Origin of the sequence: Roseococcus sp. SDR (assembly GCF_019083995.1) — a bacterium.
Taxonomy (GTDB): domain Bacteria; phylum Pseudomonadota; class Alphaproteobacteria; order Acetobacterales; family Acetobacteraceae; genus Roseococcus.
The window spans coordinates 1-114654 of the sequence record NZ_JAHRCU010000005.1 but is presented as its reverse complement, the minus strand read 5'-3'; the positions used below and the strand labels follow the sequence as shown (position 1 = coordinate 114654).

The following is a 114654-nucleotide window of genomic DNA, read 5'->3' as shown; positions in this document are numbered from 1 at the left end:
GTGCATGCGCCGGACGCGGCGCGCTTCGGGCGCATCACGCTCGGCATGCCCTATGTGGAGTTCGACGTGGCCCCGGGCACCACACCGGGCATCGCGCGCTTCTATCGCGAAATCCTGCAGGCACCGGCGAGCGCCGCGGGCGGCGTCGCGCGTGCGCTGGTGGCCAATGGCCAATATCTGGTCTTCCGCGAGACGGATGCGCCGCAGCCCGCCTATGACGGACACCACATCCAGATCACGCTGGCGGATTTCGGCGGGCCGCATGCGCGGCTGAAGGCGGCGGGGCTGATCAGCGAAGAGAGCAACCCCTGGCAGTATCGCTTCCTCGACATCGTGGAACCCGAGACGGGGGCCGTGCTGTTCCGGGTGGAGCACGAGGTGCGGAGCATGACGCATCCGCTCTATGCGCGGCCGCTGGTGAACCGCAACGCTGCCATCAACAACCGCAACTACATGCCGGGCCACGAGGCCTTGGCCCACGCCATGCCGCCCGAGGCGGGCTGAGCCCGCCCCCTCCCCTCATCCCGCCTCGGAATTCGCGCTGCGGCGCGGCCCCTCGGGCAGTTCCATGTAGTTGGCGGCGGAGGCGGCGCGGGCGAGCAGCGCGCGCAGCGCCGGGTTCCGGGCGCCATCCTCGGCCGTCAGCACGTCCATGGGGCAGAAGAACTCATGGGCATGGGCGGTCTGGGTCGCCATGAAGCCGCGGAAATGTCTGGGCTTGAGCGCAAAGAGCACGCGCGCATCGCGCACCGGCAGCACGAGGTCGGCGCGGGGCTCGGTCCGCAGCATGCGGATCAGCCGCCAACGCGGGATGTTGTTGCCCGGCATGCCGGGCTGGAGCAGCCATTCCACGGGGCAGACGGCGAGGAGCGAACCGGTGCTGGGCGCGAAGCGAGAGCGCTTGTCGAGCAGGTTCTGATAGGTGCCGCAGGCTTCGATGCACAGGATGTCCACATAGGGCTCGGCCGCCTTGGTGCTGAAATGCAGGTAGAGACCATCGGGCAGGGTCTTCAGCCGGTCCGCACCTGGGAATTTCAGATAGGGCTGGGTGACCTTGCGCTCGAGATCAGGGCGAGCGCGGAGCCAGGTCCCCGGTTGCTTGAAGGAAGGCTCGAGTCCCGGCGGGCGCTGGGGCCAATGGCCCAGGCTTTGTCGCACCTGGTGGTCCAGCCTTTCTTCCTGCATGCGCCGCGCCCCCGCAACCATGAGAACCCCCCCTGGGAAAAAACACAACTTATGAGAGAAGATTGCTTTATCCACAGACATGCGCAAGGAGAATTAGGCTTTTTCTCCGCAATTTTTAAGTTTTTTGCATTCTTTTGCATGCGATTGAAGCATTGCTGAAGTGAAAAAATCGAGATTTCATAATCTTATTGCGGCCTCTTGACGTTAACTTTTGGCTACAGCACGGGCAAAGCCTTACGCAAATTCGATGCTGCTCCGTTAGGAATTCCCTCCCCTTGCCGTCGGGTATTCGGCATCGCCCGGCGCAGCCCGCTCGGCCTGACCCAGCCCCGCCACCAGCGCCCCAGAGGTCGAGACGGTGCCGAAGACGCCACCTTGCATCTTCACCATCTGGATCGCGGCCCGGTGGTTGCCGAGATCGGTCGCCCCGCAGCAATCCTCCAGCAGCAGGCATTCGAAGCCGCGGTCATTGGCCTCGCGCATGGTGGTATGGACGCAGACATCCGTGGTGATGCCGGTCAGCACCAGGTTGCGGATGCCGCGCGTGCGCAGGATGAGCTCGAGGTCGGTCGCGCAGAAGCTGCCCTTGCCGGGCTTGTCGATGATGGTCTCGCCGGGGAGCGGCGCCAGTTCCTCGATGATTTCCCAGCCCGGCTCGCCACGCACCAGGATCTTGCCGCAGGGCCCCGGGTCACCGATGCCCGCACCGATGCGCTGGCTGCGCCAGCGCTTGTTGGCGGGAAGGTCCGACAGATCCGGCCGGTGGCCCTCCCGCGTGTGGATGATCCAGTAGCCCCCTGCCCGCATGGCGGCGAGCACGCGCCGGATGGGCTCGATGGGGGCCCGCGTGAGCGAGAGGTCATAGCCCATCACATCGACATAGCCGCCCTTGCCGCAGAAATCGGTCTGCATGTCGATGACGATGAGCGCGGTGTTCTGCGGCGTGAGATCGCCGTCGAAGGGCCAGGCATAGGGGTCGGCTTCGATGCTGGGCATGGCGGGTCCTCCTCTGGATGCGCGCGCCGTGTATGCGCGCTGCCAAGCAAATGCCGTGCCCGCTGGCATCGCGCTTGCAACGCTCATCGCAGGCCGCCCGACACCCCGTGCGGCATGGATTTCGCTGCCGCTTGGCTGGGCAATGGGGGATGGGACTGCAAGTGAAGACGGCATGGCAGCGCGGCATCCTGATGGCGGTGGGGCCGCTCATGCTCTTCGCCATCTGGTATGTGGTGAACGCGCAGGGCTGGGTCACGCCGCGCCTGCTGCCCTCGCCGGTGCGCACGCTGCAATCCATCTGGACCAACATGGCGGGCGGCGGCATGGGCCACGACTTCTGGCGCACGCTGGTCCGCACGCTGCAGGCCTTCGGCATCGCCGCCGTGGCGGGCGTGCCCCTCGGCATCATGATCGGGGCGAATGCGAAGCTCTACCGCTCCATCGAGTTCCTGGTGGATTTCTTCCGCTCGACGCCGGCCACCGCCATGTTCCCGCTCTTCATGATCATCTTCGGGCTGGGCGATTTCGCGAAGATCGCGGTCGCCGCCTTCGCCGCCTGGCTCGTGATCCTGTTCAACGTCGCCTATGGCGTGATGAATGCGCGGCAGACGCGGCTTCTCGCCGCACGCGTCATGGGCGCCTCCCGCCTGCGCATCTTCCGCGACGTGCTGTTCTACGAATGCCTGCCGCAGACCTTCGTCGGCCTGCGCACCGCGGTCTCGCTGGCCCTCGTCGTCATCGTCGTGGCCGAGATGTTCATCGGCGCCGATGACGGCCTCGGCAAGCGGATCATCGACAGCCAGATCACCTTCGACATGCCGCAGCTCTACGGGACGATCCTGGTCTCGGGCGTGCTCGGCTACGGGCTCAACCTCTTCTTCCTCACCCTGGAGACCCGCCTGGTCCATTGGGCCGGGCGGTCCTGAACGGAGCGCCTCGATGACGACACGCCGCACGCTGCTCGCCGGGATCGGCGCCACGCCGCTCGCCGCCCCCGCCTATGCGCAGGGGCGTCGGGACCGTGTCACCATCGCCTGGCTGCCCATCATGCAGACGCTGGCCTTCTATGTGGCGCAGGAAGAGCGCCTCTTCGAGCGTGCGGGGATCGAGGTGGAGGCGGCGCGCTTCCAGGCGCCCAACCAGATCATCGACAGCCTGGTGGCCAACCGCGCCGAGGTGGGCGCGCCGGGGGCGGCGGCGGGCATCTCCGTGCTGGCCGAGGTGCAGTTCCCAGGCACCTTCAAGGCCTTCGGGCTCCAGGGCGGCGGCATCCGCGTGAACCGCATCAATGACGGGCTGATCGTCGCCAACAACTCGCCCATCACGAGCTTCGCCGATCTGCGCGGCAAGTCGCTGGGCCACCTGCCGGGCATCCAGTGGCGCACCATCTCGCGACACATGGTCCGCCGCGCGGGGCTGAACCCGGATGGCGATGTGCGGCTGGTCGAGATGGCCGTCGGGCTGCAGGTGCAGGCCGTCATCGCGGGTTCGGTGGATGCGACGCTCTCGCTGGAACCCGTGGGCTCCATTGCCGTGGCGCTGGGCGAGGCGAAGCGCGCCATGACCAATCCGGTGGCGGGCGTGATCGCGGACCCCTTCTATTCCGGCGTCTCCCTGCTCACCACCAAGTTCATGCGCGAACGCCCCGCCGTGGCGCGCCGCGTCGTCGAGGTCCTGGACGAAGCCACCCTGATCGCCGAGACGCAGTATGAGCGCATCCGCGCCATCCTGCCGCGCTACACGGCCGTGCAGGCGGCGCAGGTGCCCATCGTCGCGCAGCCCTACCTCCGCGCCTGGAAGGATCTGAACGAGACGGACCTCAACTCCTATCAGGCGCTGGTGGATGTCTTCGCCTCCGAAGGCGTGCTCCGCGCGCCCTTCCAGCTGCGCGACTTCATCCTCAAGCCGAGCGACCTCGGCGCCTGATGAACGCTCTCGCCTGGTTCACCCCTGGCACGCACATCACGGTGCGGGGCCTCAGGAAGGCCTTCGGCGGCAATCCGGTCTATGCCGGCTTCGACATCGACCTGCCGAAGGGGCGCATCGTCTCGGTCTTCGGGCCCAATGGCTGCGGCAAGTCCACCTTCATCAACATGGTGGCGGGCCTCCTGCCCATTGATGGCGGGGAAATCCTCTTCGAGGGCAAGACGATCCGCGAGACGCGCATCGGCTATGTCTTCCAGAACTACCGCGAGGCGCTGTTTCCCTGGCAGCGCGCCATCGACAACATCCATTACCCGCTCAAGCTCATGGGCATCGCCCGCCCCGAGCGCGAGCGCCGCATCGCCGAACTCGTCGCCGGCTTCGACCTGAAATTCGACCTGCACCGCTACCCCTATGAGCTCTCGGGCGGGCAGCAGCAGACCGTCTCCATCATGCGCTCCCTGGCGATCGAGCCGGAGGTGCTGTTCCTGGACGAGCCCTTCTCGGCCCTCGACTACGAGATGACGCTCATCATGCGCGACCAGCTGCAGAAGGTGCTGGTGGCGCGCGGCACCACGGCGGTGCTGGTGAGCCATGACCTGGAGGAGGCGATCTACCTGGCGGACAAGCTTCTGCTGCTGACACGCCGGCCATCCCGCATCGCCGAATTTCTCGACATCCCGCTGGCCCGCCCGCGCAGCCCGGCCACGTTGACCGACACAGAATTCGTGCGCATCAAGGCGCATGCGCTGGAGCTGTTCCAGACAGCGGTCAGGGGAAGCTGATGGGCGAGCCACCTTTTCGCGGATATCACGACATTGGCGGCCTGCCGGGCGGCCCGATCCAACAGGATGAGCACCCCTTCGCCGATTGGCAGAAGCTCTCCGAGGCCATTCGTGGCGCGCTGGAGCAGAAGGATCGCTGCGTCTCGCTCGACGAAATCCGCCGCGCCTTCGAGAGCTTCGGCGAACCCCTCTACGAGACGCTGGGCTTCTACGAGCGCCGCGCCGAGGCGCTGACCCTGCTGCTGGACGAAAAGGGCCTGGTGGACCGGGCCGAGGTGCTGGCGCGCATGGATGCGCTGGCCGCCGGCCGCGGGCAGCGCGTGGACCATGCCGCCAAGACCGTGATGGAGGCCAAGTGATGCCCCGCTTCCAGCCCGGCGATGCGGTGCGCGTGGTGGATCTCCACAAGCCCGGCCATGTCCGCATCCCCTTCTTCGTCCGCCACAAGACCGGCGTGGTGGAGCGCCATTGCGGCGCCTATCCGAATCCCGAGGAGCTCGGCCATGGCCGCCCCGGCCTGCCGCCCGTGGATCTCTACCGCGTGAATTTCCGCCAGGCGCATCTCTGGCCCGATTATGCGGGGCCCGCGCATGACACGCTGGAGATCGAGGTCTACGACCATTGGCTGGTGCCCGCCTGATGCCCATTCCCTCCACCGTCCCGCCCACCCGCTTCTCGGCCGATGCGATCGACCCGAACCGCCCCGTGATCGAGGGCCATCACGGCGCCGAGTACTACGCGCTGATGACCGAGGCGCTGCATAAGATCCTGCTCGAGAAGCAGCTGCTGACGCTGGCGGATACGGACCGCGTGATCGCCGCACTTGAGGCGCCCAACGTCACCTGGGGGGCGCGCATCGTGGCCGAGGCCTGGCGGGACGAGGCCTATGCGCAGCGGCTGGTGGAGGACGGCTCCAAGGCCGCGGCCGAGCTTGGTTTCAAGATCAAGGAGGCGAAGCTCGTCGTCGTGCGGAACACGCCTTCGCTGCACAACGTGATCGTCTGCACGCTGTGTTCCTGCTATCCGCGCTCGCTGCTCGGCCAGCCGCCCTGGTGGTACATCTCCAAGAACTACCGCGCGCGCACGGTGCGCGAGCCGCGCAAGGTCCTGGCCGAATTCGGGCTGGAATTGCCGGCTGAGGTGGAAGTCCGCGTGCATGATTCCAACGCGGATATGCGCTACCTCGTGCTGCCCATGCCGCCGCCGGGCGCGGCCGAGCGGCCGGTGGAGGAGCTGATCCCGCTGGTCACGCGGCACATGCTGGTGGGGACGGCGGTGGTGGCCGGATAGCGACCCCGCGCCCGCCCAGGATTATCCGGCCGCACAGCGGCCGGCGCCGCCCAACCGGACGCCTGGCCCATCGCAACCGTGGCGCGGCGAAGCCAAGCCGCCGGAGGCGGCGCATCTTGCGGAAAGCACGCCTCCGGCGTGACGCGCCTGAGGGCGACTAAGAACGCTTCACCACCTCCGGGTACATCACCTTGTCGCCATAGGTGAACATCTTCGCCAGTTCCGCATCGGTGACGGTCTCCGGCGTCCTTCCGTTCACCGCGCAGAGCTGTTCCACGATGATGTTGCGCTTCACCTCGCTCACCAGCACGCAGGTGCGGTGATAGGCCTCCGACAGCGTGCGGCCCAGCACGGTGAAGCCGTGGCGGCGCATGATGATGCAGTTGGTGTCCTGGATGAAGGTCTTGATCGGCGCCACATCCTCCTCGACGTTGATCGAAGCGGGCAGGTAAAACGCGGGCTTCTGCATGAGGAAGCCATAGGTCAGGCTGAAGGAGCGGATTTCCTCATAGCCCGCCGCCAGGAAGGCGATGGTCTCGTCATGGTGCAGATGGATCACGCAATTCACATCGGGGCGCAGCCGCAGGATCTCGCGGTTCATCTGGTGGCCGACGGTGGTGGCGCGGTCGCCGGCCAGGATGCGGCCATAGGGGATGTCGGTGATCACCAGATCCTCGACCTCGACTTCCTCCAGGCTGATGCCCTGGGGCTTGGCGTAGCAGACGCCCTGCTCGTAATCCGGGTGCGGCACACGGATCACCATGCCACCCACGCTGCTGTTGACCAGGCCACGCGCGGCGAGCCAATGCGCGTATTTCACATAGTCGCGGCTCACCTTGGGGTCGAAGCTCACGCGCGGATCGGGCGTGAGTTCGTTCACGCGATACGGGGGGTTCATGCCATCCATGGCGGGCTCTCCTCTATTCGGGGCGTATGTCGAGGCGCTGCGCGAGGGCGCGCCAGCGGGCTGAATCGGCGGCGATGCTGGCGGCGAAGGCCGCGGGCGTGGACATGACCGGCTCGATGTCGCTCGCGCGCATCTCGGCCCGGCCGGCATCGGTCAGGAAATGCGCGGCCAGCGCCTGCTGCATGCGCGTCGCCATGGCAGGCGGCAGCCCGGCTGGCGCCACCAGGCCATACCAGAAGACGGCGTCGAAGCCCGCAACCCCCAGGCTCTCGAAGGTCGGCACATCGGGCAGCAGGTTGGAGCGCTGCGTGACGGCGAAGGCCTTGAGCTGCCCATCCCGCACCATGGCCGCCGAGGCGGGGGGATTATCGAGCAGCGCGCCCACCGTGCCGTTCAGCAGGTCGGGATAGACCTGGGAGGAGCCGCGATAAGGCACGTGGTGCATCTGAAGCCCCGTCAGCAGCTCGAATTGCCGCGTGAGCAGGTAGCCCAGCGTGGTGACACCCACCGAGGCATAGCTCACCTGCCCCGGCCGCGCCCGCGCATAGGCCAGGAATTCGGCGAGGTTCGCCGCCGGGATCGCGCGGCCGGCCACCAGCACATAGGGCGTGGTGCCCAGCATGGTGATGGCCGTGAAGGAGGTGACGGGGTCATAGGGCACGTCGCGCTGCAGAACCGTGGCGACCGGATGCGTGCTGGTGGTCGCGACGCCGATCGTGTAGCCGTCCGGTGCCGCGCGAGCGACCGCGTTGCTGCCGATGGTGCCGCCGGCCCCCGGCCGGTTCTCAATCACGATGGGCTGGCCCAGCGCCTCGGAGAGGCGCCGCGTGGCGATGCGCGCGGCAAGGTCGGTGCCGCCGCCCGCCGGGAAGGGCACGATGCAGCGGATGGGCCGGCTGGGCCAGGGCTCCTCGGTCGGGCTGCCCGTCTGGGCCTGGACCAGCGCGGGCAGCGCCAGCGGCGAGGCGAGGAGGTGGCGGCGCTTCAGGCTCATCACATGGTCGCTCCAGAAAGGTCCGGACATGTTAGGCATGCGCCGAGCCTCACGCCAAGCGCGGAGCATTCCTCAATGGGCCGTGGCTCCCGCCGCGCGCACGATGGGGCCCCATTTCGCCTCCTCAGCACGCATGAAGGCGTTGTATTCGGCGGGTCCGAGCGGCCAGGGATCGGCGCCGAACTCACGCAGCTTCTGGATGGTGGCCGGGTCCGCCAGCGCGCGCAGGATGGCCGCGCTCAGCTTCTCGATCACCGGGCGCGCCGTGGCCGACGGCGCGACCAGCCCATACCAGGAGGAGACGTCGAAATCGGCGATGCCCGCCTCCTGCATGGTCGGCAGATCGGGCAGCTGGGACCAGCGCGTGGCGGAACTCACGGCCAGCGCCTTCAGCATCCCGGCGCGGACCTGCTGCGCGGAGGCCGGCGCATTGTCGATGGCGAAGAGGATCTCGCCCGAGAGCACCGCCTGCATGTTGGGCGCCGTGCCGCGATAGGGGATGTGGGTCAGCTCCACGCCGATCCTTTGCCCGAACATCACGCCGCTGAGATGGGAGGAGGTGCCGACCCCCGCCGAGCCGAAGCTGGCCGCGCGCGGATTGGCGCGGATGAAGGCCACAAGGTCCGAGACGCTGTTGAAGCCGCGCGAGGGCAGCGTGATCATGCAGTTCGGCATGGAGGCGATGCGCGCCACGCCGGTCAGGTCCCGGTTGGGCTCGAAGCCGGCGCGGCGATGCAGATGCGGCCCGATCCCGTTGCTCGCGATGTGGTTGACCAGGAAGTTGTAGCCATCGGCCGGCGCCTGGGCCGCGATCTCGGCCGCCAGCATGCCGCCCGCGCCCGGCCGGTTGTCCAGCCAGAAGCCATGGGCGAGGCTTTCGCGCAGGCTTGGCTCCAGGATGCGCATGAAGATGTCGCTGGCGCCGCCGGGCGCGCCGCCCACCAGCACGCGCCAGGGCTTTTCGGGCCAGTTGGCGGCCGGCTGGGCGGCGGCACGGCCCGCCAGCATGAGGGCCGGGCCACCGGCGAGCAGCGCCCGGCGTGGAGCATGGGTCATGGCTTGTCCTCCCTGTCTTGGGAGGCAGCCTGGGGCGCGGCCGCCCCTCGATGCAAGAAGGATCCGGCGGCCTTCGCTACTCGGGAACGGCCTTCGCGATGGCGAGGAAGTCCTCCGCGACCAGGCTCGCCCCGCCCACCAGCGCCCCATCCACATCCGCCAGCGCCATGATGGAAACGGCGTTGGAAGGCTTCACCGAGCCGCCATAGAGCAGGCGCGTGGTGCGCGCGGCGGGGCCGAAACGCTCCACCAGCGCGCTGCGCATGGTGCTGTGCATGGCGGCGATGTCGCGCTCCGTCGGCGTGCGGCCCGTGCCGATGGCCCAGACCGGCTCATAGGCCACGATCCCGCCCGCGGTGATGAAGCCATAGGGGATGGAGCCGGCGAGTTGCTTCTCGACGACCGAATCCGCGAGACCCGAAAGGCGCTCGGCCTCCGTCTCGCCCACGCAGATGATGGGGATGAGGCCGGCCGTCAGCGCCGCCTCTGTCTTGGCCAGGACGGCGGCGTCATTCTCGCCATGGTTGGTCCGGCGCTCGGAATGGCCGAGGATGACATGGGTGGCGCCCACATCGCGCAGCATGGCGGCACTCACATCGCCGGTATGGGCGCCGTGATGGGCGGCGTGGCAATCCTGCGCACCGACCGCGACGCGGCTGCCCAGCATCAGCGCCGCGACCTGGTGGATATGGACGAAGGGGGGGCAGATCAGCAGGTCGGCATTCTCGGCGCCATCTCGCAGGGCCTCGGCGAGCCGCGCAGCCTCGCGCTGATTGCCATTCATCTTCCAATTGCCGGCTATGAGCGGTCGAATCCCGGGGGTCATGGCTTTGCCCTTTCTGGTTGCAGGCATTGGACAGAAACCGCCCGTGTTTGGCAACCGCCCGGCAACCGGCTATTCGCCTGTGCATGATCACCGCAATGCGCCGGCTGGCCGGCACCTGGTTCGCCAAGCTCCTGTTCGTGCTCCTCATCCTCTCCTTCGCGGTCTGGGGGATCGAGGACATGCTGCGCAATATCGGGCGCGACACCGCCGTGGCCCGCGTGGGCGATGACGCGATCGAGGTGGAGGAGGCGCAGGAGGCCGCCCGGCGGGAGCTGCAGCGCATCCAGCGGCAGCTCCAGGGCCGGATGGAGATGGATGCGCGCATCCGGCGCGCCGTCGCCGAACAGGCGCTGGAAGGCCTGGTGCTGGACCGCGTGCTGCGCCAGGAGCAGGCCCGCATGCGCATCTCGGTGCCCGACGACGTGGTGCGGGACTACATCTTCCAGATCCCGGGCTTCGCCGGCATCGATGGCCGCTTCTCGCGCGAGATCTTCAACAACTTCCTGCGCAGCAACGAGATGACGGAGGCCCGCTTCCTCGATCTGCTGCGCACCGATCTCGGCCGGCAGCAGCTCGCCGGCGCGGTGCGGGCCGGCGCGGCCGCCCCCGAGGCATTGGGCCTGCGCATGCTGGCCTGGGCGCTGGAGCGCCGGACGGCCACGCTGGTGGAACTGCCCTTCGCCGAGGCGCCCGAGCCCGAAGCGCCGACCGAGGCGCAGCTCGTCCGCTACCATGAGAACAACGCCCGGCAATTCTCCACCCCCGAATACCGGGACGTGGCCATGGCGACGCTCAACGCCGCCCGCCTGATGGGCGAGGTGCAGGTGAGCGAGCGCGACATCGAGGACGGCTATGCGGCCAACCGCGCCCGCTACGAGACGCCGGAGAAGCGCGAGGTCTTCCAGGCCGTGATGCAGGATGAGGCGGCGGCCCAGGCCATCGCCACCGCCTGGCGCCAGGCGGCGGATTTCGCGGCCATCGAGCAGGCGGCCCAGGCGGCGGGCGGCATGGCGACCGCGCTCGGCCTCTCCAGCCGCGCCGACCTGCCGCTGCCGGCGCTCGCCGATGCCGCCTTCGCGCTGACGCCCGGTGATGTCTCCGCCCCGGTGCGCACGCCCTTCGGCTGGCATGTGCTGCGGGTCGGGACGGTGGAGGCTGGCCATCAGCGCAGCCTGGACGAGGTGCGCGACGAGCTCCGCGCCGAGATCCAGGCCGAGCGCGCGGCCGACCTCGCCTTCGAGCGCGTGAACCGGGTGGAGGATGCGCTGGCGGGCGGGGCCAGCCTGGCCGAAGCCGCGCGGCGCTATGGGCTGGGCTACATCGAGGCGCGCCTGGACGCGGCCGGCCGCGCGCCGGACGGGGCGGAGGTTGCGCTGCCCGTGGCCGCCACGGTGCGCCCGGCCGTGCTGCGGGCCATCTTCGCCGCCGAGCGCGGCGCGCCGCCGCGCCTGCAGGAGGGCGAGTGGGGCTTCCTGGCACTCGATGTGCGCGAGATCACGCCCCCCGCCTTGCGCCCGCTGGACACGGTGCGCGAGCAGGTGGTGGCCGGCTTCCTGGCCGCCGCCCGCCGCCGTTGGCAGGAGGAGCGCGCGGCTGCCCTGCTGGCCGCGACGCGCACCGGCCAGACGCTGGCCGCCGCGGCCGAGGCGGCCGACATCAAGGCCGAGGAGCTGGGGCCCTTCCCGCGCGAGGCGGGCGGCGGCAACCCCATGCCGCGCGACCTGCTGGCCCCGGTCTTCGAGCTTGCGCCCAACGCCACCACCATGGTGGAACGCGCGCAATCCTTCGCCGTGATGCAGCTGCTGAGCGTGACGCCGGCCGATCTCTCGGGCGAGGCGGCGCAGCTCACGGCCCTGCGGAGCGAGACGGCCCAGGCCATGGCCGAGGATTTCGAGACGCAATACCAGGCGGCCCTCCGCGCCCGCGCCAATGTGCGGATCAATCCGCGCCTGGTCGAACAGATGGCGGGGAATTGACGTGACGGGCTTCGCCGAATTCCGCGCAGGCTTCGAAGCGGGGCAATCCCAGCTTCTCTGGCGCGAGCGCGTGGCCGATCTGGAAACCCCGGTCGGCAGCTTCCTGAAGCTGGCCCATGGCCAGGCGCATTCCTTCCTGCTGGAATCCGTCGAGGGCGGCGCCGCGCGCGGCCGCTTCTCGGCCATCGGCATGGCGCCGGACCTGATCTGGCGCTGCCGGGACGGGAAAGCCGAGTGCAACACCCAGGCGCTCGCCGCACCGCACGCCTTCGAGCCGGAGGCGCTGCCCCCCTTGCAGGCGCTGGCCGAGCGCATCGCGGCCATCCGGACCACCCTGCCGCCCGGCCTGCCGCCGATCTGCGCGGGCCTGTTCGGCTATCTCGGCTATGACATGGTGCGGCAGATGGAGCGCCTGCCGGCCACCAACCCCGATGTGCTGGGCATCCCCGAGGCGGTGATGATCCGCCCCACGCTGGTCGCCGTCTTTGACCATGTGCGCGATGCGCTGACGCTCGTGACCCCCGTCTGGGCCGATTGCGGCCTGGGGGCCGAGGCCGCCTGGGCGCTGGCGCAATCCCGCCTCGACGAAGCCGAGGCCGCGCTGGACCGCCCCCTGCCCCGCCCGGCGCCGCCCGCCCGGCTGCCGAGCCCACCAGCGCCCAGCTCGAACTTCACGGCGGAGGGCTACATGGCGGCCGTCGAGCGCGCGCGCGAATACATCCGCGCGGGCGATGCCTTCCAGATCGTGCCCAGCCAGCGCTTCTCGGCGCCCTTCGCGCTGCCGCCCTTCGCGCTCTATCGCGCGCTGCGCCGGATCAACCCGGCCCCCTACCTGACCTTCTTCGATTTCGGCGGCTTCGCCACCGTCGGCGCCTCGCCCGAGATTTTGGTGAGCGTGAAGGAGGGCGAGGTGACGATCCGCCCGCTGGCCGGCACGCGCCGCCGCGGTGCGACGCCGGAGGAGGATCTGGCGCTGGAGGCCGAGCTGCTGGCCGACCCGAAGGAGCGCGCCGAGCACCTCATGCTGCTCGACCTCGGCCGCAATGATGTGGGCCGTGTGGCCGCCATCGGCACGGTGAAGGTCACGGCGCAGTTCCGCATCGAGCGCTATTCGCAGGTGATGCACATCGCCTCCGAGGTGCGCGGCCGGCTGCGGCAGGGGCTCTCCGCCCTGGATGCGCTGCAGGCGGGCTTCCCGGCCGGCACGCTCTCGGGCGCGCCCAAGGTGCGGGCCATGGAGATCATCGAGGAGCTGGAGCCATCGCGGCGCGGGCTCTATGCGGGTGGCCTCGGCTATTTCGGCGTGGACGGCAACATGGATGTCTGCATCGCGCTGCGCACCGCGCTGGTGAAGGAGGGCGTGCTGCACGTCCAGGCCGGCGCCGGCGTGGTGGCCGACAGCGATCCGCGCGCCGAGCATGAGGAATGCATCCAGAAGGCCAAGGCGCTGTTCCGCGCGGCCGAGGAAGCGGTGCGCTTCGCGGCCGGCGGGCGGTGATCGCCTCACGGCGCGGCCTGCTCGCCGCGCCGGCCCTGCTGCTGGCTGCGCCTGCCTGGGCGCAGGTGGCTCCCGGCGAACTGGCCCTGCGCGACACGCCCGCGCTGGACCGCCACAAGACCGGCGGCGCGCATGACAACCCGGACCTGATCCTCCGCTGGAACGCGCTGCCCGATGGCGCGCCGCTGGACATGGTGCTGCATTTCCATGGCTTCGCGGATGGGGACCCGGCCGCGATGGACCTGCGCGAGGCGCTGCCTGACGCCGGGCTGGAGCTGGATACGCGCCTCACCCGGCCCACGTTCGCCCTCTTGCCCCGTGGCCGTTCCCTGGCGCCGCGGCCCGGTCGCCCCGGACCCTTCGATTGGCCCGCCCTGGCCGCGCCTGGCGGGCTCTCCGCCGTCCTGGATGCCGGCGGCGCCGCGCTGGCCGAAGCGACGGGGCGCGGCCCCACGGCGCGCGCGCGCCTGATCCTGACCGCGCATTCGGGCGGCGGCGGCGGGCTGCTCGCAACACTGGACCAGGCGGCGCGGGATGGCCTGCGGGTGGACCGGGTGCATGCCTTCGACGCGCTCTACCGCGACCCGGCGCCGCTGATCCGCTGGGCACGGCGCACGCCCGGCTTCGCGCTGGTCGTGCTCTTTGTGCCCGGCGGGCGCAATGAGGTCACGGCGCGCGAGGTGGCCGCAGCCCTGCCCGGCGCGCGGGTGGAGGCAAGCCCCGCGACACATGCCGAAATGCCCGGCGCCCATGGGGCCAGGCTTCTGGCGGACCCGATGGCGCCGCTGCGTTGACGGGCGCGCTGCCCGCGCGCCAGCATGCCTCATGCAAGACGCCCTGACCGACCTTCTGAACGAACACGAGACCGGCTTCGCGGTCGGCGTGCTCGGCGCCATCGGCGAGTTCATCCGCGATGCGGATGAGCCGGTGGCGGAAACGCCGCTCGGCCGCCTGACCGCGCGCGGCGGGATCAGCATCCGGCTCAACCGTGCCGAGCCAAGGCTGATCGCCTGGGAGGAACCCTCGACCGATCCGCGCCTCTGGAAGCAGGCGGCCGCGCTGATCCTGCCGGAGGAGGAGGCCGCCATCGGCGGCAATTCGGTCGTGACGGAGCTCGGGCCCGACAACCAGGCGCTGCGCGAGGAGGACCGCTCGGCGGAGCTTTTCGACATGGGCGTGGGCTTTGCGCATCTGCGTGCCTGCGTCCGCACCTCGGATCCCGCGCTGATCCGCGTGCTGCGCGATGCCTGCGGGATGCCGCTGCTGGATCCGGAAAATCCGGCGGGGATGGCGATCATCCACCAGTCGCCGCACCGCGTCTTCGTCTCCAAGCTGGCGCGGATCGAGGTGTTCCAGCCCATCCCGCCGCCGGATGGCCGCTCGCCCGAGGGGCCGCACACGCATCTGCTGCCCAAGCTGCTCGGCACCGGCCGCGCGCATGCGGCGACGAGCCCCATCCCGGAGGGCTGGGTGTCCGTGCTCGACATCTTTCCCAGCCACCCGCTGCGCACGCCGATGCTGGAGCCCCGCCCCTTCGATGCGGCACGCCATGCGGCCTTCCAGGCGCTGCTGGCGCGTTTCGGCCTGCCGGAGCTGCTGGCCGCCAGGGCCGAGGCGCGGCAGACCGGCACCGAGGCGGGGGAGGATCGCCATGCCCGCGCGGCCGCCAAGGTGGCGCTCCGGCAGATGAAGGCCGAGGCGGGATTGCACCAGGACTGAGCCGGGCGGATGATCGGGGGCCGGAAATGAAAGAGGTTCATCCGCATGCGCCGACTCGCCCCTCTCGCCCTCATCCTCGGCCTCGCTGGCTGCCAATCCGTTGACCAGATGCTGGCGCAAGGTGGCCCGGCCGCCGTCCGCACGGCCGAGGCGCGGGCCCGCTTCGAGATGAACTGCCCGGCCGCGCAGGGCAGCGTGCTGTCCAGCCGTTCCGTCATCCCGATGGACATGCCGCGCGCCATCGAGCGGGCGGAATACACGGTGGGTGTCGCGGGCTGCGGCCAGCGCGCGGTCTATATCGTGGGATGCCCGCTGGGCGATCCGAACTGCGTCGCGATCCGGCAGGACCGGCCGGCCTGATGAAGGCTGGTTGACGCCGGCAGGGGCGGGCGGGCAGTTTGGCCTCATGCTCCTGCTCATCGACAATTACGACAGCTTCACCTTCAACCTCTACCACTTCCTGGGTGACCTGGGGGTGGAGCCGGTGGTGCGCCGGAATGATGCGCTGACGGTGCAGGACGTGTTTGCCCTGCGCCCCGATGCGGTGATGCTCTCGCCCGGCCCCTGCACGCCCAATGAGGCCGGGATCTGCCTGCCGCTCATCGCCGCCTGCGCCGAGGCGAAGCTGCCGCTCATGGGCGTCTGCCTCGGCCACCAGGCGATCGGCCAGGCCTTCGGCGGTCAGGTGATCCGCGCGCCTGATCCGGTGCATGGCAAGGTCTGGGACGTGCTGCATGAGGGGCGCGGCGTCTTCGCGGGGCTCCCTTCGCCCTTCCGGGCCACGCGATACCATTCGCTGATCGTGGAGAAGTCGAGCCTGCCGGCCGAGCTCGAGATCACGGCGGAGACCGAGGATGGGCTGATCATGGGCCTCTCCCACCGCGAATTGCCCATCCATGGCGTGCAGTTCCACCCGGAAAGCATCGCCTCCGAGCATGGGCATGCCATCCTGAAGAATTTTCTCGCCGCCGCGCGGGTCGCTGCCTGACCGGGGCTTAAGCCCCGCCCGGCTGGACAGACGCGGCCATCCGCGCCAAACCGCGTGCCGATCCATCATCCGCACGGAGTCCGCCGCCATGTCCCCGGCCGCGTCCAATACCTTCGAGACCATCGCCGACATCATCGCCGAGACGGCGAGCGTGGACCGGGCGAAGATCACGCCCCAGGCCCATGTCATCAACGATCTCGGCATCGACAGCCTCGACTTCCTCGACATCGTCTTCGAGATCGACAAGCGCTTCGGCGTGAAGGTGCCCGTCGAGGCCTGGACCGAGCAGGTGAACAGCGGCAAGGCCCCGGCCGAGCAGTTCTTCATCCTCGGCGCGCTCTGCGATCGCATTGACGAGCTGGTCGCGGCCAAGCAGGGCTGAGGGAATTGCGCCTCGAATATTTCGAGATGGTGGACCGGGTGCTGGCGCATGACGCGACGACACTCACCGCCGAAGCGCGCGTGCCGGATGCGAGCCCCGTCTTCGAGGGGCACTTCCCGGGCTTTCCCCTTCTGCCCGGCGTGCTGATGATCGAGGCCATGGCCCAGGCCAGCGGCTGGCTGATGGTGGCGCGCAGCGGCTTCACCCGCATGGCGCTGCTGGCGCAGACGCGCGAGGCCAAGATGCGCGGCATGGTGAAGCCCGGTGCGTTGCTGACCATCGCCGTCGAACTCCTCCAGGAAAGCTCCGGCTATGCGGAACTGCGCGGCGTGCTGAGCGAGGCCGGCCGCAAGGTGGCCGAAGCCACGCTGCGCCTGCAGACCCTGCCCTTCCCCGCCCCCGAGCTGGAATCCGCCGTGCGGGCCCGCGCGGCCGTGATCGGGCTCGCGGCGTGATGCGCCCCGTCGGCATCACCGGCATCGGCATCGCCTCCTCGCAGGGCGAGGGGCGGGAGGCCCATGCGGCGCTGCTGGGCGGCGCGGCGCCGGTGCTGGATGAGGCGCGCTTCGCGCCGCACCCCGTCCACCCCCTGCCCGCCCTGCCCTTCGAAGCCGCCATCCCGCGCCGCGAGCTGCGCCAGATGGAGAATTGGCAGCGCCTGGGCGTCTATGCCGCGGGCCTCGCCATCGACGATGCCGGGCTGCGCGAGCGCGTGGCCGAGATGGACCTGATCGTGGCCGCGGGCGGCGGCGAGCGCGACTGGAAGCTCGACGAGCAGATCATGGCGGCCAGCCCGGTCGAGGCGGAGCGCCACCGCATGCTCATGGACGGGCTGCGGCCGACGCTCTTCCTGGCGCAGCTCTCCAACCTGATGGCCGGCTCCATCTCCATCACGCACAATGTCGCGGGCTCCTCCCGCACGCTGATGGGCGAGGAGAGCTCGGGCGCCGAGGCGCTGCGCATCGCGGCCGCGCGCGTGGGCAGCGGCAGTTCGGAGCTGTGCCTCGCCGGCAGCGCCTTCATCGCCGAGCGGCCGGAAGTGCTGATGCTCTTCGCCATGGGCGGGCTGCTGCATCGCGGCCCCTGGGCGCCCGTCGCACAGCGCCGGGGCATCGCCTATGGCAGCATGGGCGTGTTCATGACCCTCGCGCCCGCCGAAGCCAGCGCGCCCATCGCCATCCTGCGCCATGTCGCGACCGACCAGGGCCGGCCTGAGGGCCGCACCGCGCGCCTCGCCGCGCTGCTCGACGGCCTGCCGACGATGGGCCCCGAATGCCTGCGCCTCTCGGCGGCGAGCGGCGCCGGGGAAGCGACCCAGGCGGAGCTCGCGGCGCTGGGCCGGGCGCCCGATCTCTTCGCGGCCGACCTGTTGGGCCATGGCTGCGAGGCCGCCTTCCCCGCCGCCGTGGCGCTGGCCGCGCTGGCCATCCAGTCCGGCCGCGCGCGCCAGGTGCTGGTGACCGGCGCCGGCGCCTGGCGCGGCGAGGCCGTCGCCCTGCTGGAGGCGCCCTGATGAACAAGCGCATCGCCATCACCGGCCTCGGCATGGTGACCGCCCTCGGCTTCGGCGCCGAGGCGAATTGGGCGGCGATGGTCGCCGGGCGTTCCGGCATCCGCCGCATCACGCGCTTCGACACGACGGGGATGCGCGCCACCATGGCCGGCTGCGTGGACCTCCCGGAGGACAAGCCGGGCGAGCCGCTCTCCGTCGCCGCCCGCGCCGAGCGCCTGGGCGAGGCCGCGATCGGCGAGGCGCTGGCCCAGGCCGGTCTCTCCGCACCCTTCGCGGGGCCGCTCTGCATCGGCATGCCGCCGGTGGAGGTCGAATGGCCGCAGCGCGGCCGTTTCGGCGCCGCCACCTATGCCGAGCTGATCGAGCGCATGTCGGGCGAGACGGCGCTTTATGAGGAGTTCCTCTTCGGCGGCTCGGCGACGCGCCTCGCCGAGCGCTTCGGCACCCAGGGCGTGCCGCAGGTGGTCAGCACCGCCTGCGCCTCCGGCGCTTCGGCCATCCAGATGGCGCTGGAGGCGATCCGCCGCGGCGAGGCCCGGATGGCGATCGCTGCCGGCGCGGAAGCGAGCCTGCAGCCGGAGACGCTGATCCGCTTCGGCCTGCTCCAGGCGCTCTCCACCCGCAATGACGACCCCGAGGGGGCGTCCCGCCCCTTCACCCTCTCGCGCGACGGCTTCGTCATGGCCGATGGCGCGGGCGCGCTCATCCTCGAGGATGAGGACCACGCGCGTGCGCGGGGTGCGACCATCCTGGGTTATGTGCTGGGTGCCGGCGAGGCGGCGGACACCTTCCACCGCACCCGCTCGGCGCCCGATGGCTCGGCCATCATCCGCTGCATGCGGCGCGCGCTGGATGATGCGGGGCTGAGCCCGGCCGACATCGGCTATGTCAACGCGCATGGCACCTCGACGCCCGAGAACGACAAGATGGAGGCCATGGCGGTGCGCGCGCTGTTTGGCGAATTGCCGCCGCCGCCCGTGGGCTCCACCAAATCCATGATCGGCCACACGCTCTCGGCGGCCGGCGCGATCGAGGCGGGGATCTGCCTGCTGGCGCTGCGCCACCAGATGCTGCCGCCGACCATCAACCAGACGGATGTGGACCCGGAGCTGGGGGTGGACACCATCCCCGTGGCGCGGCCGCACAGCTTCCGCGCCGCCTTGTCCAACTCCTTCGGGTTTGGCGGGCAGAATGTGGCCGTGGTGATCGGGGCGGCCGAGTAGCAAAGACCGGCCTCCGGCGGCTGGGGCCGAAAGGCCCCAGACCCCAAGACCGCACCGCATTCCGAGGTTGGCCCCAGCCGCCGGAGGCCATTTCCTTGACGTTCGGCCTTACTCCGCCAGCGCCGCGATCACCGCATCGCCCATGGCCGTGGTGCCGATCACCGTCTCGCCCGGGGCGGCGATATCCGCGGTGCGGGCGCCGCGCGCGAGGGCGGTGGCGACGGCGGCTTCCAGAAGCTCGGCCTCGGCCGGGCGATCGGCGCTCCAGCGCAGCAGCAGCGCGACGGAAAGGATGGCGCCCAAGGGGTTGGCAATCCCCTGCCCCGCGATGTCGGGCGCCGAGCCATGGATCGGCTCATACAAGGCACGCCGCCGGCCCGCGGCATCCGGCGCCGAGAGCGAAGCCGAGGGCAGCATGCCGAGCGAGCCGATGATGGCGCCCGCCGCGTCGCTCAGCAGATCGCCGAACAGATTATCCGTCACCAGCACATCGAATCGGCCGGGCGCGCGGGCCAACTGGATGGCGCAATTGTCGGCCAGCATGTTCTGGAACTCCACATCCGGGAATTCCTCGCGGTGGATCTTCCCCACCACCTCGCGCCACAGCGCACCCGCCTCCATCACATTGGCCTTGTCCACGCTGGTCACGTGGTTGCGGCGCGTGCGGGCGAGCTGGAAGGCGAAGCGCGCGGCGCGCGCGATCTCGGCCTCGGTGTAGCTATGCGTGTTGATGCCGCGCCGCGTGCCGTCCGGCAGCGTCTCCACGCCGCGCGGCGTGCCGAAATACATCCCCGCCGTGAGTTCGCGCACGAAGCAGAGATCCACGCCCTGGGTGATGCGCGGCTTGTAGGGGCTGGCCTCGGCGAGGGCCGCCGGCATCCGCACGGGGCGGAGATTGGCGAAGAGGTCCAGCGCCTTGCGCATGCGCAGCAGCGAGCCCTTCCTGCGCTCCTCCGGCGGGACCACGCCCTGCTGGTCGATGGAGCCGGTCGCGCCGAACAGGATGGCATCCGCGCCTTCGATCTGCGCCCAGGTCTCGTCGGGCATCAGCGTGCCGTGCTTGTGCCAGTTCACGATGCCGAAATCGCGCTCGATCAGCGTGAGGTCGAGGCCGCGATGCTCGGCGAACCAGCGCAGCACGCGGACGGCCTCGGCCGTGACCTCGGGGCCGACGCCATCGCCGGGGAGGACGAGAACCTTCACGCGACCGACTCCCAGGCCCAGCCGCGTGCGGCCCTGTCCTTGGCCTTCCAGGCCTCGATGGCCTCGGCGTGCTTCAGCGTGAGCGCGATGTCGTCCAGCCCGTGCAGCATGGCCTCGCGCTTGCGCTGGTCCACCGTGAAGGGAATGGCCTCGCCTGAGGGGGTGATGACGACCTGGCGCTCGAGATCCACGGTGGTGCGGGCGTTGCCGGGGCTCGCCTGGGTTTCCTCCGCGATGCGGCGGATGACCTCGATGGGCAGCTTCACCGGCAAGAGGCCGTTCTGGAAGCAATTCGAGAAAAAAATGTCGCCGAAGCTGGGGGCGATGACGCAGCGCACGCCCATGCCCATCAGCGCCCAGACCGCGCCCTCGCGCGAGGAGCCGCAGCCGAAATTCTCGGCCGCCAGCAGGATGGGGCTTTCGCGATACGGCGCCTGGTTCGGGATGAAGTCGGGGTTCTCGCTGCCATCAGGGAGGTAGCGACGACGCTCGAAGGCATGTTCGCCCAGGCCCTTGCGGCCGGTGCCGACGAGGCGCTGGATCGGGATGATCACATCCGTATCCACATTGGCTTCCATCAGCGGGATGGCGCAGCCGGTGACGGACTGAAAATTTTCCATCTCAGAAGCTCCTCACATCCACGATGGCGCCGGCGAGTGCGGCGGCGGCGGCCATGGCGGGGGAGGCCAGGTGCGTGCGCGCCCCCGTGCCTTGGCGGCCCACGAAATTGCGGTTGGAGGTGGAGACGCAGCGCGCCCCCTCCGGCACCGACTCCCCATTCGCCGCGACGCACAGCGCGCAGCCGGGTTCGCGCCATTCGAAGCCGGCCTCGCGGAAGCGGATATGCAGCCCTTCCGCCTCCGCCTCGGCCTTCACCGTCTCGCTGCCGGGCACGACCCAGGCGGTGACGTGCTCGGCCTTCTTGCGGCCCTTGATCACCTCGGCCGCGGCGCGCAGGTCCGAGAGGCGGGAATTGGTGCAGGAGCCGATGAAGACCCAGTCCACCTTGGTGCCTTCCAGCTTCTGGCCGGGCTGCAGGCCCATGTAATCGAGGGCTGCTTCCCAGGCGGCGCGCTTGCCGTCGTTCGGCGCCTCGCGCGGGTCGGGCACATGGCTGGTGACGGCAGCGACCTGCTCGGGGCTGGTGCCCCAGGTGATCTGGGGCGCGATGTCGCGCATGTGGATCACCTCGTCGCGCGTGAATGTGGCGCCAGGGTCGGACGGCAATTCGCGCCAGTCGCGCAAAGCGGCCTCCCAGGCCGCCCCTTTCGGCGCGTATTCGCGGCCGGCGAGATACTCGAAGGTGACGTCGTCCGGCGCGACCATGCCGACCTTCGCCCCCATCTCGATGGAGAGGTTGCACAGCGTGAGCCGCTCTTCCATCGAAAGCGCGCGCACGGCGCTGCCGGCATATTCCATCGCCATGCCGGTGCCGGCCGCGGCGCTGAAGCGGCCGATGGCGGCGAGGATCATGTCCTTCGCGGTGACACCCGCCGGGCGCTCGCCTTCGAAGCGGATGCGGAAAGTCCCTGGGCGGCGCTGTGGCAGGGTTTGCGTGGCCAGCGCATGGCCGAGTTCGCTGGCACCGATCCCGAAGGCCATCGCGCCCACGCCGCCATTGGTGCAGGTGTGGCTGTCGCCGCAGGCGAGCGTGAGGCCGGGCAGGACGATGCCGAGTTCGGGCGCGATGACATGGACGATGCCGTTGCCGGGCTTGTTGAGGTCGAACATGCGCACGCCCTCGGCGGCGCAGCGTTCGCGGAGCGAATTGATCAGGCGCTCGCCCTTCGGGTAGCTCGCCGCCGTGCGGCCGGGGGCGGAGGAGACGGCGTGGTCGGGCGTGGCGAAGACCTTCCTGGGTTCGGCCACGCGCCGCCCGGCTTCGGCGAGTTCCGCCATGGCGCGGCCGCCACTGAGGTCATGCACCAGGATGCGGTCGAGATAGAGCAGCGACCAGCCTTCGCCGAGATCGGCGATGACATGCCGGTCCCAGATCTTGTCGAACATCGTTTTGGGCATCGTCCCCTCCCGAGGGATCAGCGCGTCTCTTGAAGTGCGGCGGTGACGATGGCGTCATCCACGCAATGTGCATAGCCGGGGGCGCGCTGGATGGCGCCGGCGCTGAGCATGCTGGCCTCCAGCCGGTTCCACGGCTCGGGCGGGAAATGCGGGTCGCGCGTCCAGATGCCAAGCCCCCGGTAGCGCGCGATGCAGAGGGCGAGCAGCGTCTGGTCCATACCGTCGAAGAAGCCCGCGATGGTGGCGGCGATCTCCTCCGGCGTGGCCGCCCAGAACCAGGCCTGGGTGGCGGCCAGGCCGCGGATCATGGCGCGGAATTCGGGGGCGTATTCGGCGATGTTGGCCGCCGTCGAATAGTAGGTGGTGTAGCTGGTGGGGCCGCGCGAGGCCGCCGCGTGCCAGACATGCCCGGTGCCGTCACGCTCCATCTGGCTGGCGAAGGGCTCGAAGAGTTGCGCCACGTCGAGGCGGCCTTCCATGACGGCAGCGGCGTTGGCGGCCATGGGCTGATCGGTGACGCGGGCGATGCTGTCCGGGTCCAGGCCGGCGCGGCGGATGTCGTCCTGCAGCGTCCACCAGGGGGTGGGCACCTCGCTGACGGTGCCGAGCGTCATGTCGCGGAGGTCGGTCAACCTGAAATCGGGGCGCGGCGCGCGGCCGATCAGGAAGAAGGGATCGCCCAGGATGGCGGCGCCGAAATTGCGCAGCGGCGAGGCCGCGTCGGCATTATGCGCCAGCAGGATCCGCATGGGGCCGCCCCAGGCCAGATGGGCGTCGCCATTCAGGACGCTGTCCTTCGCAAGCGAGGGCTGCGTGCCGGCGCGCACCGTGACACTGACGCCCGCCTTCGCATAGGCATCGCGCGCGAGCGCGGCGTAATAGGGGGCATAGAAGACGGCCCGGAAGGGCTCTTGCAGGGTGATCGGGCGCATCGGACTATCCTGCGACACAGCTCATGCACCGCCAAGAGAGGCCACGCCATGCTGAACCGCCGCCACCTTCTCGCCTGTGCCATCCTCGCGCCTGTCGCGGCACAGGCGCAGTTCACGCGGCCCTTGCGGCTCATCATCCCGGTGGGTGTCGCGGGCGTGACCGATGTGGTGGGGCGCATCCTGGCGGAGGGGATGCAGGGGCAGCTCGGCCAGCCCATCGTGCCGGAGAATGTGGTGGGGGCGGGCAGCACCGTAGGCGCGGCCGCCTTCCATCGCGCCGCCAATGATGGGCAGACGATCTTCATCGGGACCAACAATCACCCGGTGATGCGCGCGGTCTATCCGAATTTCCCGCTCGATCCCGTCACCGATTTCGTGCCCGTGGCCGGCATCGGCAAGCAGCCCTTCATCCTCGCCGTGCACCCCGATGTGCCGGCGAATGACCTGCCCAGCCTGCTCACCTGGCTGCGCGCGCAGGGCGAGCGGGCCAATTACGGCTCGGCCAATCCCGGTGCCACCAACCATCTGGCGGGCGAGTTCTTCAAGCAGCTCTCGGCCACGAGCTTCACCATCGTGCCCTACCGCACCGCCGCGGCCGCCGTGCAGGACCTGTTGGCGGGGCGGATGAACTTCTCCATCGACAGCCCGACGCTGATGATGCCGCTGATCCGCGAGGGGCGCCTCAAGCCCATCGCGGTCACGAGTGCCGAGGCCTCGGCGCTGGCGCCCGGCCTGCCGCCCATCGCGACCGCCCTGCCCGGCTATGATTTGACGGCCTGGCAGGTGCTCTTTACGCGCCCCGGCGGGCCGGAGGAGGCGCGGCGGGCGGTGCAGGCGGCAGCGCTGGCGGCCGTGGCGGACCCGGGCGTGAAGGCGCGGCTGCTCGCCGCCAATGTCGAGACCTGGCCCGATCCCTCGCCCGAGGCAGCGGCGCGGCATGTGGCGGCCGAGGTGGCGCGCTGGGCGCCGATCGTGGCGCGCATCACACCGGGTTGACCATCCTGCCCCCCGCCCCGATCTTCGCGGCAGGAGGGCGGAACGCCATGTTTTCACTGCGGGGGCGCAAGGCCTTCATCACCGGGGCCTCGGGCCTGCTCGGCGCGCATTTCGCGCGGCTGCTTCACGCGGCGGGTGCCCGTGTGGTGCTGGCCGCGCGGCGCATCGAATCCTGCGAGACACTGGCGCGCGAGCTGGGACCCGAGGCGCGGGCCATTCGCCTCGACGTCCAGGATGAGGCGAGCATCGCCGCCGCCTTCGAAGCCGAACCCGATTGCGACATCCTGGTGAACAATGCGGGCATCGCCGCGACAAAGCCCTTCCTGGATCACGCGGCGGCCGATTTCGACCAGGTGCTGGGCATCAACCTGCGCGGCGCCTTCCTCGTCGGCCAGGCGGCGGCGCGGCGGATGGTGGCGAACAAGACGGGCGGCTCCATCATCAACATCGCTTCCGTGCTGGGCGAGCGCGTGATCCCGGGCGTCGTCGGCTATACCGCCGCCAAGGCCGGACTGATCCAGATGACACGGCAGATGGCCGTCGAGCTCGCGCGTCACAACATCCGTGTGAATGCGATCGCGCCGGGCTACATCGCCTCCGACATCAATGCCGAATTCTTCGCCTCCGACGCCGGGCAGGCGATGATCAAGCGCATCCCGCAGCGGCGGCTGGGCAAGCCGGAGGACCTCGATGGCGCGCTGCTGCTGCTGGCCTCCTCCGCCGGCGCGCATATGACCGGCAGCGTCATCACCGTGGATGGCGGCCACAGCATCAATCCCCTCTGAAAGAACGCCAGAATGGACTTCACCCTCGACGCCAAGAGCGAAGCCAAGCGCCAAGGCGTGCGCGCCTTCGTGCAGGACCGGCTGATCCCGCTGGAGCGCGACCCCACGAGCTATGACCACCACGAGAACATCAACCCGGACCTGCTGAAGACGTTGCGCGCCGAGGTGAAGGCGGCCGGGCTCTGGTGCCTGCAGATGCCGGAAAGCGTGGGCGGCCAGGGCCTGCCCTTCACCGGCATGGCCGCCTGCTACGAGGAGATGAACCGCTCCATCTTCGGGCCGGTCTGCTTCAACTCCGCGGCACCCGATGACGGCAACATGATGGTGCTGAACAAGGTCGGCACCGCCGCGCAGAAGGAATGGTGGATGATGCCCGTCGTGCGCGGCGAAGTGCAGTCGAGCTTCGCCATGACCGAGCCCGATGGCGCGGGCAGCGATCCGGGCATGACCAAGACCACTGCCGAGCGCGCCGGCAATGACCGCTGGAAGATCTACGGCCGCAAGTGGTTCATCACCGGCGCGGGCGAGGCCAAGCACTTCATCGTCATGGCGCGGACCAGCGATGATCCGCGCAAGGGCCTCACCGCCTTCCTGTTCCATGCCGACCAGCCGGGCTGGAAGATCGAGCGCCGCATCCCGATCATGGGGCCCGAGGAGCATGGCGGGCATTGCGAGATCACCTTCGACGGGCTTGAGGTCGCGGATGAGAACATCCTGATGGGGGTGGGCGACGGGCTGAAGATGACGCAGATCCGCCTCGGCCCCGCGCGCCTCACCCATTGCATGCGCTGGACCGGCATGGGCCGCCGCGCGCTCGAGATCGCCATGGCGCGCATCGAGGAGCGCCACGCCTTCGGCCAGAAGCTCGCCGAGAAGGAGAGCGTGCAGATGATGGTGGGCGAGGCGGCGATGCAGCTCGACATCGCGCGCCTGCTGACGATGCGCGCGGCCTGGAAGCTCGACCAGGGGGATTTTGCGCGCAAGGAGATCAGCACGGCCAAGATCGTCGCCGCCGATGCGCTGCAGCGCGCGGCGGACACCGCCATCCAGCTCCTGGGCGCCAAGGGCTATTCCAAGGACACGCCGGTGGAGTGGATGTACCGCTATGCCCGCCAGGCGCGGCTGGTGGATGGGGCGTCGGAGGTGCATCGCATGGTGATCGCGAATTTCCTGCGGCGCGAGGGCAGCGAGTATTTCGGCTGGCGCACGCATGGATGAGGCGCGGCGCAGCGCGCTGGAAGCCTGGCTCGGGCGCCGCATCACGGCGGCCAGCCTGCTGTCCGGCGGCGCCATCCAGCAGAACTGGGCGCTGACGCTCGACGGCGGCGAGGAATGGGTGCTGCGGACGGATAATCCCGCGACGCTGGCCGTCTCGCTGCCGCGCGCCGCCGAATATGCGCTGTTGCGCGCCGCGCATGCCGAAGGGGTGACGGTGCCGGAGCCGCTGCGGCTTTGCGAGGATCGCGGCGTGATCGGCACGCCCTTCTTCGTGATGCGCCGCGTGCGCGGCACGGCGACGGGCTTTCGCCTCGCCAAGGCCGCGGCGGCACAGGGCGGGGATGACGTGCTGGTGCGGGAGCTGGGGGCGGAGCTGGCGCGCATCCATCGCATCACGCCGCCGCGCGAGGACCTCGCTTTCCTGGGCGAACCGCCGGCGGATGCGGGCGCGGCCTTCATCGCGGCGATGCGCCTGCGGCTGGACGAAGGCGGCACGCCGCGCCCGGCCGTCGAATGGGGGCTTGCCGCGCTGGAGCGGCATCTGCCGCCACCCCAGCTGCCCGTGCTGAACCACAACGACTTCCGCACCGGGAATCTGATGGTGGACGGGCACGCCGTCACCGCCGTGCTGGATTGGGAATTCGCCGCCTGGGGTGACCCGCATGCCGATCTCGGCTGGTTCTGCGCGCCCTGCTGGCGCTTCGGCAATCGCCAGTTGGAGGCAGGCGGGCTTGGCTCCCGCGCCGCTTTCCTGGAGGGCTATGGCGCGGGCGCCGATCCTTCGCGCCTGCCCTTCTGGGAACTGGCGGCGACCATCCGCTGGGCGGTAATCGCCGCCGACCAGGGGGCGCGGCATCTCTCGGGCGTGGAGCGAAGCCTGGAACTGGCGCTGACCGCGCAGATCATTCCGGAGCTTGAGATGGACATCCTGGCCCAGGTGGAGGCGCTCGATGCTGGAACAGCCTGACGCGGCGGATCTGCTGGCCACCGCACGCGCGGCGCTGCTGGAAAAGCTGCTGCCCGCCCTGCCGCCCGAGTTGCATTACGAGGCGCGGATGATCGCGAACGCCATGGCCATCGCCGGGCGCGCCGGCACCGTGGACCCCAGGCCCTTGGAGACGCGCCTCGCCAGCTTCGCCGATGACCTCGCGCATTTCGCGGCGCGCATCCGGGCCGGCGCCTATCAGCCGGGCACGCCGGCCTATGCGGGGGCGGCGGCGCTGCTGCGGGAAATGGTGCGCATGCGGGCCGCCGTGACAAACCCGCGCGCCCTGGGCTAGCGCCATTCCGAGCAGATTCACGCCATGGCTGTTCCAGCCAAGGGCGATCTGCTCTAAGCCCTGCCGCATCATGGACAACAACACGGCCACCAAGCCCCGCAGCAAGCTGAAGGGCGACGCCTGGCGCGCCTATGATGCGCTGCCGCCCGAGGTGCGCGCGGCGCTGCGCGAATCCCTGGTGGATTGGTGCCCGCTGCGCGCGCAGGAGTGGCATGTCCATCTGCTGAAGCGCGAGAAGCTGAAGCCGGCCAAGGCCGCGCGCGCCTTGGTCCGCACCACCCGCCGCATGGACCATGCCGAGGTCGCGGCCTTTGCCCGCGCCTGGCCCAAGGGGGCCCGCGCCTATCCGCATGTGGCGGCCGAGGCCAGCATCCAGCGCTATGCCGGCCCGCGCGGCCTGCCCACGGGCTGACCCTTCACGGAACTCCCCTGCCCGCCTAGCCTTCCCTCCAAACACGGGAGAGAACGCATGGGTCCGCTGCACGGGCTGAAGATCCTGGAAATCGCCGGCATCGGGCCCGGCCCCTTCTGCGCGATGCTGCTGGCCGATCTGGGCGCCACGGTGATCCGCATCGAGCGCGCGGAAGGCCCGGCCGGCTCGCGCCAGGATGTCTCGCTGCGCAACCGCCGCTCGCTGGCGCTGGACCTCAAGAAGCCCGAGGCGATCGAGGCCGTGCTGCGCATGGCCGAGACCTCGGACGCGCTGATCGAAGGCTTCCGGCCAGGCGTGATGGAGCGCCTGGGCCTCGGCCCCGAGGCGCTGCGCGCGCGCAACCCGCGCCTGGTCTATGGACGCATGACCGGCTGGGGCCAGGAAGGCCCGCTGGCCAAGGCGGCGGGGCATGACATCAACTACATTGCGCTCACCGGCGCGCTGCACGCCATGGGCCGCGCGGGCGAGCCGCCCGCGCCGCCTTTGAACCTGGTGGGCGATTATGGCGGCGGCGGCATGCTGCTGGCCTTCGGCCTGCTCGCCGCGCTGCTGGAGCGCGAGAAGAGCGGCCAGGGCCAGGTGGTGGATGCGGCCATGGTGGATGGCGCGGCCCTGCTCATGGCGCCCATCTTCGGCATGAAGGCGCGCGGCCGGTGGGGGAGCGAGCGCGCGGCCAATCTGCTGGATGGCGCGGCCTCCTTCTACGACAGCTATGCCTGCGCCTGTGGCGGCTTCGTGGCGGTGGGTCCCATCGAGCCGCAATTCTTCGACGAGATGGTGGCCCGCATGGGCCTCGACCCGAAGCTTTTTGAAGGCCGGATGGAGCCGGCCAAATGGCCGGCGCACAAGGCGCTGCTGGCCGCCGCCTTCCGGACGAAGACGCGCGACGAATGGGCCGCGATCTTCGGCGAGAGCGATGCCTGCGTGGCGCCCATCCTCTCCATGGCCGAGGCACCACACCATCCGCATAACGCGGCGCGGCAGAGCTTCGTGGAACGGGACGGCGCGCTGCAGCCCGCCCCTGCCCCGCGCTTCTCGCGCACGCCAGGCGGCTTCACCGCGCCGCCACCGCTGCGCGGCGAGCACAGCCGGGAAGTGCTCGCGGAATTCGGCTTCAGCGAGGCGGAGATCGCCGCGCTCGCACCCGCCCCGGCAACCCGCTAGCCTCACGCCCAAAGCCAGGAGGAACCCAGATGGACACCAACGCCGCCCGCCCGTCCCGCCCGCGCACGGTCTTCACGCCGGAGCACGAGATGTTCCGCGAGCAGTTCCGCCGCTTCGTGGAGCGCGAGATCGCGCCCCATCACCGCGACTGGGAGCGTGCCGGCATCGTGCCCCGCGAGGTCTGGCAGAAGGCCGGCGCGCAGGGCTTCCTCTGCACCATGCTGGACCCCGAATATGGCGGCGCGGGCGGGGATTTCGGCCATGCGGCCATCATCATCGAGGAGCTGGCGCGGGTGAACGCCTCGGGCGTCGCCTTCCAGCTCCATTCGGACATCGTGGTGCCCTATATCGGATCTTACGCGAGCGAGGCGCGCAAGCGCGAATGGCTGCCCAGGATGGCCGCCGGCGAGATCATCGGCGCCATCGCCATGACAGAGCCCGGCATGGGCAGCGACCTCAAGGCGGTGCGCACGCGCGCGGTGCGCGATGGCGACCACTGGGTCATCAATGGCGCCAAGACCTTCATCTCCTCCGGGCAGAATGCGGGCCTCGTCATCGTCGTCTGCAAGACCGACCCGGAGGCGGGGCGGCGCGGCGTCTCGCTGATCGCCGTCGAGGAAGGCACGCCCGGCTTCACCAAGGGCCGCAAGCTCGAGAAGATCGGCATGCACGCGCAGGACACCTCGGAGCTGTTCTTCGAGGATGTGCGCGTGCCGGTCGGCAACCTGATCGGCGAGGAGAATGGCGGCTTCCGGCACCTGATGCACCAATTGCCGCAGGAGCGGCTGGTGATCGCGGTGCGCGCCGCGACCAGCATGGAGACCATGCTGGAGAAGACCATCGCCTATACGAAGGAGCGCCAGGTCTTCGGACATTCGGTCTTCGACTTCCAGGTGCATCGCTTCAAGCTGGCCCAGGCCAAGGCCGAGATCGCCATGTTCCGCGTCTATGTGGATGACTGCATCGCCCGCCACATGAAGGGCGAGCTTTCGGGCGAGGAAGCCGCGGCGGCCAAGCTGCTGGGCACCGAGATGCAGAACCGCCTGCTGGATGATTTCCTGCAGATGCATGGTGGCTATGGCTACATGGCCGAATACGAGATCGGCCGCGCCTGGGCGGATGCGCGGGTGGGCCGGATCTATGGCGGATCGAGCGAGGTGATGCGGGAGATCATCGCCCGCACGCTGTGATGCGCGATCGCGCTTGAACACCCCATGCCTGTGCCGATATCTCGGCGCAGCGGACGAATCCAAGGAGAGCCCTGATGGCCAAGCTGAACGTCAATGGACGCGTGGTGGAGGTCAACGCCTCCCCCGACACGCCCCTGCTCTGGGCCATCCGGGATCATGTGGGCCTGACCGGCACGAAATATGGCTGCGGCGTCGCGCAATGCGGCGCCTGCACGGTGCATCTGGACGGCGTGCCCACGCGCTCCTGCGGCATCACGCTGGGCTCTGTCACCGAGACGCAGAAGATCGTGACGATCGAGGGCCTCTCGCCCGATGGCAACCACCCGATCCAGGTGGCCTGGCGCGCGCTGGACGTGCCGCAATGCGGCTTCTGCCAGTCCGGCATGATCATGGCGGCGGCCGCGCTCCTGGCCGAGAAGCCACGCCCGACGGATGAGGACATTGATGCGGCGATGACCAATATCTGCCGCTGCGGCACCTATAACCGCGTGCGCGAGGGCATTCATCGCGCGGCGCGCGGGCTCTCGGGCTGAGGGGGGACGCGACCATGAACCATATCCGCACCTCGCGCCGTTCCCTCATGCAGGCGGCGGGCGCGCTCGTCGTCGGCTTCCACATCGCCCCGCGCGGCGCGCTGGCGCAAGCCGCGCCCGCGAACGCCACGCCCGAGATCAATGCCTGGGTGGTGATCCATCCGGATGACCGGGTGGTGCTGCGCATGGCCCGCACCGAGATGGGCCAGGGCACGCGCACCGGCCTCTGCCAGATGATCGCGGAGGAGCTGCATTGCGACTGGTCGAAGATCTCGACCGAATATGTAACGCCCGGCCAGAGCCTGGCGCGCAACCGCGCCTGGGGGAATTTCCTCACCGCCGGCAGCCAGGGCATCCGGCAGAGCCAGGATTACGTCCGCCGCGGCGGTGCGGCCGCGCGCATCATGCTGGTGCAGGCCGCCGCCGCGCGCTGGGGCGTGGATGCTGCCACCTGCACGGCCAAGGACAGCGTGATCACCCACACGCCCACCGGCCGCACGCTGCGCTATGGCGAGGTGGCGGGCGAGGCCGCGCGCCTTTCGCCCCCCGCCCAGGTGCCGCTGAAGGAGCCCCGGGAGTGGACGCTGATCGGGCAATCCGTCCCGCGCCTCGACACCGCCGACAAGACCACGGGCAAGCTGATCTACGGCTCGGACCTCAAGATGCCGGGGATGCTGGTGGCGGTGCCCCGGCGCTGCCCGGTCTTCGGCGGCAAGGTCCGCTCCTTCGACGCGGCGCGCGTGGCGGGCATGCCCGGCGTGAAGCATGTCGTGCAGATCGGGGATTACGGCGTGGCCGTCATCGCCGACACCTTCTGGCAGGCGAAGACCGCGCTGGACGCGCTGCCGGTGCAATGGGATGGCGGCGAGAATGCGCGCATCCAGCAGGCCGACATCAATGCCCGCCTGACCGAGGGGCTGAACGCCACCGAGGCCTTTGTCGGCAACAGCCATGGCGATGCGCGGGCCGCCATCGCAGCCGCGCCCCGCAAGATCGAGGCGGTCTATTCCTACCCTTTCCAGAACCACGCGCCGATGGAGCCGATGAACGCGACGGTGGTCTGGACGCCCACCCGCTGCGACGTCTGGTGCCCGACGCAGAATGGCGAGGCCGCGCTGGTCGCCACCGCGCAGGCCGCCGGCCTGCCGCAGACGCAGTGCGACGTGCATCGCGTGGATTTGGGCGGCGGCTTCGGCCGGCGCACCACGCATGACTGGCTGATCGACGCCGTGCTCATCGCGAAGCAGGTGCCCGGCGTGCCGATCAAGACGATGTGGACGCGCGAGGAGGACATGGTGCAGGGGCGCTACCACCCCATCACCAAGGCCAAGATGACCGCGGGCCTGGATGCGAATGGCGAGATCACCGGGCTGCATATGCGCATCTCGGGCCAGTCCATCCTCTCCTTCGTCTTCCCCAATGCGCTGCAGAACGGGCGCGACCCGGTGCAGTTCCAGGGGCTGAATGCGGGCGGGACGGAAGGGGCCATCGGCTATACCTTCCCGAACCTGCTGATCGACCATGCGATGCGGAACACGCATGTGCCGCCGCATTTCTGGCGCGGCGTGAACCACAACCAGAACGCCATCTACCTCGAATGCTTCCTGGATGAGGTGGCGCATGCGACCAACCAGGACCCGCTGGCGCTGCGCCGCAAGCTGATGGCGAACCACCCGAAGCACCTGGCCGTATTGAACGCAGTGGCCGAGCGCATCGGCTGGGGCAGCGCGCCGCCGGCGGGCGTGTTCCGCGGCATCGCGCAGCAGATGGGCTTCGGCAGCTATGTGGCCGCGGCCGCCGAGATCTCGGTGAATGCGCAGGGGCAGCTCAAGATCCATCGCATCGTGGCGGCGACGGATTGCGGCGTGGCCGTGAACCCGAAGCAGATCGAAATGCAGGTGGAGGGCAGCTTCGTCTATGGGCTGTCCGCCCTGCTCCATGGCGAGTGCACCGTGAAGGACGGCGCCATCGAGCAGACGAATTTCGACAGCTACCCCGTGCTGCGCATGGAGGAGATGCCGAAGGTCGAGACCATCGTCATGCCCTCCGGCGGGTTCTGGGGCGGCGTGGGCGAGCCCACCATCATGGTGGCGGCACCCGCCGTGCTGAACGCGATCTTCGCCGCGACCGGCAAGCGCATCCGCGACCTGCCGATCAAGGACCAGGATCTGCGCCGCGCCTGATGCGCGCGGCGCTTGTGTTGCTGTGGCTCGCCACCCCGGCTTTCGCCGAGGTGGCGCCCTTCATCGTGACGGGCGATGCCCTCGAGGCCCCGCTGGTGGCCGCGCCGGCCAGCGCCGCGCGCGGCGAGGCGATCGTGAAGAACCGGGAGACGGCGAATTGCCTGATCTGCCACGCCATCCCCGACCCGCGCGAGCGCTTCATGGGCGATGTGGGGCCACCGCTCGCCGGCGTGGGCTCGCGGCTCACGCCGGGGCAGATCCGGCTGCGCCTCGTGGATCCGACGCGGCTGAACGCCGAGGCCATCATGCCGGCCTATCATCGGACCGAGGGGCTCAACCGCGTGGACCCACGCTATCTGGGCCGACCCGTCCTCACGGCGATGGAAATCGAGGATGTGGTGGCGTATCTGGCGCGCCTGAAGGAGTGACCTGATGCGACGCCGAAGCCTTCTCGCCCTGCCCTTGGCCACAGGCCCCGCCTTGGCACAGACCACCGAGACCTATGAAGCGGCCGAGCAGTCCATCCTGGCCGGGAGGATGCCGGCGCCGACCGGGATCACCATCGAGATGCCCACGCTCTCGGAGAACGGCAATTCGGTGGATATCGCGATCCGCGTCGAGAGCCCGAGCACGCGGGCGGATCATGTGACGGCGATCCATGTCCTGGCCGAGAAGAACCCCATCCCGCGCGTGGCGAGCTTCACGCTGGGCCCGCGCTCAGGCCGGGCCGAGGTCGCGACGCGCATTCGCCTCGCCACCACCCAGACCATCCTGGTGCTGGCCGAGACAAGCCGCGGCCAAGTGCATCGCGCGGCGCGGGAGGTGATCGTCATCCTCGGCGCCTGCGTGGATGGGGGCTGAGATGTCCGACATCATCGCCCGCATCACGCTGCCCGAGGCCGCCCGGCGGGGCGAGGTGGTGACGGTGCGCGTCATCGTCCGCCACCCGATGGAGCGCGGCTTCGACGGGCCGGGGCTGACGCCCGTGCCGCGGCAGATCCTGCACACGCTCAGCGTGACCTATGCGGGCGAGGAGGTGTTCCGCATGGCGCTCTCGCCCGGCATCACCGCCAACCCCTATGTCGAGTTCACCACCCTCGCGGTCGAGACGGGCGAGATGGTCTTCGAATGGCAGGAGGATGGCGGCGCGGTCTATCGGCGGACGGCGCAACTGGTCGTCACATGAGGCGCTGGCTGCTGCTCGCGCTGTGGCCGCTCGCGGTTTCGGCGCAGGAGGTGCGGCCCTCGCGCGAGTTTCTGTCACCGGCGCTGCGGGCCCAGCAGGAGGACCCGTCCCGCCACCCCGGCTGGCTCTGGGTGGATGAGGGCGAGGCGATCTGGCGTCGGGGCGAGCGTTCCTGCCAATCCTGCCATGGCGACATCAGCGCGATGCGCGGCGTCGCCACGCGCTATCCGGCGGTGGCGAGCGACGGCGCGTTGCTGAACCTGGAGGGGAGGATCGAGCGCTGCCGGGTGGAGAACCAGGGCGCGGCCCCCTTCGGCTACGAGAGCGAGGCGCTGCTCTCGCTGACGGCGGCGGTGGCGCGGCAATCGCGCGGGATGGCGATGTCGGTGCCGGTGGATGGCGCGGCGGCGGCCTTCCTGGAGGAGGGGCACGCCTTCTATGAGACGCGCCAGGGGCAGCTCAACCTGTCCTGCGGGCAATGCCATGACGCGAATGCGGGACGGCGACTGCGCGGCGATGTGATCTCCCACGGGCTTGGCACCGGCTATCCGGCCTATCGGCTGGAGTGGAACGGCATGGGCTCGCTGCACCGGCGGTTGCGCGCCTGTTCGCTGGGCGTGCGGGCCACGCAGTTTCCGCTGGGCTCGCGCGAGTATCTGACGCTCGAGCTGTATCTCGCGCATCGCGCGCGGGGGATGCCGGTGGAGGCGCCGGGGCTCCGGCGGTAGGAACGGTCATCGCTCGAAGGGGAAGGGCGTGCGGCGCCAATGGCGTTGCAGGCCGTGGGCCGCGATGGTCGCCTCCTCCATGGCATGGAGATGGGCCGCGATGACCGGCGCGTCGTTGCTGCGCAGGATGGATTGAAGCTCCGCGTCTTCCTGTTCGATGCGGTCCGCCGATCGAGCGTCGGACGGGCGCACCGCTTTGGAAATGTCGGATAACAACCCGGACGCTTTCGCGAATTCGCCCCGCATGCAGGCCACCCAGGCGTCTATCCGGTCGGGGAAGCCTGTGCGCAGGGGTGGCGCCCGGAAGGGCTGCAACCACGCCACCACATCCTCGAAGCTGCGGACGGCATCGAAGAACGCCGGAACCTTGGCATTGAAGTTGCGGACCAGCTGCGCTTCGTATTCGGGGGCGAACATGTCCTCGAAGGTGCGCGGCGGCAACTGCCGCCAGTTTGGCAGCAGCCGACCGGGGGGCTCCGCCCCAATGATGCGCTCGACTTCGAAGGGAAGGGAATAGCCAAGGACCCAGCTTGGCTCGAAGCGCGAGAGCGGAATGACCGAGAGTGCCATTCTGGAGCTGCAAGGTGCCGAGAGAGGTTCGATATAGAGCCCGATGATCGCCGTCTCGATGGGTGGCCGGATGAGCCATCGCTTGTGGAGCACCAGATCCGGATGCTGCGCCAGGACAGGGGCAAAGATGGCGCGGAGCTGCTTCACCGTGGCCATGGGTCAGGGCGCCTGGCGCTGTTCAGTGACCAGGACTCGCGGGTGAGCAATGCCAACTTCTATGCCGAATTGCAGGGCTTCCTGATAAATGCGCGCGGCTTGAGCCGTGTTCAGTCCCGCCTGTCCCGTCTTGATGTCGTAAGCGCAGACGGTGTCGGTGCCTTCCACGCGATGCAGGATATCCAGCCGGCTTGTGCCTATCTCGCCACGCGTGGCATCGCGACCATTCCGTAACGAGTTTTCCGCCCGCACGAGCCTTCCTCTGGGCCCGTAGGCTCGCTTGATCTCCTGCTCCACACCGCGATGCACATCCATGCCCCATTGCTGCGGCGAGCGCCCATCCCGAGGCGTCTCATCGGCGATCTGCCTCAGCATATCCTCGAACTCCGCCGTCTTCGGGCAGAATTCATTCACGCGTTCCTGGGTCAGCGTGCCCACCACCACACGCGCATTCGCCTCGGTGCCCTCGAAGCCGCGCTAAAAGAACAGGAAGGGCGTGTCCGGCGCCACGCCGCCCTGAACCCGGCCCCGCAGACCCTCCCGCAGGTGGTTGTAGAGCCCTGTCGCCGCCCCCAGCAGCGCGGTGAAGCCAAAGTCCGCCACAGCCGGCGCCGCGATGGGTGTGAACTCGCCGCCCTCCGCGCGCAATTGCTGCACCGCCAGGCCGCCATCGGGCATGGCCAGGGTGCAGATCTGGCTGCCATCCCCGAGCGTTTCGCATCGGCCGATCAGCCCGCCCGCGGCGTCGCGCGCGGTGTAGCGGCGCTCCACACCGGGCGCCGGCGCATCCTGCGCGGTCAACCGCTCGCCATCGCCGCCCCCCCCCGCATGCCGGAAATGGCCGCTGACCTCCTGCGTCTCGCCATCGCGCCGGCGGGTATAGGGCTGCACCCAGACCAGGCCGTCCCCATCCGGACCACCAGGCGAATCCTGGAGCGGCCGCCAGGCGCGGCTCACCCAGGCACGGTATTCCTCACCCTCGGGGTGACCCAAGGGCTGGTACCGCGGGTCGCGCATCGCCTGGCGAAGATCGGCGCGGCTGAGGGGAAAGGGGGTCGGGCACGGGCATCCTCCGGGAAAAGGCCACCCGGGTTTCTAGGCGAAATCATAAGAACATTTCAAGAACAATCCGCCACCATCACCGCCCCTGTCGAGGATTCCGTGATGAAGGCGCGCCCCTCGCGCAGGGTGAGATTCGTGACCGTGGGGCCGCGGCAGGAGCGCAGCCGAGCCAGCGGCTCGCCCTGGTGGCTCAGCACGATCACGCAACCCAGCGAGGCGTGGGCCACCATCAGCCGCCCTTCCCCATCCATCGCCAGCCCATCCGGGCCGCTGGTGCCGTGGAAGCTGGCGAAGCGGCCGACCTTGGCCGTGCCGCCATCGGGCATGAGCGGCACGCGCCAGATGGAATTGTCGCGCGTCATGGCCACGAAGAGCACCTCCTCATCCAGGGAGAGGACGAGGCCATTGGGGCTTGGGCCATTGCTGATGAGCATGTCCAGCCCGCCACCCTCTCGCCAGCGATAGACGCGGCCCGTCGGGTCATGCAGGCCCGACTGGCCCTGGTCGGTGAAGTAGAGATCGCCATTGCGGGCGAAGACCAGGTCGTTCGGGCCCTTGAAGCGCTCGCTGTTGCGGCGGGGCAGTGCGGGCGTGATGCGGCCCGAGGCGAGGTCCAGCGCCAGGATGCCCTGCTTGTAGTCGGCGATGAACATCCGCTCGCCATCGGGGTGCAGCGCCAGGCCATTGGGCTCGCCGTCATATTCGGCGATGAGGGTCCAGTCCTCCGGCGTATCCAGCCGGAAGATGCGGCCATGCGGGATGTCGGTGACGTAGAGGCGGCCCTGGCGGTCGAAGCAGGGGCCTTCCAGGAAGCTCGCCACCGGCTCGCCGCGCTTGTTGGCGCGGGACCATTCGGTGACGACGGGGCGGCGCAGCGGTGCGGGAATCTCGGCGAAGAGCTGGGTCTGGATGTCCATGCGCCGATGCTAGCGCATCAGCCGAAGAACCCAACCTCCTCCGCCACCGCCGCCGAGCAGAAGCGCACCAGGCCGATCAGGTGGCGCATGGGCTGGAAGATCTCGGCGTGTTCGCGGGCATAGCTCGCCCCCTCCCCTGGCACCGAGGGTTCGTGGAAATCCAGGCCGGCGAGCGGATCGGAGGCGGCGGGAAACACCTGTTCGAGCAAGGCGAGCGCGGGCTCCACCTCCAGCGCCAGGATGCGGCTGATCACCGTCTCGCGCGTCGCACCGTGGCGGGGCGAAAATTCGGGAATGCTGACGGCCAGCAGCCAGAGGCGATGGATGAGTGCCAGGCGCAGCGCGTGCAGCAGCACGAGGCGATCCGGCATCACGGGCAGCTCTGGCCAGGCGGCGCGCAGCGCCAGGTGGTCCGACTGGAAGCGGCGGTAGAGGCGGCGCAGCGGGGCTTGCAGGTTCAGTTCGTCGAGCGGCGCCGAGACGGCCAGCAGCTTCTGCGCGCGGCCAGGACGTGACGTGGCGGCGGCGCGGTCCAGCCAGGTGCCAGGGTCGAGCGTGCCGATCACCGCGCGCACCACGCCGATATCGGAGCATTCGGCCGCGCGCGCCGCCATGGCCAGCGCGCGGGCGAAGCGCGGCGAGCGGGCGCGGAGATCGTTGAAGGCCTCAGGGTTCGCGGCGACGGCGGCCCCCAGCCCATGCATGGTGTTGGCGAGCCACCCCACCTGCTGGAGGATCGCGTTGTTCGGAATGGCGCGCAGCTGCGAGGGGTGGCTGATGCGCGCGGGCCCGCCCATGCCATCGGTCTGGCGCGCGGCGGGGCGGGAGCCGGTGCGCTCGAGCAGGCCCGGGCCGAAGCCGCCCAGCAGCGCGGCATAGCCGGGGTCTTCCACCAGCGCCTGCACCTCGCGGCGGAGGGTGGCGAAGAAATCCGCGCCGTAATCGGCCTCGGCATAGATCGGATCGGGCTTGCGCGGCGGCTCGGCGAAGGCGTGTTCGGCGATGCGGGCGATGGTGGCCTGCGCCAGCGCCTCGGTGCCGAAGAGGAGGTAGCCGTCGCCGCCCTGGAAACTCGATTCCTCGCGCACGGCGAAGCCGGCATCCGCGAGGGAGCGGCGCTGTTGCGGCGGAAACAGGTATTCCAGGCGGTCGCGCAGGCTCGCCGGATGCGCGCCGCGGCCGATGCTCTCGCCATGCGTGTCGAAGAGGACGAGCTCGACGTCGGAGAGGCCATGGCGGCGCAGGAGTTCGGCGAGGCGCAGCTTGAGGCGCTCGACCAGGTAGGAGGCGGCGAGCTGCCCGACATAGCGGCCGGAATCCGAATAGCCGAATTGCAGGCAGAGCCGGCCATGCAGGCGGAGATAGTCTCGGAAATGCGGGCTGCGCAAAGCCTCGTCCAGCACGCGCTCGCCATGTTCGAGCGCGCTCGCCGTCTCGAAGAGGGGCGAGATCTCGACATGCCGCTCCACGCCGAAATGGCGGGCGAGCCAGAGGGCGGCGAGCAGCGTGTAGCCCGTCTCGGTCTCGGCGATCAGGAAGCGCACGGGGGCGGAGCCGTCCACATGCTTCGCGATCTGCGCGATGTTCATCATGAGCTTGGCGGCGGAGGCCTGCTCGGCCAGCAGCGCCCCGAAATCCACCGGGCGGGGGGTGACGCTGGCGAGTGCGGCGTTGATCTGCGCGAGCAGGCCACGGCGCATCGCCATGTCCTCGGGCGCGGTGCTGAGCTCGAGCCGCTGGCGCAGCGCGTTGTGGAGCTGGAGCGAGTTGAGCCGCACATGGGTGTGTGCGAGCGAGAGGCCATGCGCGGCGAAGCCGGCGCGCGCCACGGCGAGGTCGAGGCGGGTTTCGTCGTCGGGCGCTTCGGCCAGGGCCGCCTCGAAGAGAGTCAGGATGGGGGCGAGGTCGGTCATCGCCGCCTCGCGCCGCGTCACCATCTCGGCGGCCAACGCCTGGACCGATGCGGGGTCGGGCTTCTCGGGCACGGCGGCAATCTGCGCGGCGACGGCCTCCAGCGCTTCCGCCAGGCGCGCGGTGATGGGGGCGGCGATCTCGCCCAGCGGTGCCAGTTGCGCGGCCAGGCGCTCCAGCTGCAGCCGCTTCATGGCGAGGCGCAGGCGCAGCGTGTCCCACCAGCCGATATCGGTGCGGCCATCCGTGTCATAACCGACCCAGCTGGCCAGCGTGACGGGGCTCGGCCGCAGGGTCGCCCAGCGATCGGGCCATACGGATTGCGCCGCCTGGAACAAGGCACGAGCGAAGGCGTCCAGCGCATCACGCCCGCGCGTGATGGCGGCATTGGCCTGCGCGAATTCGCTGGCGAGATCAATCGGCGCGGGGCGATGCGGCAGGCCACGCGGCGGCGCTTCCCCGGTGGTGGCGGCGATGGCCAGCGCCTCGCCCGTGCTGGCGGGCAGCGAGAAGGTGGGGTGCGCCGTGAAGACGGCGGAGAAGCGCGTGCGCTCCACCGCCTCGCGATAGGCGGCAAAGGGGACGGGGCTGTCCAGCGGGTCGGGGCGGACCAGGCGAGCCGCGATGCCCTCCAGCGCCGGCGCCACACCGGGCGTGTGGCCGAGATAGCCCGCGAGGCGCCGCGCCCTGCCCGCCGCCGCGTCATCGGCCAGGTCCTGCACCAGGGCTTCCAGCGCCTTCAGATCCAGCGCGCCATCATCCACGCGGCGGCTGATGGCGAGCGCCATGAGCAGGACCGGATCGCCAAAGGGGTCCTGGGCCGCGCCCTCGCGGGCGGCATGCAGCCGGGCCAGAAGGTCATCCAGGAGCGAGGGCGGGGGCGAGGCGTCGGGCATGGATCGGATGCTGCACCTGCGAAGAATGCCTTCGCCAGCAAAAAACGCAGGGGATCAGCCCCGAATCACGGCCCGGATGGCGAAACTTGACTGAATCCGCGCCACACCGGGCATGCGGCTGAGCTGTTCCTTGTGAATCCGCTCGTAATCCGCCGCGTCCCGCGCCTCAACGCGGAGCTGGTAGTCGGCGATGCCGGTCATCAGGTAGCAGGCGCGCACCTCCGGGCAGCGGCGGACGGCCGCCTCGAAGCGCGCGAGATGCTGGTCGGTCTGCCGGTCGAGCGTGATCTGGACGATGACGGTCACACCCGCGCTGTCCACCGGCTCGTCCAGCACCACGGTGTAGCCGCGGATGACGCCGCGGCTCTCCATCAGGCGCAGGCGGCGCAGACAGGCCGAGGGCGAGAGGCCGACGGCGGCGGCCAGCGCCGCATTGCTCATCCGCGCGTCGCGGCGGAGTTCGCGGAGCATGGCGAGGTCGATCTCATCGAGGGCGTGCATGCGTGGAATCTGCGACATCTTCGCAAGATCGTGCAAGGATGTCGCAATCTTCGCAGCAACCACGTCTGATTCGGCGGAAATGCCACCTGCCGCTGCCTATCCTCCGTCCATCCCACAGGTGGAGGCTTCCATGCGCATCCTCGTTCTCGGCTCCGGCGTCGTCGGCGTGACCAGCGCCTGGTACCTGGCCCGCGCCGGCCATGAGGTGACGGTGCTGGACCGCCAGCCCGCGCCGGGCATGGAGACCAGCTTCGCCAATGCGGGCCAGGTCTCGCCCGGCTATTCGGCGCCCTGGGCCGCGCCGGGCATTCCGATGAAGGCGCTGAAATGGCTGATGATGCGCCACCGCCCCCTCGTCGTCTGGCCGCAGGCCGAGGGCGGGCTCTATGGCTGGCTGGCCCGCATGCTGGCGAACTGCACCGAGGCCGCCTACGCCACCAACAAGGCGCGCATGGTGCGCCTCGCCGAATACAGCCGCGACGCGCTGCGCGACCTGCGGGCCGAGACCGGCATCGCCTATGACCAGCGCATGCAGGGCACGCTGCAGCTCTTCCGCACGCAGAAGCAGCTCGACGCCGTGGGGGCTGACACCGCCGTGCTGGAGCAGTTCGGCGTGCGCTACGAGGTGCTGGATGCGGCCGGCTGCGTGGCGTCCGAGCCCGCGCTGGCGCGCGTGGCGGGCAAGTATGTGGGCGGGCTGCGCCTGCCGGGCGACGAGACGGGCGATGCCCATATCTTCACCCAGCGCCTGGCCGAAATGGCGGCCGCGGCCGGCGTCACCTTCCGCCAGGGGGTGACGATCAGGCGCCTGCACAATCTGGGCGGCAGCATCACCGGCGTGGAGACCGACCAGGGCATCTTCACGGCGGATCGCTACGTCGTCGCCATGGGCAGCTATTCTACGGCGCTGCTGAAGCCGCTCGCCGTGCATGTGCCGGTCTATCCGGTGAAGGGCTATTCGCTGACGATGCCCGTCACCAATGCCGATGCGGCGCCGGTCTCCACCGTGATGGACGAGACCTTCAAGGTCGCCATCACGCGCCTCGGTGACCGCATCCGGGTCGGCGGCACGGCGGAGCTGGCGGGCTTCTCGCTCAAGCTGCGCGCGCCGCGGCGCGAGACGCTGGCCCATTCCGTGCGGGACCTGTTTCCCGAGGGCGGCGACATCGAGCACGCGCAGTTCTGGACGGGCCTGCGCCCGATGACGCCCGATGGCACGCCCATCGTCGGCGCCACGCGCTATGAGAACCTCTTCCTCAACACCGGCCACGGCACGCTGGGCTGGACCATGGCCTGCGGCTCGGGCCGCGTGCTGGCCGATCTGATGAGCGCGCGCAAGCCGGAGATCGAAGCGACGGATCTGGCGCCGGCGCGCTATGCCGTCGCGTGACCTGCCCATGGCGGGAGGGATGCTTGCCAGCCTCCCTCATGCTGCGCAGATTAAGACGACGCTCAGAGTGCTGCAGGGAGTCGCCAGATGTCGCAAGGTCTCAACACGCTGCCGCGCAGCCTGACGATCGGAAGCCTGGTCGAGACCAGCAGCTCCTTCTACGCGCCGCAGGCCTTCCGGCTGCAGGAAAGCACGGACATCGACAGCACGACCGGCGGCAATTATGCATCGCTCGAGACGGCTGGTGTGGTCTTCGTGCAGGCGGATGGCCTCCACTACCGCGCCTACAATCCATCGTCGAACAGCTTCGATGGCTCGATCGTCTTCGGCCAGCACGCCTATCAGTACGTCGTCACGGCCGATTTCAACAATGACGGCTATGACGACCTGATCACCGCGAACCTCACGGCCTCGACGGTCGGCCAGCCGAACAGCACCTACATCACCGCGTTGCGCTCCGCCGGGGCCACGGCCAACGGCGCCCTGCCCTTCGTGACGGATAACGAGCTCGTCTCATATATCGACGTGGGCGCCATGCAGTTGAGCATCGAGGGGGCGGACATCCAGGTTTGCGACATCGCGGTGGCGGATTTCAACCGCGACGGCTTCCTGGACGTGATCCTCGTCGCCCAAAACATCTATTCGACGAACCAGACGGACGGCGATCAGTCGGTCAACTCCATCTGCTACGCCATCGGCTTCGGCAATGGTGGGGGCGTGTTCACTTTCGCCAATGGCTGGCAGCCAACCGACAATAACTTTGGCGGCGCCGCCTTCGAGAAGAACGACTATCTGATCACGCCGCGCGTCACCACCGGCGATTTCGACGGCGACGGCTATGTCGATGTCGGCATGGCGATGCACGGCAACAACGGCCGGAGCGGCAGCGCGCTGCCGCCCGCCTTCATCATCTGGGGCGATGCGAATGCCGCCGCGACGGGGCTGCTGAACACCGCCAGCAGCAACAAGTTCGACAATGGCTGGCTCCAGCCGCAGGATGTCCAGGGCGTGCGCGGCCAGGCGGGCGACGCGACCGACCAGTTCGTCATCACCTTCGACAGCTCGGCCCATATCGCGCGCTTCAATGCCGACCGCACGCTGCAGCAGGACAATGAGATCACCGGCCTCGGCCGCGGCAATCTCGGCCGGCTGATCGACTACGACCTGGATGGGCTGACCGACATCGTCTCGGTGGATGGCTCAAGCTCGACCGTGCTGCTGGGCTACGACTGGGAGGGCACGACGGGCAACGTGATCCCGGCCCCGGGCTTCCTCTTCGGCACCGACATCCTGGGCGTCGCGGGCTTCGACTATGACGGGGACGGCAAGCCCGATCTCGCCAGCGGCTACAACACGGACGACCATCTCTACATCTATCACAACCAGACGCCGGGCAACCCGGATGTGGCGCAGCTGAACCTTGTGGACCGCCAGCGGGTGGAGGGCGGCGACATCAATGGTGTCAGCATGAGCTTCATGACCGGCACGGGCAGCCAGTCGGCCACGGTCACGCTGCTGGGCGGCAACACGCTGCGCGACAACGCGCTCGGCTACTACATCATGGGCCCGGATGGGCGGATGGGCGAGGCGCGCTTCCTCGATCTCAATGCGCTGAACGGCCAGGTGCTGAACATCCAGCTGCTGGGCGAAGGCGCGCGGCTCGGCCTGTTCCTCGTGGCTGAAGGGCAGGCGCGCAATGAATCCCTCTCCGGCACCTTCCATTTCCGCGAGCGCGCCAATGGGGCGGAAGCGCGCCTCGGCAGCGACGCGCCGATCCTGGTGCGGGATGGCGATGGCCGCGTGGTGACGGGCGACATCTTCCACGCCCTGGACCCGAGCCGCATTGATTTCGAGAACCCGCTGAACAGCGGCGGGCATCTCCAGGCGCTCTCACGGCTGGAAAATGCGGGATCCCTCGTCATCGGCTTCGAGGATACGCGCCTGCCCTTCGGCGATGGCGATTTCAACGACCTGATGCTGCGCGTGACGCACACCGACATGGTGTTCTGAAGCGCGCCCGCCCGGCTCAGCCGCCGCAGTCGACGCGCGTGGATTCCACCAGGAATCGCGTCCCGTCATCGCGCATCAGGTCGCCCGCGAGATCGGGGTGCATCGTCTCGACCCCGAGCAGGACGACCTGCTGCTGCCCCGCGGCGAGGGTCATCAGCCGGTTGATCTGCCCGCCGCTGCTGCCGGGATGCAGGAACCTGACCATGTCGTTGACGCTGATCCGCGTCGGGTTCTGCAGCACCATGTTGTAGCGCAGCTCGGTGCTGCTGGGCGTGACAACCCGGCCGGCGAAACAGAAGTTCGTCCCGACCAGGCGGCCCTGGCAGTAGGAGACGGCCTGGGCTTCTGCCGGGCGGGGCGCCAGCGCCAGCAGGGCGAGGCCGCCGATCAAGCGCAGGGTATGGCGAAGCGGCATTGGCATGGCGGTCACCTCTCGGGTGAGGGTCTGTGGTGGTCTCACGCTGCCCGGATCCGCCGACACCCGCCAAACCGGCGCTTCGGTACCGGCGATCGGCATATCCGATCGGGCGTCGCCTAACGCCGCTCGCCCTCGCGCGGCGTCAGGCCATAGGGCTCGACCAGGGTCCAGACATGGGCGGGGACCATGTTCTTCACGCTCGCGGGCTCTTCACGCCGGAGATGGACGATGGTCTCGCAGGCCTTCATCTCCACGCGGGTGCGGGCGAATTCCAGGCCGCGCGGCCCAATGCGCGGCATGAGCCAGCCCACGATGGGGCGCAGCCAATCGGGCATGCGGCGCAGCGGCAGGCCGCCGGCGGCGCGCTCCACATTGGCGAGGAAGCCCTTCACGGCATTGGCGCGCTTGCCCTTGCTCCCCGGTGCTTCGACGCGGATCTCATCGCCCAACAGGCTCAGCAGCTCCTCGCCGCGCTCGTTGCGGACCAGCAGCCATTGCTCGCCCTGCCCGCCCATGTAGCCGACGGTGATGTCGGCCAGCACATTGGTGTAGTCCACGCAGGTGCGGCAGGTGAGCGGGAAGAAATCAGGCGGCAATTGCGAGATGGGGAGTTGCAGGAAAGGAATGGTGCGGATGCGGCCATCCTTGAAGCGCAACTCGACATGGTAGTCGGCGCGGAATTCCAGATAGGTGATGCTGGCCGGGTCATCATCCAGCAGGTCGAGGAAGGTGTGGAAGCTCTCGGTCGTCGTGTTGTCGGAACAGGGCGTGCCGATGACGTAGAGGCGTTCGAGCCCCAGCTCCTTCTCCAGCGCGCGCAGCGCATGCACCTGGCAGGGAATGCCGATGACGGCGAGGCGCGTGTAGCCCGCCGCACGCGCCGGCTCCAGCAGCGCCAGCAGCGGCGCATAGCCCATGCGCATGCCGCGCACCTGCGCCATGCCCTCGGCCTGCGTCACCAGCACGGGCACGGGCTTCCAGTGATCCTCCGGATCGGGCGCCATGGTCAGCACGGCCTGCACGGCGCCGGTCTCGAGCAGGCGGGCGGCGAGGCGCGTGGTGATGCCGGTCCATTGCGCGCCGGGCAGCGGGGATTTCAGCGCCGCCTTCAGCATCTTCCGGAAGGGGCCGAAATGCAGCTCGTCCGGGCGGGAGGGGTCACGCGCACGGCCATGCACCTGCGCTTCCATCCTGGGGTAGTCGGGCGCGATGAACTGGCAGGCGGTGCCGCAGGCCTTGGGGTTCTCCAGGCGCGAGACGCCGCAATCGGTGCAAAGGCCGCGCGGTGCGGCTTCGCGGAGCGGGGGCGCCCAAATCGGTGGCTGATCCAAGGCCTGTCCTCAATCCTTTTGCGAGAGGCTAGGCCAGCGGCATCCTGCGCGCCAACAGGCTTTGTGCGATGCTGCCCTCCGCATGAGTGAAACCGCCCGCCCCCGCCGTTCCGTCGCCTCGCTGCGCGTGATCCTGCCCTATCTGCGGCCTTATGCCTGGCGCACCGCGGCGGCGGCGGCGGCGCTGCTGGTGGCGGCGGGACTCGTGCTGCTGCTGGGCCAGGGGCTGCAACGGCTGATCGACCAGGGTTTCGCCGACCGCAGCGCCGCGAGCCTGAACAGCGCCGCCTTCTTCATGTTCGCGGTGGTGGCGGCCCTCGGCGTGGCGACGGCGACGCGCTTCTACCTCGTCTCCTGGCTCGGCGAGCGAGTGGCCGCCGATCTCAGGCGCGCGGTCTTCGACCATGTGATCAGCCTCTCCCCCAGCTATTTCGAAACGGCGCGCACGGGCGACATCCTGAGCCGGATGACGGCGGATATCGCGCTGCTGCAATCGCTGATCGGCTCGGCCATCTCCATGGGCCTGCGCACGGCGCTGACGGCCACCGGGGCCTTGGCCCTGCTGATCATGACGAGCCCCAAGCTTGCCGGCATCGTGGTGGTGGTGGTGCCGCTGGTGGTGGGGCCGCTGGTGCTGTTCGGCCGGCGGGAGCGGCGGCTCTCCAAGGCGGCGCAGGAGCGCGTGGCCGACCTGGCGGCGACGGCGGAGGAGACGCTGAACGGGTTGCGCACCGTGCAGGCCTTCACCCATGAGCGCGAGGACCGCCGCCGCTTCGCCCGCGAGGTGGAGGACTCGGTCCGGACGGCGCTCAGGCGCGTGGCGTCGCGCGCTTTCCTGATCCTGATCGTGATCCTGCTCGGCTTCGGCGCCATCACCTTCAGCCTCTGGGTCGGCGGGCAGGATGTGATCGCCGGGCGGATGACGGGCGGCGAGCTGTCCGCCTTCGTCTTCTACGCCGTGCTGCTGGCGAGCAGCGGGGCCACCATCAGCGAGCTCTGGGGCGAGATCCAGCGCGCGGCGGCCGCCGCCGATCGGTTGATCGAGGTCATCGAGACGCAGCCCTCCATCGCGCCGCCCGCGACCCCGCTGCCCCTGCCCTCGCCGGCACAAGGCCGCTTCGCCTTCGAGGACGTGACCTTCCGCTATCCGACGCGGCCGGACACGCCGGCGCTGGATCGCTTCTCGCTGGATGTGCGGCCGGGCGAAACGGTGGCGCTGGTCGGCCCCTCGGGTGCGGGCAAGACCAGCGTGCTGCAATTGCTGCTGCGCTTCTATGACCCGGCGGAGGGCCGGGTGACGCTGGATGGACTGGACCTGCGCGACCTCGACCCCATGGCGCTGCGCTCACGCCTGGCCCTGGTTCCGCAGGACCCGGTGATCTTCAGCCTGAGTGCCGCCGAAAACATCCGCTATGGCCGGCCCGATGCGAGCGATGCCGAGGTGGAGGCAGCGGCGCGGGCCGCGGCGGCGCATGACTTCATCATGGCGCTGCCTGAGGGCTATGCGTCTTCGCTTGGCGCCAAGGGCGTGATGCTCTCGGGCGGGCAGCGGCAGCGCATCGCCATCGCGCGCGCCATCCTGCGCGACCCGCCCATCCTGCTGCTGGACGAGGCGACGAGCGCACTCGACGCGGAATCCGAGCAGGCGGTGCAGCAGGCCCTCGCGCGCCTCGCGCAGGGGCGCACCACCCTGGTGGTGGCGCATCGGCTGGCCACGGTACGGCGCGCGGATCGCATCGTGGTGATGGAGGCCGGGCGCATCACGGCGATGGGCACGCATGACGCGCTGGTGGCGGAGGGCGGGCTGTACGCGCGCCTCGCCGCCCTTCAGTTCGACACGGATTAGTTCACGCCAACCGCGCCATCAGTTCGGCCGTGGTCGCGCTGCCTTCCAGGCCGCGCAGGGCCGCGACCAGCGCATCGCCACGCGCCGCGAAGCCGCCGATCTCAAGGTTCTCGCGCAGCTTGGCTTCAAGCGCCGCATCGCTCATCGGATTGGCCTCGCTGCCCGTCGGGTGCTCGACCAGCACGAGCTGCCGCGTGCCGTCACGGCGCGTGGCGGTGAGGCGCGCCGCGCCGCGCGGCAGGCTCGGATCGCAGCGCGCCTCGACGCGGGAGCGCATGTCGCGGAGGGCCGGGTCATCCACCGCCGCCTGCTCGAATTCCGCGACGCCCGCGCGTTGCCGCACGAGGCCCAGCGCCACGCTGTGATGGATGCTGACGCGGGAATCGCCGCCCGTCCGCACCTCGCGGTCACCGCGCTTGAGCAGCAGGGCATCGCCCTCCACCAGCACATGCGCGATCTCCTCGGCCGGGCCTTGCAGCTGCATCGCCGCCTCGATCACGGCGTGGAAGACGATGCCGGCGGGATAGGGCTTGTAGGTGATCCGCGCGGCCTCCCACCGCGTGCCGAGATCGCCGGCCATCGCCGCCACATCCGGCGCGTCGCCCATGGCGCGCGCCCAGCCGTTGCGGCCCTCGATCGCCGTCGGCGCGGCATCCCACCCGGCTTCCGCCAGAAGCGCCGCCAGGATGCCGTTGCGCGCGGCATTCCCCATGCTGGCGTTCTTCCCGGCATTGGGCAGGTTCTCGATGATGCCGCAGGATTGGCTGGCGGCGAGGCCCAGCGCATCCGTCGTGCGCGCGGCGTCGAGCCCGATCAGCTTCGCCGCCGCCGCCGCCGCGCCGAAGACGCCGGTGGTGGAGGTGATGTGCCAGCCGCGATCGTAATGGCCGGGCGCGACGCCGAGGCCGATGCGGCATTCCACCTCCATCCCCAGCAGCAGCGCCTCCAGGACCGCCTCGCCGGACAGCCCGCGCTGCTCGGCAAGTGCGAGCGCCACGGGCGCCACGGGGGCGGCGGGATGGATCACGGTGGCGAGATGCGTGTCGTCATAGTCGAGGAGGTTGCCGGCGATGCAGTTCACGAAGGCGGCGGACATCGCGTCCAGCTTCACGCCCTGGCCGAAGACGGTGGCCTGGGCCGGGCCGGAAAAGCCACGGAGCGCGACAAGCGCGCCCCGCACCACAGGGCTTTGCGCAACGCCGAGCGCGCAGCTGATATGGTTCAGCAGCGCGCGTGGCGCCTCACGCCGCACGGCGGCAGGGATGCTGGCCCAGCGCGTCTCGGCCACGAAGCGGCCCAGGGCGGTGGCGACGGGCGTCGGGCTGGACACGGGGGAACCTCCGGAATTTTGGTAACGCTAACCAGCAGGCTTGAGACCGGCAAGGCTGGCAAACCTGACTTGCCGCCCGAGGAATGACGCGCTTCACTGTCTCGCGTGATATCGCTCCCAGAACAGATCCGCCTGCTCCAGGGCCGCCGCGCCCTTGTCACCGGCTCCACCGGCGGGATCGGGCTCGCCGTGGCCGAGGCGCTGGCCGCGCAAGGCTGCGAGGTGGTGCTGCATGGCCTGGCGGAGCCCGCCGAGGGGCACGGTGCCGCCAAGGCCGTTGCGCAGCGCCACGGCGTGGTGGCGCGCTACATCCGCGCCGACCTCGGGAGTTCCGCCGCGGTCGCTGCCTTGGCGGCGGAAGCGGGCGCTGTGGATGTGCTGGTGAACAACGCAGCCACCCGCCATTTCGGCCCCGTGGAAGCCACCGCCCCCGCGGATTGGGACAGTGACCTCGCGACCAACCTCTCCGCCCCCTTCCACCTCATCCGGCTTCTGCTGCCCGGCATGCGCGCGCGGAACTGGGGGCGCATCATCAACATGTCCTCGATCTATGGCCTGGTGGGTGCCACCGACCGTGTGGGCTATGTGGTGACCAAGACCGCGCTGATCGGCCTCACGCGCGCCGTGGCGCTGGAGACGGCGGGCACGGGGATCACCTGCAACGCGCTCTGCCCCGGCTCCACGCTGACGCCCAACATCCAGGGCCGGGTGGAAGACCTGGCGGCGCGGGAGGGGCTGGATGAGGCGGCGGCCGCCGCGCGCTTCCTGGCGGGCAAGAACCCCTCCGGCCGCTTCGTCGAGGCCGCCGCGGTGGGCGGCTTCGTCGCCTTCCTCTGCGGCCCGCAGGGCGAGGCGATCACGGGCGCGGCCCTGCCCATGGATGGCGGCTGGTCCGCCGCATGACGAACAACGATCCGGGAGAGACGACCATGGTGATGAGGACAACCCGCCGCGCGGCCCTGCTGGGTGGCGCCGTGCTCGCCACGCCCGCGCTGGCGCAGGAATTTCCCACACGGCCGGTGCGGATGCTGGTCACCTGGCCGCCGGGCGGGACGACGGACATATTGGCGCGCCAGTTCCAACCGCGCCTTTCGGCCCTGCTGGGCCAGCCGGTGGTGGTGGAGAACCGGGGCGGCGCCTCGGGGGCCATCGGCGCGGCCGAGATGGCGCGGATGAACCCGGATGGCCATGGCTTCGGCATGGTCACCTCCACCGTGATCTCGGCCGCACTTCTCACGCGCCAGCCCTATGATCCGATCCGCGACCTGGCACCCATCATCAATTTGGCGCGCGTCGCGAACATCCTGGTCGTGCATCCCTCCCTGCCCGTGAACAACGTGCAGGAGCTGATCGCGCTCGCCCGCGCCCAGCCGGGGCGGCTCACCTTCGGCTCGCCCGGCATCGGCTCGGCCGTGCATATCTCGGGCGAGATGTTCAAACTGGCCGCGAATGTGGACATGGTGCATGCGCCCTATCGCGGCGGCGGGCCGGCCCTGGCGGATCTCGTCAGCGGGCATATCCAGCTCATGTTCGGCAATGCCTCCTCCACCCTGCCCTTCGTGCGGGATGGTTCGCTGCGCGCCATCGCCGTCACCAGCGCCACGCGCGCGGCCTATCTGCCGAATGTGCCGACGGTGGCCGAGCAAGGCCTGCCCGGTTTCGCCATCGAGGAGTGGTATGCCTGCCTGGGGCCCGCGGGGATGAATCCGCGCGCGGTGGAGCGCATCAACGCCGCCTTCAACACCGTGATCGCCGAACCTGCCGAGCGCGCGCGCCTGCTCGAAATGGGCGCCGAGGTGGTGGGGGGCACGGCGGAGGAATTCGGCCGCTTCTACCGCGCGGAGGTCGAGAAGATCGCCGCTGTCGTGCGCGACGCACGCATCCGCGTCGAGTAGTGGGACACACGCATCCGTGTCGAATGGCGGGACGCACGCATCAGAGCTGAGGAGCGGCATGGAGGAGGAGGCGCCGCCGGGGCTTCGCATGCGTGACGTGGCGCGGGCCGCGGGGGTCTCGACCATGAGCGTCTCGCGCGTGCTGCGCGAACCTGCGCTGGTCTCGCCCGAACTGCGTGCACGCGTCGAGGCGGCGGTGCGGGAGGTGGGCTATGTGCCCAACCGCCTTGCGGGCTCGCTCTCCTCGCGCCGCTCGGAGGTGGTGGGGCTTGTCGTGCCGTCGCTGGAGAACTCGCTCTTCGCGGCCACGGTGAAGGGCATCTCGGACGTGCTGCGCCGCGCCGGCTTCCAGCTCATGATCGCCGATTCCGGCTATGGGCCCGAGGCGGAGGAGGCCGCGATCCGCGCTTTTCTCGAACAGCGCGTGGCGGGGCTGATCCTGCACGACACGCTGCACACGGAAGGCGCGCTGCGCATGATCCGCCGCGCCGGGGTACCGGTGGTGGAGAACGGAACGCTGACCGAGACGCCGGTGGACATGGTCGTCTCCTACTCCAACCGCGAGGCGGCGCGGGCGATGACGCGGCACCTGGCGCGGTTGGGCTACCGGCGCATCGCGCTGGTGACCCTGCCCGCCGCGGCCAATGCGCGCTCACGCGACCGGCAGCGGGGCTTCCAGGAGGCGCTGAGGGAGCTCGGCCTCGCCTCCGATCCGCGTTGGATGCTCGAGATGCCACCAGGCCTGGCTTCGGGCGCGGAGGCGGTGGTTCGGCTGATGGAGGGCGAGGCGCCCGACGCCATATTCTTCGCGGGCGATGTGCTGGCCGCGGGGGCCGTGCTGGAATGCCAGCGGCGCGGCTGGGCGGTGCCGGGCAAGGTGGCGGTCGCCGCCTTCGACAATGTGGACCTGCTGGCACACATGAACCCGCCCGTCACCACGCTGCACCTGCCCCGCCAGGAGATCGGCACACGCTCGGCCCAGATGCTGCTGGACCGGCTTGCGCGCCGCCAATCGGGCCCGGCGACGGTGGATCTGCGCTTCGAGATCATCCAGCGCGCCAGCACCTGAGCGCCCAGCTTCGCCCCCCCCTCTTTTGCAGACGTCTGATACCGGTATCATCACAACCAAGGCAACAAGGGAAACGCCATGCAGGACCAGGTGATCGGCTTCGTCGGATTGGGCCAGATGGGGCGGCCCATGGTGGGCCGGCTGCTCGCCGCGGGGCATGCCGTGGTGGTGTTCGACCGCGTGCCGGAGGCGGTGGAAGCACTGGTGGCACTGGGCGCGCAGCCGGCCTCCAGCATCCGCGAGGTGGCCGACCGCGCCGATGTCGTCTTCGTCAGCCTGCCCACACCCGCCATCGTGCGCGAGGTGGCGATCGGGCCCGGCGGCGTGATCGAGGGCCAGCGCGCCCGCACGCTGGTGGATTTCTCGACGACCGGCCCGCGCGTGGCGGGCGAGCTGCACGAGGCCTTCGCGGCACTTGGCCGCAGCGTGCTGGATGCGCCGGTCAGCGGCGGGCGCTCGGGTGCCGCGGCGGGCACGCTCGCCGTCATGGTCTCGGGCCCGCGCGAGCGCTATGACGCGCTGGAGCCGGTGTTCAAGGTCGTGGGCAAGCCCTTCTTCTGCGGCGACAAGCCCGGCGCGGCGCAGGTGATGAAGCTCTGCAACAACCTGCTGGCGGCCGCCACGCTCGTCGTCTCCTCCGAGGCGATCGCGATGGGGGTGAAGGCCGGCCTCGACCCCAAGCTGATGTGCGAGGTGATCAACGTCTCCTCCGGCCGCAACAGCGCGACGCAGGACAAGTTCCCCCGCGCCATCATTCCGCGCCGCTTCGACTTCGGCTTCGCCACCGGCCTCTCGCACAAGGATGTGCGGCTTTGCGTGGATGAGGCGGAGGCGATGGGCATTCCCATGGTTGTGGGCAGCGCGGTGCGGCAGATGCTCGCCGTCACCAGCGCGAAATTCGGCCCCGAGAGCGACTTCACCAGCGTGGCGCGCGTGGTGGAGGAGTGGGCCGGTGTGACCATCGGGGAAGAGGCATGAGCTGGGAGGTCTTTGCGCTGCGCTATGCGCGGCGCGATGCAACGGCGGCGCAGCATTTCATCGGCGGCGATCCGCATGACGGCCCCATGCCCATGGACTACTTCGTCTGGGCCTGTGTGAAGGATGGGCGCGCCGTGGTGGTGGACACGGGCTTCACTGCCGAGGTCGCGGCCAGGCGCAAGCGCGAATGGCTGCGCTGCCCGGTGGAATCGCTCAGCCTGCTGGGCGTGGCGCCCGAGGCGGTGGAAGACGTGGTGCTGACCCACCTGCACTACGACCATGTCGGCTCCTTCCACCTCTTTCCCCGCGCGCGCTTCCACCTGCGCGAGCCCGAGATGCACTACGCGACCGGCCGCTACATGCGGCACAAGCACCTGGCCCACTCCTTCGAGGTGGAGGATGTGGTGGGCATCGTGCGCATGAATTTCGCCGGGCGCGTCGCCTTCCATGACGGCGTGGTCGAGCCCTGGCCCGGCATCCGGCTGCATCCCACGGGCGGGCATTCGGCGGGGCTGCAATTCATCTCGGTCGAGACGGCGCGCGGCCGCGTGGTCCTCGCCTCCGACGTCACGCATTTCTACGCGAATATGGAGGAAGGCCGCCCCTTCAGCACCGCCTTCCATGTGGGCGAGATGCTGGAAGGCTTCGACCGGCTGCGCGCGGTGGCGGACAGCGAGGCGCATATCATCCCCGGCCATGATCCGCTGGTGATGCAGCGCTACCCCGCCGTCAGCCCGGAACTGGAGGGCATCGCGGTGCGCCTCGACGTGGCACCCACAATTTGACAAATCCGGCCGCTCTGGCTGGGATCGGTAACAACGCCAGCCGGACCACCGGCGGCCTTCCTGGGAGGGAACACGAATGACCCGCTTCACCACCACCCGCCGGGCCCTGCTGGGTGCCGGCGCCGTTCTGCCCGCCTTGGCCACGCCGGCGCTGGCCTTCCCCGACCAGGCGGTGCGCGTCATCGTCCCCTGGAATGCGGGCGGCCTCGCCGATGTGGTGATGCGCGCGATCGCGCCCGCCATGTCCGCCTCGCTCGGCCAGCCGGTGGTGATCGAGAACCGGGCGGGCGCCAATGGCGCGGTCGGTACCCAGGCGGTGGCGCAGGCGCGCGGCGACGGGCACACGCTCATCCTCGCCAATGCCGAGACGCATGCGATCAACCCGCTGGTCTATCCGCGCCTCGCCTATGACGCGGTGGCCGATTTCACGCCGGTCACCATCTTCGCGCGCGGCCCCTTCGTGCTGATCACGCGGCCCGGCCTCGCCGCCGAGGATCTCAACGGCTTCCTCGGCCTCGCACGCGCGCGGCGCGGGCAGCTCACCTTCGCTTCCTGGGGCATCGGCTCCACCTCGCATCTCGCGATGGAGCGGCTGATGCGCTCCACGGGGATCGAGATGCTGCATGTGCCCTTCACCGGCGCCGCCCCCGCCTCCACCGCCATCCTCGGCGGCCAGGTGGATGTGATGTTCCTCAACGCCGGCCCGGCCGAGGCGATCGCCCGCGACGGCCGCGCCCGCATCCTGGGCCTCGGCGCGAACGAGCGGCTCGCGCTGCTGCCCAACGTGCCGACCATGGCGGAGCTCGGCACACCGGTGGAGGCGGCCAATTGGTTCGGCCTGCTCGGCCCGGCGCGCGTGCCGCCGGCCGCAGCCCAGCGCCTTGCCAATGTGGTGGGCGAGGCGGTGCGCCAGCCGGGTGTGCAGGAGATCTTCCGCACCCAGGCCGCCATCCCCGTGACGATGACGCCCGAGGAGACGGGCCGCTTCATCGCGGGCGACCGCGAGCGCTGGAACGTGGTGGTGCGCGACCTCAACATCCGCCTCGAATAGAGGCGGTGGACAGGCGCTGGCGGCGCGTGACAGCCTCCATGCAAAGATCTGGAGGAACACCATGCACCGCCGCGCCCTGACCCTGGCCGCCCCCATGCTCGCGCTGACCGGCGGCCTCGCCCGCGCGCAGGCCTGGCCCAACCGGCCCGTGCGCTTCGTCGTGGGCTTCGCGGCGGGCGGCGCCAATGACATCGTGGCGCGGCTGCTGGCCGCCAAGCTCGCCGAGCGCATTCCGGGCAGCAGCTTCATCGTGGAGAACCGGCCCGGCGCCAGCACGGTGGTGGCGGCCGACCTCGTCGCGCGCTCAGCGCCCGATGGCACCACCTTCTTCTACACCTCCCCCTCCACGCAGATCGCCATTCTGGTGAACCGTACCGCGACGATCGACCCGATGACGGCGCTGGTGCCCGTGGTGATGGCGCAATCGGCGCCGCTCGCGCTCGTCTCCCGCCCTGATTTCCCTGCCCGCACCGTTCCGGAATTCCTGGCCCTGGCGCGCGAACGCGGGGCGCGACTGACCATCTCCAATCCTGGCACGGGGGCGGTGAACCACCTGGCCATGGCGCTGCTCATGCGCCGCACCGGCATCGAGCCGACCCTCGTGCCATACTCCGGAAACCAGCCCTCCATCACCGCGCTGATCCGCGGCGAGGTGGACCTGGCGCATGACGGGCTCTTCACGCCGCGCGCGCAATTGCAGGAGGGGACGCTGCGCGCCATCGCCGTCACCACCGCCCAGCGCTCACCCCTCTACCCCGACGTGCCGGCCTTCGCCGAGACGCTGCCTGGCTATGATGTGGGTTTCTGGGGGGGCTTGCTCGCGCCGCGCGGGACGCCCGATCCGATCCTGGATCGTCTTGCCGAGGAGGTGGGCGCGATCCTGGCGCAGCCCGATGTCATCACCCGCATCCGCGGCTTCGGCGCGGAGCCGGCGAGCGGCGGGCGTGCCGCCTTCGCGCGCGTCTATGCGGCGGATTGGGAGAAATGGGGCCAGGTGGTGCGCGAGAACGACATCCGGCCTGGCTGAGCCGCCCGCCTCCCCCCGCGCGCCCCGCCAGCCAGCATCACCCCGCGCGCCCCGCCAGCCAGCATCACCCCGCGCGCCCCGCCAGCCAGTATCACCCCGCGCGCCCCGCCAGCGCGACCCGCAACCGCGCCGCCGCGATCCGGCCGAGCTGGAGCGGCGCCTCCATGCCCTCCAGCGTCACATGCGCGAGGTTGCGCCCTTCCGCCTCCACGCGCCGCACGCGCTGGAGGTTGAGCAGCACGGAGCGCCCCGCGCGCAGGAAGGGCGGGGATGGCAGCAGCGCCTCGAAATGCGTCAGCGTGCGGAGAATCAGCAGCGCGGGCTGAGCCGCCAGATGGACGCGCGTGAAATCGCCCTCGGCGCGGAGGGCCACCATCTCCGACGGGTCAGCGAAGATGGTGCGGCTCGGCATCCGCAATTCGACGGCGGGGCCGGAGGGCGGTGCGGAGGGGCCGAGCTGCCGCGACACGCGGGCCAAGGCCTCGGCCAGGCGCTCGGGGCGCACCGGCTTCAGCAGATAGTCCGCCGCCTCCACCGCGAAGGCCTGCACCGCATGCTGCGGATGGGCGGTGACAAAGATGATGCGCGGCGCCGGGGCAAGGCGCGCGATGACGCCGAAGCCATCCCCGGCGCCCAGCTCGATATCGAGCAGCACGACATCCGGCCGCGTGCGGGCGATGGCCTCTACCGCGGTCTCAAGACTGTCGGCCGTTTCCACCACCTCCACCTCGGGATGGGCCAGCAGCAGGCGCCGCATGGCACGGATGGCCAGCGGCTCGTCATCCACGATCACGGCGCGGAGCATGGCGCACCCTCCAGCGTAAGGCGCGCCACCACCTGCGGCCCCTCCTGCCCCAGCACGAAGGCGTGGCGGCCCGGAAAGTGCAGCGCGAGGCGGCGCCGGATATTGGCGAGGCCGATGCCCGCGCGCCCCGCGGCGGGCGGCATCAGCGTGCCGGTATTGGCGACACGGATCTCCAGCGCCCCAGGCCTGGCCTGGATCTCCACATGGACTTCGAGCCGCGGGTCGCGCCTGCCGTGTTTGATGGCGTTCTCCACCAGCGGCTGCAGCAGGAAGCTTGGGATGGCACAGGCGCCGGCGGCGGGGTCGAATGCCACCCGCGCCGTCAGCCGCGCCCCGAAGCGCGCCTCCTGGATGCGGAGATAGGAGGCGAGCGCCTCCGCCTCGTCGGCCACCGTCGCGAGGGTCACGTCCATGCCGGTGAGCGACTGCCGCAGGAAGGTCGAGAGATCTCGCAGCATGACGAGCGCGGCGGCCGGGTGCTCGGGGACTTCCTCAGCGATGCCGTTCAGCGCGTTGAACAGGAAATGCGGATCGAGCTGCAGGCGCAGGCGCTGCAGCTCGGTGCGCAGCGCCTGCGCCTCGGCCTCCAGCGCGCGCTCGGCCTCGGCCTGGCGGGCCATTTCCGCCTTCAGCCAGAAGCAGATCAGGCTCCAGATGGTGAAGATCAGGAAGTAGTGGACCATGACGATGGCCACCGCCTCGTTCGGCCCCCAGCCCGCCATCGCCAGCTCGAAGCGGCTGCGGATCAGCGAGCCCACAGCCACGACGAGGCCCGAGGCGGCGAGGCTGAGGCCCAGGATCCAGGGCAGCGCACGCCAGGTGATGCGCCCCTCGAAGCCGAGGCGCTCATAGGCGAGGAAAAGGCCGGCCGCGAGCAGGAAGATCAGCGGCTCGAGCAGCAGGGAGACGCCGAGCGCCACCGCCGCGTCCTCGTAGAGGCGCAGCCGCGTCATGACATCGATCACCGCGAAGACGCCCCAGCCGGCCGCCAGCACGCGCCAGAGGCCAGGGCGGCGCACCCAGGTCCCTGGCAGCGGGGCGCGCGGCGTCTCATCCGGCATGGAATCGCTCCTCAATTCCCGCATCCCGGGCCATCGGCTGCCAATAGAGCATGATCCGCCGCGGCTGAAACGACCTTGCCCGGCTCATCGAGTTTCCGTCCGGCTTCATCGATTGGCGCGCCCGGCCGCGACGATCCAGGGCAATAGCGGTGCGATACGCCTGCCACTCGCCTGCACAGGAGCACCCCCATGGCCACCGAAGGACGCATCTTCGCCGTCAGCACCAGCGCCGCCGACATCACCGGCTTCGACCCCGCGCGCGACAAGCTCGATTTCGGCGGCGTCTCCGTGCACAACTTCATCGTCGTGGATACCGCGGCCGGGGTGGGCTTCATGGACCCCTGGTCGGGCGAGACGATCATCATCCAGGGCGTCTCGCTCGGCCAGCTCACCATCGACAGCTTCACGCCGATCGAGAACGACCATCTGCGCCAATGCCTGAGCGGCGCGCTGGCCTGGGAGCAGGGCATCACGGCCGCGCCCAACACCGTCTATGCACGCTCGCATGAGCTGGGGCAGATCGACAAGGTCGCCTTCAACCCGGCCACCGACAAGGTGGATTTCCGCTACTACGGCTCGCGCGAGCAGATCTCGATGACCGATGGCGCTGAGGGCGTCATCATCTCCAATGCCGGCACCGGCCAGGCGCTGATCCTGCTGGGTGTCACGAAGGCGCAGCTCACCGTCAGCAACTTCATCTTCTACCCGGCCGAGGTGCGGGAGGACCGGGTGCATCTGCAGCTGGGCTTCCCCGTGGTGCCGGACAGCCAGGTGGTGCCGCAGGGCCTGCCCATCGCGGGCACCAATGCCTGGCCGACCGGGGTGGGCAGCGGCAGCCCGCCGAGCGGTGTGACGGGCGAGACCTTCACGCTGGACTGGGATTACGGCGTGGCCGCGCGGCTCGATTTCGACCCGGCGGCGGACAAGCTGGATTTCGGCTGGTTCAAGGCGCCCGAGATCGAGATCACGGAGGTGGGCGGCTCCACCGTCATCACCATCGTCGGCAACAAGCAGAGCTACACGCTGACCGGCGTGAGCCTCAGCGCGCTCGAGATGACCAACATCGTGGCGCGCGACCCGGGGCTGCGCGCCGAATGGCAGGCCGCGCTGGATGCCGCCCCTTCCCTGCCCGGACTCTCCGTGAGCGATGCGGAGGTGGTGGAGGGCGATGCCGGCACGGTGAACCTGGTCTTCACCGTCACCCTCTCCCAGGCCGCGAGCACGGAGGTGAGCGTGGGCTACACCACGCTGGCCGGGAGCGCCCGGGCCGGGGAGGATTTCACCTCCGCCGTCGGCAGCGTCACCTTCGCGCCCGGCGAGATCCGCAAGACCTTCAGCGTGGCCGTGCTGGGCGAGCGCCTCACCGAGCTGACCGAGACCATGACGGTGCAGCTCTCGGGCGCGCGGGGTGCGACCATCCTGGATGGAAGCGCCACGGGCACCATCCGCGACAATGACGTGGACCCCGCGCCCACGACGCCGCCCAGCATCTCCATCGTGGACTACAGCACGAACGAGGGCGATGCGGACCTCACCCATATGCGGATCGTGCTGACGCTCTCCAAGGCCTCCACCGTGCCGGTGACGGTGCGCTACACCAGCGAGGACATCACGGCGAATGGCCCCGTGGACTACGAGGTGCTGTCGGGCCTCGTCACCTTCGCGCCGGGCGAGACGACGCAGACCATCCACGCCCATATCAATGGTGACCGGCTGGTGGAGGCGACGGAGAGCTACCGCATCCGCCTCTCGGATCCGACCAATGCGACCATCGCGGATGGCATCGGCATCGTCACCATCGTGAATGACGATAGCGCGGCGCCCGCGCTGCCGAGCCTCGCCATCGCCGATGCGAGCATCGCGGAGGGCAATGCCGGCACGAAGGTCATGAACCTGACGGTCACGCTCTCGGCGGCCGCCAGCGGGCCGGTGACCGTGAGCTACGCCACCGCCAATGGCACGGCCACGGCCGGTTCGGACTATACGGCCAAGACCGGCACCCTCACCTTCGCCGCGGGCGAGACCAGCAAGACCATCCAGGTCACCATCGCGGGCGATGCGGCGGTGGAGGCGAATGAGGCCTTCACCGTCAATCTCAGCAATGCCACGGGGGCGACCATCGCCGATGGCAGCGCCACCGCCACCATCACCAATGACGATGTGGCGCCCACCCTGCCGAGCCTCGCCATCGCGGATGCGAGCATCGCCGAGGGCAATGCCGGCACGAAGGTGATGAACCTGACGGTGACGCTCTCGGCCGCCGCCAGCGGGCCGGTGACCGTCGCCTATGCCACGGCCAATGGCACGGCGACGGCGGGCTCGGACTATACGGCCAAGACCGGCACGCTCAGCTTCGCGGCGGGCGAGACCAGCAAGACCATCCAGGTCACCATCGCGGGGGACACCGCGGTGGAGGCGAATGAGGCCTTCACCGTCAATCTCAGCAACGCCACGGGGGCCACCATCGCCGATGGCAGTGCCACCGCCACCATCACCAATGACGATGTGGCGCCCACGCCCGGCGCTGCCAGCCTCGCCTACAAGGTGAACAGCGACTGGGGCGCGGGCTTCACCGCCGCCATCACCGTCACCGCGGGCCCGGCCGCGCTGAATGGCTGGACGGCCGAATTCGACGCGCCCTTCACCATCACGAATATCTGGAATGCCGTGATCGTCAGCCATGTCGGCAACCACTACGTGATCCGCAACCAGAGCTACAACGGCAAGGTCAATCCGGGTGGCGAGACGAGCTTCGGCTTCCAGGGCGCGGGCGGGCCGAGCGGTGCGGTCAGCGGCCTGATCCTGAACGGGACGCCGACGCCCTCCACGCCCAGCCTCTCCATCGCGGATGCGAGCCTGGCCGAGGGCGCCAGCGGCACCAGCAACATGAGCTTCACCGTGACGCTCTCCCAGGCCAGCGCCACGCCGGTCACGGTGAACTACGCGACGTCGGACGGCACGGCGACGGCCGGTTCGGACTATACGGCCAAGACCGGCAGCCTGACCTTCGCGGCGGGCGAGACCAGCAAGACCATCACCGTCGCGGTGCGCGGCGATACGGCGGTGGAGGCGAATGAGACGCTGAACCTCACCCTCTCCGGCGCGCAGGGGGCCAGCATCGGCGATGGCGCGGCGGTGGGCACGATCCGCAATGATGATGCGGCGCCGAGCCTGCCCACGCTCTCCGTCGGCAATGCGTCCGTGAACGAAGGGGCGAGCGGGACGGGCAGCCTCACCTTCACCGTCACCCTCTCCCAGGCCAGCGCCACGCCGGTCAGCGTCAATTTCGCGACCGCCAATGGCACCGCGACAGCGGGTTCGGACTATGCGGCGCGGACCGGCACGCTGACCTTCGCGGCGGGCGAGACCAGCAAGAGCGTCACCGTCACCGTGAATGGCGACACCGCGATCGAGGCGGATGAGACGCTGAGCCTCATCCTCTCCGCCCCCAGCGGTTCCACGATCCGCACCGGCACGGGGACGGGCACCATCCAGAATGACGACCTGCCGCGCATCACGGTGAGCGACGCCTCGATCCAGGAGGGCGACCTCATCGCCACCACCGGCTGGCTCAGCACGAAGGGCAACCAGATCGTGGATTCGGCCGGCAACAGCGTGCTCATCAGCGGCGTGAACTGGTTCGGCTTCGAGGGCAACAACATGTCCGCGAACGGGCTCTGGACGCGCTCCTACAAGGAGATGATGGAGCAGATGGTGGAGCTGGGCTTCAACACCATCCGCCTGCCCTTCTCCAGCGAGATGCTGGACGCGACCGGCCAGGCGCTGGGCATCGACTACAATCAGAATCCGGATCTGCGCGGCCTCACGCCGCTGCAGGTGATGGACAAGATCGTGGCCTATGCGGGCGAGATCGGGCTGCGCATCATCCTCGACCATCACCGCAGCGATGCCGGCAATGGCGCGACGGAAAACGGGCTCTGGTACAATTCCCGCTACAGCGAGGCGGATTGGATCTCCGACTGGAAGATGCTCGCCGCGCGCTATGCCGATGACCCGACGGTGATCGGCGCGGACCTGCACAATGAGCCGCATGCTGGCACCTGGGGCGGCGGCGGCGCACGCGACTGGGCGGCGGCGGCCGAGCGCGCGGGCAATGCCATCGGCGAGGTGAACCCGAACTGGCTGATCTTCGTGGAAGGTGTCGGCAGCTACGAGGGCACGCCCTATTGGTGGGGCGGCAACCTGATGGGCGTGCGCGACCGGCCGATCGAGCTGGATGTGGCGGGAAAGCTCGTCTATTCGGCGCATGACTATCCGAATTCGATCTACGCCCAGCCCTGGTTCCAGGGGCCGGATTTCCCGGCCAACCTGCCGGCGAAGTTCGACCAGATGTGGGGCTATATTTTCCGGGAGGGGATTGCGCCGGTCTATATCGGCGAATTCGGCACCAAGCTGCAGGACCCGAAGGATGCGCCCTGGTTCGAGGCGATCACCTCCTATCTCTCGGGCGATTTCGACAATAACGGCACGAATGACCTGGCCGCCGGGCAGCAGGGCATCAGCTGGACCTATTGGTCCTGGAACCCCAATTCGGGCGACACCGGCGGCATCCTGAAGGATGACTGGCGCAGCGTGCACGAGAACAAGATGGACTATCTGCGCCCGCTCGCCTTCGAGCTGCTGGACGATGCCGCCGGGGGCGCGCTGGCGCGCTTCGAGGTGCGCCTCTCGGCCGCCGCCACCACCGCCGTCACGGTGGATTACGCGACCGTCGCCGGCACGGCCACCGATGCCGATTTCGTCGCGGCTTCGGGCACGCTGACCTTCGCACCCGGCGAGCAGAGCAAGACCGTGACCATCGCGATCCGGGGCGATGCGCTGGATGAGGCGAATGAGGGCTTCCGCCTGGTGCTGAGCAATCCGCAGCGCGCGACCATCGCCGATGGCACGGGCCAGGCCACGATCATCGATGACGACCCGGCGGCGGGCGCCAATGGGCGGCTCGTCCTCACCGGCACGGCGGGGGCGGATACGCTCACCGGCGGCGCGGGCGCGGATCTGCTGACCGGCGGCGCGGGCGCGGACCGCTTCTTCTTCTCGCCCGGCCAGGCGGGCACGGACCGCGTCACCGATTTCAACACGCTGGATGGCGGCGCGGCGGAGGGTGACCTGCTGGTCATCGCCGCCCCGGCGGTGGGCCGCTTCGCCTGGCTCGGCACCGGCGCCTTCACCGGCGGCAGCGACAACAGCGAGGCGCGGATGCAGGCGGGCCAGGTGCTGGTGGATGTGAATGGCGACGGCACGGCCGAGATCACCATCGCGCTCACCGGCCTCACCAGCGCGAGCCAGCTCTCGGCCAGCGACTTCCTGTTCAGCTGAGGCGAAGGGCCGGGGCGTGCGGCGCCCCGGCCACGCCCGTCAGCCAGGGCAGCCGCCGCTCTGCACCACGGCGGTCATCGCATTGGCGGGGCGGGCCACGGCGGGCTGGCCCGGGCGCACCACGCGATAGGTCAGGCGGTAGGTGCCGTCATTGCCGATCGGCACCAGCACCGCCTCGCAGGTCCGCATGCCGGCCGCGCGCGCCTGCTCCATGAGGATCTCGGCCACGCGATCGGGCATGTAGTTGGCCGTGCCCTCGCCCTCGGCCCGGGCGACATGGGCCATGCCGAGAGCGAGAAGGGCGAGGCCTGAGGAAAGCACCGCGCGCCGGAGGTTGGATGAGCTTGTCATGTTGATGGCTCCTGCCTTGTTCTTCCTCAACCGAGGGGGGCCGGAGGGCCCCTGCGCAGAGACTGCTTGCGCCGGCCATGCTTCTTCTTGGAGATTCGCGCGGAAGCCTGTTGGCCCCGTGCGGAAAGCGGCGCGAGATAGGCGAGTAACCAAATCGGGAGTTTCGCCGTAGCAGGAGCATGGTCGCGCCCCCGTCCCTCCCCGCCCCAAAGGCAACCGAAACCGCGCTCGCCAGCCTCGCTGATGTCTATGGCGATGGTTGCTATGCCCGCTTCCTGCAGGCGCACCGGCGGATCGGCATGGCCCCCCTGGCGCTGGTGCGTTTCCGGCAGCCGGCCGGCGCCTTCCCCGACCCTCCGACCGCGGACTACACCCTGGCCATCAATGAGCGCGGGCGGGGGCGGATGGTCTTCGACATCGGCGCGGGCCGGCACAGCCTGCCCTTTCGTCCGGGCGACCTTGTGCTCAAGCCGCCTGGGGTTGCGACGCATTTCGCGATGGACGGGCCGCACCAGAAGAGCTTCCTCTCCCTCCCGGCGCGGCTCGTCACGGAATTGATGCAGGGTGCGGCCGGGCCGGATGGCGCCGCACCCGATTTCGGCGCGCTCCACCATGGCAGCTTTCGCGCGCCCGCGATCGCCCGCCTGATGGAACTGATCTGGGCCGAGGCGGCCGAGAACAATCCGCATGGCAGGTTGTTCAGCGAGGGGGCGGCGATGGCGCTGGTCGCCATGATGCTGCGGCTGCGCCGTCCGCGCAGCGCGAGCCAGCCCGAGGTGCGGCCCCTGGCGCAGCCGCGCCTCAGGGCCGTGTTGGACTGGATCGAGGCCAATCTCTCGGAATCCTTTGGGCTGACGGAACTCGCGGCCGTCGCCTGCCTTTCGCCGCACCATTTCAGCCGCGCCTTCAAGGCGGCGATGGGCGAGACGCCGCGCGCCCATGTGACGACACGGCGGATCGAGCGGGCCAAGGAGTATCTGGAAGATCGCGACCTGCCGCTCGCCGAGATCGCGCAGCTTTGCGGCTTTGCCGACCAGGCCCATTTCACGGCGCTGTTCGGCCGGCGGCTGGGCATGACGCCCGGCGCCTGGCGCCGGGCGCGCGGGTAGCACGCGCCCGGCGTGACGGGGGGCAAGGCCCCCCGGAGCAGGTCAGCGCCGCATGCGGACGCCGCGCAGCTCCAGGTCTTCCGAGACGCGCATCTGGAAGTCGGCCACGGTCTCACGCACGCCGAACATCTGCGGCTCCTGGTGCAGCGGGATCATCGGCACCAGCTCGCGGAAGCGGGCCCAGTAGGCACGGGCCAGTTCCTGTCGGCGGGTCTGGTTGGACTCGACGCTGATCTCGCCCAGCAGGCGCGCCATCTCGGCATCCTGGAAGCCGCCCCAGTTGAAGCTGCCCTCGCCCAGCAGCTCACGCCCCGGGTTGGTGATGTCGAAATTGCCCGGCGTCCAGCCCAGCAGCCAGAACTGGAACTCACGGTTGGCGCCGCGCTGCAGGAAGCGGCCGAAGGGCATGGCGTCCAGGCGAGCCTGGATGCCGGCGCGCTGCAGCATGGCGACGACGGATTGGCAGATCGCCTCGTCATTCACGTAGCGGTTGTTGGGGCAGCCCAGGGCCACGCGGAAATTGGTCGCACCCGCTTCGGCCAGCAGCCGGCGCGAGGCCTCGAGGTCGAAGGGGAAGCGCTGATTGGCCTCGGCGTCGAAGCCGCCGACCGGCGGCGCGATGGGCAGGCCCGCCGCGGTGGTGGAGTTGCGCAGCACGACGCGGCGGATCGTCTCCATGTCGATCGCCTGGTACATGGCGCGGCGCACGCGGACATCGCGCATGTGGTTCGGCGTGCCGGGAGCCTCCAGGCTCTCGGGGCGCGTCACATCCATGGCGAGGTAGATGGTGCGCGCCGTCGGGCCCTGGATCAGGCGGATGCCGGGCGCGTTCTGCACGCGCGGGATGTCCTGCAGCGGCACGTGGTACATGAGGTCCAGCTCGCGGCTCAGCAGGGCCGCCACGCGCGTCGGCGCACTCGCCACGGGGCGGAAGACGGCGCGGGTGATGCCGTGGTCCAGCCGCTCGCGGTAATCGGGGTTGGGGACGAGGACGGTGCGCTCATCGGCCAGGCGCTCGACCAGGCGGAAGGGGCCGGTGCCGTTGGCGTTGAGCTGGACGAAGCTGTTGGTGGCCCCCGCCTGGCCGGCGCGGGCCACGGCGAAGGCGTTGTTCTGCTCGATCCAGGCGCGGTTCATGATGAAGAACAGCGTGAGGTCCTGCAGCAGGATGGGGTTGGGGCCGCGCGTGTCGAACTCCACCGTGTGATCGTCAATGGCGCGCGCGCCGGTGATCGAGGCGACGGTATAGGCCATGTCGTTCTGGCGGACGCGCTCCAGGCTGTAGAGCACATCGGCCGCGGTGAAGGGCTGGCCGCCATGGAAGCGCACGCCGCGCACGAGGTGGAAGCGCCAGGTGGTGGGGCTCGGCGTCTCCCAGCGCTCGGCGAGTGCCGGGCGCAGCGAGCCATCGGCCTCGCGGCGGACCAGGGGCTCATACATGTTGCTCTTCATGGCGTTGGTGACGCCATGGTTGTTGGCATGCGGGTCGAGGCCCAGGATGTCGTTCGCGGTGGCCCAGGTGAAGGTCGTGGCACCCGCCGGCGAGAGGCTGGCGAGGGCGAGGGCGCCGCCGAGGAGCGCGGCGCGCCAAGAGAATTTGCGCATTTGGGTTTCTCCCAGGAAATGACGGTGGAGCAACATGCTGGTCAGGCCGGGGCCTGTCCAGTTGGATCAGTCGGCCCGGATGTTCGCGGCGCGGATCACCTCGCCGAAGACGCGGGATTCATTGGCCAGCAGGCGCTGCACCTCGGCGGGCGTGGTCGGCGCCGGGATGATCCCCTGCCCCGTCATGCGCTCCACCATGGCGGGCTGGCGCAGCACCTGGCCGGCGACGGCGGACAGGCGCTCGATGAGGGCGGGCGGCGTGGCGGAGGGGGCGAGCAGGCCGAACCAATTGTCGAAGGCGAAATCGGGCAGGCCGCTTTCGGCCGCGGTCGGCACATTGGGCAGCAGCGGGCTGCGCGCCTCGGCGAAGACGGTCAGCGCCTTGAGGCGGCCGGCGCGGACATGTTCCGCGATGGTGGGCACGGGGTCGATCAGCAGCGGGATGCGGCCGGCCAGCACTTCGGGGATGGCGGCGGCGCTGCCACGGAAATGCACGCCCTGCATCTGGATGTTGGTGCGGCGCTGCAGCAATTCGCCGATCACATGCAGCAGGCTGCCATTGCCGGCGGTGGCGTAGTTCAGCGCGCCCGGCTGGCGGCGGGCCTCGGCAATCACGCCTTGCAGGTCATTGGCCGGGAAGCTCGGATGCGCCACCAGGGCGACATCGGTGCGGGAGACGCGGGTGATGCCGGTCAGGTCGCGCAGCGGGTCGATCGGCAGGTTGCCATAGGTGTGCGGGTTGATGGTGACCTGGCCGCAATAGGCCATGAGCAGGGTGTAGCCATCGGGGGCCGCGCGGGCCGCCTGCTCGGTGGCGAGGTTGCCGGCCGCACCCGGGCGATTCTCGACCACCACGGGCTGGCCCACCGCCTCGCTCATGCCCTGGGCCAGGGCGCGGGCGGTCACGTCGGTCAGGCCACCCGCGGCGAAGCCGACCAGCATGCGGACGGGGCGGTCGGGGAAGTTCCCCTGCGCCAAGGCGGGCGTGGCGAGCAGCGGCGTGGCGAGCAGGGTGGCGCGGCGGGTCAGCATCGAAGCTCTCCAAATCATGAACGAGCCGTCATGCATCCGATACGGGGCCGGATGCAAGGGCGTTCCCGCTTCACAGGGGGGCCCGAAGCGTCTTGAGTGACCCCACGGAGGGCCCCTGATGATCCTGTTCGAAAATGCGCGCCTGTGGGACGGCTTCGCCGAGGCTTCCATGCCCGGCATGTCGGTGCTGGTGGAGGGCGAGGTGATCCGGGAGGTCTCCGACCGGCCGATCGGCGTGACTGCCAGGCGGGTGGATCTCAAGGGGCGGACGCTGATGCCGGGGCTGATTGATGCCCATGTGCATGTGGTGGCCTCGCTCGCGAACATCGCGGCCAATGCGATGCTGCCGGATGCCGTCGTGGCCTACCGCGCCGGCAAGCTGATGCATGAGATGCTGATGCGCGGCTTCACCACGGTGCGGGATTTGGGCGGCGCCACGCTCGGGCTGCGCATGGCCTGGGAGGAAGGCCTCTTCACCGGCTCGCGGCTGTCGATGTGCGGCAAGGCGCTCTCCCAGACCGGTGGGCATTGCGACTTCCGGGGGCGGGCCGATACGCGGGATTTCGGCTTCTTCGCGAACCGCCTCGGCTCGCTCGGGCGGCTGGTGGATGGCGTGGATGAGGTGCGCCGCGCAGCCCGCGAGGAGATCAAGGGCGGCGCCGACTATATCAAGCTCATGGCCAATGGCGGCGTGGCCTCCCCTTCCGATCCCATCGCCTTCTTCGGCTTCTCCGAGAGCGAGCTGCGCGCGGCCGTGGAAGAGGCCGAGATGGCGCAGACCTATGTGGCGGCGCATCTCTACACCGATGCCGCCATCGCGCGGGCCGTGCGCTGCGGCGTGCGGAGCCTGGAGCACTGCAACCTGATCACCGAGGCCACGGCGCGCGAGGCGGCGGCGGCGGGCGCGATCGCCTGCCCGACGCTGGTCACCTACCAGGCGCTGAAGGAGGAAGGGGCGTCGCTTGGCCTCGGGCCCGAAAGCGTGGCGAAGATCGATGATGTGCGCCTCGCGGGGCTGGAATCGCTGGAGCGGATGCAGCGCGCGGGGCTGATGATGGCCTTCGGGACCGATCTTCTGGGGCCGATGCATCGCCGGCAATCGGAGGAATTCCTGATCCGGCGCGAGGTGCTGCCGGCGGCCGAGATCCTGCGCAGCGCCACCAGCCATGCGGCGAAGCTGCTGTGCCAGGAGGGAAGGCTCGGCGTGGTCGCACCCGGCGCGCTGGCCGATCTGATCGTCGTGGAAGGCGACCCGCTGGCGGATCTGGCGCTGCTGACGGAACAGGGCGCGCATCTGCCGGCGATCATGCAGGGCGGGCGCTTCGTGAAGAACACGCTGGCATGAGGCTGCTCTTCATCAATGGGCCGAACGCCAATCTCTATGGGCTGGATCCGTCCGGCACCTATGGGCGCGAGAATTTCGGCGACATCGCGGCGCGCTGCCAGCGCAAGGCGGCGAGCCTGGATGTGGAGCTGGATTTCCGGCAGAGCCAGGATGAGGGCGAGATCATCACCTGGATCCAGCAGGCGCGGGGCGAGGCGGCGGGGCTGATCATCAACGCGGCCGGGCTGTCCTACACCTCGATCGCGGTGATGGATGCGCTGCTGACCTTCGACGGGCCGGTGATCGAGGTGCACATGTCCAACATCCACCGGCGTGAGCCCTTCCGGAACAAGACCTATACGTCCAAGGCGGCGGTGGGGAGCATCTGCGGGCTGGGGCCGCTGGGCTATGAGCTCGCGATCCAGGCGATGGTGGATTTATGCCGCAAGTGATTCCGGTGGCCTTCTATTCCGAGCATGACGACCCGGTGGCCTGGGAGCGGGCGCTGCGGGCGCATCTGCCGGAGCTGGAGCTGCGGGTCGGCGGGCCGCCGGAGGGGGTGGTGGCGGCCCTGGCCTGGAAGCCGCCGCCTGGGTTCTTCGCGGGGTTCCGCGATCTTCGCCTGGTCGTGAATCTGGGCGCCGGCGTGGATGCGCTGGTGGCGCGGGATGATTTGCCGCCGCTGCCGATCTCGCGCCTGAACGATCCCGGCATGGTCAAGCTGATGTGCAGCTACGTGACCTATGCGGTGACGCGCTATGCGCGCGATTTCCACCTGTTCGAGCGCGCGCAGCGGGCGGGGGAATGGCGCTACATCCATCCGCGCGCGCTGCACACGCATCGCGTCTCGGTGCTGGGGCTGGGGGAGCTGGGCGGGGCCGCCGCCGCCGCGCTGGCCGCGATGGGCTATGCGGTGACGGGCTGGGCGCGTTCACCGAAGCAGATTGCCGGCGTGCGCTGCCTGCATGGGGAGGATGGCTTCGCGACGGCGCTGGCGGAGGCCGATACGCTGGTCATGCTGCTGCCGCTGACGCCCGCCACGCGCGGCCTGATCGGCACGGCGGAGCTGGCGCGCATGCCGCGCGGGGCGAACCTGATCAATGTCGCGCGGGGCGCGCTGCTGGATGAGGAGGCGCTGCTGGCGGCCCTCCGCTCAGGGCATATCGCGGAGGCGACGCTGGATGTGTTCCAGCAAAGCCCCCTCCCCGCCGGCCACCCTTTCTGGGCGATGGAGAATGTGCGGATCACGCCGCATCTGGCTTCCATCACCATCCCCGAAGCCGCGGCGGCCGATGTGGCGGAGAGCATCCGCCGCGTGCTGCGCGGCGAGGCGCCGCTGCATCAGGTGGATCCGGGGCGGGGATACTGAACGTCGAAGACGCCGCCCTTCCGGAAGGCGGCCTCGATGTAGCGCGCCAGCGCGCGCACGGCCGGGCGGCTGGCGGGGCCTGGGGCGGCGGCGAGCACCAGCCGCACGGCGGGCAGGCCGGCGTCCAAGGGCAGGGACGTGATCCGCGTGCCGTCAATCGCGTAGGGGCTCTCGGGCTGGACGTTCTGGATGGTCCAGCCCAATCCGTTGCCCACCAGGCCGCGCAGCAGCTCCTGGCTGCGGGAGCGGAAGGCGATGCGGGGCGTGAGACCCGCCGCGCGGAAGATGCCGGCGAAGTAGTCGCGCGAATGCGGCAGGTCGAGCAGGAGGAAGGGCTCCTCCACCAGCTCGGCCAGGCGCACGCGGGCGCCGCGCGCGAGAGGGTGCCGCGCGGGCAGCACGGCCACGGGGGCGAGCTGGGCGATGGGCGTCACGGTCAGCCCGGCGGGCATGTCGAAGTCGTAGGTGAGCGCGATCTCGGTGCGGCCGGCCTCCAACCCCGCCAGCATCTCACCATGGTCGCCCTCCTCCACGCGGACCGAGAGGCCGGGGATGTTGCGGCCCAGGCCGGCGAGCAGCGCCGGCAGGTAGCGCGGCGCGAGGGTGAGGAAGCAGCCCATGGAGACCTCGCCCACGGCTTCGGCGCCGAGCGAGGCGGCGGCATGGACGAAATCCTCGGCGTGGCGCAGCAGCAGGCGGGCCTCGGCCACCACGCGGCTGCCGGCGGGGGTGAGCGTCACGCCCCGGGCGTGGTGGCGCAGCAGCAAAGCGACGCCGAGCTCGGCCTCCAGCGCCGCCACCGCCTCCGAGATCGAGGGCTGGGAGACGTGCATCCGCCGCGCCGCGCCGGTGACCGAGCCGGCATCGGCCACCGCGACCAGGTAGCGCAGGGAGCGCAGCGAGAGGCTGGCGATCTGCATCGGCTTTTCCTATGCCAAAGCTCGGAACAAGATATTTCCCCGATGCTTCCCCTTCCCGCAAGGTGCGGCCCGCATCCAGGGGAGCTTTGGCATGATCCGGACCGGCAACCAGTATCGCGAGGGGCTGCGCGACGGCCGCGAGGTCTGGATCGATGGCGAGCGCGTGAAGGACGTCACCACCCATCCGGCGCTGAAGCCCATCGTGGATGTGAAGGCGCGCATGTACGACATGGCGCATGAGGAGCAGCACCAGGACACGCTGACCTACGTCGAGAACAATGAGCGGCACAGCGTCTTCCAGCAGCCGCCGACGACGCAGGAGGACTGGCATCGCAAATGGGCCAGCGTGGACCTGCTGATGAAGGATATCGGCGGCGTCGCCACGCGCCTCGGCGATGAGACGGTGGGCGAGATGTGGTCACTCCAGGATGGCCGCGACGTGCTGGCGCAGATTGACCCGCGCTTCGCCGACAATATCGACCGCCATATCCGCCGCGTGGTGGAGAAGGACATCTTCCACGTCTCGGCGAACACCGATCCGAAGGGCGACCGCTCCCTGCCCGTGGATCAGCGCGACCCGGATATGATGATCCGCGTGGTGCGGGAGACGGATGCCGGCATCATCATCCGCGGCGCCAAGTTCGAGACGGCCTCGGCCTATGCGGACCAGGCCTATCTGAAGCCCACCGTCGGCGCCTGGACCGATGAGAAGGAGAGCATCCACGCCGTCGGCTGCATCGTGAAGATGGGCGCGCCCGGCGTGAAGCATATCTGCCGCGCGCCCTTCGCCACCAAGGGCAATCCGGCGGATATCCCCCTCGCCTCCCGCTTTGACGAGGTCGAGGCGCTGTGTGTGTTCGATGATGTGCTGATCCCGTGGGAGGATGTGTTCTTCTACCGGCACACGGCCGCCGCGCAGCAGGTGCGCGCCACGCTGCACCGCTACAGCGCCTTCCCCTATGTGCTGCGCGTGCTCTACGTGGCCGACATGATGATCGGCGCGGCCATGTGGAATGCGAAGCAGACCGGCCTCGAGAAGCTGCAATCGGTGCAGGAGAAGCTGGCCGACCTCGTCTGCTATCGCGAGGGCATCCGCGCGCATCTCGTGGCCGCCATCGCGACGGCCGAGCGCTCACCGGCCGGCCTGCTCATGCCCAACCAGTCCATTCTCTATGCCGGGCGCGTGCTGGCCTGCTCGCAGCTGCCGGTGATGATGCATGCGGCGCGCGAGCTGATCGGCGGGCAGATCTGCGTGACCCCCGATGCGGTGCAGTTCGAGGGCGGCGCGGGCAATTGGCTGCAGAAATTCTACACGCTGAACCAGAACTGGGGGGCGGAGGATCGGCGCAAGCTGCTGGCCTTCGCGCGGGACCTGCTGAACAGCGATTATGCAGGCCATCGCCTCGCTTTCGTGCAATTCGCGCAGGCGCCGCACTTCAACCACCTGGCCGCGGTCTACAAGAGCTTCGATTTCTCCGGCCCGCTCGACTTCGTGCGCAACAGCGCGAAGCTCTCGGACCGCGTGATGGGCGGGAAGACGCACTGATGCCGACGCATACCCGCATCCGCCCCTTCAACACGAAGGACGCCTATCCCGAGCAATCGCTCGACAATGACGTCTGCATGGCGGTGCGCGCCGGCAACACCGTCTATCTGCGCGGCCAGACGGCGATGGACCTGGACGGCCAGATCGTGGGCATCGGCGACCCCGCGGCCCAGGCCGAGAACGCGATGCGCTGCGCCGAGATCCTGCTCAAGGAAGCGGGATCGGACCTCAGCCATGTCTGCAAGATCGTGATCTACATCACCGATCGCGCCTATCGCGAGCCGGTGTACCGCGTGATCGGCAAGTGGCTGAAGGGCGTCTATCCCGTCAGCACCGGCATCATCGTGAACGGGTTGGCCAAGCCCGAATACATGATGGAGATCGACATCATCGCGGAGATTCCCGCCTCCCCGTGACGGGGTGGCGTTGAGACCTGGTCAGGCCGCCCGTCGGCGGCATGGCACTTGCTTAACCCACCTCACAATCGGAGAAGGAGACGGTTCATGGTTCATGTTACCCGCCGCCAAGGTGCGCTTCTGGGCGCAGGCCTCCTCGCGGCGCCGGCCATTGCCAATGCGCAGGCCAACCGCATTTCCGTCTCCGTCTGGGGCGGCTCCTGGCGCGACATGGTGCAGAACATCATCGCGCGGAAATTCACCGCCGATACCGGCGCCACGGTCGAGTTCCAGACGGGCGGCACGATCGACCGCCTGAACCGCGCGCGCCTCGCCCGTGGCAATCCCGAGAGCGATCTCAACTTCACCACCTCGCATATCGGCTGGCTGTATCAGAACGACAATCTGTTCGAGACGCTGGACATGTCGAAGATTCCGAATGCGCGGAATCTGGTGGATCAGGCGAAGATCAGCCCGGGCCATATCGGCACCTGGGCCTATGTCTACACCATCGGCTACCGGCCGGACCTGGTGCCCGGAATGACCTTCGGCTCCTGGGCGGATCTCTGGTCGCCCGCCATGGCGAACAAGCTGGCGGCGCCCGATTTCGACCCCTCCCACATCATCGTCGTCTCGGCGATCCTCGAGGGCGGCGATGCGGCGACCTGGGAGCGCGGCCAGGCGCGCCTGCGTGCGCTGCGCCCCAATTTCCGCGCCTTCTACACGAATGACGCGAACAGCCAGCAGCTGATCGCGAGCGGCGAGACGCCGGTGCAGGTCATCCTCTCGATGAACGCGCACCACATGGCGTCCCAGGGCGTGAATGTGCGCCTCGCCATCCCGCGCGAGGGCGCGGTGCTGGGCGTGGACTGCGTCTCCATCATGCGCGGCTCGCGCCGGCAGGAGCTGGCCTATCAGTTCATCAACACCTGCCTTGATCCGCAGATCCAGGCGGCGATCGCGGCGGACAAGAAGGGCAGCCCGACGGTGACCAATGCGGTGCTGGACCCGGCGGTGGCCGCACTCCCCGGCGTCTTCACCACGCCCGAGCAGTGGCGCACCCAGGCGCTGATCATTGATCACCGCCTGCGCGCCGAAAAGACGAATGAATGGCGCCGCTGGTTCCAGGAAAACATCATCGCGCGCTGACACCAGCTTGCGTCGTCCTTTCCTCGGCTGGTTCATCTCTCCCGCCGCGCTGGTCGCGGCGGGGTTCCTGCTCGCCATGGCGGCGGTGCTGCAATACGCCTTCCTGGCCTTCATCCCCGGAGAGCTTCAGCCGGGCGGATTCACCTTCCAGAACTTCCGGGAGATGATGAAGCCGCTCTATGCGGGCGTCTTCTACGACACGGTGAAGCTCTGCTTCCTGACGGCGGTCCTCGCCCTGCTGGCGGGCTATCCGCTGGCGCTCGCCCTGGTGCGGGCGCGCAACCCCTATGTGAAATCGGCGATCCTGATCATCTCGGTGACGCCGCTCTTCCTGGGCGAAGTGATCCGCACCTATGCCTGGATCATCGTGCTGGGCAATCGCGGCTTCGTGAACGGGACGCTGATGGCGCTCGGTGTCATTGATGCGCCGATCCCGCTGTTGTTCACGCGGCTCGGCGTCGTCGTGGCGCTCGTGCATGTGACGCTGCCGGTGGTGGTCATCATGCTGGCCGCCGCCATCGCGCATATCGACCGCGACCTGGAGCGGGCGGCGGCGGCGCTGGGCGCGAAGCCGATGCGGGTCTTCGTCACCGTCACCCTGCCGCTTTCCATGCCCGGGATCATCGCGGGGCTGACCACGGGCTTCGCCTGGACCTTTTCCGCTTTCGCCACGCCGCAGCTCATCGGCGGGGGGCGCGTGAACATGGTCTCCAACCTCGTCTACTCGCTGGGCTTCTCCTCCTTCAACTTCCCCTTCGCGGCCGCGCTCTCGGTCGCGGGGCTGGTGCTGACGGCCGTCGCACTCGCGGGCTTCCGGCTGCTGCTCAGGCCGCTGCACAAGGTGGGGCTCTCGTGATCCTGGCCTTCCGCCTGCTGGTGCTGCTGCTGCTGGCCTTCGTGATCATGCCGGCCGCCGTCGCCATCGTCGCAGCCTTCGAGCCGCGGCCCATCATCGCCTTCCCGCCCCAGGGCTTCTCCTGGCGCTGGTTCGAACGCGCGCTGAACTACGAGGATTTCCGCATCGGCTTCGCGCATAGCGTCTTCGTCGCCGCCATCGCCTCCACCATCTCGATCGTGATCGGCTCCATGGCCGCCTATGCGATGGATCGCTACAGCTTCCGCGGCAAGGCCACGCTGGAGGCGCTGTTGCTGGCGCCGCTGGCCATCCCGCATTTCACCATCGGCCTCGGCGCGCTGATCCTGGCCGCGCAGATCGGTCAGTCGCGCGGCTGGCCCGTGGTGATCCTGGCGCATGTGGTGCTGGTGCTGCCCTTCGTGCTGCGCAGCCTCTATGTCTCACTGAAGAACATCGATCCGCGGCTGGAGCAGGCCGCCCTCTCGCTCGGCGCGAAGCCGGGGCGCGTGATCTGGACGGTGACGCTGCCGGCCCTGGCACCCGGCCTCGCGGGTGGGTGGCTCTTCGCCGCCATCCTCTCCTTCAACGAATTCACCGCCTCACTGTTTGTCACGTCACAACGCACACAGACGCTGCCGGTCGCGATGTACAACTACGTGCGCGAATATGCCGACCCTTCGATGGCGGCGATCTCGGCGCTCTACATCCTGCTGACGACCATCCTGCTCGTCATCGCCAATCGCTTCCTTGGCCTTGGCCGCATCCTGGGGACTGAAGATGGCCGCCACTGATGCCCTGCGCCTCGAAGGCGTCACCAAGCGCTTCGGCGCCGTCACCGCGCTGCATGAGGCCTGGCTGAAGGTCCAGGATGGCGAGTTCATCACGCTGCTCGGCCCCTCCGGCTGCGGCAAGACGACGCTGCTCAACCTCATCGCGGGCTTCCTGGAGGCGGATGCCGGCGAGATCTTCATCGGCGGGAAACTCGTCACCACGCTCCCGGTCTGGGAGCGCGACCTCGGCATGGTGTTCCAGTCCTATGCGCTGTTTCCGCACATGGATGTGGCGCGCAATGTGGGCTACGGGCTGCGCGCGCGCGGCGTGCCGAAATCGGAGGAAGCATCCCGCGTGGCCGAGGCGCTGGGCCTGGTGCGGCTTTCCGCCATGGCGGACCGGCGGCCGAAGCAGCTCTCCGGCGGGCAGCAGCAGCGCGTGGCGCTGGCCCGCGCGCTCGTCATCCGCCCGCGCCTGTTGCTGCTGGACGAGCCCTTCTCGGCGCTCGACCGCAATCTGCGCACCGAGATGCAGCTGGAGCTGAAGGAGATCCAGCGACGGCTCGGGGTCACCACCATCTTCGTGACCCATGACCAGGGCGAGGCCATGTCCATGTCGGACCGCGTGGCCGTGATGTCCGAGGGGCGCATCCTGCAGCTCGACACGCCCGAGGTGATCTATGGCCGCCCGGCGCATCCCTTCGTCGCGGGCTTCATCGGCGATGCGACGGTGCTGCCGGGGCGGCTGATCGCGCGCGATGGAGCCGAGGCGCGGGTGGAGGCGGCGGGCCTCGCCTTCATCGTGCCGGCGGAGACGCTGGGCGGTGCGGCGCCGGGGGCCGCCGTCTCGGTCTATCTGCGGCCCGAGGATCTGCACCCGATCGTGGCGGGGGAGGGCCTGGAGGGCATCGTCGTCAGCCGCGCCTATCTGGGCGACCGCGCGGAGCTGGTGGTGGAATGCGGCGCGGCCGGGCGCCTCATGCTGCGCCTGCCGGGCCAGGCGGCGATGGCGCGCTGGCCGGTGGGGGCCGCCTTGCGTGTTGGATTTGACGGCGCGCGGCCGGTGGCCTTTCCGGCCTGACAGGCGGCTGAAAAACTCCGCTGTGGGACCGAGGGGCCAGCCCCTCGGACACCCCGGCAAGAACCTCAGCTTCTTGCATCTCCGATAAGTATTTGATTTAATTTAACAATTGAAGATCCAACAAACTGGTGAAAACCAAGCAGGTTTTCACCTTGGCGGGAGAGTACGAGAGGGCGGAGCCCTTTCGTCTTTTGGCCTTCTTCAGCAGTCGGCTAAAGATCGAGCTGCGTCGCCACGACCGAGAACAGGAAGCCCGCCAACCGCGCATCGGCGCCGGGTGCGGCGCAGAGCAGCGCACCCACCGGCAGCCCGCCATCCTGCCCCGCGCGCAATGTCGCGATCGGACCGCCCAAGGCCGTCATCGGGATGACGAAGGAAGGGTCGCCCGTCGTGCCATCGGCGGGTGCCACATCGGGGGCCGCGGGCAGCAGCAGCAGGTCGGTCTGGCCGAAGCCGGCCCAGAAGGCGGCGCGAGCCTGGGCCAGTTCGCGAAGCGCGGCGTGGTAGGCGGCGTCGGTGATGGCGAGGCCGGCATCGATGTCGGCGGCGAGGCGCGGCGAGACCTGGTGGCGCGGCAGCGTCGCATAGGTGCGCCCGGCCTCCGCCAGCAGCACCCGCCGATGCGTGGCGAGGATGCCCTCGAGCGGCACGGGCGATGCGGCGGTGGCGAGCGGCAGCCCCGCCCCTTCCAGAAGCTGCGCCAACTCCGCCACGCGGGCCGCCGTGCCCGGCCGGGCGAGGCGCGTGATCATCGCATCCTCCAGCACCACGATGCGGGGCGGGATGAAGGGTGGGTTGCGCAGGCCCAGGTGATCCGCCGCATAGCCGGCGGCGAGGAAGGCCGCGTCCTGCGCCGTCTGGCCGAAGGCGCCCAGCGTGTCGAAGGAGGGCGCGAGCGGGACGATGCCCACGCCGCCGATGGAGAGGGTGGAGGGCTTGAAGGCCCCCGTCCCGGTATAGGCCGCCGGGCGGTTCACCGAGCCCGCGGTCTGCGTGCCGAGTGCCAGCGGCACCGCGCCCGAAGCGACGGCGGCCCCCGAGCCGGCCGAGGAGCCGCCCGGCGTGCGCGTGAGGTCCCAAGGGTTTCGCGTCGGCGGCGCGGGGGAGAAATAGGCGTATTCGGTGGTGTGCACCTTGCCGAGGATCACCGCACCCGCCGCACGCAGATGGGCGATGGCCGTGGCATCGGCGGTGGCGGGCGCGATCTCGGCGCGCGACGGGCTGAAGGCGCGCGTCGGCAGGCCGCGCACATCGATCACATCCTTCACCGCGATGGGGATGCCGTGCAGCGGGCCGCGCTTCACCGCTTCCTTGTCGAGCGCGCGGGCCTGGATCAGCGCCTCGCCGGCCAGCACGTCGAGCCAGGCCTGGACGGCGCCATCCACCTCCGCGATGCGATCGAGGCAGCGGCGCACCAGCGCCTCGGAGGTCAGGGCGCCGCTGGCGATGGCGGCGGAGAGGTCGCGGATGCGGCCGGGATCACGGACATGGCTCATGCGGCCAGCCTCTCATGCCGCGCGCGTCGGGTGAAGATCATGCGGCCCCTGGATTTTCGCGGGCGTTGTGCGAGGCTGCGCCTTCCATGTGGAGGGCTTGGCGATGAGCGCAGATGTCTTCGAGGAACGCGGCTATGGGGCGCTGCCCGTGGGCTTCGGCGAGAAGCCCGGCCTCGTCGTCGTGGATTTCCAGACGGGTTTCACCGACCCTGGCTTCCCCATGGGCGGCGCGCCGATGGTGGACCGCGCGGTCGAGAACACGGCGCGGCTGATGCGCGCGGCCAAGGCGGCGGGCGTGCCCATCATCGCCTGCGTCGTCGCCTTCGACGGGCCCAAGGGCGCGCCGCGCTGGAAGGTGGCGCCGGTGCATGAGCTGCTGGGCGGCACGCCCGCCACCGCGCTCGACCCGCGCATCGCGGCGGAGGAGCCGGATGTGGTGCTGACCAAGACCGCGCCCTCCATCTTCTTCGGCACGGCGGCCGGCGCGATCCTGACGCGGGAGCGGGTGGATACGGTGATCGTGACGGGCTGCATCACCTCGGGCTGCGTCAGGGCCAGCGTGATCGACGCCTTCTCGCTCGGCTTCCGGGTGCAGGTGCCGGAGGATTGCGTGGGCGATCATGACCAGGCGGCGCATGATCAGAACCTGAAGGATGTCGGCCGGCGCTATGCCGACATCACGACCGCGGATGAGATGATCGCGGCGATTGACGCCTGGCGGCAGCGCAACAGCCGGTAGGGCGTGATCCGGCGATCGCGGATCGCGATCTCATGCCGGGGCCCCAGACCCCATTCCTTGGCGCTGACTTCGGGATGCCGCGCGGTATCGGGGTCTGGGGCCTTTCGGCCCCAGCCGCCGGAGGCCCTTTTTCTTAAAATCCCGGCGCCGTCTCCGCATCTAGGGCGCGCGAGATATAGGCCGCCTGCTGCGGGGCGTAGCGCGTCCAGAGGCGGCGAAGTTCCGCCACCGGTTCGTCATGCCAATCCACGCGGAGGTCCACGACGGGCCAGTCGTAGCGGTCGGCCACCAGCATGCCGCCGCCGCGCTCATCATCGAATTCGCCGCCGGCTTCGAGCCCGGCTTCGAGGGCCTGCATCAGGCGCTCCGCGAGCGGCGCGCCGTGGCTCGCGGTGAAGGCATCCACCATGGCCTGGGGCACGCCGGTGTTGGCGAGCAGGTTGCCCATGGAGACGCAGTCTTTCCCGATGGCAACGGCGTGCTCAGGCATGGCCTTGGCGCCGGAGAACCAGGCGATGCCGCCCATGCGGTCCACCACGGCCACCTGGCGATGCTCCACGCCGCGGGTGGATTTCAGCAGCGTCTCCAGCACCGCCTGGGCGCCGAGGCCCTGGCGCAGCAGGGTCAGCCCCTGCGGGCCGAGGGCCGGGTCCGAGAGGTTCTGCGTGGCGACGGCGCCGAGCGGGCCGGCCCAGGCGCAGCGCGAAGCGGTCGCGATGGAGGAGGAGGTGACGATGGTGCCGAAGGCCCCGGTCACGGCGCAGCGCGCGGTCAGGGAGTAGGTCATGGTGCGAGGCTATCCTTCGCGGGCCGGGTGGAGAAGCTGGGTTTGCGCGGCTTCGATGTGCTCCCAGGCGTAGCGCATGGGCGTCATTTGGGCGGCTGCCCATGTTGTGTGCTGGTCGGCGTAGTGCGGGCTGCCGGGATGGCCGGAGGCGCCCAGGAAGACGGACCAGCGGCTGTTCTCCCAGGCGCCGACATCGAAGGCGTAGCGCGAGAGGGCGCCATATTGGGCGCGCGGACCGAGCGGCGCGATCAGGCCATTGGCGAAGACCGTGTCGCCATCGCCGCCGATGGGCTCGGAGGGCGGGTCGAGCACGCTGGCGGCTTCGGGGAAAAGCGCGGAGAGTGGGTGAGTGAAGCGCGGGCGGTGCAGCTCGCCCCAGGGCTGCGATGGCAGCTCGGCGGCGGCTTCGGTCAGCGCCTCGCGCAGCAGGCTGTCCCAGTCGGTGCCGTTGAGCAGGCTCGCATCATCCGCGCGCAGCAGGGCGGGCAGCGCCCACCAGAGCTGGGTGAGCGGGGCGACGCCCGGCGCAGGGGCGAGCCAGGGATGGCCGGCGAGCGCGCCGAGGCCACTGACTTGAGCGAAGCGGCGCGTCAGCGCGAGGCGGAAGGCGATGTAGCGCGCGGCGGAGACGGAGTGCGCCTCCATCCGCGCATCCCAGGCCGCGAGTTCGGTACGCAGGGCTTCGGCGGCGCCTTCAGAGCGGATTGCAGCGAGGCGCGTGATGAAGTCCCGCGCGGGTTGGGACTGCACATCGGCGTGGATGGTGGCCGCACCCTTAGGGCTGCGCAGCGCGGCTTCCTGCAGCAGCGCCATGACGCGCCGCGCGCGATAGGGCGGGTGGCAATCGGTCAGCAGATACTCGGGAAAATCCTCGGCCACGATGCGGTTGTTGGCGGTGACGATGAGGCCCCCCGCGGGGTCGTGCAGCACGGGCATGTCTTCATGCGCGATCCAGCCCTGCCATTCGTGATCGCCGGTCCAGCCGGGGACGGGCAGCCAGCCGTTTTCGCGCCCGCGCTTGGGGATGCGCGCGCGGAGCAGCCAGCCGATGCTGTGCTGGGTATCGGCGGCGACGAGGTTGTGGTCGATCAGCCCCCATCCGCGGGTGGATTCGAAGAGCGCGGGCACGCTCCCGGCGCGGAGCATGCGGGGGAGGCAGTCGAAGGAGAGGTCGGTCTCGGCGAATTGCACGGATTTGAGCGTGAGGGCGTGGCCCCTCAGCGGATCGCCGGCGATGACGGGGCCGTGGCGGGTTTCCAGCACCTCGATCTCGCGCGGTGCTTCGCCGCGGATGGCGATGGTCTCGCGGCGGCGGCGCACCGGCTCCCACGCGCCCTGGAAAAGCGCGTGCTGCGCCCCTGCATCGAAGCGCTCCACATAGACGTCATGGATGTCGGCGAAGCCGTGCGTCACGCACCAGGCGACGCGGCCATTCTGCGCGAAATGCGGAAAGCCAGGGACGCCGGGGACGGTGAGACCGATCACGTCGAATTCCGGGCAGGCGAGATGGCCTTGCGCGTACATGTTCGGCAATTCGAAGACGCGGTGCGGATCGCCCGCCAGCACGGGGCGGCCGGTGGTGCTCATCGCGGCGGAGACCGCCCAGTTGTTGCTGCCGCCGCCGGTCGCGTCCGGTGCGGCCGCTTCCATCAGCGCGGCGACGGCGGGGGCGAGGTCATCCAGCGCGGCGCGCCAGCGCTGCGTCTCGGCGCCGTGGGGCAGCAGGAGCAGGTCCACGCCGCCATCATCGTAGCGCAGGCTGGTCACGGCCTCGCCCGCCACGGGCAGGGCCGCGGCGCGCCAGAGCTTGAACCAGACCGAGCCCATGAGCAGGCCGAGGCGGCGCATCACGGCGATGCTGTGCCAGCCCTCCCAGGGCTCGGGCGTGGCGTCGAGGAGCTGGTATTCGATGGCGCGCGGCACGCCCGACGCGATGAAGGCGTTCACGCCGGCGGCATAGGCCTCGATCATTGCGCGGGCTTCGTCGCTCAACGCCGCCGCGTCGCGCTGGCTGGCGCCGGCGACGTCGAGCTGGCGGGCCAGGGCATCGGCGGCGAAACCCCCTGCCCCCAGCCATTCGGCGCTGCGGCCGAGCGCGCGGCGGCGGTTCAGCTCCATCTGGAAGAGGCGGTCCTGCGCGTGGCAAAAGCCCTGCGCGAAGAAAGCATCCCGCACGCTGCCCGCGCGGATATGCGCGATGCCGAGGCCGTCGCGCCGCACCTCGACCGGCCCTTGCAGCCCCGCGATGTGCAGCGTGCCCTCGAGCGGCGGCAGCGCGTTCCGGGCCATCTCAGCGAAATCCATTCCATTCCCCCTGACGGCGCTGGACGTGCCGCGCGGAGAGCAAATACGCTTCCGACGGAAACGAACAGGGAGAGGTGGCGATGAACATCACGCGGCGCGCGGGGCTGGCGGGCCTCGCTCTTCCTTTCCTCGCACCTTCCGCGCGGGCGGCAGGCACGCTGAACCTGGTGCTGGAGAGCGAGGTGGTGATCCTCGACCCGCATTCCACCACGGCCGCCATCACCCGCACCTTCGCCACGCACGTGTTCGACACGCTCTACGCCATGGATGGGCAGGGGCTGATCAAGCCGCAGATGGTGGAGGCGCATGAGACCAGCGCCGATGGCCTGGTGTGGAACTTCCGGCTGCGCGATGGGTTGAAGTTCCATGACGGCGCGCCCGTCACCTCCGCCGATGTCGTCGCGAGCCTGGAGCGCTGGGCGCCGCGCGACAGCCTGGGCCGCATGCTCTGGGCCGCGAAGGCGGAGCTGGTGGCGACCGATCCGCGCAGTTTCCGCCTGACGCTCTCGCGGCCCTTCCCGCTCGTGCTCGATGTGCTGGGCAAGCCCAATGCGCCGCTGCCCGTGATCCTGCCGGCGCGGCTGGCCGCCGTGCCGGTGGAGCAACGCATCCGCGAGATCATCGGCAGCGGGCCTTTCCGCTTCCGTGCGGCCGATTGGCGCCCGGGCAATGTGATGGTGCTGGAGCGTTTCGCCGATTACGTGCCGCGCGCCGAGCCGGCGGATTTCCTGGCGGGCGGCAAGCGCGTGCATCTGGACAGCATCAACCTCCGCGTCATGCCGGACCAGGCGACGGGGGCCTCGGCCCTGATCGCGGGCGAGGTGGACTATATGCAGTACCTGCCCTTCGACCTGCTGCCGCGCATCGAGCGCGCGCGGGGCGTGCGGATGCAGGGGCTGGGCGGCATTCATCAGTTCCAGGGCAATTTCCGCATCAACCATGCGGCAGCCCCCATGGACGACCCGGCCGTGCGCCGCGTGCTCTGGCGCTGCGTGGACCAGGCGAGCATCCTGACCGCGATCGGCGTGCCGCCGCAGTTCCGCGCACCCCCCTGCCCCTCCTTCTTCCTGTGCGATGCGCCGCTCTCCAGCGCGGGGGGTGCGGCGCAGGCCGCCTTCGATCCGGCGGAGGCGCGGCGGATGCTGGCGGCCAGCAGCTATCGCGGGCAGCCGCTGGCCTTCCTGACGACCTCGGGCGGCATCAGCCAGACGGCCGCGCAGGTGATGATCCAGTCCATGCAGCAGGCCGGCTTCAACGTGACCGAGCAGGTGATGGATTGGGGCACGCTGCTGGCCCGCCGCGCGCGGCGCGAGGGGTGGCACATCTTCGCCGTCTACGCGAACGGGACGGACATGTTCTCGCCGCTCACCAATTTCTACGTCTCCAACACCTGCGCGGATTATCCGGGCTGGGATTGCGACCGCGACATCCAGCGCCTGCTGACGGAATTCGCGCTGGCGACGGATGGCGCGAACCGCCGGCGCATCGCGGCCGAGATCCAGACGGCGGCGGTGGCGCATGTGCCTTCCGTGATGTGGGGGCAGTTCACCATCCCGGCCGGGTATCGCGAGCGGGTGCGCGATCTGCCGCGCGCCGCCTATCCGATGTTCTGGGAGGCGCGGCTTTGAGCGCCGATGCCGCGCTGCGCGCGCGCGCCGCGAAGGTCATTCCCGGCGGGATGTGGGGGCATCTGAACGCGGCCAAGCTGCCGGAGGGCTATCCGCAATTCTTCGCGCGTGGCGAGGGCGGGCATGTCTGGGATGTGGATGGCCGGCGCTATGTGGACCTCATGTGCTCCTGGGGGCCGATCGTGCTCGGGCATCATGACCCGGTGGTGGAGGCGGCGGCGCGGCGGCAGGCGGCGCTGGGCGATTGCCTGAACGGGCCGGGGCCGGTGCTGGTGGAACTGGCCGAACGCCTGGTGGAGCGCATCCCCGCCGCCGATTGGGCGATGTTCATGAAGAACGGGACGGATGCGACCACCGCCTGCGTCACCATCGCGCGCGCGGCGACGGGGCGCGGGACGATCCTGATCGCGCGCGGTTCCTATCATGGGGCGGCGCCGTGGTGCACGCCGGTGCCGGTGGGCACGCGCCCGGAGGATCGGGCGAACCAGCTCCGCTTCGACTACAACGACGTGGCGAGCCTTGAGGCGGCGGCCGATGCGGCGGGGGGCGACCTCGCCGCCATCATCGTCACCGGCTTCCGGCATGACAATGTGGTGGACCAGGAGCTGCCTTCGCCGGCATTCGCGACCGCCGCGCGGCGGATCTGCGACCGGCAGGGGGCGGCGCTGATCGTGGATGATGTGCGGGCGGGGTTCCGGCTGCATCCGGGCGGGAGCTGGGAAGGCTTGGGGGTGCGGCCCGATCTTTCGGCCTGGAGCAAGGCCATCGCCAATGGCCATGCGCTGGCCGCCATCACCGGGCGGGATTCGCTGCGCGAGGCGGCGGCGAGCGTCTTCGTCACCGGCTCCTTCTGGTGTTCGGCCGTCTCGATGGCGGCCGCCGTCGCCACGCTGGCGGAGCTGGAGCGGCGGGATGTGGTGGGGCATCTGGAGCGGCTGGGCACCTTGCTGCGGGAGGGGCTGGCCGAGCGGGCGCGGGGGTTCAATGTGGGCCTCCGGCAATCGGGGCCGGTTTCCATGCCGCTGTTCCTCTTTGAGGGGGATGAGGAATTCCGCATGGGGCGGGATTTCTGCGCGGCGGCGCTGAAGGCGGGCGCCTATCTGCACCCGCGGCACAACATGTTCCTCTGTGCCGCGCATAGCGAGGCCGATATCGCCGCCGTGCTGGACGCGGCCGAGGCCGGATTCCGCGCCATCGCGTGACATCCGGGGCGGTTTGGGGCAATCCATCGCCGGACGCGCAAAGGGTGCAGCATGGCGGCGAATCGTTCGGGTTTCATGGATCTGTTGAAGCTGGTTCCCCAGGGGGGGCCGGCGATCCTGAACGCCTCCGTCACCAATCTCTGCAACGCGACCTGCGATTTCTGCAATTTCGCGCATGACAAGGGCTTCGTGACCGACCGGCGGATGCTGGACGCGGACCTGTTCGCCGATGCGCTGGCGCATATGCGCCTCAAGGCCAATGTGCGCTTCGTGACCTTCATGGGCGGCGAGCCGCTGCTGCACAAGCGAATCGCCGAGATGGCGCGCACCGCCAGCGAGATGGGCGTGCAGCCCACCATGGTGACCAATGGCTGGCTGCTGCCCGGGCAGCTGGAGAGCCTGCGCGGCACCGGCATCAGCACCATCTTTATCTCGATCGACAGCGAGGATGCGGGCGAGCACGAGAAGAATCGCGGCCTGAAGGGCGTGTGCGAGCGCATCCAGGAGAGCACCGCGCGGATGAAGGAGATGGGGATCACGCCCATCGCCTCCGTCGCCATGACGCGGCTGGTGCGGGATTACGGAGCGCTCGGGCATTTCCTGAAGGAGCTGGGGTTCGCCGCCGTCACCTTCTCCTACCCGCGCAAGGCGGCCTTGGGCTCCTCCTCCCTCGTCTATTCCGAGGATAGCGAGCTGGTGGACATGTCCGTGGCCGAGCTGATCGCGGCGTTTGACGGGGTGGAGAAGGCGCGGGCGGTGATCCCGGTGTTCAACCCGAAGGAGGGCATCGCCGATATGCGGCGCCGGCTGACGGGCCAGGGCGAGCGCTTCATCTGCCATGCCGGGTACAAGTATTTCTACCTGGACTGGAACTACGATTTGTGGCGCTGCGAGGATTGGAACCAGCCGATCAGCAAGGTCATGGACTACCGGCCCGAGATGGCGGTGCGCGACGGCTGCCAGGCCTGCACCACGGATTGCTACCGCGATGCGAGCATCATGCTGCATTTCTCGGTGGCGCTGGGGGATAGCTTCGCCCGGCTGCGCGAGGGGAAGATCGGGGCCGCGCTCTCGGCGCTGGCGGATGGGCGGAACCTGGGGTCACTGGGGGCGGTGATCAATCATGGGCGGCGGATCCGGGGGTTGATGGGGGCGGGGTGAGGCAGCTATTGCTCCCAGACAGCTCCCAACAACGACCGCCAATTGCATTTCTTTGAATAGACTTCTATTGTATCCCAGGAAGCAAATTGGGAGCGGCGCTATATGGAGCCAGCGGCAATAGACCCACGCTTTAGTGCGCGAATTACCGTCACTGGCGGAGCGCAGCTAGATCTTCCATTGTCCTCCGATGCGCCACTCTTTGTAGTTGGCCCTAATGGCGCTGGTAAATCAAGCCTTATGCAATATATTTACCGTAGAAATATACATACGGCGGTACGAGTTTCTGCACACCGACAGACATGGATGGAGACAAATGCTCCACCCTTCTCTGCCCACGAGAAACGCAATGCCGAAGCGAGTGTAAAGTCCTGGGACAGTGGACCGGATGCGCGTTGGCGAGAAACTAATCCAGGCTCACGAAGTGGGTTAATCATTGCATCACTCGTTGATGCTGACAATTATATCTCGAGAAAAGTGCGAGTCGCACTCAAGGAAGGACTTCGCGCTGAGTCGGAGAGCCTAGCTACAACGCCAACTCCGCTCGAGATCATAAATTCGATTTTTCATAACTCAGGCATCCCGATTGTCATGGCAATTGGTGATGACAATTCAATTTTGGCAAGGAAAAATGATGGATCTTCTTATAGTATCGTTGCCCTATCCGACGGCGAACGCGCAGCATTCTTAGTCGCAGGATCAGTTCTCACCGCCCCAGACAATTCTCTCATACTGTTAGATGAACCAGAGAGACACATTCACAGGTCAATTTCGGCACCATTGATTAGGCAATTGGTGTCTTATCGACCAGACTGCACTTTTATTGTATCGACACACGACCTTGAATTACCCACTCTTTTTCCTACATCAAAAATAGTTATTTTACGCGAAGCTCACATGATTGACAGTCAACCTGTCGGTTGGGAATTAGACATCCTAACATCGCATAGTGAAATTGCAGATGATGTTAAAGAAACTATTCTAGGATCTCGCCGAAAAGTTATTTTCGTTGAGGGAGATGACTCGAGTTTGGATAAGGCTTTATATCAGATACTTTTTCCAAACGTATCGATTTATGCGCGCGGGAACTGCGCGGAGGTAATTCGAAGTGTGATGAGCATGAGGACGGCAGCTAACCTCACATGGCTCGAGGTTTATGGGATAGTAGACCAAGATCAGATAACCGAATCTCGACGAAACGAACTCAGATCAGAGCATATATTCCCTCTTTCAATGTATTCTGTAGAGTCAATTTATTACTCCGAAACAGTAATGAAATTTCTTTCCGAAAGGCAGTCAGCGGTTTTCGGAATTGACTCCACTGAGATGATTAAAAATGCAAAAATCGGTTTCATTTCAGCGATTTCAAATCACATTGACACCCTAGCAGCACGGATGACTGAAGGAACAATTAGAAATGAACTGAAGCTACTTGCGATCGACTGGCGCCAGATACCTTTGCAGAATGTCTTATCTGTGAATATTGATATTAGTATTCGGTTCCAGAATGAGATAGAGCATTTACGATCTCTTGTAGCAGCCAGTAATGTCGCAGCGATTATTCAGCGATACCCGGTTCGCCAGACGCCTGCCTTAACAGCGATTTCGGCCGCACTCCAATTCAAAAATCGTGGCCTATACGAAGCTGCGGTAAGAAAGGCTGTTTCTGATGATGGCACATTGAGAGATGAACTGCTGGCACATTTTGAAGGTCTCGTTGGCTTAGTGAGCTAAGGTGCCGCAGGGGTTTGGGGAGCCCGTGGCTCCCCAAGTCTCTTTCCCTCGACTTTTCCGGTATTTTTTCCTATCATCGCGCCATGCGCGCCGCCCTCCCCCCTCCCCTCCAAATCCCCCGCTCAGGCCCCTTCGCGCGCCCAGGGGAATTTGTCCGAAAACGTGGTTTGGCGAAAAATGCCCCGCGGGCCGTGAACGCCGCCCCCGCATGCCCCGTCCGCGCATCCGCCGCTGGACTTCCGCGGGCAAACCCTGCATCCGTTCGCTTTCTCGCTCCGGGCGGTTCGGCCCGGGCGTCATTGGCAAAAGGGTCGCTCCCGGCATGATGCGCACGCTCTTCCTCCAGGCTCCGTCCTTCGATGGCTTCGATGGCGGCGCCGGCTCGCGCTATCAGGCGCGGCGTGAGATCAAGAGCTTCTGGTTCCCCACCTGGCTCGCCCAGCCGGCGGCGCTCATCCCCGGCTCGAAGCTGGTGGATGCGCCCCCGCACAAGCAGACGCTCGCCGATGTCGCCCCCATGGCGCGGGATTATGATCTCGCGGTGCTGCACACCTCCACGCCTTCGTTTGCGTCGGACATCAAGGTGGCCGAGCGGCTGAAGGCCGAGAATCCGAACCTCAAGATCGGGCTGATCGGCGCCAAGGTCGCCGTCCAGGCGAATGAGAGCCTGCGCGATGCGCCGGTGGTGGATTGGGTCGCGCGCAATGAGTTCGACTTCACGGTGAAGGATGTGGCCTCGGGCATGGATCTCGGCGCCATCAAGGGCCTCAGCTACCGCAATGCTGAGGGCGTGATCGTCCACAATGCCGAGCGCCCCATCCTCGAGAACATGGATGACCTGCCCTTCGTCTCCGAGGTGTACAAGCGGGACCTCGACTACACGAAGTACTTCATCGGCTATCTGAAGCACCCCTATGTGAGCTTCTACACCGGCCGCGGCTGCAAGAGCCGCTGCACCTTCTGCCTCTGGCCGCAGACGGTGGGCGGGCATCGGTATCGCACGCGCTCGGTCGGGCATGTGATCGAGGAGATCAAGTACATCCAGGCGAATTTCCCGGGCAACCGGGAGATCTTCTTCGATGACGACACCTTCACCGATGACCTGCCGCGGGCCGAGGCCATCGCGAAGGAGCTGGGGAAGCTGGGTGTCACCTGGTCCTGCAATGCCAAGGCCAATGTGCCGCGCGAATCGCTGAAGGTGATGGCCGATAACGGTCTGCGCCTGCTGCTGGTGGGCTATGAGAGCGGCAACCAGCAGATCCTGCACAACATCAAGAAGGGCATGCGCGTGGATGTGGCGCGCAAGTTCACGCAGGATTGCCACGAGCTCGGCATCAAGATCCACGGCACCTTCATTCTCGGCCTGCCGGGCGAGACGACGGAGACGATCCAGGAGACGATCCGCTTCGCGGTGGAGACCAACCCGCACACCATCCAGGTGAGCCTGGCGGCGCCGTACCCCGGGACCTATCTGTGGGACCAGGCGGCGCGCGAGGGCTGGCTGGATACGGCGAACACGGAATATGTGGACGCGCATGGCGTGCAGATCGCGCCGCTGGCCTACCCGCATCTGGCGCATACGGAGATCTTCGACAGCGTCGAGACCTTCTACCGGAAGTTCTATTTCCGCGCGCCGAAGATCGCGTCCATCTGCGGCGAGATGATCACGGACCGGCAGATGCTGGTGCGCCGCCTGCGCGAGGGGGTGGAGTTCTTCCGCTTCCTGCGGGAGCGGGCGCAGGGCAAGGCGGCTTGAGGGCGCGGCCGAGGGGCCAGCCCCTCGGGCTCCCCGGCAAGAAACTCAGGTTCTTGCAACTCCGGCAAGTTATTGATTTATTTGAAACATCGAAGGTCCAGGAAACGAGTTTCCTGGCGGGAGAGCACGAGAGGGCAGCGCCCTCTCGTCGTCAGCGCTTTTTCGCCTTGCGGGCGGCGTAGCGTGCGTCGCGCGCGGCCTTCTGATCGATGAGGAGTTGGGCGGCCTTGCGGCGGGCCTCAGCGGCGATGCGCACGGCTTCCTCGGCCTCGCGGCGCTTGGCGGCCTCGGCCTCGGCCTTTTCCGCGGCGATGGCGGCGGCCTTGGCCTCGGCGCGGGCGCGGGCTTCGGCCTGGCGCTGGGCGCGGGCCTCGCCGGCGGCCTTCTGGGCGGCGAGGCGGGCGATCACGGCGGGGTCATCGGGGCCGGGCTGGGCGCGGAAGCGCTCCATGAGTTTGCGCTTGGCCTCGGCGGCCTTGGCCGCGCGGTTTTCGAAGGTGTCTTTGAAGCTCATCGCGGGCTGTGTAGCGCAGGGCATGGCCGCGCACTATGGGGGGTGCCGCATGGCGGGCTTGACGCCAGGGGCGATCGGGGTTGAGGGGGTGCCATGCTGCGCCTGACCGAGATCCGCCTGCCGCTCGACCACCCGCCCGAGGCGCTGGAGGCCGCGGTGCGCGCGCGGCTGGGCGGGGCGGCGGTGCAGGGCTTCACCATCTTCCGACGCGGGTATGACGCGCGGAATCCGAAGCGGATCATGCTGGCCTACACCATCGATGTGGAGGTGGAGGGCGAGGCCGCGCTGCTGGCGCGGGATGCGACGCTGCGGGTGGCGCCGGACACGGGTTATCGGTTTGTCGCGACGGCGCCGGCGGGCATGACGGAGCGGCCCGTGGTGATCGGCACGGGTCCCTGTGGGCTGCTGGCGGCGCTGATCCTCGCGCAATCGGGCTTCCGGCCCATCATCCTCGAGCGCGGGAAGGTGGTGCGGCAGCGGACGAAGGACACCTGGGACCTGTGGCGGCGCAGCACGCTGCACCCGGAGAGCAATGTGCAGTTCGGCGAAGGCGGGGCCGGCACCTTCTCGGATGGCAAGCTCTGGTCGCAGATCAAGGACCCCTTCCATTTCGGCCGCAAGGTGCTGGAGGAGTTCGTGAAGGCCGGCGCGCCGGAGGAGATCCTCTACGTCAGCAAGCCGCATATCGGCACCTTCCGCCTGGTGCAGATGGTGGAATCCATCCGTGAGACGATCGAGGGGCTGGGGGGCGAGTATCGCTTCGGCTGTCGCGTCACGGATCTGGATCTGGATGCGGATCGCCGCGTGCGGGGCGTGGTGCTGGAGGGCGGCGAGCGGATCGCGGCGCGGCATGTGGTGCTGGCCATCGGGCATTCGGCGCGGGATACCTTCGGCATGCTGCTGGAGCGCGGGGTGGCGATGCAGGCCAAGCCGTTTTCCATCGGCGTGCGGATCGAGCATCCGCAATCGCTGATTGATCGCCAGCGCTTCGGGCCGCATGCGGGGCACAAGCTGCTGGGCGCGGCGGATTACAAGCTGGTGCATCACGCGGCCAATGGGCGCTCGGTCTACAGCTTCTGCATGTGCCCGGGCGGCACGGTGGTGGCGGCGGCGAGCGAGCCGGGCCGGCTCGTGACCAACGGGATGAGCCAGTATTCGCGGGCCGAGCGCAATGCGAATGCGGGCATCGTGGTCGGCATCACGCCGGAGGTGGATTACCCGGGCGGGCCGCTGGCGGGCATCGAATTCCAGCGCCATTGGGAGGAGCGCGCCTTCGCGGCGGGCGGCGGCACCTATGCGGCGCCGGCGCAGCGCGTGGGGGATTTCCTGGCCGGCCGCCCCTCGACCTCACTGGGGGAGGTCATTCCCTCCTACCGGCCGGGGGTGCGGCCCACGGATCTTTCCACCTGCCTGCCGGATTTCGTGGTGGCGGCGATGCGCGAGGCGCTGCCGGCCTTCGACCGCGAGATCCCGGGCTTCGCGCTGGCGGATGCGGTGATGACGGGGGTGGAGACGCGCACCTCCTCGCCCGTGCGGATCCCGCGTGGGGTGGATTGCCAGAGCCTGAACACGCCGGGGCTGTATCCGGCTGGTGAGGGTGCGGGCTATGCGGGCGGCATCATGTCGGCCGGCGTGGATGGCATCCGGGTGGCGGAGGCGGTGGCGCTGGCCATGACGGATGGCGGGCCGGTGCGGGCCTCGGGCAGCCGGGCGGATAATGCGCTGACCTACGGGTAGAGCATGATCCGCTGAGGCGCCGCCGAAGCGGTGAATCATCCTCTCAGCAAAGCTAGCCCCGCACTTCGTCGCGCCGCCAGGCGAGCAGCGCGGTGCTGCCGACGAGGATCTCGCGCGTGCGGCGCACCAGCGCGGCGGTCGCCATGGGGGCGACGGGCACGCCCATCAGCAGGCCGCCCGCGATGATCGCGCCCTCCTGCACGCCGGCGGCCCCGGGCAGCAGGAAGCCGGCATTGCGGAGGACCTGGGCGAAGGCCTCGATCACCATGGCCTCGGCCAGGCTGATCGGGTGGCCGATGAGGGTGAGGACCAGCATCATCTCGATGGCGCCCATCACCCAGCAGCCGACATGCAGGAGCAGGGCCACGGCCAACTTGCCGTGATCGGCATGCAGGCGCAGCAGCGCGGTCTGGAAGCGGTCCAGCCCATCGGGTTTGAGGCGCGGCCAGCGTTGCGAGAGACGCTCCAGCACCCGCCGCAGCAGGCCGAGCGCGAAGGGGCGCTGCGCCGCCACCAGCAGCGCCACCATGCCACCCGCCACCGCGATGCCGGTGAGGAAGCCCGAGACCTCGGCATCGTCGCGCAGCAGCAGGAAGAAGACCAGGCCCAGGATGGTGAAGACCATCTGCCCCATCGCCTCCAGCGAGATGCCGATGGTGGCCGTCCCGGCCGCAAGGTCGCCCGGCATGCCGTCCCGCACCATCAGCCGCGTGATCGCCGCCTGGCCGACGACGGAGCCAGCGGGCAGCAGCGCATCCGCGCCCTCGCGGTACCAGCGCAGCCTGAGCATGCGCGTGAGGCTCGGGCGCGCATCGGCAGGCAGCAGGATCAGCCAGGCCCAGGCGGTGAAGAGGATCTGCGGGACATGCGCGCAGGCCGAGGCGAGGACGGCGAGCGGCAGGCTGGCCAGCACCTGCGGCAGGGTCGCGGCCTCGCCACTCGCCACCAGCAGGAGTGCGGCCAGCACCAGCAGCGCCAGCATGACCGCGTTGCGCATGGCGCGCGGCCAGTTGGCCTGATCAGAAGTCAAGGTCGGCGTAGTGCGGCGGCGGCTCCAGGCCGCTGATGCGGTCGGCCAGCAGGGCGCGGAAGCAGGGGCGCGACTTCACGCGGGCATACCAGTCGCGCGCCGACTGGTTGTGACCCCAATCCACGTCATTGGCGTAGTCCAGCGCCGAGAGATGCCCGGCGGCCGCGAAATCCGCCATGCTGATCTGCGCGCCGGCGAGCCAGGTGCGGCGCTCGGCCAGGAAGCCGATCTCGTCCAGGTGGTGCTTCAGGTTCGCATAGCCCTGGCGGATCGCCGTGCCATCCGGATGGCCATGACCCAGCTGGCGCTTCAGGTGGCGTTCCCAGATCAGGTTGCGGGAGACCTCCTGCCCGAAGAGGTTGTCGAACCAGGAGAGCAGGCGCCGCACTTCCGCGCGCTCGGCCAGCGTGCGGCCAAAGAGGGGAATGTCGGGATAGGCCTCGTCGAGATATTCGGCGATGGCGTAGCTGTCGGCGATGACGAGGCCGTTCTCCTCCACCAGCACCGGCACGGTGCCGGCCGGGTTCAGCTCCAGGAACTCCGGCCGCCGCTCCCACACCTTCTCGACGCGCAGCTCGAAGGGGATGCGCTTCTCCGCCAGCGCCAGACGAATCTTGCGCGAATAGGGCGAGAGCGGGAGGTGGTAGAGGATTCTCACCCGGGTTTTATGCCACCCGGGGCGCGGCGCGGGAAGGCAGGGCCACCATGGGGCAGCCCTGCCCGCCTCACGTCACTCGGCGGCGGCGGCGACTTCCGTCATCGGCCGCGCCAGGTACTTGGCGTATTCCTTCGGCACGATATGCCAGAAGGCGGCGCGCTCATTCTCCCAGTCGTTCAGGATGCGCGCGGCGTGGCGGCTGCCCGTCTCGGCCACATGGCGTTCGATGAGCGCCTTGAGTTCCCCCTCCCAATGGGCGGAGGCGAGGCGCTGCCACTGCAGCGTGTCCTTGTTCACGCGCCGCTCGAACATCTCATGCGGGTCGTGCACGAAGGCCTGGCCGCCGGTGAAGCCCGCGCCGAAATTGTCGCCCACCGCGCCCAGGATCACGACCGTGCCGCCGGTCATGTATTCGCAGGCATTGGCGCCCACGCCCTCGACCACGGTGATGGCGCCCGAGTTGCGGACGGCGAAGCGCTCGCCGGCCTGACCCGCGGCGAAGAGCGCACCGGCGGTCGCCCCATAGAGGCAGGTGTTGCCGATGATGCTGTTCTCATGCCATGCAAGGCCCGAGGACGGCGCCGGGCGGACCACGATGGTCGCACCCGACAAGCCCTTGCCCACATAGTCATTGGCATCGCCAAAGACCTCGAGCTTGAGGCCCCGCACGCCGAAGGCGCCGAGCGACTGGCCGGCCGAGCCGCGCAGGCGGACGGTGAGGTGCCCGTCCTGCAAGCCCGTCATGCCATACTGCCGCACGATCTTGGAGGAGACCTTCGTGCCGATGGCGCGGTGCGTGTTCCGGATGTTGTAGGCCAGCTGCATCTTCTCGCGCCGCTCGAAGAGGGGGGCGGCGTCGCGCAGCATGTCGGCGTCCAGCGTCTCGGGCACCTCGTTGCGGGTTTCCAGCGTGCAATAGGGCGCATGCGGGCCGGCATCGGCCTTCACCAGCAGCGGGTTGAGGTCGAGGTCGTCCAGGTCATCCGCGCCACGGCTCACCTGCTTCAGCAGATCGGTGCGGCCGATCACTTCCTCCAGCTTGCGGAAGCCGAGGCTGGCCAGAATCTCGCGCACCTCCTCTGCCACGAAGGAGAAGAGGCTGATGACCTTCTCGGGGCTGCCCGCGAATTTCTCGCGCAGCGCCTCGTCCTGCGTGCACACACCCACCGGGCAGGTGTTGGAATGGCATTGCCGCACCATGATGCAGCCCATCGCCACCAGCGACGCCGTGCCGATGCCGAATTCCTCCGCACCCAGCATGGCGGCCACCACCACGTCACGGCCGGTCTTGAGGCCGCCATCGGTGCGCAGCTTCACCCGGTGGCGCAGCCGGTTCAGCAGCAGCACCTGGTGCGTCTCGGAGAGGCCCATCTCCCAGGGCAGGCCGGCATACTTGATGGACGTCACCGGGCTCGCACCCGTGCCGCCGCTATGGCCGGAGACGAGGATCGCATCGGCCTTCGCCTTGGCGACACCGGCCGCGACCGTGCCGATGCCCGAACGCGACACCAGCTTCACGCAGACCGTCGCATCCGGGTTGATCTGCTTCAGGTCATAGATGAGCTGCGCGAGATCCTCGATCGAGTAGATGTCGTGATGCGGCGGCGGCGAGATCAGCGTCACACCCGGGGTGGAATGGCGCAGCTTCGCGATCAGGCCCGTCACCTTGAAGCCGGGCAGCTGCCCGCCTTCGCCCGGCTTCGCACCCTGCGCGACCTTGATCTCGATTTCGCGGCAATTGTTCAGATACTCGGCCGTGACACCGAAGCGGCCCGAGGCGATCTGCTTGATGGCGCTGTTGGCGTTGTCGCCATTGGCGCGCGGCTTGGCGCGATCCGGATCCTCGCCGCCCTCGCCAGAGTCTGAACGCGCGCCGATGCGGTTCATGGCGATGGAGAGCGTCTCATGCGCCTCGGGGCTGAGGGCGCCGAGCGAGATGCCGGGCGAGACGAGGCGCTTGCGGATCTCCGTGATGCTCTCGACCTCCTCCAGCGGCACGGGCTTCAGCCCTTCCGCGCGGAAGTCGAGAAGGTCGCGCAGCGCCACCGGTGGCTGCTTGCGCACCGCGTCGCTGTAGCGCTTGAAGGTCTGGTAGCTATCGGTCTCCACCGCCTTCTGCAGCGTATGGATCAGGGTGCCGCCGAAGGCATGCGCCTCGCCCGACTGACGCAGCTTGTAGAGGCCGCCGACCGGAAGCGTGATCACCTCCGAGCCGAAGGCGCGCTCATGCAGCGCCAGCACGCGCCGGGCGATGCCGGCGAGGCCGATGCCCGAGATGCGCGAGGGCACGCCCGGGAAGTACTCCGCGATCAGCGCGCGGGAGAGGCCGATCGCTTCGAAATTCATGCCGCCGCGATAGGAGGAGATGACCGAGATGCCCATCTTGGACATGGTCTTCAGCAGGCCCTTGTCCACGGCCTTCTTGTACCGCTCGATCGCCTCCTCGACGGAGAGGCCGCCGAACAGGCCGCGGCGGTGGCGATCGGCGATGGAGGCCTCGGCCAGATAGGCGTTGACCGTCGTCGCACCCGCGCCGATCAGCACCGCGAAGTAGTGCACATCGAGGCATTCGGCGCAGCGGACATTCAGGCTGGTGAAGGTGCGCAGGGAGGTCTTCACCAGATGCGTGTGCACGGCCGAGACGGCCAGGATCATCGGGATCGCGACGCGGTCCCGCCCTTGGGCCTCATCGGTGAGGATGACGTGCTGGCAGCCGCTGCGAACGCCCTCTTCCGCCTCGCGGCGGATGCGCGCCAGCGCGTGGCGCAGGCCGGCCTCGCCCTCGCTCACGGGGAAGGTGCAATCCACCTCGAAGGCGCTGCTGCCCATGTAGTGCCGCATGGCGCCGAACTGCGCGCTGGAGAGCACGGGGCTGTCCAGCATCAGCATGTCGCACTGCGTCGGGTCCTCATCGAGGATATTGCCGAGATTGCCGAGGCGCGTCTTCAGCGACATCACGCGCGTCTCGCGCAGGCTGTCGATCGGCGGGTTGGTCACCTGCGCGAAGTTCTGCCGGAAGTAATGGTGCAGGCCGCGATACTGGTTGGAGAGGACCGCGATGGGCGTGTCATCCCCCATGCTGCCCACCGCCTCCTGCGCATCCTCCACCATCGGGTGCAGGATCTGCTCCAGCTCCTCCAGCGTGTAGCCCATGGCGAGCTGCGAGCGGCGCAGAACCTCACCCGTCATCGGCGCCGGCTGCGGGCTCGCGACCTTCACGATCTCGTCGATGCGGGTCGTGCGGTTCACCCACTGGCCGAAGGGCTTGCGCGCCGAGAGCATGTCCTTCAGCTCGGTGTCGAGGTAGAGGCGGCCCTCATCCAGGTCCACGCCGATGCACTGGCCAGGGCCGACGCGGCCCTTGGCGGAGATCGCATCCTCCGCGATCTTCACCATGCCCGTCTCGGAGCCCACGATCAGCATGCCGGATTGGGTGACGGTGTAGCGCAGCGGGCGCAGCCCGTTGCGGTCCAGGCCCGCCACCACCCAGCGGCCATCCGTGCCGCAAAGTGCGGCCGGCCCGTCCCAGGGCTCCATCACCGCGTTGCAATAGAGGAACAGGTCATGATGGCTCGACGGCATGGTCGCGTTGTTGCCGAGCGATTCCGGGATGAGCATGGCCTTGGCCATGGGGGCATCGCGCCCGCCGCGGACCAGCAGCTCGAACACATTGTCGAGGCTGGCCGTGTCGGAGCCGCCGGCCTGCACCACCGGCTTGATGTCCTCCAGATGCGCGTCCAGCAGCGGATGCGAGAGGCGCGTCTCGTGCGCCTTCATCCAGTTCACATTGCCCGAGAGCGTGTTGATCTCGCCATTATGCGCGATCATGCGGAAGGGCTGCGCCAGGCGCCAGGTCGGGAAGGTATTGGTGGAATAGCGCTGGTGATAGATGGCGAAGCGGGAAACGAAACGCTCATCCTGCAGGTCCGGGTAGAATTCGCTGAGCGATTCCGCCAGGAACATGCCCTTGTAGATGATGCTGCGGGCCGAGAGCGAGCAGAGGTAGAGCTCGGGGATCTGCGCCGCGATGGCCTGCTTCTCGATCCGGCGGCGGATGACGTAGAGGTCGCGCTCCATCGTCGCGATGTCGCGCTGCTCGGGGTCGTGGATCAGGATCTGCTCGATCTCGGGGCGCGTCGCATTCGCCTTCTCGCCGATCACGCTCGCGTTGATCGGCACCTGGCGCCAGCCATAGATGCCGTAGCCGCTCGCCAGGATCTCGGTCTCGACGATCTGGCGGCAGCGCTCCTGCGCGCCGAAATCGGTCTTGGGGAGAAACACCTGGCCGACGGCGATGGGGCCGGGCTTCAGCGTGTCGCCGCCGTTGCGCACGGCTTCCGCGAAGAATTCCTGGCTGATCTCGACATGGATGCCCGCGCCATCGCCGGTCTTGCCATCGGCATCCACGGCGCCGCGGTGCCAGACGGCCTTCAGCGCATCGATGCCCGCCAGCACCACGGCACGCGTGGGCTTGCCGCTGAGCGAGGCGACGAGGCCGACGCCGCAGGCGTCATGCTCGGTCGTGTCGATGCCGGCCTGATTCAGCAGGGCCGCGTTGGAGACGTAGTTCCGGATGTAGTTCTGTTCCATCGTTCTTACTCCGCCGCCTCGGCCAGCTTGGCCTTTGCCCTGACATAAGCCTCGATCTGCGCAGCCGCGTCGCGGCCATCGCGAATGCCCCAGACCACCAGCGAGGCGCCGCGCACGATGTCGCCGCCCGCAAAGACGCCCGGCAGCGCCGTCATCATCGTCTTGTGGTCCACCTTCAGCGTGCCCCAGCGCGAGACCGGGAGCGCCGGCTCATTGAAGGCCTTGGGCAGGTCCTCCGGGTCGAAGCCCAGCGCCTTGATGACGAGGCTCGCCGGCTGGACGAAATGGCTGCCCTCGATGGGCTCCACCTGCTGGCGGCCGGTGGCGTCGGGCAGGCCCAGATGCATCTTCACGGCGCGCACGCCGGTGACGTCCTTCGCCCCCAGGAAGGCCTCGGGCGCGGAGAGCCAGAGGAATTGCACCCCCTCCTCCTCCGCATTGTTCACCTCGCGCATGGAGCCCGGCATGTTCGCCTTGTCGCGGCGATAGAGGCAGGAGACCGACTTCGCCCCCTGGCGGATCGCGGTGCGGACGCAATCCATCGCGGTGTCGCCGCCGCCGATGACCACGACATCCTTGCCCGCCGCGTTCAGCGCGCCGCTGTCGAACTCCGGCACCGCATCGCCCAGGCCCTTGCGGTTGGAGGCCGTCAGATAGTCCAGCGCCGGCACCACGCCGTTGAGGTCGCTGCCCGGCAGTTCCACGTCGCGCGCCTTGTAGACGCCGGTCGCGATGAAGACGGCATCATGCCGCTCGCGCAGCTGCTCGAGCGTGATGTCCTGGCCGATGGCCACGTTCAGGTGGAACTGGATGCCGCCCGCCTTGTACTGCTCCCAGCGGCGGAGGACGACCTCCTTCTCCAGCTTGAAGTTGGGGATGCCATAGATCATCAGCCCGCCGACGCGGTCATATCGGTCATAGACATGGACCTGGAAGCCGCGCACGCGCAGCCGCTCGGCCGCGGCCAGACCGGCCGGGCCGGCGCCGATGATGCCGACGGACCAGGGCAGCTCCCGCGTGGGGGTGGGCGGCTTGATCCAGCCATTCTCCCAGGCGGTGTCCACGATGTATTTCTCGACCGAGCCGATCGTGACGCTGTCGAAACCCTTCTCGATGACGCAGTTCCCCTCGCAGAGGCGGTCCTGCGGGCAGACGCGGCCGCAGATCTCGGGGAAGGTGTTGGTGGAGGACGCGACCTCATAGGCCTCCTCCATGCGGCCTTCGGCGGTGAGCTTCAGCCAGTCCGGGATGTTGTTCTGCAGCGGGCAATGCACCTGGCAGAAGGGCACGCCGCATTGGCTGCAGCGGCTGGCCTGCTCCGCGGCCTTTTCGGGCGCGAAACGGGCGTAGATCTCGTTGAAATCCTCGCGACGGGTGGTGGCGGCGCGTTTTTCCGGCGTCTGCTGTTGGAGACGGACGAATTGCAGCATGCGCTCAGCCATCGGAACACCTTCGGAACGGATTTCGCCGCACGGAAACGCGGCGCGAGATGCCCTTACCGAAGCTTGATGCGGCGCGGAAGAGGGAAAATCACATTCAGGACAGTATCACTGTCCTTCTTTTTTCATTCCGCCACGAAGTGGTCATTTTCGCGAAAGTCCGGCCCTCCAGTTAGGTCCGATATGGCCTTATCGCATCAACGGACGCGCCGCGCCCCGCCCGGCTGGAACCGCGCCAGATAGGCCGGCACCAGCGCCTCCACCGCGCCCGGCTGGACGCCCAGATCGGCCAGGGTCAGCGCGCCGGGCGTCACCACATTGTCGCGCTGCAGCAGGATCAGCTGGTCCCGCGTCAGCGGCGGGTTGGGCAGCAGCTCGGCGAAGCGGGCCTGAAGCTGCGCCATCCCGAGAGGGATCTCGACCAGGCGGCGGTCACGCTTCGTCTGCGCCACGATGAAGGCCAGCAGTTCCCGGAAGCTCCAGGCGCGCGGGCCGCCGAGCTCATAGATGCGGCCTTCGGTGGCCGGGTCATGCAGCGCGGCCATCACCGCGGCGGCCACGTCGTTCACATGCACCGGCTGGAACCTCGTGTCGCCGCAGATCACCGGCATGAAGGGCAGCAGCGTGCCGAGCTGGGCGAAACGGTTGAAGAAGGCATCGCCCTCGCCGAAGACGATCGAGGGGCGCAGGATCGTGGCGCGCGGAAAAGCGGCCAGCAGCCCGGTCTCGCCCGCCGCCTTGCTGCGGGCATAGGCGCTCTCGCTGGCGGCATCGGCACCGATGGCCGAGATATGCACCACGCGCTCCACGCCCGCCGCAGCGGCCAGGCGGCCGATTCGGGCCGGCCCCTCGCCCTGCACCGCATCGAACTTTCCATGCAGGATGCCGACGCAGTTCACGACGATGGCCGCCCCCTCGACGGCGCGTGCGACGCCTGCTTCATCCGTCACATCGGCGGCCAGCGCCGCGATCTGCCCCACGCGGCCCATGGTGTGCATGCCGCGGCCGCCCAGGGGATCGCGCGTCGCGACGCGCACCACGTAATCCTCGCGCGCCAGGCGCTGCACCACCTGCCGCCCGATGAAGCCCGCGCCGCCAAAAACCGTCGCCACTTTGCGCATCATCACCATCCTCCGTGTTGCATACCCATATGGCGTGCGGCGCAACACGCCAAGCTGGACCCGGGGTTGACGCCTTTCGGCGCGCCGTCTATTTCGCGCTCACCACGCTGAATTGCCCAGGTGGTGGAATTGGTAGACGCGCTGGCTTCAGGTGCCAGTGACCGCAAGGTCGTGAAGGTTCGAGTCCTTTCCTGGGCACCAGTCCTCCCCACAACTTGATCTGAAAACGCTGCGGGCGGATAGGCGACCGCTGGTCAGCGTGGCGTCCATGCCGGCTGGCACAGCGCCACCCCGCCTGTGATCAGAGCGTGAGCCGCGACGGCGTGTTCACGCAGGCGAGCGCTTCGGTGGCGCCTGGCCCCGCTGCGGCCCGCTTCGGGGGCTGCGGCACCGCGCTCAGAACCTGTAGGCCAGCGAGAGCGAACCGCCATGCCCTGTCAGGTTGGCGCTGTACTCACCCTCATACTGCAGCCGCACCTCCAGCCGGTCGGTCGCGAAGACCTGCGCACCCACGGCGAGGCGCCCCACCACCTGATCCGTCCGCACCGTCGATTCGAACCGCGCGCTGGAGGGCGCACTGACCAGACGGCTCTCCTGGCTCCATTGACCGCTGCTCAGCAGGCTCACGCCCCCCGTGGTGAAGAGGCGCATCACCACGCCATTGGCAAAGTTGACGCGTCCACCGACCTCCAGCGCCGGCGTCAACGCCCCCACCGTGCTCGATGCGCCAGAGACCTCCAGGTTCAGGACGCCCGCCCCGCTCTCCCGCCAGGCGCTGGATCGGGCATGGATCAGGCTCATCGTGAGCGAAGGCCGCAGATAGAATTCCTCGCCGCCCAGCGTATAGGTCGCGCGCAGCAGGCCGCCCACGTTGGACAGCGTCGGGCTGCCGCGGGCGATGCTGCCGAAGCCGGGCAGTGTGATGGTGCGGGTGCTGTTGAACTCACCCGCGCCGCCGAACAGCGCCCCCGAGAAGAGCCAGGGCCCGGTCTGGTACTTCGCCGTCACGGCGGCATAGCCCGCCTGCCCGCGCCCGCTGTTCAGCCCATCCGTCGTGGAGAGGCGTGAATTCTCATAGGCGAGCGAGCCGCCCAGGAACCAACCGCCCCCGATCGCCCGCTGCCCGCCGGCCTGCAGCAGCATGGCGTTGTAGCGGAAGCTCGAAAGTCCCTCGACGCCGGATTGCGCCGCGGTGCGGCCGGTCAGTGTCGCCCAGACGCATTCGCCCTCGCGCAGCATCGCGGTCGTGCCCTCGAATTGCGGGCAGCTCAGCGCCGCATTGGCGAAGGCGCGGGCACCGGCGGTAAGGCGCGCGCCGGGTGCGAGGCTGGCGCTGGGCGAGATCTGCCGCAGCGCCGCGCTGTAGGCACCCTCCCCGCCCCGATCCGCGATGTTGCCGAGCGTGGCGAAGAGCGGACCCAGACCGCTCCCGCCCGCATCCCAGGCCGCCTGCATGTGGTTGGCGACGGCGGCGATGTTGCGGCTCAGGCTGTAGCCGGCAGGCGTGAAATCCGCATTGGCCGAGACCGCGAAATCTCCCCCCTTGCGGCTGACGGCGTAGCGGAAGATCTCCGTCTGCGCGCCCTCCAGCGTGCCGGTCACCGGCCCTGCCACCGAGAGGAAGCGCAGCTCCACATTGGGCAGCACCGAGGTGATCAGCGGCCGCACCTGGCCTGCGAGATCGGCGGCACCCGCAACCGTCATCACATCGGCGCGGCGATTGGTGAAATCCGCATCGAACAGGAGGCGGCCCGACCCGCGCTGGACGAAATCCCCGCTGACGGCGGAGACGCCGTGCGTGACATGGGCGGCGATGCGCAGCGTGCCGGCATTCTCGAGCCGGGGCGCGACCAGGAAGGCGCCGGCATTCAGCGTGCCGCCGCCCGTGTTGAGGAAGCCGCCGCCGCCGCCCAGCGTGTAGGTGCCATTCACGGTGCCGCTGTTCGTGACGCTGCCCGCCGTCATGGTGATCGCATGGCCGGAGAGCGCCGAGATGGTGGCGCCCGCGCCCACCGTGATGCTGCTCGCCCCGTTGCTGCTGTCCACCCAGATCGCCTGGCCCTGCGCGCCGGAGCCGCCGGTGATGCTGGCATTGGCGATGACGGTCGCCGGGTTGGTGCCGCCGCCGCCCGCACTCTGCGACTGCGCGAAGACGCCGACCGAGTTCACACCCGTGGCCAGGATGGGCTGGCTGACGGTGACATTCACCGCCCCACCGCTGCCGGAGGAATAGCCGGCGAGCCCGGTCGAACCCGCCAGGAGCTGGTTGCCGAAAGTGTACAGCCCGCCGCCCCCGCCGATGCTCTGCGCCAGGATGCCATGGGCGAAATCGCCCGTGGTGGTGATCGCCGCATTGGAGTTGATGGTGACGGTGGCGCCCGAGCCACGGCCATTGCCGTTGGCGCCCGCATTGCCCGGCGTGGTGCTCAGCGTCGCTGCCGAGCCGGCGGTCGGCAGGCCGGCGATGCCGCCCGAGCCACCGATGCTCTGGGCCACGACGCCATGCGCGCCGCGGCCCGAAGTGGTGATGCTGCCGGAGGCGAAATTAAGCGTCACGATGCCGCCATTGCCCGCCGCGCCATTGGCATCGCGCGGGCCCAGGGCGTAGGCGACCACGGAACTCTGGCCGGACGCGAAAGCCAGGCCGCCGCCGCCGCCGATGCTCTGGGCCAGCATGCCGATGGCGTTGGCGCCCGCGGTCTGGATGTTCACCGCCAGGCTCGTGCTGGTGGTCACATCCTTGCCATTGCCCGTCGCGTTCTGGCTGCCACCCACCCAGAGCTGCGTGATCCCCGTGTAGGAACCGGCGCCGGCCGAGAGCGAATTGCCGGTGCCCACAACGCCGCCGCCCGCGCCGATGGATTGCAGCACCATGCCCATGCCGTAGTCGCCGCGCGTCACGATGCTGGGCGAACCGTTGACCGTGATGACCCCGCCATCACCGGCGGAGCCCGAGGAGCCGTTGCCGGAAGCACCCAGATCGGCATAGACGCTGCCGGGCACGGGCGACCCGTCAAGGCCCTGTCCGCCACCGCCGCCAATGCCCTGCGCCAGCACGCCGAAGGCGCCATACCCGGTGACGCGGCCGCTCACGGCCTGTCCCGTCGTGATTTGGCTGCCGGGGCTGAAGTTGAGCGTGAGCACACCGCCATTGCCCGAGGCGCCGCTTTGGCTGCCGAGCACGATCGTCGTGCTCATGCCGAGCAGGCTGGAATTGGACGTCGCGGCACCGCCCACGCCGCCGCCGCCACCCAGGCTTTGGGCAAAGACGCCGTGGGACCAGTCATTCTGCGTCGTGATCGTGCCGTTCTGCGTGAAGTTCACCACGCCGCCGCCGCCATCCGCCCCGTTGCGCGCGCCAATGGTTGTGGTGTTGCTGATGGGGAGCGGCACATCCTTGTTGACGATATCGGAGATGATCTCCCGGCCGCCGATGATCGGATCATACGGATTGTCCGAGGAGGCCTCGGCCCCCGCCGAACCGCCGATGCCGCCGCCGCCGCCGATGCTCTGCAGCAGCAGGCCCGGCGAATCGCTGCCCGAGGTGCGGATCTGGCCGCCCATGACGACCGTGACCGACCCGCCATTGCCGCCCGCGCCCCCCTTCCCGCCGACCGTCAGGCCGAGATCGGCGCTGGGTGTCACCGTGAAGGGGACACCCGAGCTGGAGATGGTGTAGGTGCCGCCCAGGTTGATGGTGCCGCCCTGGGCGGAGCCGCCGCCGCCGCCGATGCTCTGCGCCAGCATGCCGACCGCGCTCGCGCCAAAGGTCTGGATCAGGGTGGTGGCATCGGTCGTGATGCTGATGTTGCCGCCGCTGCCGCCATCGCTCGACTGCCCGCCCACGCCGATGTTGGCATGGAGGACGCGCGTGCTGCCAAAGCCCTGCGTCGTGGAGGAGCCATAGCCGGCATTGCCGCCGCCGCCGCCCACGCTCTGCGCCACCAGGCCATTGGCGTAATCGCCATAGGTCGTGATGGAGGAGCCGGTGATGCTGGCGTTGATCTGTCCGCCGCTGCCGCCATTCGCGCCCGTGCCGCCCAGGCCGAGCGAGAGTTCCATGGTGAAGCTGTCGGTCTCCGCCTGCGTGGCCGCGCGGCCAAAGGCGGCCGTGGTCGCCATCGCCGAGGAATCGCCGCCCACGCCGCCGCCGCCGCCAATGCTCTGCAGCACCACGCCATGCGAGCCCTGGCCCTGCGTCGTGATGCTGGAGGCGCTGTCCATCGTGAAGGTGAGCGTGCCGAGCGTGCCGGTCCTGCCGCCATCGCCGCCCACCGAGGCGCTGACGCTGCCCGCGACCGCAGCACCGCTGAGACCGGGCACCGGCAGCGCCGCGGCAAAGGCCCGCGCCATGGAAGAGCCTCCTGCGCCGCCGCCACCGCCGATGACCTGTGCGAGCACGCCGAAGGAATCCACCGGGTTCTGGTTGGTGCCGCTGCGCGTGGACAATCCCGTCGAAATCGCCTGCTGCACCAGCGCGACCGAGAGGGGCGCGGCATTGCCGCCGGCCCCGCCGGAGCCACCCACGGCCAGCGCCGCCGAAAGCGAGGCGCCGGCGGTGAGGCTGTAGGCGCTGCCCCCGGTGCCGCCGCCGCCGGCGATGCTTTGCGCGACAATGCCGATGGCATTCGTGCCGGAGGTGCTGAGGCTGCCGTAGGTCGCGCGGGCGGTCACTTCGCCACTGGACCCGCCAGCCCCGCCGGTGCCGCCGATGGTGAGCGTGACGGCGGAGCCCGAGGCATTGGCATCCCCGCCATTGCCGCCGCCACCGCCGATGGACTGCACCACCATGCCATGCGCGAGGCGCCCGAGCGTGGTGTTGTTGCCCAGATACTGCTCGCCATAGGCGGTGCCGGCATTGCCGCCGCCACCGCCCGAGCCACCGAGCGAGAGGATGGCGCTGCTGCCATCGCCGCCATTGCCGCCACCGCCACCGATCGATTGCGCCAGCATGCCGATCGCATAGGCGCCCTGCGTGGTGACCGCGCCGCCACGCTGGTTGAAATAAGCCGAGCTGGCATTGGCCGCGTTCGTGGAATCGCCGCCCAGGCCGATCAGGCTGCCTGAATTGCTGCCGCCCGCGCCCGTCCCGCCGCCGATGGATTGCACCAGGATGCCGAAGGCATAGTCGCCCGAGGTGGAGATATTGCCATTATGCGTCACCGAGGCGGAGCCGGTGATTCCGGAGGCACCGGCATCGCCCCCCGTGGAGCCGACGCCGTCGCCGCTGCTGCCATTGCCGCTGATGCCGCTGCGCGACAGCGCGAAGATGCCATGCGCGGCGATGCCGCTGGTGGTCAGCGAGGCGGAGTTGGTGACGCTCACCGCGCCGCTGTTGCCCGCATTGCCACCATTGGCGCCGAGGCTGATGAAGCCCGAGGCGTTGTAGGCATCGGCATTGCCGCCATTGCCGCCCTGGCTGATCGCCGCGATGGCGCTGGCCGCCGTGCCCTGTGTGGTGATGCTGCCGCCGGTGACGTTGACGGTGACGCCGGACGCATTCCCCCCCGCCCCGCCCGCCCCGCTGGCGCCGCCGAAATCGGCATTCAGCGACCCGCCGCCGCCACCCGCTCCGCCGATCGAGGCGGCGAGGACGCCGTAGGCGGGATTGCTGCGGTCCGCCGCGGCATCGCCGCTCGTGCGGATGGTCATGTTGGAGATGCTGACATTCACGGCCGCGGCCGAGCCGCCCGCCCCGGCATTGCCGGCGCCGCCGCCCAGAGCGTCGATGTTGCCGCCGCGCCCGCCCAGGCCGCCCTGCGCCATGGCGACGAGGCCGGGCGACTGCGCGCCGGTGGTCGTGATGGACCCGCCAGTGATCTCGACCTGGACCGGGCCGCCATTGCCGCCGGCACCCCCGCCGCCGCCCCGCGCGTTGAAGTCGAAGGTGTCGGTCACGTCGCTGCCGGTGCCGCCGTCGCCGCCCTGCGTCATCGCCATCACACCGGCCGAAAGCAGGCCGGTGGTGGAGATCACCGTGTTGGTCAGTTTGACATAGGCATTGTTCGTGGTGTCGCCGGGGTTGCCCGTGTTGCCGCCGGGGCCCGCCATGGCTCCGTTGCTGCGGTTCGGCCCGCTGTCGCCACCACGGCCGCCCTGGCTCAGTGCCAGGATGCCGAGCGTCCGGTCGCCCTCAGCCGTGATCGTCACGCGGTCCTGCACGGTGACGCTGGCCAGGCTGCCGAAGCCGCCGGAGCCACCGACGCTCGGGCCACTATAGCCATACTGACCATTGCCACCCTGCGAAATCGCCCCGATCACGGCCGAGCGCGGCGTGGTCGTCAGGTTATTCGGGTTGTAGGTGGTCAGCGCATAGCTGCGCGCATTGTTCGGATCGCCCACCGTGACGAGGGCATTCCCGGCCGAGCCGCCATTGCCGCCATCGGAATCCGAGTTGGTGGCCGGGGTGCCGTTGCCGCCCTGGCTCATCGCGATCACGGCGAAGCCGCCCGGCGTGACCGGCGATGTGGCCGTGCCGGGGCTGCTGGCCCCCCAGCCAAAGGCCACGGAGACATTACCCGTATTGTTCAGCGTCGCCTGCGCGCCCGGATCGCCATCGGGACCGTTCGTGCCATTGCCAGCATTGCCGCCGAGCGAACGGGCACCCACCCCCCAGTAGCCGCCAGCGACAAGAAGATTGGCCGCGTTGGTGTAGAGGCCGACGGTGACATTGCCGCTGTTGGTCAGCGAGACATTGGCGGCCGCGCCGCCATTCTCGCCCCGGCCGTCGCCGTTGTACTTCGGGATGCCGTAGTCATCCACCGAATCGCTGCTCTGGCTGCCACCCGCCCCGCCCCGGCTATCCACCATCACGGCGGCGCCCGACTGGATGACCGCCGGCAGGCCGGCGCCCGAGGCGGAAAAGGTGAAGACCGAGATGCTCGCGATGTTGGTGAGGGCCACCGTCCCGCTGCTGCCGGCCCGCCCGGCATCATCCTTGTTGTTCGAATTGGTGTAGTTGCCGCCATTCCCGCCGACCGAATAGGCGGAGAGCGTGACGACGGTGTTCTGGTTGTCGAGGATGGTCGAGATCGAGTGGCTGATGGTGCCGTTGTTCGTGACGGTCAGCGCGCCGCCCGCGCCACCATCCCCGGCATCGCCATCGGAACTGGATGGGCCATTGGCCCCTTGCATCTGGAACTGCAGGACGCCGAGGAAGCTCGCGCTGCTCTGCGTCGTGACGGAGAAGCTGCCGTTGTTCGTCGCGTTCAGGGAGGATGCCGAGGAGACATCGGAAAATGATTGCGTGTAGGTGCCGGCACTGATGGTGCAGGCCCCGTTCGAGACGGTGCAGCTCTGCGCCAGGGCAACGCCGGCGCCAGGGGCCAGGATGATCGCGGCGCTCGCCAGCAGGGTGCGCCGGAAGCCCAGGGAGCCACGCTGGCGGGCGGCGGGCACGCTCGGCTTTGGCTGTGGGGCGGGGTTCGTCATGGCAGGCGGCGCCTTCTTTCGGCCGGTCGTTCGCATGACGACCAGAGAATAATCTTCATATCGAAATGATATATCGGAAAGTCGAACGTGGCCGATCGAGCGTCATTCGTGGTTATTCGGTCAAACGCGCGCATCAAAGACCAGTTTCGCTCCCGGCAAACTCAAACCTACCCTACCTCGATCGTAAAGATCATCTCCGGCGGCCCGATCCCGGGCAGGTCGCTTCACGCTCTCCACTGTTTCAGACGGGCGGCATTGGCCTCTGCCACAAGTCACGCACATGGTGGCGTGGGACGCCAGCCCAGAATGCAACCACAGCGCGAAATCGCACGGCGCGCGCCGGTGGGCACATGGAAATCGACGAAGCCGGTCAAAAACCCGATGGATGGAGCCGAGGCATGCCGCAGTGCTCCGATCGCGCGGGCCACGGCAGGGCGGGCGTATTGATCTGGCGGGCCAGCCGCGCTCTATGGCCACAACCGGCCCCCCGCCGGCCGAAACCACACTCCTTGAACGCAGACACGCCCCGCCCGGCCGGGGACCGCGAGGCATTTCCTGATGGCAAAGACGATCTTCACGCCGGCCGGCCCCATTCACCTGCATCGCCAGGACCTGCCGCCTGATCTCACCCTGGGTGCCGTCGTCGCTGTCGACACCGAGACGATGGGCCTCGACCCGCGGCGGGACCGGCTGTGCCTGGTGCAGCTTTCCTCGGGCGATGGGGCGGCGCATTTGGTGCAGATCATCCCAGGTGGGGGCCCCTCGCCCAACCTCGTGCGGCTGCTGGAAGATCCGGCCGTGGTGAAGCTGTTCCACTTCGCCCGCTTCGACGTGGCAGCGCTGTTCCAGGGAATCGGCGCGACCGTGGCGCCGGTGCGATGCACCAAGATCGCCTCCAAGCTCGTGCGCACCTACACCGACAGGCATGGCTTGAGGGATCTCTGCCGGGACCTTCTGGGCGTGGAAATCTCCAAGCAGCAGCAGACGAGCGACTGGGGCGCGCCGGAGCTGACGCCCGAGCAATGCACCTACGCCGCGAGTGACGTGCTGCACCTGCACGCGCTATGGGCGCGGCTGGAGGCGCTGCTGATCCGCGAAGGCCGCCTGGAACTGGCCGAGGCCTGCTACCGCTTCCTGCCGGCGCGCGGGAAGCTCGATCTGATGGGCTATGAGGAGCCGGATCTCTTCGCCCATTGAAGGGCGGCGCCTTACCCCCTTACGGCCTTACCATCTTACCTGTGATCCGGCGGCCCTGCCGGGCGAGCAGCGGCGCGCACCCCGTTAGCTGTTTATTCCTATCACATCGCCACAGGAAAAGCGAGGCAAACCGACCCAACGTCGCCCCTCATCTCAGCATGTCTTCAGCATGATCAACATGTGATTTCACACTTGACGCCACCGCACCGCCAGCCTATCCCTGCGCATGGAGGTGCCCCATGGATGGCCGCATCGAAGTGACCAGCCCCGTCTTCTCAGCCGCCGTCAGCGGCTCCGAGACGCTTCTGCTGGTCGTGGTCCTCGCCACGCTGGCGGCCGTCCTGCTCCTGCTCCTGCGGCGCCGGCCGTGACGCCCCCCCTCACCCCGCCCAGCCTGCTGCCCGCGCTGGACAAGCTCGCCCCGGAGCTCGGCCGCACCAGCGGCGCGCTGCTGCGCCGCATCCATGCCCTGCTGGCCGCCGATGGCCGCGCGGCGATGCACACCACCCTCGACGCCCTCTATCCCGGCGAGAACCGCGCCGCCCAACTGGACCGCTTCCGCCATTTCCGCCGCGAACTCGCGCAGAAGGCCAAATCCCTCGGCCTGCGCCTCGAGCTCAAGGCCAATGCCAGCAAGCACCGCCCGCCCGAGGCCGCGCAGATCTGGTTCGAGGGCGAGGGCGCCGCGCGCGAAGCGGCCGCCACCCTGCTCCAGGCCGACCTCGCCACCCTGCCGGCCACGGTCACGCCGCAAAAGGCCGTCTCCCAGGGGCGGCGCACCATCCGCTACTTCATCTCCTACGCCCATGCCGATGAGACGGAGGCCAGGCGCCTGCTGGAGCTGCTGCAACTCCAATTCGGTGGTGCGAAGCACTACGAATTCCTCCCCTGGATCGACAGCAACATCCTGCCGGGCGAGGCCTGGCGCGACCAGATCAAGGCCGCCATCGCGCAATGCGATTTCGGCCTCCTCCTGGTCTCGCCCGCCTTCCTCGCCAGCCGCTTCATCACCGAAGAGGAATTGCCGCATTTCGTGCCGAGCAGCCCCGATGCGGTGACGCCCGGCAAGCTCGCCATCCCCGTCGGGCTCAAGAAGATCAGCTTCGCCAACCATGACGCCAAGGGCCTCGACGCGCGACAGATCTTCTTCCAGGACGGCAAGACCTTCCACGAGCGCGGCGGCCCCCAGCGCGACGCCTTCGCCCATCAGCTCTTCGAGGCGATCTGCCGGCGCCTGGCCCGGCCGGACCCGCAACCGGACCCGGCACCGCGGCGCGACGCCTGGCGCCAGCCCGGCCTGGAGGCGAAGCTGGACGGCCTGTCCTTCACCGAAGGCCGGGCCCTGCCCGGCAGCTTCAACAAGGAGGGCAAGCCCGAAGCCCGCGCCGAGGGGGACGCGCCCCGCGGCGTCATGGAGCTCCTCAAGGCCTGGGCCGCGCCGGAGCAGACGCAGCAACGCTACTGCGCGCTGCTCGGCGAATACGGCATGGGCAAGACCACGACGAGCCTGAAGCTCGCGCAGGAGCTGGCCGCGGAGCACGCGAAAGACCCGAGCCGCCCACAGCCTCTCTATTTCGACCTGCGCCTGCTGGGCGAGATGGCGCAGCGCGAGCCCAGCCTGCCCGCCATCCTGGAGCGGCTGCTGGAGAAGCATTGGCGCAGCGGCGCCGCCGAGCCGGGCCTGACCGGCGCGGAGGTGATGCGCCTGGTGCAGCGCGAGGGCGCCATCGCCCTCTTCGACGGGCTGGACGAGGTGCTGATCGGCCTCACGCCCCCCCAGGGCCAGGCCTTCACCCGCGAATTGCTGCGCATCCTCCCGCCCAGCCTGTGGAAGCCCCAGGATGGCGCCCGCGCCGGCAAGGTGCTGCTCACCTGCCGCGACCATTATTTCCGCAGCCTGCGCGAGCAGCAGACCCATTTCACCGGCGAGGACCGCGACGCCATCACCCATGACCTCTGGCGCTGCTACATCCTGCTGCCCTTCGAGGAGGAGCAGATCCGCCAGTATCTGGGCGCCGCCCTGCCCGGGCAGGATGTGGAGGCGGTGATCGGCCTCATGCAATCCGTCCACAACCTGATGGAGGCGGGCGGGCGGCCCTATACGCTGAAGCTCATCGCCGACAATATCGAGACGATCGAGGCGATGCGCGCCCAAGGCCAGCGCGTCACCGGCGCCACCCTCTATGAGATGATGGTGGTGCGCGCGCTGGAGCGCGATGACGGCAAGCACCGCATCCCGCCCGAATACAAGCCCGACATCATGCGCCATTTCGCGGCCAGCCTCTGGCGCAGCGGTGCGCGCGGCTGGGATGCGAAGAAGGCCGAGGCCTGGCTGCTGGAATTCCTCGACGCCCATCCGGAGATCGCGCGGCATCTGCGCGACCAGAAGCTGCACGCCATCAAGAACGACCTGCACACCGCGACCTTCCTGGTGCGCGAGGGCCGGGACCTGTTCCGCTTCGCCCATACCAGCCTGCAGGAGTATTTCCTGGCTCAGTATCTGCTCGACGCCCTGCGCGCCGGCCGCCCCGAGGATTGGGCGATGCCGGAGCCCAGCCGCGAGACGCTGGATTTCCTGGGCCAGATGATCGCGCCCGGGGATGCGGCGGCGCTGCGCGGATTGGCGCTGCTGCGCGACGCCTACCGCCCCCAGGCTTCGGAAAACGCGCTGACCTATGCGCTGCTGGCGATGGAACGCGGCCACCCGCATGTGCCGCTGGCCGGCGTGCGGCTGGAGGGGGCGGATCTGTCCCGCATGACCTTCGAGGGCGCGGAGGACGGCCCGCTGCTCAACCTCGCCGGCGCCTGCCTCCGGGGCGCTGCGCTGCGCCAGACGGTGTTTCGCCGCGCCAATCTGGAGGAGGCCGATCTCACCGGGGCGGAGGCCCTGCGCGCGGAGTTCCTGGACTGCCGCATGAATTTGGCACGCCTGGCCCAGGCGGGGCTGGAGGGCGCGGTGTTTCTCGGAACGCCGACGGAGGAGGTGGATTTCCGGGGGGCGCGGTTTGCGCGGACGCGGCTCTTCGACGGGCCGGCCCTGGCCGCGCCACCGGCCAGCTTCACGCGCGGGGCCGCGCCGCCGCCCCGCGAGGCGCGCCCGGAATGGCATGCGGGGCATGACGGCCCAGTGCTGGCCTGCGCCTTCGCGCCCGATGGAACCCGCCTCGCCTCCGCCGGCGATGACGGCACACTGCGTATCTGGGACGTGCGGAGCGGCTCTCGGCTTCTGACCCTGCATGGGCATCTGGACTGGGTGTTGGCCTGCGCCTTCGCGCCCGACGGAACGCGCCTCGCCTCCGCTGGGTCGGGCGGCACGCTGCGGATTTGGGACGCGCACAGCGGCGTTGCGCTCCTGACGCTGCGCGGAAATGAGGGCATGGCGCGGGGGTGCGCCTTCGCGCCCGATGGAACACGCCTCGCCTCCGCCGGCGATGACGGCACGCTGCGAATCTGGGACGCGCAGAGCGGCGGCGAGCTCCTGACCCTGCGCGGACATGAGGACGGGGTGCTGGCTTGCGCCTTCGCGCCCGATGGAACACGCCTCGCCTCCGCCGGCCACGACGGCACGCTGCAAATCTGGGACGCGCAAAGCGGCGCCGAGCTCCTGACCCTGCGCGGACATGAGGGCTCGGTGCAGGCCTGCGCCTTCGCGCCCGATGGAACCCGCCTCGCCTCCACCGGGTGGGACGGCACGCTGCGAATCTGGGACACGCAGAGCGGCGCCGAACTCCTGACCCTGCGCGGACATGAGGGCATGGTGCGGGCCTGCGCCTTCGCACCCGATGGAACCCGCCTCGCCTCCGCCGGCGATGACGGCTCGCTGCGCATCTGGGACGCGCGGAGCGGCGCCGAGCTGCTGACCCTGTACGCGCATGAGGCCGAGGTGAATGCCTGTGGCTTCTCGCCGGATGGGACGCGCCTCGCCTCCGGCGGCGATGACGGTACGCTGCGAATCTGGGACGCGCAGAGCGGCACCGAACTTCTGACCCTGCGCAGGTATCAGGACCCGGTGCTGGCTTGCGCCTTCGCGCCCGATGGGACCCGCCTCGCCTCCGCAACCGAGTACGGTACACTGCGAATCTATGATGCGCAGAGCGGCGCCGAGCTCCTGAACCTGAGCGGGCATCTGGACTGGGTGCGCGCATGCGGCTTCGCTCCCGATGGAGCCCGAATCGCCTTCAGCGGGTGGGATGGCACGCTGCGAATCTGGGACGCCCACAGCGGCGCCGAGCTCCTGACCCTGCACGAACATGAGGGCGGGGTGATAGCCTGCGCCTTCGCGCCCGATGGAAGCCGCCTTGCCTCCGTCAGCGCGGACGGCACGCTCCGAATCTGGGACGCGCACAGCGGCACCGACCTTCTGACCCTGCACGGGCATCAGCGCGGCGTGCGGGGCTGCGTCTTCGCGCCCGATGGAACACGCCTCGCCTCCGGCGGCGGTGACGGCGCGCTGCGGATTTGGGACGCGCACAGCGGCGCCGAGCTCCTCACCCTGCGTGGGCATCAGGGCTCGGTCCTGGCCTGCGCCTTCGCGCCCGATGGAGCCGCCGTTGCCTCCGCGGGCACCGATGGCACTCTGCGAATCTGGGACGCGCAGAGCGGCACCGAACTTCTGACCCTGCGCGGGCATCAGGGCGCAGTGGCGGCCTGCACCTTCGCGCCCGATGAAACCCGCCTTGCCTCCGCCGGCCACGACGGCACGCTGCGAACCTGGAACGCGCACAGCGGCGCCGAGCTCCTCACCCTGCGTGGGCATCAGGGCTCGGTCCTGGCCTGCGCCTTCGCGCCCGATGGAACCCGCCTCGCCTCCGCCGGCCATGACGGCACGCTGCGAATCTGGGACGTGCAAAGCGGCGCCGAGCTCCTCACCCTGCACAGTGCGGGCGAGGCCAGCGCCGCCTTCGCCCAAGGCCGGCTCACCGCCTGGTCCGGCGAGGCCTGGCGCCATCTCGTGTGGCAGGTCCCGGGCGAGGACGGCGCCCTGCAAACCTGGCCCTTCGAGTCCTTCACGCCCCCCTGACGATCGGGGTCTGGGGCCCTGTTCAGACCGGACACATCCCTGACGGATGTTCGGAGAGATGGTTGACGCTTTTGGGCGTGGTTTCTCGGGAGAGAGGCGATGCCCTGGAAGGCGTTATCAGTGCTGGACCATCGTCGAGAGTTTGT

At 69.2% G+C, this 114654-nt stretch carries 97 protein-coding genes, 1 tRNA gene and 1 pseudogene (1 of these 99 only partly in view); 64 read left to right on the top strand and 35 right to left on the bottom strand.

Annotation, left to right across the window (positions count from 1 at the left end; genetic code table 11):
* A protein-coding gene (locus KTR66_RS07530; protein ID WP_213611957.1) for a hypothetical protein crosses the window boundary here: on the top strand, window positions 1-504 show its 3' portion. It extends 369 nt beyond the left edge of the window; 504 of the gene's 873 nt are visible here — the last part of the coding sequence; the start codon falls outside the window, past its left edge; its stop codon occupies window positions 502-504.
* A 15-nt stretch (window positions 505-519) separates the two neighbouring features.
* On the opposite strand, the gene KTR66_RS07525 is transcribed toward KTR66_RS07530, so the two are convergent.
* Window positions 520-1185 (bottom strand): hypothetical protein, encoded by a 666-nt coding sequence (locus KTR66_RS07525; protein ID WP_213611956.1) that lies wholly within the window; start codon window positions 1183-1185, stop codon window positions 520-522.
* 258 nt (window positions 1186-1443) lie between these two features.
* On the bottom strand, window positions 1444-2181 hold the full coding sequence (locus KTR66_RS07520) for a cysteine hydrolase family protein (protein ID WP_213611955.1): 738 nt from the start codon (window positions 2179-2181) through the stop codon (window positions 1444-1446).
* 161 nt (window positions 2182-2342) lie between these two features.
* Here KTR66_RS07520 and KTR66_RS07515 point away from each other — a divergent pair, with 161 nt between their 5' ends.
* From KTR66_RS07515 to KTR66_RS07490, 6 genes are read left to right on the top strand one after another with little or no spacing between them, the layout of a single operon-like run.
* Window positions 2343-3107 carry an ABC transporter permease gene (locus KTR66_RS07515; RefSeq protein ID WP_213611954.1) on the top strand — a complete coding sequence of 255 codons (765 nt, stop codon included), beginning with the start codon at window positions 2343-2345 and terminating at the stop codon, window positions 3105-3107.
* A 13-nt stretch (window positions 3108-3120) separates the two neighbouring features.
* Window positions 3121-4107: an ABC transporter substrate-binding protein gene (locus KTR66_RS07510; RefSeq protein WP_213611953.1), complete on the top strand. Its 987-nt coding sequence runs from the start codon at window positions 3121-3123 to the stop codon at window positions 4105-4107.
* Window positions 4107-4889 carry an ABC transporter ATP-binding protein gene (locus KTR66_RS07505; protein ID WP_213611952.1) on the top strand — a complete coding sequence of 261 codons (783 nt, stop codon included), beginning with the start codon at window positions 4107-4109 and terminating at the stop codon, window positions 4887-4889. The genes KTR66_RS07510 and KTR66_RS07505 overlap by 1 nt, the downstream gene beginning before the upstream one ends.
* The gene (locus KTR66_RS07500; RefSeq protein WP_213611951.1) at window positions 4889-5248 is read left to right on the top strand and encodes an SH3-like domain-containing protein; all 360 of its coding nucleotides are present in this window, start codon (window positions 4889-4891) and stop codon (window positions 5246-5248) included. The genes KTR66_RS07505 and KTR66_RS07500 overlap by 1 nt, the downstream gene beginning before the upstream one ends.
* Complete coding sequence (locus KTR66_RS07495) at window positions 5248-5529, top strand: SH3-like domain-containing protein (RefSeq protein ID WP_213611950.1); 282 nt, start codon at window positions 5248-5250, stop codon at window positions 5527-5529. The genes KTR66_RS07500 and KTR66_RS07495 overlap by 1 nt, the downstream gene beginning before the upstream one ends.
* On the top strand, window positions 5529-6179 hold the full coding sequence (locus KTR66_RS07490) for a nitrile hydratase subunit alpha (protein ID WP_249731933.1): 651 nt from the start codon (window positions 5529-5531) through the stop codon (window positions 6177-6179). Before KTR66_RS07495 ends, KTR66_RS07490 begins: the two co-directional genes overlap by 1 nt.
* 157 nt (window positions 6180-6336) lie before the next feature.
* Here KTR66_RS07490 and KTR66_RS07485 read toward each other — a convergent pair whose 3' ends face one another.
* From KTR66_RS07485 to tpiA, 4 genes are all read right to left on the bottom strand, one after another.
* Entirely contained in the window at window positions 6337-7086 is a 750-nt protein-coding gene (locus KTR66_RS07485; protein WP_213611949.1) for a class II aldolase/adducin family protein, read from the bottom strand.
* A gap of 13 nt (window positions 7087-7099) precedes the next feature.
* Complete coding sequence (locus tag KTR66_RS07480; protein ID WP_213611948.1) at window positions 7100-8110, bottom strand: tripartite tricarboxylate transporter substrate binding protein; 1011 nt, start codon at window positions 8108-8110, stop codon at window positions 7100-7102.
* 42 nt (window positions 8111-8152) lie between these two features.
* Entirely contained in the window at window positions 8153-9136 is a 984-nt protein-coding gene (locus KTR66_RS07475) for a tripartite tricarboxylate transporter substrate binding protein (RefSeq protein ID WP_213611947.1), read from the bottom strand.
* 76 nt (window positions 9137-9212) lie between these two features.
* Window positions 9213-9950: a triose-phosphate isomerase gene (gene tpiA, locus KTR66_RS07470; RefSeq protein ID WP_213612090.1), complete on the bottom strand. Its 738-nt coding sequence runs from the start codon at window positions 9948-9950 to the stop codon at window positions 9213-9215.
* 107 nt (window positions 9951-10057) lie between these two features.
* Between tpiA and KTR66_RS07465 the strand changes: the two genes are divergently transcribed.
* From KTR66_RS07465 to KTR66_RS07420, 10 genes are all read left to right on the top strand, one after another.
* The gene (locus tag KTR66_RS07465) at window positions 10058-11938 is read left to right on the top strand and encodes a peptidylprolyl isomerase (protein WP_213611946.1); all 1881 of its coding nucleotides are present in this window, start codon (window positions 10058-10060) and stop codon (window positions 11936-11938) included.
* Window positions 11892-13436: an anthranilate synthase component I gene (trpE, locus tag KTR66_RS07460; protein WP_213611945.1), complete on the top strand. Its 1545-nt coding sequence runs from the start codon at window positions 11892-11894 to the stop codon at window positions 13434-13436. Before KTR66_RS07465 ends, trpE begins: the two co-directional genes overlap by 47 nt.
* Entirely contained in the window at window positions 13433-14230 is a 798-nt protein-coding gene (locus KTR66_RS07455) for a hypothetical protein (protein WP_213611944.1), read from the top strand. The genes trpE and KTR66_RS07455 overlap by 4 nt, the downstream gene beginning before the upstream one ends.
* Window positions 14231-14261: 31 nt before the next feature.
* Complete coding sequence (locus KTR66_RS07450) at window positions 14262-15155, top strand: DUF6925 family protein (protein ID WP_213611943.1); 894 nt, start codon at window positions 14262-14264, stop codon at window positions 15153-15155.
* A gap of 45 nt (window positions 15156-15200) precedes the next feature.
* Complete coding sequence (locus KTR66_RS07445; RefSeq protein ID WP_213611942.1) at window positions 15201-15515, top strand: hypothetical protein; 315 nt, start codon at window positions 15201-15203, stop codon at window positions 15513-15515.
* A gap of 46 nt (window positions 15516-15561) precedes the next feature.
* The gene (locus tag KTR66_RS07440) at window positions 15562-16143 is read left to right on the top strand and encodes an aminodeoxychorismate/anthranilate synthase component II (protein WP_213611941.1); all 582 of its coding nucleotides are present in this window, start codon (window positions 15562-15564) and stop codon (window positions 16141-16143) included.
* Window positions 16144-16231: 88 nt separating this feature from the next.
* Window positions 16232-16525 (top strand): acyl carrier protein, encoded by a 294-nt coding sequence (locus KTR66_RS07435; protein WP_213611940.1) that lies wholly within the window; start codon window positions 16232-16234, stop codon window positions 16523-16525.
* A gap of 5 nt (window positions 16526-16530) precedes the next feature.
* On the top strand, window positions 16531-16980 hold the full coding sequence (locus KTR66_RS07430; protein WP_249731931.1) for a 3-hydroxyacyl-ACP dehydratase FabZ family protein: 450 nt from the start codon (window positions 16531-16533) through the stop codon (window positions 16978-16980).
* A complete protein-coding gene (locus tag KTR66_RS07425; RefSeq protein ID WP_249731947.1) occupies window positions 16980-18038 on the top strand; it encodes a beta-ketoacyl-ACP synthase in 1059 nt (352 codons plus the stop codon). The genes KTR66_RS07430 and KTR66_RS07425 overlap by 1 nt, the downstream gene beginning before the upstream one ends.
* Window positions 18038-19261: a beta-ketoacyl synthase N-terminal-like domain-containing protein gene (locus KTR66_RS07420; RefSeq protein ID WP_213611938.1), complete on the top strand. Its 1224-nt coding sequence runs from the start codon at window positions 18038-18040 to the stop codon at window positions 19259-19261. Before KTR66_RS07425 ends, KTR66_RS07420 begins: the two co-directional genes overlap by 1 nt.
* A 108-nt stretch (window positions 19262-19369) precedes the next feature.
* Here the strand turns inward: KTR66_RS07420 and leuB are convergent, their stop codons facing one another.
* The 4 genes from leuB to KTR66_RS07400 are packed head-to-tail and all read right to left on the bottom strand — an operon-like array spanning window position 19370 to window position 23415.
* Window positions 19370-20464: a 3-isopropylmalate dehydrogenase gene (gene leuB, locus KTR66_RS07415; protein WP_371819049.1), complete on the bottom strand. Its 1095-nt coding sequence runs from the start codon at window positions 20462-20464 to the stop codon at window positions 19370-19372.
* A complete protein-coding gene (leuD, locus tag KTR66_RS07410) occupies window positions 20461-21084 on the bottom strand; it encodes a 3-isopropylmalate dehydratase small subunit (protein ID WP_213611937.1) in 624 nt (207 codons plus the stop codon). Before leuD ends, leuB begins: the two co-directional genes overlap by 4 nt.
* A 1-nt stretch (window position 21085) precedes the next feature.
* Complete coding sequence (gene leuC, locus KTR66_RS07405) at window positions 21086-22483, bottom strand: 3-isopropylmalate dehydratase large subunit (RefSeq protein ID WP_213611936.1); 1398 nt, start codon at window positions 22481-22483, stop codon at window positions 21086-21088.
* Between the two features lie 17 nt (window positions 22484-22500).
* The gene (locus tag KTR66_RS07400) at window positions 22501-23415 is read right to left on the bottom strand and encodes an ABC transporter substrate-binding protein (RefSeq protein WP_213611935.1); all 915 of its coding nucleotides are present in this window, start codon (window positions 23413-23415) and stop codon (window positions 22501-22503) included.
* Window positions 23416-23463: 48 nt separating this feature from the next.
* On the opposite strand from KTR66_RS07400, the gene KTR66_RS07395 reads away from it, so the two are divergent.
* From KTR66_RS07395 to soxA, 14 genes are all read left to right on the top strand, one after another.
* Window positions 23464-24411 (top strand): tripartite tricarboxylate transporter substrate binding protein, encoded by a 948-nt coding sequence (locus tag KTR66_RS07395; protein WP_213611934.1) that lies wholly within the window; start codon window positions 23464-23466, stop codon window positions 24409-24411.
* Between the two features lie 47 nt (window positions 24412-24458).
* Window positions 24459-25196: an SDR family NAD(P)-dependent oxidoreductase gene (locus tag KTR66_RS07390; RefSeq protein ID WP_213611933.1), complete on the top strand. Its 738-nt coding sequence runs from the start codon at window positions 24459-24461 to the stop codon at window positions 25194-25196.
* A gap of 12 nt (window positions 25197-25208) precedes the next feature.
* Entirely contained in the window at window positions 25209-26414 is a 1206-nt protein-coding gene (locus tag KTR66_RS07385) for an acyl-CoA dehydrogenase family protein (protein ID WP_213611932.1), read from the top strand.
* Complete coding sequence (locus tag KTR66_RS07380; RefSeq protein WP_213611931.1) at window positions 26407-27381, top strand: phosphotransferase family protein; 975 nt, start codon at window positions 26407-26409, stop codon at window positions 27379-27381. Before KTR66_RS07385 ends, KTR66_RS07380 begins: the two co-directional genes overlap by 8 nt.
* On the top strand, window positions 27365-27694 hold the full coding sequence (locus KTR66_RS07375) for a DUF6285 domain-containing protein (protein ID WP_213611930.1): 330 nt from the start codon (window positions 27365-27367) through the stop codon (window positions 27692-27694). Before KTR66_RS07380 ends, KTR66_RS07375 begins: the two co-directional genes overlap by 17 nt.
* 70 nt (window positions 27695-27764) lie before the next feature.
* A complete protein-coding gene (locus tag KTR66_RS07370) occupies window positions 27765-28106 on the top strand; it encodes a DUF6525 family protein (RefSeq protein ID WP_213611929.1) in 342 nt (113 codons plus the stop codon).
* Between the two features lie 57 nt (window positions 28107-28163).
* Window positions 28164-29291 carry a CaiB/BaiF CoA-transferase family protein gene (locus tag KTR66_RS07365; RefSeq protein WP_213611928.1) on the top strand — a complete coding sequence of 376 codons (1128 nt, stop codon included), beginning with the start codon at window positions 28164-28166 and terminating at the stop codon, window positions 29289-29291.
* A 29-nt stretch (window positions 29292-29320) separates the two neighbouring features.
* Entirely contained in the window at window positions 29321-30481 is a 1161-nt protein-coding gene (locus KTR66_RS07360) for an acyl-CoA dehydrogenase family protein (protein WP_213611927.1), read from the top strand.
* 74 nt (window positions 30482-30555) lie between these two features.
* Complete coding sequence (locus tag KTR66_RS07355; RefSeq protein WP_213611926.1) at window positions 30556-31014, top strand: (2Fe-2S)-binding protein; 459 nt, start codon at window positions 30556-30558, stop codon at window positions 31012-31014.
* 14 nt (window positions 31015-31028) lie between these two features.
* The gene (locus KTR66_RS07350; protein ID WP_213611925.1) at window positions 31029-33197 is read left to right on the top strand and encodes a molybdopterin cofactor-binding domain-containing protein; all 2169 of its coding nucleotides are present in this window, start codon (window positions 31029-31031) and stop codon (window positions 33195-33197) included.
* Window positions 33197-33625: a sulfur oxidation c-type cytochrome SoxX gene (soxX, locus tag KTR66_RS07345; protein ID WP_213611924.1), complete on the top strand. Its 429-nt coding sequence runs from the start codon at window positions 33197-33199 to the stop codon at window positions 33623-33625. The genes KTR66_RS07350 and soxX overlap by 1 nt, the downstream gene beginning before the upstream one ends.
* 4 nt (window positions 33626-33629) lie before the next feature.
* Complete coding sequence (locus KTR66_RS07340; protein ID WP_213611923.1) at window positions 33630-34058, top strand: thiosulfate oxidation carrier protein SoxY; 429 nt, start codon at window positions 33630-33632, stop codon at window positions 34056-34058.
* Between the two features lies 1 nt (window position 34059).
* Window positions 34060-34383 carry a thiosulfate oxidation carrier complex protein SoxZ gene (locus KTR66_RS07335; RefSeq protein WP_213611922.1) on the top strand — a complete coding sequence of 108 codons (324 nt, stop codon included), beginning with the start codon at window positions 34060-34062 and terminating at the stop codon, window positions 34381-34383.
* Window positions 34380-35111 (top strand): sulfur oxidation c-type cytochrome SoxA, encoded by a 732-nt coding sequence (gene soxA, locus KTR66_RS07330; protein WP_213611921.1) that lies wholly within the window; start codon window positions 34380-34382, stop codon window positions 35109-35111. Before KTR66_RS07335 ends, soxA begins: the two co-directional genes overlap by 4 nt.
* Window positions 35112-35117: 6 nt before the next feature.
* Here the strand turns inward: soxA and KTR66_RS07325 are convergent, their stop codons facing one another.
* The 6 genes from KTR66_RS07325 to KTR66_RS07300 form a co-directional block, all read right to left on the bottom strand.
* Window positions 35118-35837 (bottom strand): anion permease, encoded by a 720-nt coding sequence (locus KTR66_RS07325; protein WP_213611920.1) that lies wholly within the window; start codon window positions 35835-35837, stop codon window positions 35118-35120.
* A gap of 3 nt (window positions 35838-35840) precedes the next feature.
* A complete protein-coding gene (locus KTR66_RS07320; protein WP_213611919.1) occupies window positions 35841-36275 on the bottom strand; it encodes a hypothetical protein in 435 nt (144 codons plus the stop codon).
* A gap of 39 nt (window positions 36276-36314) precedes the next feature.
* Window positions 36315-36854 (bottom strand): hypothetical protein, encoded by a 540-nt coding sequence (locus tag KTR66_RS07315; RefSeq protein ID WP_213611918.1) that lies wholly within the window; start codon window positions 36852-36854, stop codon window positions 36315-36317.
* Between the two features lie 101 nt (window positions 36855-36955).
* A complete protein-coding gene (locus KTR66_RS07310; protein WP_213611917.1) occupies window positions 36956-37816 on the bottom strand; it encodes an SMP-30/gluconolactonase/LRE family protein in 861 nt (286 codons plus the stop codon).
* A 17-nt stretch (window positions 37817-37833) separates the two neighbouring features.
* Window positions 37834-40623 (bottom strand): phosphoenolpyruvate carboxylase, encoded by a 2790-nt coding sequence (locus KTR66_RS07305; protein WP_213611916.1) that lies wholly within the window; start codon window positions 40621-40623, stop codon window positions 37834-37836.
* Window positions 40624-40677: 54 nt separating this feature from the next.
* On the bottom strand, window positions 40678-41124 hold the full coding sequence (locus KTR66_RS07300) for an Lrp/AsnC family transcriptional regulator (RefSeq protein WP_213611915.1): 447 nt from the start codon (window positions 41122-41124) through the stop codon (window positions 40678-40680).
* Window positions 41125-41254: 130 nt separating this feature from the next.
* Between KTR66_RS07300 and KTR66_RS07295 the strand changes: the two genes are divergently transcribed.
* Both KTR66_RS07295 and KTR66_RS07290 read left to right on the top strand, forming a co-directional pair.
* Entirely contained in the window at window positions 41255-42514 is a 1260-nt protein-coding gene (locus KTR66_RS07295; RefSeq protein ID WP_213611914.1) for a D-amino acid dehydrogenase, read from the top strand.
* Window positions 42515-42601: 87 nt separating this feature from the next.
* On the top strand, window positions 42602-44524 hold the full coding sequence (locus KTR66_RS07290) for a VCBS repeat-containing protein (protein ID WP_213611913.1): 1923 nt from the start codon (window positions 42602-42604) through the stop codon (window positions 44522-44524).
* 16 nt (window positions 44525-44540) lie between these two features.
* Here the strand turns inward: KTR66_RS07290 and KTR66_RS07285 are convergent, their stop codons facing one another.
* Together KTR66_RS07285 and KTR66_RS07280 are read right to left on the bottom strand one after the other, a co-directional pair.
* Window positions 44541-44945 (bottom strand): hypothetical protein, encoded by a 405-nt coding sequence (locus KTR66_RS07285; protein WP_213611912.1) that lies wholly within the window; start codon window positions 44943-44945, stop codon window positions 44541-44543.
* A gap of 113 nt (window positions 44946-45058) precedes the next feature.
* Window positions 45059-46273 (bottom strand): Coenzyme F420 hydrogenase/dehydrogenase, beta subunit C-terminal domain, encoded by a 1215-nt coding sequence (locus KTR66_RS07280; protein WP_213611911.1) that lies wholly within the window; start codon window positions 46271-46273, stop codon window positions 45059-45061.
* Window positions 46274-46355: 82 nt separating this feature from the next.
* Between KTR66_RS07280 and KTR66_RS07275 the strand changes: the two genes are divergently transcribed.
* Window positions 46356-48119, top strand: a complete 1764-nt coding sequence (locus tag KTR66_RS07275; RefSeq protein WP_213611910.1) for an ABC transporter transmembrane domain-containing protein — start codon at window positions 46356-46358, stop codon at window positions 48117-48119.
* A 1-nt stretch (window position 48120) separates the two neighbouring features.
* Here the strand turns inward: KTR66_RS07275 and KTR66_RS07270 are convergent, their stop codons facing one another.
* Window positions 48121-49449, bottom strand: coding sequence for an MmgE/PrpD family protein (locus tag KTR66_RS07270; RefSeq protein WP_213611909.1), 1329 nt, complete (start codon window positions 49447-49449; stop codon window positions 48121-48123).
* A gap of 105 nt (window positions 49450-49554) precedes the next feature.
* Between KTR66_RS07270 and KTR66_RS07265 the strand changes: the two genes are divergently transcribed.
* The 8 genes and pseudogenes from KTR66_RS07265 (at window position 49555) to KTR66_RS07235 (ending at window position 56254) form a co-directional block, all read left to right on the top strand.
* Window positions 49555-50352 (top strand): SDR family NAD(P)-dependent oxidoreductase, encoded by a 798-nt coding sequence (locus KTR66_RS07265; RefSeq protein ID WP_371819048.1) that lies wholly within the window; start codon window positions 49555-49557, stop codon window positions 50350-50352.
* Window positions 50349-51344, top strand: coding sequence for a tripartite tricarboxylate transporter substrate binding protein (locus KTR66_RS07260; RefSeq protein ID WP_213611908.1), 996 nt, complete (start codon window positions 50349-50351; stop codon window positions 51342-51344). The genes KTR66_RS07265 and KTR66_RS07260 overlap by 4 nt, the downstream gene beginning before the upstream one ends.
* Window positions 51345-51402: 58 nt before the next feature.
* Window positions 51403-52413, top strand: coding sequence for a LacI family DNA-binding transcriptional regulator (locus KTR66_RS07255; RefSeq protein WP_213611907.1), 1011 nt, complete (start codon window positions 51403-51405; stop codon window positions 52411-52413).
* A 66-nt stretch (window positions 52414-52479) separates the two neighbouring features.
* Window positions 52480-52959: pseudogene (locus tag KTR66_RS25045) on the top strand (NAD(P)-dependent oxidoreductase); the annotation flags it as partial.
* Window positions 52942-53391, top strand: a complete 450-nt coding sequence (locus KTR66_RS25040; protein WP_371819055.1) for an NAD-binding protein — start codon at window positions 52942-52944, stop codon at window positions 53389-53391. The pseudogene KTR66_RS25045 and the gene KTR66_RS25040, both read left to right, overlap by 18 nt.
* Window positions 53388-54176, top strand: coding sequence for an N-acyl homoserine lactonase family protein (locus tag KTR66_RS07245; protein ID WP_213611905.1), 789 nt, complete (start codon window positions 53388-53390; stop codon window positions 54174-54176). The genes KTR66_RS25040 and KTR66_RS07245 overlap by 4 nt, the downstream gene beginning before the upstream one ends.
* A gap of 76 nt (window positions 54177-54252) precedes the next feature.
* Window positions 54253-55227, top strand: a complete 975-nt coding sequence (locus KTR66_RS07240; RefSeq protein ID WP_213611904.1) for a tripartite tricarboxylate transporter substrate binding protein — start codon at window positions 54253-54255, stop codon at window positions 55225-55227.
* 61 nt (window positions 55228-55288) lie between these two features.
* The gene (locus KTR66_RS07235; RefSeq protein ID WP_213611903.1) at window positions 55289-56254 is read left to right on the top strand and encodes a tripartite tricarboxylate transporter substrate binding protein; all 966 of its coding nucleotides are present in this window, start codon (window positions 55289-55291) and stop codon (window positions 56252-56254) included.
* A 91-nt stretch (window positions 56255-56345) separates the two neighbouring features.
* Here KTR66_RS07235 and KTR66_RS07230 read toward each other — a convergent pair whose 3' ends face one another.
* Together KTR66_RS07230 and KTR66_RS07225 are read right to left on the bottom strand one after the other, a co-directional pair.
* Window positions 56346-57059, bottom strand: a complete 714-nt coding sequence (locus KTR66_RS07230) for a LytTR family DNA-binding domain-containing protein (protein ID WP_213611902.1) — start codon at window positions 57057-57059, stop codon at window positions 56346-56348.
* Window positions 57044-58120, bottom strand: coding sequence for a sensor histidine kinase (locus KTR66_RS07225; protein ID WP_213611901.1), 1077 nt, complete (start codon window positions 58118-58120; stop codon window positions 57044-57046). Before KTR66_RS07225 ends, KTR66_RS07230 begins: the two co-directional genes overlap by 16 nt.
* Before the next feature lie 189 nt (window positions 58121-58309).
* On the opposite strand from KTR66_RS07225, the gene KTR66_RS07220 reads away from it, so the two are divergent.
* Complete coding sequence (locus KTR66_RS07220) at window positions 58310-63460, top strand: Calx-beta domain-containing protein (protein ID WP_213611900.1); 5151 nt, start codon at window positions 58310-58312, stop codon at window positions 63458-63460.
* 39 nt (window positions 63461-63499) lie between these two features.
* Here the strand turns inward: KTR66_RS07220 and KTR66_RS07215 are convergent, their stop codons facing one another.
* Window positions 63500-63811 (bottom strand): hypothetical protein, encoded by a 312-nt coding sequence (locus KTR66_RS07215; protein ID WP_213611899.1) that lies wholly within the window; start codon window positions 63809-63811, stop codon window positions 63500-63502.
* Window positions 63812-63990: 179 nt separating this feature from the next.
* Here KTR66_RS07215 and KTR66_RS07210 point away from each other — a divergent pair, with 179 nt between their 5' ends.
* The gene (locus KTR66_RS07210) at window positions 63991-64920 is read left to right on the top strand and encodes an AraC family transcriptional regulator (RefSeq protein WP_213611897.1); all 930 of its coding nucleotides are present in this window, start codon (window positions 63991-63993) and stop codon (window positions 64918-64920) included.
* Between the two features lie 42 nt (window positions 64921-64962).
* Here KTR66_RS07210 and KTR66_RS07205 read toward each other — a convergent pair whose 3' ends face one another.
* Together KTR66_RS07205 and KTR66_RS07200 are read right to left on the bottom strand one after the other, a co-directional pair.
* Window positions 64963-66525 carry an ABC transporter substrate-binding protein gene (locus KTR66_RS07205; protein WP_213611895.1) on the bottom strand — a complete coding sequence of 521 codons (1563 nt, stop codon included), beginning with the start codon at window positions 66523-66525 and terminating at the stop codon, window positions 64963-64965.
* Between the two features lie 66 nt (window positions 66526-66591).
* The gene (locus KTR66_RS07200) at window positions 66592-67557 is read right to left on the bottom strand and encodes a tripartite tricarboxylate transporter substrate binding protein (RefSeq protein WP_213611888.1); all 966 of its coding nucleotides are present in this window, start codon (window positions 67555-67557) and stop codon (window positions 66592-66594) included.
* 118 nt (window positions 67558-67675) lie between these two features.
* Between KTR66_RS07200 and KTR66_RS07195 the strand changes: the two genes are divergently transcribed.
* From KTR66_RS07195 to KTR66_RS07185, 3 genes are read left to right on the top strand one after another with little or no spacing between them, the layout of a single operon-like run.
* Window positions 67676-68902 (top strand): amidohydrolase family protein, encoded by a 1227-nt coding sequence (locus KTR66_RS07195; RefSeq protein ID WP_213611886.1) that lies wholly within the window; start codon window positions 67676-67678, stop codon window positions 68900-68902.
* A complete protein-coding gene (locus tag KTR66_RS07190; protein ID WP_213611884.1) occupies window positions 68899-69333 on the top strand; it encodes a type II 3-dehydroquinate dehydratase in 435 nt (144 codons plus the stop codon). Before KTR66_RS07195 ends, KTR66_RS07190 begins: the two co-directional genes overlap by 4 nt.
* Complete coding sequence (locus tag KTR66_RS07185; RefSeq protein WP_213611882.1) at window positions 69321-70250, top strand: glyoxylate/hydroxypyruvate reductase A; 930 nt, start codon at window positions 69321-69323, stop codon at window positions 70248-70250. The genes KTR66_RS07190 and KTR66_RS07185 overlap by 13 nt, the downstream gene beginning before the upstream one ends.
* On the opposite strand, the gene KTR66_RS07180 is transcribed toward KTR66_RS07185, so the two are convergent.
* On the bottom strand, window positions 70223-71170 hold the full coding sequence (locus KTR66_RS07180) for a LysR family transcriptional regulator (protein ID WP_213611880.1): 948 nt from the start codon (window positions 71168-71170) through the stop codon (window positions 70223-70225). The two genes, KTR66_RS07185 and KTR66_RS07180, sit on opposite strands and share 28 nt — an antisense overlap.
* Before the next feature lie 91 nt (window positions 71171-71261).
* Between KTR66_RS07180 and KTR66_RS07175 the strand changes: the two genes are divergently transcribed.
* The 6 genes from KTR66_RS07175 to KTR66_RS07150 all read left to right on the top strand — a co-directional run bounded on the left by KTR66_RS07175 (window position 71262) and on the right by KTR66_RS07150 (window position 76967).
* A complete protein-coding gene (locus tag KTR66_RS07175; protein WP_213611878.1) occupies window positions 71262-72716 on the top strand; it encodes a 4-hydroxyphenylacetate 3-hydroxylase family protein in 1455 nt (484 codons plus the stop codon).
* Window positions 72716-73132 carry a RidA family protein gene (locus KTR66_RS07170; RefSeq protein WP_213611877.1) on the top strand — a complete coding sequence of 139 codons (417 nt, stop codon included), beginning with the start codon at window positions 72716-72718 and terminating at the stop codon, window positions 73130-73132. Before KTR66_RS07175 ends, KTR66_RS07170 begins: the two co-directional genes overlap by 1 nt.
* Window positions 73133-73219: 87 nt before the next feature.
* Entirely contained in the window at window positions 73220-74260 is a 1041-nt protein-coding gene (locus KTR66_RS07165) for an ABC transporter substrate-binding protein (RefSeq protein ID WP_213611876.1), read from the top strand.
* 7 nt (window positions 74261-74267) lie between these two features.
* The gene (locus tag KTR66_RS07160; RefSeq protein ID WP_213611875.1) at window positions 74268-75116 is read left to right on the top strand and encodes an ABC transporter permease; all 849 of its coding nucleotides are present in this window, start codon (window positions 74268-74270) and stop codon (window positions 75114-75116) included.
* Window positions 75113-75907 carry an ABC transporter permease gene (locus KTR66_RS07155; protein ID WP_213611874.1) on the top strand — a complete coding sequence of 265 codons (795 nt, stop codon included), beginning with the start codon at window positions 75113-75115 and terminating at the stop codon, window positions 75905-75907. The genes KTR66_RS07160 and KTR66_RS07155 overlap by 4 nt, the downstream gene beginning before the upstream one ends.
* The gene (locus KTR66_RS07150; RefSeq protein WP_213611873.1) at window positions 75894-76967 is read left to right on the top strand and encodes an ABC transporter ATP-binding protein; all 1074 of its coding nucleotides are present in this window, start codon (window positions 75894-75896) and stop codon (window positions 76965-76967) included. Before KTR66_RS07155 ends, KTR66_RS07150 begins: the two co-directional genes overlap by 14 nt.
* 212 nt (window positions 76968-77179) lie before the next feature.
* Here the strand turns inward: KTR66_RS07150 and KTR66_RS07145 are convergent, their stop codons facing one another.
* Entirely contained in the window at window positions 77180-78463 is a 1284-nt protein-coding gene (locus tag KTR66_RS07145) for an amidase (RefSeq protein WP_213611872.1), read from the bottom strand.
* Between the two features lie 103 nt (window positions 78464-78566).
* On the opposite strand from KTR66_RS07145, the gene KTR66_RS07140 reads away from it, so the two are divergent.
* The gene (locus tag KTR66_RS07140; protein ID WP_213611871.1) at window positions 78567-79202 is read left to right on the top strand and encodes an isochorismatase family protein; all 636 of its coding nucleotides are present in this window, start codon (window positions 78567-78569) and stop codon (window positions 79200-79202) included.
* Between the two features lie 133 nt (window positions 79203-79335).
* Here the strand turns inward: KTR66_RS07140 and KTR66_RS07135 are convergent, their stop codons facing one another.
* On the bottom strand, window positions 79336-79989 hold the full coding sequence (locus KTR66_RS07135; protein ID WP_213611869.1) for a DUF1028 domain-containing protein: 654 nt from the start codon (window positions 79987-79989) through the stop codon (window positions 79336-79338).
* Window positions 79990-79998: 9 nt separating this feature from the next.
* Window positions 79999-82293 (bottom strand): penicillin acylase family protein, encoded by a 2295-nt coding sequence (locus KTR66_RS07130; protein WP_213611867.1) that lies wholly within the window; start codon window positions 82291-82293, stop codon window positions 79999-80001.
* Between the two features lie 80 nt (window positions 82294-82373).
* On the opposite strand from KTR66_RS07130, the gene KTR66_RS07125 reads away from it, so the two are divergent.
* From KTR66_RS07125 to hpnJ, 5 genes are all read left to right on the top strand, one after another.
* The gene (locus KTR66_RS07125; protein WP_213611865.1) at window positions 82374-83921 is read left to right on the top strand and encodes an ABC transporter substrate-binding protein; all 1548 of its coding nucleotides are present in this window, start codon (window positions 82374-82376) and stop codon (window positions 83919-83921) included.
* On the top strand, window positions 83918-85123 hold the full coding sequence (locus KTR66_RS07120) for an aminotransferase class III-fold pyridoxal phosphate-dependent enzyme (protein WP_249731930.1): 1206 nt from the start codon (window positions 83918-83920) through the stop codon (window positions 85121-85123). The genes KTR66_RS07125 and KTR66_RS07120 overlap by 4 nt, the downstream gene beginning before the upstream one ends.
* A gap of 84 nt (window positions 85124-85207) precedes the next feature.
* Window positions 85208-86284, top strand: a complete 1077-nt coding sequence (locus KTR66_RS07115) for a radical SAM protein (RefSeq protein WP_213611863.1) — start codon at window positions 85208-85210, stop codon at window positions 86282-86284.
* Between the two features lie 102 nt (window positions 86285-86386).
* The gene (locus KTR66_RS07110) at window positions 86387-88015 is read left to right on the top strand and encodes an AAA family ATPase (RefSeq protein ID WP_213611861.1); all 1629 of its coding nucleotides are present in this window, start codon (window positions 86387-86389) and stop codon (window positions 88013-88015) included.
* A gap of 322 nt (window positions 88016-88337) precedes the next feature.
* The gene (gene hpnJ, locus KTR66_RS07105) at window positions 88338-89771 is read left to right on the top strand and encodes a hopanoid biosynthesis associated radical SAM protein HpnJ (RefSeq protein WP_213611859.1); all 1434 of its coding nucleotides are present in this window, start codon (window positions 88338-88340) and stop codon (window positions 89769-89771) included.
* A 151-nt stretch (window positions 89772-89922) separates the two neighbouring features.
* On the opposite strand, the gene KTR66_RS07100 is transcribed toward hpnJ, so the two are convergent.
* Complete coding sequence (locus KTR66_RS07100; RefSeq protein WP_213611857.1) at window positions 89923-90285, bottom strand: DUF6481 family protein; 363 nt, start codon at window positions 90283-90285, stop codon at window positions 89923-89925.
* Window positions 90286-90378: 93 nt separating this feature from the next.
* Here KTR66_RS07100 and KTR66_RS07095 point away from each other — a divergent pair, with 93 nt between their 5' ends.
* Window positions 90379-92022 (top strand): NAD(P)/FAD-dependent oxidoreductase, encoded by a 1644-nt coding sequence (locus KTR66_RS07095; RefSeq protein WP_213611855.1) that lies wholly within the window; start codon window positions 90379-90381, stop codon window positions 92020-92022.
* A gap of 52 nt (window positions 92023-92074) precedes the next feature.
* Here KTR66_RS07095 and KTR66_RS07090 read toward each other — a convergent pair whose 3' ends face one another.
* The 5 genes from KTR66_RS07090 to KTR66_RS07070 all read right to left on the bottom strand — a co-directional run bounded on the left by KTR66_RS07090 (window position 92075) and on the right by KTR66_RS07070 (window position 100863).
* Window positions 92075-93019: a lysylphosphatidylglycerol synthase domain-containing protein gene (locus KTR66_RS07090; protein WP_213611853.1), complete on the bottom strand. Its 945-nt coding sequence runs from the start codon at window positions 93017-93019 to the stop codon at window positions 92075-92077.
* Window positions 93020-93041: 22 nt separating this feature from the next.
* On the bottom strand, window positions 93042-93710 hold the full coding sequence (locus KTR66_RS07085; RefSeq protein ID WP_213611851.1) for a glutathione S-transferase family protein: 669 nt from the start codon (window positions 93708-93710) through the stop codon (window positions 93042-93044).
* A gap of 72 nt (window positions 93711-93782) precedes the next feature.
* Window positions 93783-98300 carry a glutamate synthase large subunit gene (gltB, locus tag KTR66_RS07080; protein WP_213611849.1) on the bottom strand — a complete coding sequence of 1506 codons (4518 nt, stop codon included), beginning with the start codon at window positions 98298-98300 and terminating at the stop codon, window positions 93783-93785.
* 5 nt (window positions 98301-98305) lie between these two features.
* Window positions 98306-99742 carry an NAD(P)-dependent oxidoreductase gene (locus tag KTR66_RS07075; RefSeq protein WP_213611847.1) on the bottom strand — a complete coding sequence of 479 codons (1437 nt, stop codon included), beginning with the start codon at window positions 99740-99742 and terminating at the stop codon, window positions 98306-98308.
* A 194-nt stretch (window positions 99743-99936) separates the two neighbouring features.
* Window positions 99937-100863 carry a complex I NDUFA9 subunit family protein gene (locus KTR66_RS07070; RefSeq protein ID WP_249731929.1) on the bottom strand — a complete coding sequence of 309 codons (927 nt, stop codon included), beginning with the start codon at window positions 100861-100863 and terminating at the stop codon, window positions 99937-99939.
* A gap of 111 nt (window positions 100864-100974) precedes the next feature.
* Here KTR66_RS07070 and KTR66_RS07065 point away from each other — a divergent pair.
* Window positions 100975-101061 (top strand) — tRNA-Leu (locus KTR66_RS07065).
* Window positions 101062-101256: 195 nt separating this feature from the next.
* Here the strand turns inward: KTR66_RS07065 and KTR66_RS07060 are convergent.
* Window positions 101257-108291 (bottom strand): autotransporter outer membrane beta-barrel domain-containing protein, encoded by a 7035-nt coding sequence (locus KTR66_RS07060; protein WP_213611842.1) that lies wholly within the window; start codon window positions 108289-108291, stop codon window positions 101257-101259.
* A gap of 558 nt (window positions 108292-108849) precedes the next feature.
* Here KTR66_RS07060 and KTR66_RS07055 point away from each other — a divergent pair.
* The 3 genes from KTR66_RS07055 to KTR66_RS07050 all read left to right on the top strand — a co-directional run bounded on the left by KTR66_RS07055 (window position 108850) and on the right by KTR66_RS07050 (window position 114508).
* Window positions 108850-109488, top strand: coding sequence for a ribonuclease D (locus KTR66_RS07055; RefSeq protein WP_213611840.1), 639 nt, complete (start codon window positions 108850-108852; stop codon window positions 109486-109488).
* 239 nt (window positions 109489-109727) lie between these two features.
* Window positions 109728-109859, top strand: coding sequence for a hypothetical protein (locus KTR66_RS25035; RefSeq protein WP_256437532.1), 132 nt, complete (start codon window positions 109728-109730; stop codon window positions 109857-109859).
* Window positions 109856-114508, top strand: a complete 4653-nt coding sequence (locus KTR66_RS07050) for a TIR domain-containing protein (protein ID WP_213611838.1) — start codon at window positions 109856-109858, stop codon at window positions 114506-114508. The genes KTR66_RS25035 and KTR66_RS07050 overlap by 4 nt, the downstream gene beginning before the upstream one ends.
* The last annotated feature ends 146 nt before the right edge of the window (window positions 114509-114654 follow it).

Bases quoted from the DNA above. Each gene is read 5' to 3' on its own strand.
- KTR66_RS07525 (WP_213611956.1), bottom strand. From the start codon at position 1,185: ATGCAGGAAGAAAGGCTGGACCACCAGGTGCGACAAAGCCTGGGCCAT.
- KTR66_RS07520 (WP_213611955.1), bottom strand. From the start codon at position 2,181: ATGCCCAGCATCGAAGCCGACCCCTATGCCTGGCCCTTCGACGGCGAT.
- KTR66_RS07510 (WP_213611953.1), top strand. From the start codon at position 3,121: ATGACGACACGCCGCACGCTGCTCGCCGGGATCGGCGCCACGCCGCTC.
- KTR66_RS07505 (WP_213611952.1), top strand. From the start codon at position 4,107: ATGAACGCTCTCGCCTGGTTCACCCCTGGCACGCACATCACGGTGCGG.
- KTR66_RS07500 (WP_213611951.1), top strand. From the start codon at position 4,889: ATGGGCGAGCCACCTTTTCGCGGATATCACGACATTGGCGGCCTGCCG.
- KTR66_RS07495 (WP_213611950.1), top strand. From the start codon at position 5,248: ATGCCCCGCTTCCAGCCCGGCGATGCGGTGCGCGTGGTGGATCTCCAC.
- KTR66_RS07490 (WP_249731933.1), top strand. From the start codon at position 5,529: ATGCCCATTCCCTCCACCGTCCCGCCCACCCGCTTCTCGGCCGATGCG.
- KTR66_RS07485 (WP_213611949.1), bottom strand. From the start codon at position 7,086: ATGGATGGCATGAACCCCCCGTATCGCGTGAACGAACTCACGCCCGAT.
- KTR66_RS07480 (WP_213611948.1), bottom strand. From the start codon at position 8,110: ATGTCCGGACCTTTCTGGAGCGACCATGTGATGAGCCTGAAGCGCCGC.
- KTR66_RS07475 (WP_213611947.1), bottom strand. From the start codon at position 9,136: ATGACCCATGCTCCACGCCGGGCGCTGCTCGCCGGTGGCCCGGCCCTC.
- KTR66_RS07465 (WP_213611946.1), top strand. From the start codon at position 10,058: ATGCGCCGGCTGGCCGGCACCTGGTTCGCCAAGCTCCTGTTCGTGCTC.
- trpE (WP_213611945.1), top strand. From the start codon at position 11,892: ATGTGCGGATCAATCCGCGCCTGGTCGAACAGATGGCGGGGAATTGAC.
- KTR66_RS07450 (WP_213611943.1), top strand. From the start codon at position 14,262: ATGCAAGACGCCCTGACCGACCTTCTGAACGAACACGAGACCGGCTTC.
- KTR66_RS07445 (WP_213611942.1), top strand. From the start codon at position 15,201: ATGCGCCGACTCGCCCCTCTCGCCCTCATCCTCGGCCTCGCTGGCTGC.
- KTR66_RS07440 (WP_213611941.1), top strand. From the start codon at position 15,562: ATGCTCCTGCTCATCGACAATTACGACAGCTTCACCTTCAACCTCTAC.
- KTR66_RS07435 (WP_213611940.1), top strand. From the start codon at position 16,232: ATGTCCCCGGCCGCGTCCAATACCTTCGAGACCATCGCCGACATCATC.
- KTR66_RS07425 (WP_249731947.1), top strand. From the start codon at position 16,980: ATGCGCCCCGTCGGCATCACCGGCATCGGCATCGCCTCCTCGCAGGGC.
- KTR66_RS07420 (WP_213611938.1), top strand. From the start codon at position 18,038: ATGAACAAGCGCATCGCCATCACCGGCCTCGGCATGGTGACCGCCCTC.
- leuD (WP_213611937.1), bottom strand. From the start codon at position 21,084: ATGGAAAATTTTCAGTCCGTCACCGGCTGCGCCATCCCGCTGATGGAA.
- leuC (WP_213611936.1), bottom strand. From the start codon at position 22,483: ATGCCCAAAACGATGTTCGACAAGATCTGGGACCGGCATGTCATCGCC.
- KTR66_RS07400 (WP_213611935.1), bottom strand. From the start codon at position 23,415: ATGCGCCCGATCACCCTGCAAGAGCCCTTCCGGGCCGTCTTCTATGCC.
- KTR66_RS07395 (WP_213611934.1), top strand. From the start codon at position 23,464: ATGCTGAACCGCCGCCACCTTCTCGCCTGTGCCATCCTCGCGCCTGTC.
- KTR66_RS07390 (WP_213611933.1), top strand. From the start codon at position 24,459: ATGTTTTCACTGCGGGGGCGCAAGGCCTTCATCACCGGGGCCTCGGGC.
- KTR66_RS07385 (WP_213611932.1), top strand. From the start codon at position 25,209: ATGGACTTCACCCTCGACGCCAAGAGCGAAGCCAAGCGCCAAGGCGTG.
- KTR66_RS07380 (WP_213611931.1), top strand. From the start codon at position 26,407: ATGGATGAGGCGCGGCGCAGCGCGCTGGAAGCCTGGCTCGGGCGCCGC.
- KTR66_RS07375 (WP_213611930.1), top strand. From the start codon at position 27,365: ATGCTGGAACAGCCTGACGCGGCGGATCTGCTGGCCACCGCACGCGCG.
- KTR66_RS07370 (WP_213611929.1), top strand. From the start codon at position 27,765: ATGGACAACAACACGGCCACCAAGCCCCGCAGCAAGCTGAAGGGCGAC.
- KTR66_RS07365 (WP_213611928.1), top strand. From the start codon at position 28,164: ATGGGTCCGCTGCACGGGCTGAAGATCCTGGAAATCGCCGGCATCGGG.
- KTR66_RS07360 (WP_213611927.1), top strand. From the start codon at position 29,321: ATGGACACCAACGCCGCCCGCCCGTCCCGCCCGCGCACGGTCTTCACG.
- KTR66_RS07355 (WP_213611926.1), top strand. From the start codon at position 30,556: ATGGCCAAGCTGAACGTCAATGGACGCGTGGTGGAGGTCAACGCCTCC.
- KTR66_RS07350 (WP_213611925.1), top strand. From the start codon at position 31,029: ATGAACCATATCCGCACCTCGCGCCGTTCCCTCATGCAGGCGGCGGGC.
- soxX (WP_213611924.1), top strand. From the start codon at position 33,197: ATGCGCGCGGCGCTTGTGTTGCTGTGGCTCGCCACCCCGGCTTTCGCC.
- KTR66_RS07340 (WP_213611923.1), top strand. From the start codon at position 33,630: ATGCGACGCCGAAGCCTTCTCGCCCTGCCCTTGGCCACAGGCCCCGCC.
- KTR66_RS07335 (WP_213611922.1), top strand. From the start codon at position 34,060: ATGTCCGACATCATCGCCCGCATCACGCTGCCCGAGGCCGCCCGGCGG.
- soxA (WP_213611921.1), top strand. From the start codon at position 34,380: ATGAGGCGCTGGCTGCTGCTCGCGCTGTGGCCGCTCGCGGTTTCGGCG.
- KTR66_RS07325 (WP_213611920.1), bottom strand. From the start codon at position 35,837: ATGGCCACGGTGAAGCAGCTCCGCGCCATCTTTGCCCCTGTCCTGGCG.
- KTR66_RS07315 (WP_213611918.1), bottom strand. From the start codon at position 36,854: ATGCGCGACCCGCGGTACCAGCCCTTGGGTCACCCCGAGGGTGAGGAA.
- KTR66_RS07310 (WP_213611917.1), bottom strand. From the start codon at position 37,816: ATGGACATCCAGACCCAGCTCTTCGCCGAGATTCCCGCACCGCTGCGC.
- KTR66_RS07305 (WP_213611916.1), bottom strand. From the start codon at position 40,623: ATGCCCGACGCCTCGCCCCCGCCCTCGCTCCTGGATGACCTTCTGGCC.
- KTR66_RS07300 (WP_213611915.1), bottom strand. From the start codon at position 41,124: ATGCACGCCCTCGATGAGATCGACCTCGCCATGCTCCGCGAACTCCGC.
- KTR66_RS07295 (WP_213611914.1), top strand. From the start codon at position 41,255: ATGCGCATCCTCGTTCTCGGCTCCGGCGTCGTCGGCGTGACCAGCGCC.
- KTR66_RS07290 (WP_213611913.1), top strand. From the start codon at position 42,602: ATGTCGCAAGGTCTCAACACGCTGCCGCGCAGCCTGACGATCGGAAGC.
- KTR66_RS07285 (WP_213611912.1), bottom strand. From the start codon at position 44,945: ATGCCAATGCCGCTTCGCCATACCCTGCGCTTGATCGGCGGCCTCGCC.
- KTR66_RS07275 (WP_213611910.1), top strand. From the start codon at position 46,356: ATGAGTGAAACCGCCCGCCCCCGCCGTTCCGTCGCCTCGCTGCGCGTG.
- KTR66_RS07260 (WP_213611908.1), top strand. From the start codon at position 50,349: ATGACGAACAACGATCCGGGAGAGACGACCATGGTGATGAGGACAACC.
- KTR66_RS07255 (WP_213611907.1), top strand. From the start codon at position 51,403: ATGGAGGAGGAGGCGCCGCCGGGGCTTCGCATGCGTGACGTGGCGCGG.
- KTR66_RS07245 (WP_213611905.1), top strand. From the start codon at position 53,388: ATGAGCTGGGAGGTCTTTGCGCTGCGCTATGCGCGGCGCGATGCAACG.
- KTR66_RS07240 (WP_213611904.1), top strand. From the start codon at position 54,253: ATGACCCGCTTCACCACCACCCGCCGGGCCCTGCTGGGTGCCGGCGCC.
- KTR66_RS07235 (WP_213611903.1), top strand. From the start codon at position 55,289: ATGCACCGCCGCGCCCTGACCCTGGCCGCCCCCATGCTCGCGCTGACC.
- KTR66_RS07230 (WP_213611902.1), bottom strand. From the start codon at position 57,059: ATGCTCCGCGCCGTGATCGTGGATGACGAGCCGCTGGCCATCCGTGCC.
- KTR66_RS07225 (WP_213611901.1), bottom strand. From the start codon at position 58,120: ATGCCGGATGAGACGCCGCGCGCCCCGCTGCCAGGGACCTGGGTGCGC.
- KTR66_RS07220 (WP_213611900.1), top strand. From the start codon at position 58,310: ATGGCCACCGAAGGACGCATCTTCGCCGTCAGCACCAGCGCCGCCGAC.
- KTR66_RS07215 (WP_213611899.1), bottom strand. From the start codon at position 63,811: ATGACAAGCTCATCCAACCTCCGGCGCGCGGTGCTTTCCTCAGGCCTC.
- KTR66_RS07210 (WP_213611897.1), top strand. From the start codon at position 63,991: ATGGTCGCGCCCCCGTCCCTCCCCGCCCCAAAGGCAACCGAAACCGCG.
- KTR66_RS07205 (WP_213611895.1), bottom strand. From the start codon at position 66,525: ATGCGCAAATTCTCTTGGCGCGCCGCGCTCCTCGGCGGCGCCCTCGCC.
- KTR66_RS07200 (WP_213611888.1), bottom strand. From the start codon at position 67,557: ATGCTGACCCGCCGCGCCACCCTGCTCGCCACGCCGCTGCTCGCCACG.
- KTR66_RS07195 (WP_213611886.1), top strand. From the start codon at position 67,676: ATGATCCTGTTCGAAAATGCGCGCCTGTGGGACGGCTTCGCCGAGGCT.
- KTR66_RS07190 (WP_213611884.1), top strand. From the start codon at position 68,899: ATGAGGCTGCTCTTCATCAATGGGCCGAACGCCAATCTCTATGGGCTG.
- KTR66_RS07185 (WP_213611882.1), top strand. From the start codon at position 69,321: ATGCCGCAAGTGATTCCGGTGGCCTTCTATTCCGAGCATGACGACCCG.
- KTR66_RS07180 (WP_213611880.1), bottom strand. From the start codon at position 71,170: ATGCAGATCGCCAGCCTCTCGCTGCGCTCCCTGCGCTACCTGGTCGCG.
- KTR66_RS07175 (WP_213611878.1), top strand. From the start codon at position 71,262: ATGATCCGGACCGGCAACCAGTATCGCGAGGGGCTGCGCGACGGCCGC.
- KTR66_RS07170 (WP_213611877.1), top strand. From the start codon at position 72,716: ATGCCGACGCATACCCGCATCCGCCCCTTCAACACGAAGGACGCCTAT.
- KTR66_RS07165 (WP_213611876.1), top strand. From the start codon at position 73,220: ATGGTTCATGTTACCCGCCGCCAAGGTGCGCTTCTGGGCGCAGGCCTC.
- KTR66_RS07150 (WP_213611873.1), top strand. From the start codon at position 75,894: ATGGCCGCCACTGATGCCCTGCGCCTCGAAGGCGTCACCAAGCGCTTC.
- KTR66_RS07145 (WP_213611872.1), bottom strand. From the start codon at position 78,463: ATGAGCCATGTCCGTGATCCCGGCCGCATCCGCGACCTCTCCGCCGCC.
- KTR66_RS07140 (WP_213611871.1), top strand. From the start codon at position 78,567: ATGAGCGCAGATGTCTTCGAGGAACGCGGCTATGGGGCGCTGCCCGTG.
- KTR66_RS07135 (WP_213611869.1), bottom strand. From the start codon at position 79,989: ATGACCTACTCCCTGACCGCGCGCTGCGCCGTGACCGGGGCCTTCGGC.
- KTR66_RS07130 (WP_213611867.1), bottom strand. From the start codon at position 82,293: ATGGATTTCGCTGAGATGGCCCGGAACGCGCTGCCGCCGCTCGAGGGC.
- KTR66_RS07125 (WP_213611865.1), top strand. From the start codon at position 82,374: ATGAACATCACGCGGCGCGCGGGGCTGGCGGGCCTCGCTCTTCCTTTC.
- KTR66_RS07110 (WP_213611861.1), top strand. From the start codon at position 86,387: ATGGAGCCAGCGGCAATAGACCCACGCTTTAGTGCGCGAATTACCGTC.
- hpnJ (WP_213611859.1), top strand. From the start codon at position 88,338: ATGATGCGCACGCTCTTCCTCCAGGCTCCGTCCTTCGATGGCTTCGAT.
- KTR66_RS07100 (WP_213611857.1), bottom strand. From the start codon at position 90,285: ATGAGCTTCAAAGACACCTTCGAAAACCGCGCGGCCAAGGCCGCCGAG.
- KTR66_RS07095 (WP_213611855.1), top strand. From the start codon at position 90,379: ATGCTGCGCCTGACCGAGATCCGCCTGCCGCTCGACCACCCGCCCGAG.
- KTR66_RS07090 (WP_213611853.1), bottom strand. From the start codon at position 93,019: ATGCGCAACGCGGTCATGCTGGCGCTGCTGGTGCTGGCCGCACTCCTG.
- gltB (WP_213611849.1), bottom strand. From the start codon at position 98,300: ATGGAACAGAACTACATCCGGAACTACGTCTCCAACGCGGCCCTGCTG.
- KTR66_RS07075 (WP_213611847.1), bottom strand. From the start codon at position 99,742: ATGGCTGAGCGCATGCTGCAATTCGTCCGTCTCCAACAGCAGACGCCG.
- KTR66_RS07070 (WP_249731929.1), bottom strand. From the start codon at position 100,863: ATGATGCGCAAAGTGGCGACGGTTTTTGGCGGCGCGGGCTTCATCGGG.
- KTR66_RS07060 (WP_213611842.1), bottom strand. From the start codon at position 108,291: ATGACGAACCCCGCCCCACAGCCAAAGCCGAGCGTGCCCGCCGCCCGC.
- KTR66_RS07055 (WP_213611840.1), top strand. From the start codon at position 108,850: ATGGCAAAGACGATCTTCACGCCGGCCGGCCCCATTCACCTGCATCGC.
- KTR66_RS25035 (WP_256437532.1), top strand. From the start codon at position 109,728: ATGGATGGCCGCATCGAAGTGACCAGCCCCGTCTTCTCAGCCGCCGTC.